The sequence below is a fragment of the Rhizobium sp. RU36D genome (assembly GCF_900176345.1).
GTDB lineage: Bacteria > Pseudomonadota > Alphaproteobacteria > Rhizobiales > Rhizobiaceae > Allorhizobium.
Genome location: NZ_FWXU01000008.1, coordinates 57,672 through 172,163, shown reverse-complemented (window position 1 = coordinate 172,163; position 114,492 = coordinate 57,672). Strand labels below are relative to the sequence as shown.

Here is a 114,492-nt window from a genome sequence, read left to right as displayed (position 1 = left end):
GCTGCAGGCCCATGATCAGGCCGTTCGTGAGGGCCATGCTGTCGCCGCAGTCGGTCCCAGCTATCTCGATGACCGTCAGGGTGAGATCGCGCCCTTCGTCTATCGAAAGGGCCTGTCGCTCAGGCGTCGCGTCCGGTCTCAGGACGAGAAATTCACCGAGGCAGACTTCCTGATCGCATCAGGCTGTCTCATACCGCGCGCCGCCCTGGCCAAGGTCGGCTTGATGCGCGAGGACATGTTTATCGACTACGTCGATATCGAATGGGGGCTGCGGGCCCAATCCCTGGGTTTCAAGAGCTTTGGCGTTCACGCGGCGCTGATGTCGCATTCCCTTGGCGACAAATGGGCATCCTGGAAGGGCCGCAAAATTCCTTTGCACAGCGCCCTGCGCCACTACTACCACATCCGCAATGCGATCTGGCTGGCAAGGCAGGGCTGGATCGACCTGCCATGGAAATTGATCCTTCTTCGCCGGGTTGTTTTGCAACTTGCCTTCTTCAGTGTTCGCGGTGATCACAGGCTGGATCAGGTCAGGATGATGCTCCTGGGAGTATGGCATGGCATGCTCGGCAGGACGGGGCGCCTTTAGGGTTCAAGCCAATCCTTTTGCCTTTATTTTCGTCAAAAGAGCGTGGCGTTTGCCATAAAACTCGCTTAATAGAAGACACGCAGCCGCTCCGATGGGCGCTCAATTTTGTACCGTGATTACTTATACCGCGATTAGAGAGACAAGATGACCATTTTGGTGACTGGCGGCGCTGGCTTTATCGGAAGTAACTTCGTTTTGGACTGGCTGGCAGAGAACAACGAAGCGGTCATCAATGTCGATAAGCTGACTTACGCTGGAAATCTTCAAAATCTCGAAGGCGTGATGGCTAGCAACCGGCATGTTTTCGCGCGCGTCGATATCGGTGACGGTGCCGCCATCGCGGATCTGCTGACGACGCACAGACCCCGCGCAATTTTGAACTTTGCCGCGGAATCCCACGTCGATCGCTCCATTCACGGCCCCGCGGCTTTCATTGAGACCAATGTTGTCGGCACCTTCCGGCTGCTGGAAGCGGCGCGCAAATATTGGAGCGAATTGGAAGAGACCGAGCGGCAGCAGTTTCGCTTCCTGCACGTCTCCACCGACGAGGTTTACGGCAGCCTGTCGGCCACAGACGAGCCATTCCGGGAAACCAACCGCTACGAGCCGAACAGCCCCTATTCAGCAAGCAAGGCATCGTCGGACCATCTGGTCCGCGCCTACCATCACACCTACGGCCTTCCCGTGTTGACGACCAACTGTTCGAACAATTACGGGCCCTATCATTTCCCGGAAAAGCTCATACCGCTTTGCATTCATAACGCGCTCGCCGGCAAACCCTTGCCGATTTATGGCGATGGGCAGCAAATCCGCGACTGGCTCTATGTGAAGGATCATTGCTCGGCGATCCGTCGCGTTCTGGAACAGGGCCGCCTCGGCGAGACCTATAATGTCGGCGGTTGGAATGAGAAGGCCAACCTGGATGTGGTGAAGACCTTGTGCGCCATCCTGGACGAATTGTCTCCGCGTAAGGACGGCGCGAGCTATTCGAGCCAGATCACGTTCGTGAAGGACCGTCCGGGCCACGATCGTCGCTACGCCATCGATGCCCGCAAGATCGAGCAGGAACTGGGCTGGAAGCCGGCGGAAACCTTCGAATCCGGCATCCGCAAGACCGTTGAATGGTATCTGTCGCATCAGGAGTGGGTTTCGAACGTTACGAGCGGCGCATATCAGAGCTGGGTCGGCCAGCAATACGGAGCCTGATGGCATGCGCCTGCTTCTCACGGGAAAGAACGGGCAGGTAGGCTTTGAACTGCAACGTTCCCTGGCTCCGCTGGGTGCAGTCTCTGCGTTCGATCGGTCCGGCTGTGACCTCTCCAGCGAAACATCCATCCGTGAACTCGTTCGCGACCTGAAGCCGGATGTCATCGTCAATCCCGCTGCCTATACGGCCGTGGACAAGGCGGAGACGGAACGGGAGCAGGCGGCCCTGATCAATGCCAGGGCGCCCGCCATATTCGGCGAAGAGGCTGCCAAGCTTGGCGCCCTCGTCGTGCACTATTCGACCGACTATGTCTTCGATGGACAGGCGCAAGGTCTTTATGCTGAAACGGATCCGACCGGTCCGCAGGGCGTTTATGGTCAAACAAAGCTGGACGGCGAACAGGCGCTTGCCGCAAGCGGCGCCCGCCATGTGATCTTCCGCACCAGTTGGGTTTACGGCGCCCATGGCGCCAACTTCGCCAAGACCATGCTGCGGCTGGCCGCCGAACGAGAGACACTCGGCGTCGTGGCCGATCAGGTGGGGGCGCCGACGTCAGCCGCATTGATCGCCGACGTGACCGCGCATGTCATCCGGACACTCCAGCAGGACACCAGCAAGGACCTGGGCGGGCTTTACCACCTCGTGGCCGGTGGCGAGACCAACTGGCATGACTATGCGCGCTATGTGATCGAGGCGGCGAGGGCGCGCGGCAAGGCGATAAAGGTGGCCCCGGAGGCCATCAAGCCGATCGCCACCAGCGACTATCCGACGCCCGCCAAGCGTCCGGCCAATTCCAGACTGGATACGAGCAAGCTGCGCAACACATTTGACCTTACCCTTCCCGACTGGAAGTCCGGGGTCGATTTCTTTCTTCAACAGATCCTCTAGGGCTCATCATGACACAACGTAAGGGCATCATTCTTGCCGGGGGTTCCGGTACGCGGCTTCATCCGGCAACCCTGGCTGTCTCCAAGCAGTTGCTGCCGATCTATGACAAGCCGATGATCTATTATCCCCTGACGACCCTGATGCTGTCAGGCATCCGGGAAATTCTGGTGATTTCCACGCCGCAGGATACACCGCGCTTCCAGGCGCTGCTGGGCGATGGCTCGCAATGGGGCATCCAGCTTGAATACTGCGTGCAGCCAAGCCCCGACGGACTGGCGCAGGCCTTTATCCTGGGCCGCGACTTCATTGGCGACAAGCCAAGCGCCCTGGTTCTCGGAGACAACATCTATTACGGCCACGATTTCCAGAAACTGCTGCGCAGCGCGGCGGCCCAGACCAGCGGCGCCACGGTCTTCGCCTACCATGTCCATGATCCCGAGCGCTACGGCGTCGTCGAGTTCGACAAGGAGCAGCGGGCTCTTTCGATTGAAGAGAAGCCGAAGCAGCCCAAGTCGAACTATGCGGTGACGGGCCTTTACTTCTACGACACCCAGGTCTGCGATATCGCGGCCGACATCAAGCCCTCGGCTCGCGGCGAGCTTGAGATTACCGATGTCAACAGGCGCTATCTTGAGCGGGGCGAGTTGAACGTCGAGATCATGGGCCGCGGCTATGCATGGCTGGACACCGGCACGCATGACTCATTGCTCGAGGCCGGGCATTTCATCGCCACCATCGAAAAGCGCCAGGGTCTGCGCGTGGCCTGTCCGGAAGAGGTCGCCTATCGCGCCGGCTGGATCGATGCCGCGCAACTCCAGGCTCTCGCCCAGCCGCTGTTGAAAAGCGGCTATGGCGCCTATCTGCAGAATATTTTGAAGGAAGACGTTTTCTGATGCAGGCAACGCAAACGAGCATCCCCGATGTGATCATCCTCGAGCCGAAAGTTTTCGGGGATGACCGCGGCTTCTTTCTCGAAAGCTTTAATGCGCGCACCTTTGAACGCTTGACGGGTGTTGACCGGAACTTTGTCCAGGATAACCATTCCAAGTCCAGCCGTCACGTGTTGAGAGGCCTGCATTACCAGATCCAGCAGCCGCAGGGTAAGCTTGTCCGGGTCGTGGCAGGCGAGGTCTTCGATGTCGCTGTCGACCTGCGCCGCTCCTCGCCGACGTTCGGCAAATGGGTGGGAGTGGCCCTATCGGCCGAGAACAAGAAGCAGCTCTGGGTGCCGGAAGGTTTCGCGCACGGCTTCGTGGTGCTCAGCGAAAATGCCGAGTTTGTCTACAAGACAACGGATTTCTACGCGCCTGAGCATGAGCGAAGCCTTTTGTGGAACGATCCCGCTGTCGGTATCGACTGGCCGTTTGAAGGCGAGCCCAAGCTTGCCGCCAAGGATGCGGCGGCCGTCACCCTGGACAAGGCCGAAACCTTCGACTGAATTTACACGAGCTTAAAGCCGAACTTTCGATAGAAAGTCACGGCCGAGAGCAGGAACTGCCAGACATGCCAGGCGCCCTTGCGGCTGGCATAGCCTCCGCCATGGATGATCCGAACCTCCGGCACGAAGGCGATGCGGCTGATCTGCGCCGTGCGAAGCGACAGGTCGAAATCCTCGAAGTAGAGGAAATAGTCCGGGTCGAAACCATTTAGCGCCTTGAAGACCTCCCCGCGAAACAACATGAAGCAGCCGCTGACAATGGGTGGATCCCAAAACACCTGGTCTTCGGGCATCTCCGCCATCTGGTAGCGGTCAAGACGCTTCCTGAAAAGCTGCTGGATCCGCCGCGGCGCAAATCCCCTGAGCGCCAGATCGAGTGCCGCCGGAAATCGCTTGCACAAAAACTGCCGTTTGCCGTCCCTGCCATGCACCAGAGGCGTCAGCAGGCCGCAGTCCGGATGAGCCTCCATGAAGCCCAGCGCCTTCGCGAGCGCGTCCGGAGCCATCTCCACATCGGGATTGAGGACCAGATGGTAACTGCCAACCTCCGGAAGGGCCAGATTGTTGGCGCGACCAAAGCCGATATTGCCCTGACCGGATCGTACAGCAACGGCAAGATCGGGAACCGTTTGGCATAGCCACGTGGCCAGATCACCCGGCTCCGGTGAATTGTCCACCAGAGACACGGCAAAAGGCGCCGAACTCTGCCGGAGCGCGACAGCCAAACTTTTCAGCGTCGACGACAGTTCATCGAGATTGGGGCGGTAGACAACAATGGTGACACTTATCATGCCGTATGATGTATCAGCTTTGTCGTCGTGGGGCAGAGTTTTCATCTGGCAGAAACGCACCTAAAATATGGACAGTCCGCGTTCTCGGAACAGCTGGATTTTTTCCGCAATGCCTTCCGGCGAAGGATACAATAAGCGATAGGGTTCGAGGCTGTTCGGATCGGCCTGTATTCCTGCGATCGCGTTTCGCTGAATATCACCTCTCTGAATGGCGAATGGCTTCCAATCAAAATTGTTTATTGCAAACAGAAGGGACACAACCACGGCGTATCGCGGCAGTCCCCCCCGGGCTTTTAGCTTCTCGGCCGCGATTAGAAGCAGCGGTAGCAAGGCCAGAGCCGAGAAGACCGCATAGCGAAACGCAGGCCCAGTGTAGTTCTCACTTCTCGCCAGGGCTGCCATCAGGCAGCTTCCAAAGCCGAATGCTGAAACTCCAAGGAGCGACAGATGCCTGGCGTCGCCCTTGCTCTTGATTGCAGCCAAGACCGCGAGGCCATGGAGAATCAAGGCGACGACAGTGGAAACAGCCATGTTGAGTGATGGCGTGCTCATCTTCACGCCCAGAAGGTCCAGGAAGGGACGTACGATGATATCGAAATAGATGACCAGGGAACCTAGAAGGTCTTTGCTGCGATCTTGTTCAGCAAATTCGAAACCCAGGTACAAATACAAGCCGACAGATGCGAGGAAGAACAGCAGGTAAGAAGCTGCTGAAATGTACTTCTTCTTCAATGCGGAGATGAATGCGCAAATGAGAGGCACCAACAGGCCATTTATGGACCACATCGGCGCAATCGACGCGGTAACAAATGCCGCAGTTTGGAACAGCCAGCCACTCCTCGACAAGAGCCACATGGTCAGCACGACCATAAAGCAAAGACCGATAAAGCCGACCTGGAATGGCCAGCTCAGGTTTTCCAGGTGCCTTGCCCAGAACAGGAAGCATATCGCCAGAGCCGCTGACGTTACCTTCGGTGCCTTCGATAAAGACACCAGCAACAGGCAGCTAAGCGACTGGAACACAAAGATCAGCGTCAAGCTCAGGAACCCGTTCCCATCAGACAACACCGTGTCCAGGCCGTAGATAAGCCGCGGCATCATGATGAGGTGACCGTTATGCAGGGTCCACAACTTGCCCCAGGAATCTTCAAGAAGCGCCGTCGCCCAGGCATCCCAGAAAGGCATTGGTCCATAAGCTATCGACGTCAGCCATAACGTGGATATCAGCACCACCGATGCGACGATGAGGTTTATCCAATTCAGGTATCTATCAATCACCTCAAAAGCCTTTCCGGGCATAACACGCCAAACTTTTATCTATCGGAATTCCACACCTCCCCAGTAACTCCAGTCTGAGGCGCAAGAGCCGCGACACGAGGTTTCCAGTTGGATTTCCGATACCCCTGATGGGATGACCACACGCATGGTTTGCTCGCCGCGATCAGCAGACACGTTTGCGGGATCGAGACACCGCTCGGCAATACCTCTCGATGCAGAACCTATTGCGAAACAGACGCCATCGGTTCCAGCTTCGCCGCTCCATGATCCGTCTCGCATGCCGAAGAAGAATGTTGCCTCGGAGCCAGAGGTGACAGGCATCCGCAAGACAGCTGGCGCGTGGGCAAACACACCCTCTGAAGAAACATCTATCATTGGCGGCTGCATGCGGTTGTTCGCGACAATGCCGATGGTGCGCTCGGCCCGCGCCAGCATGCTTCTGGTGAAGTCATTGATCTGGCGGGCGGCCAGGGCGGTCGTGTCAATCGCGGAGAACTTTACACGGACGGCGCTCTGATAAAAGACGCCTGGCCTTGTACCCGTTTCAACCACGAAGGATTTCGCAAACTTCAATCCGGGATACCCGACATGTCCTGTCGAGACCATGAGATACTCGGTCGTGTTGCCGACATGTGGTGACAACAACAAGCCGTCGCCCATCATGTTGGGAATCATTCTGTAGGTGCGCGAGGTCCCATCGGTATAGTTGATCGTCATCTGGCTCATCGGCGGGCGATAGAAGAGATCAATCAAACGGCCCAGCAATGTTGGCTTGATATCTATGGACACCATCCACGCTCTGTCCGGACGCGGAAAAGCAACTTCCTGATCAAAAGCCGTTTCAACCTCGATTGGTGCTTCCAGGACATTCTGGAGCGGCGCTTCTCTTTTCTTCAGCACCAAACCCAAAACCGAGGATTGGTCCGGTTCATAACGCGAGAAAAACAACGGCCAAAGTGCGCCCTCGGCGGATGCCGGATGTCGTGCGTCAATCGATCCGGGTTCCATGATCAGATAGTCGGGAGCCTCGGTGCCTGAAAAATTTGCCCGATTGCGTGCGATCAGTTTGGGCGAATAGGTCGTATATTCCTGCACCGTGGGTCGTGGCGAATAGCGCAGGTTGTGAGCAATAACCGTGGATTGTGCAGAGGGAATTATATCGACGCTACCATCAAGACGTGGCAGCGGTGTCGCCTGTTGTATTGCTGCCGCCGAGGCGTCATTGCGCGCCTGGAGATCATCGAGCCATGCCTCTGGATGCACAATGAAGGAAGCCAAACCAGTCGCATCGGCCTGGATGGACGTTGCAAGGCCGGATAAGTCCACTGACGGTACTATCGGGTTTTCCCTGTAAAGAAGCCAGTGTCCCGGAAGCACCAGCAGAATTGCAAGAAGGTTCAGGACTATGGACGCCGCTGTTATGTTGCGCACAATCTGCGCTGTCGACACGACAACCGCGGTCAGCGAACCCCAGGCGATCAGCGAATGCAGGTCATGGCGCACCATTCCCGCCTTGAATGAGACGAACAGGTAGCCGCTTATGACAACAATGCGGGCAATCGTACGGACGCGTCCGTCTTTCTCGCGATTTAGGAAACCAATGGCAACGAGTGTCATCACGAACAAGAACGTGATGGCCAACCAGGCAACGAGTTCGGACGGCCCGTGGCTTGCCGTCAGGCTCATGGCACTTGAATAGCCGCTGGATGTTTCCAATCCGGCGAGAATGAAATTCGGAAGTTGATCAATCGGTTGCCCGCACAAGGCCCATCCGAAACATACGCCGGCAACGAGAAATAGCGTATGAATTGGCGGCCGCTTCTCGATCGCTGCCGTTCCATCTAGCGCCAATACAGCGAGCGTAGCGATCGGAAAGACGGAGAATTTGGCCAGGATGATGATGCCGCACAAGAATGCGCCCGCCAGAGACACGATCGTCTGACGGCCGCGCTCAGTCGCTAGTCCGTTTAGACCTGTCAGCAAAGGCACCAACAGATAGATACTATCTATGGTTAGGATCGTTAGCGAAAGCGTCACGCCGACGATGATGACCTTACCAAACATTGCCATAGTCCGACCGTTGAGCAACGCCGTCAGCGATATGGCCAGAAATAGCACGGTAGAGAGTGAGATGATCGCACCCGTATAGGCGAATTGCTCGCTGAACTGGCGCGTATAGAGGAAAGACAGGGGGCCACCTGTAAACACCAAGTCCTTGCCAAATATCAGGCCGCGCTCCAGACCGTAGACAAGTGCTGCTTCCCAGGAAGGGTCAACGCCCGGCCGAATGAAATCAAAATCCAGCGGTTGAATCTTATGATAAAAAACCAAAAAAAAGATAACAAAAACAAGCAGTCTGGGGATGACTGGTGTTGTCGTCATCTTTAAAGCCGACATCATCTCGCTCCGGCGAAGGTGAAGTATTTGTGCATGAAATAGCTTGTGGCGATGGGGCTCAAAACCCCGATGATGTGGGCGACGGTTTCGGCATGAAAGTCAAAGCCGATCCAGGGGAAAATGAAGCGGGCGAGCGCCATGCTGACCGCCCAGACCTGGACGAGGGCGACGAGGTTGACGAGGCCGAAGCGGATATATTCATTCTGGACGCTGCGGCCGGATTTTTCGAAGACGAAGAGCTTCATCAGCACATAAGCGGTTGTCATGCCCAGCAGGTAGGCGATGACGATGGCCACGGAATAGGTGGTGACCTGCGACAGCGCCAGACGCGAGAGAATGTTGACGGCCGCCGCGAACCCGCCCGACAGGGCGAAGCGGATGAAGGGCCTGTTCATCATGGCGGTGAGATTATCCATCATCGCAGCACGGCTTCGGCCATGCGGCGACCGTAGCGAATGCTCTCCGCAATTCCGCGGTCCTCGGGATAGTAGTAGCAGGTATCGGCGACCTGGAGCCCGGCGATCGGGGTCTCGATCGGCGGCAGTTTGTCGTAGAAATTCGGCTCGCAGACCGGCTGCGCATATTTGAGCCGCCCGACTTTGGCCTCCACCAGGTCGGCCTGGGTGATGGCGGGGTTCACCTTGCGGATATAGCCGAAGGCTTCGTCGATGAACTGTTGGTCGCTCCACTGCCATTTTGGCTGCGTGGTCGGCATGTAGTAGGGCACGTAGACGATGGTCTCGTCAACGGGACGCAGGTTGGAAAACTCGATCAGGCCGGGGATGTCGATGGTGTCGTCGACGATGTTGACCCAGAAATTGCGGCTGATCGACTTCTTCAGCTTGAACAGCAGGCAGACAACGCCGATATTGCGGATCGCGTCATACTTGGCCTTGGAGTCTGCCGGAAGATCCGGAACCAGGGTCGATATGAAGGGCGTGGGAACGGTGGATATCACGGCGTCGGCGGGGAAGAACCGGCCATTGGCCTGAACGCCGGTGACGCGCCCGTTCTCGGTGACGACCTGCTCGGCCGGCGTGGCGAGGTGCAACCTGCCGCCGTTGTCGGTGAAGGCCTTGACGAGGGCATCGACCAGCGTCTGCGAGCCGCCCTCGATATAGCCAAGCTGCTCCTGGAAGATCGACTTGCGGGAATTGCCGATCCGGCGCACGCGAGTCGCGATCCAGGAGGCGGAGATGTCGTCGGCCAGTTCGTAGAATTTCAGCTCCATCAGCCGCTTCCACAAGGTCTGGTAGACCTCCCTGCCGGAGCCGCCCTCAAGCCATTGCCGCGCTGTCTTGTGCTCGATCGAGGCGAAGGATCGCGCCTTGGTGGTGAGGAACATCTGGATGCCGGTTCGCAGCTTCGCAACGAAGCTTAAGTGCGGGAAGCGCAGCAGCGAGATGGGATCACCCCAGGGATGGATGCGGCCCTTCATGAAATAGCCCATCGAGGTCGGCCGCCAGCGCATCTTGTCGCCGAGGCCCAGTTCGCGCATCAGGGCGAAGGTCGGTTCGTCGGACTTGCAGACGAAATGGTAGAAGCGTTCGATCGACAGCCCGCCGAAATCGAAATGCGCGGCCATGCCGCCGGCAACCGCGTCCGCTTCGATCAGATCCACCTCGTGACCCAGGTTAACCGCCCGATGTGCAGCGGCCAGGCCCATGGCGCCCGCGCCGATGATGACGATACGGCTCATCTCTTCTCTCCTAAAAGTCGAGCACGATGCTGCTGTAATGCGCATCGAGATAGGTTTCGCGGATCGCCGAGCTCAGCGGCGTGGCGGTGACGCCGAAGATCCCGGGCCAATCGATCACCGGGAAGGTTTCCGGGATGACTAGCGCCTCCAACTGGCTGGTCGTGAACGGAGGATTGGCGCTGAACTTGCCGTAGACGAACAACAGCGCCCAGAACAGGTGATAGGGGATATGCACGATCCGCGCCCGCGGCTTGACCGTGTCGTGGATCAGGCGAATGAGGGCGCCGTAATGGATCTGCTCGAGGCCGGAGATATCGTAGGTTCCGGTCTTTTGGCTGCGCAGCGAGGAGATGATCATGGCCGCGAAGTCGCCGACATAAAGGGGCTGGCGAATGAACTTGCCATCGCCGGGGATCGGAAACACCGGTGTGCGTTCCATGAAGCGGCGCAACCAGCCCAGGTGCTTGCGGTCGAACCAGCCGAACATCAGCGTGGGACGCAGGATGACATGGGGAATGTCCGTCACCGTGTCGATATACTTCTCCTGCGTCGTCTTGGTGCGCGTGTAGAAGTCGTCGGCCTTCGAATTGACCACGGAGGACGAGATATGCACGAAATAAGAGACGGCGTGCCGGCGCATGGCGGTGACGATATGCTGCGTCGCCGTCACGTTGTTGGCGATGAATTCCCGTTCGTCCAGGCCACCGATCTGCGCCTGGTTCAAGAGAACGGCATCGGCGCCGGCGAAGACATCCATCCACGTCCCTTCGACGGCGAGATCGGCTTCGATGACCTCGATCTCGGGATGCAGTCGGCGCAGTAGCGCCGTGTTGGTCGGATGTTTGTCGATGCCGACGATCGACAGGCTGGGGTCGGACTTCAGGCGGGCAATGACGTTCTGGCCCACCAGGCCGGCAGCACCCGTGACAATGATCTTCGTCATCAGATTTCCATTCTATTGAATATCACGCTCGGCAGGTTGCGGATCACAAGCATGATGTAGCGCCAGAAGCCGGGGGCGTAGGCGACCGGCCCGCCGCGGGTGCCCCGCTTGTAAATGATGCTGGCCACCTGCTCGGGCTTGGCCCAGAGCGCGCCGGTGCGCGTCATGCCCTCCGTCATAGGGGTGACCGTCGGGCCGGGCTTGATGAGAACCGCACGCGGTCCCTTGTCGGCGAAACGGTGCGCAATGCCTTCCACGAGGGCGGCAAGGCCGGCTTTGGCGGCGCCATAGATGAAATTGGCACGCCGCCCGCGATCGCCGGCAACCGATCCGATGACGATCAGGCTGCCACGGCCCTGTCTTTCGAGAAAGTTGGCCGTCGCCAGGCTCCAGGCGGCGGCGGAATTGAAGTTGACCCGCAGGATCTCTTCCGCCGCGACAAGATTGCGCTCGGCCTGGCCCTGGTCTCCCAGGATGCCATAGGCCAGCAGCAGATGGTCCATGCCACCGATCTGGTCCGCAAAGCCCTGCAACTGGCGCTCGGCATCCTCGGATGCCGCCAGGTCGCAGACGGCGATCTCCACGCGTTCAGCGCCACGGATCCTCAGATCGGCGGCGCTCTGTTCCAGTCGGCTGCCGTCGCGTCCAACAAGCAGGATGGTGGCGCCATCAGCGGCATAGAGCCTGGCGGTTGCTGCGGCGATGGAAGACGTGGCTCCCAAGACGATGAGTCGCAATTGTTTCCCCTTAATCCCGGACCACTCTGTCCCAGAAGTGTGAGTTGAAGCCTGCATCGACGTATTTGGCGAATTCCTGCCAGGCGGGATAGCCATCCTGGAACATTCTCGCCGACATTCGACCGTCCTTGGCCGGGTAAAGTCGGCCGCCTGCTTCCTTGACGATAGAGTCCAACCGCGCCATCAGCTCCAATGTTGTGTCGCCGTGATTTGGAAAGTCCAGCGCCAAGGTAGTGCCGGCGGTCGGGAATGACAGAAGCCCCGGTGACGGAACGGTGCCGAACGTCTTCAGGACGGCGAGAAACGACCCTTGGCCGCTGGCCGAGATGGCCTTGAGCATGTCCCGTGTCGCGTCCTTCTGCGCCCCTGGCGGAATAACGGACTGATACTGATACATGCCCTTTCGGCCATACATGCGGTTCCAGCGACCTATCGCGTCGAGCGGGTAGAAAAACGGATACAGCCCCATCCGTGCCGGTCCGCTTTTCCGCTTGCCATTCCAGAAGTACAGCGCGTTGAAGGCGCTGATCGAGTACCGGTTCATGGCAAAGCCGGGCAGGCTCACCGGCATGGTCAGCCGCGTGTTGCCCCGATCCGGCAAGATCGATCCCGAAGGAGCGTGATTGCCTCGCGTAAAAATGCCGCGACCGAGACGATCACGGTCAGAAAGGCAATCGATCCAGGAGACCGTGTATTCGAAATCTCGCTCGCTCTCTTCGGCCAGCGTGAAGAACTCATCGAGATCGCCGAAGGGAATGTTTTCCGCCGCGATGATCGCGCTGCTGATGGGGATAAGCTCGATTTCCGCCCAGGTGATGACGCCGGTCAGGCCAAGCCCGCCGATCGTGGCCTGAAACAGGCCGGACGGATCATCCGGGGTTAGTTCCAGTTCGGTCCCGTCAGATCTCAGAAGACCGATGCGGCGCACCCAATTTCCAAGCGTCCCGCGCACATGATGGTTCTTGCCGTGCACGTCATTGGCAATTGCCCCACCGAGGGTCACAAAACGCGTCCCCGGCGTCACCGGCAGAAAGAAGCCCCGACGGACGATGGTCCTGAGAATGGCGTCAAAGGACACGCCTGCTTCGGCCCGCAACAGACGGCTGTCCGTATCGAGTTGGATCAGGCGGTCCAGCCCGGTCATGTCGATCAGGCCGCCCGCCGGATTGAGCCCGCTATCGCCATAGGACCGCCGCAGGCCGGCCGCAAGAAGGCTGTGTCCCTCGGAACGTCCGGACACCACAAGCGCCGGCAAGGCATCGCGCCATGCTGGGGACGCGACATGGTGGGTGGCTTTTATCACCCCGCCCCAGGAACGGATCCCGTCCGATTGCGAAAAGCCTGTCATAGGGCCGCCACGAAAAGAAGCGCAACGACCACGCCGAGGAAGAGGCTGATCCGATCCCGGATGGCGAAACTGACCGGATCATCGTTCATGCGGCCACGATGGGCCAGAAGCCATATGCGGCCGAGCCATATCGACAGCACGACGGGGATCGCCGACAGGAATTGCGGTTGCCCATAGTGGTTGCCGATCCGCAGTTCCATGAGGATGAAGATCATCAGCACAACGAGCGATGCAATCGCCGCGGCAATGCCGAAGGCCAGCGTCAAGGCCGCGTCCTCGACCTCGTATCCGCGACTTTTCAGGCTCGACGTGCCGCTGGATGCGGCACGCACGATCTCGGTATGCCGCTTGGCGACGGCGAGCGAGAAGAAGAAGAAGACCGCGAAGGTCAGCAGCCAAGCCGGGCGTGAATCGCCGAGAAGCAGTGTCCCCATGACCAGGCGCGTCGTAAAGAGTACGCCAATGATAAGGGTGTCCAGCAGGGGCACCCGCTTCAGCCCCAGCGAATAGGAGCCGGTGATCACCAGATAGGCGAGGAGGGCGGCGGCAAAATCCAGGGACAGCAAAGTGCCGCAGACGAAGCCGGCCACGAGCAGCGATCCCGCCAACGTAAAGCCGGACTGGATCGAAAGCCTACCGCTGGCAAGTGCCCGGTTGCGCTTCGACCAATGCTGCCGGTCGGCGTTCAGATCGGCGATATCGTTCAGCAGGTAAGTCGCCGATGTCACCGCCAGAAGGCAGGCGAAGCCAAGAAGCGTCTGCAGAATGACATATATATCCGTCCATGCATGGGCGAGGATCAGCGGCACGAACATCAGGACGTTCTTGGTCCAGTGATGGACGCGGATCGCCTTCATGAATTCCTTGGGCGTCAGCGACGGCGTGTGGAACTCGGCCAGAACAGGCTTGCCCAGCTGGCGCGCCCGGCTGGCGATGTCAGGCTTGACGCCGGCCAGAACCACGCCGCTCGACGCTTCCCAAACGGGCAGGTCGACCGCATGATCGCCCGCGTATATGAAGCCCTTCGGAAAGCGTTCGGCCAGATACTGTGCCTTCGCCTTGCCCTTCAGATTGGCTGTTCCCGAGCCGGTCGCCGAGGAGAAAATCCCGATCCGGCGCGCAATCTTGTCCACAACGCTTTGATCGGCCGCCGAGCAGATATGCAGCTCATGCCCTTCCTCGGCCTTCTCGCGCAGCCACTCGACCAGATCCTCCCGCAATGGCAGGACCTCGTCCGTCAGGTCAACTTCCCGCCCAAGAGCCGCCTTCAGCACATGGCGGCCCTTTCTCAACTCCGGCAAAACCCGCACCAGACAAGCCGGCTTGCGAAACAGCGCGATCGCCGCCGATTCATGCAAAGTATCCGACAGAATAAGCGTACCGTCCAGATCAACAACAATCGGCAAGGCAGCGGGCACGTTGCTCGCAGCCTGCGCAATGCCGTCAATGCCTGAACTGAGAGACGTCATCCAGAATTCGTCCTTTCGCACGGATTGCAGGTCGAGCTTAAGGTCGCCCTGCGAGTTGCTATGCTCAAAACACAAATATCGGCTTTTCTCAACCGCGAAATGAGCTTGTCTGTGATCGCGTTTCGGCCGGGGAATGTGGCGCGGGACAAGTTGTTGCACGCCTTGAGGCTGGCAAATCCGTCATGCTGGCTCGATCGGGTCTCTCCCTATGACCTTCAGCTTATCCAAAGGATGCCGTCGATAGTGCAACTGTCGTCAAACCGGGTTTGAAAAATAAACCCGATCTCTCTATGGATAACGGCAAGGCATTTTATTGCGCGGCGGATGGGGTATTTCATTGACAAACAAAAATGTTCTTGTCGTGGGTGGTGCGGGATACATTGGGTCCCATACATGCATGGAACTGGCGGCAAGAGGATATACGCCTGTCGTCTTCGACAACCTCTCCAACGGCCATCGCGAATTCGTGCGCTGGGGCGCGCTTGAAGAGGGCGATATTCGCGACCGCGCGCGCCTCAACGAAGTCTTTGAAAAATACGCACCGGTTGCTGTCGTGCATTTTGCCGGTTCCATCGAGGTCGGCCAGTCCACACGGGATCCGGTCTCCTTCTACGACAACAACGTCATCGGGTCGCTGTCGCTGCTGGAGGCAACCATCGCTGCCGGCGTCAAGGCCTTCGTCTTTTCCTCGACCTGCGCAACCTATGGCCTGCCGGAGAGTGCCGCGATCGACGAAACCCATCGGCAGTCACCCATCAATCCCTATGGCCGGACAAAGCTCATCGTCGAACAGGCCCTCCTGGATTACAGCCAGTATTGCGGACTGAACTCGGTGATCCTGCGCTATTTCAACGCCGCCGGTGCGGATCCCCAGGGCCAGATCGGCGAATGGCACGAGCCTGAAACCCACGTCATTCCGCTCGCCATTGATGCGGCCCTTGGGCGGCGTCCATCTTTCAGCGTCTTCGGCACCGATTACGACACGCGCGACGGCACCTGCGTGCGCGACTATGTCCACGTTCTTGACCTGGCCGATGCCCATGTGCGGGCACTGGATTATCTCTTGGAGGGCGGCGACACCGTCGCCTTGAATCTCGGCACGGGCAGCGGCACCACCGTGAAGGAAGTCCTGGATACGGTCATGACCGTATCAGGCCGCCCGATCACGGTGAACTATGCCGATCGTCGCGACGGCGATTCCACGGTTCTGGTGGCCGACAGCGCGAGGGCGCGCTCGGTCCTCGGCTGGCAGCCGCGATACAGCATCGAGGAAATCGTTCAGACGGCATGGAAGTGGCATTCCAGCCGCAATTCCTGAAGACGCCCGTCAAGTGTCGTGGGAGGTCGATAGGTCCGTTCGGCCATCGTCGCCCCTGTAGGGACAATAGACTCCAGGCTCCTCCGAGTTCTGTCCCTTGAAGGAAAGCCCGGCCTTTTCGAAGGCCAGGCGCAACTGCGCTTCTGTCGCACGATGCACCCCATGTCGTTCCCCCTCGAAGTCCCGGATGGTGCTTCTGGAGACACCGGAAGCCTCCGCAAGCTCGGCTTGCGTCCAGTCGAGATAGCCGCGCGCGGCTCGGCACAGGGCGGGCGACAAAATCGCGTCGTTTTCGGGTTGACCCATCGTTATGAACTGCCCATATAAGCGATAGTTGGCCATTTAGGGCATATTTCAATGTTTTTCTAGTCCGCATTTTCCGCGGACCACTATTGATCAAGGGGGAACTGGGCTTGGGATAACGACGGACGGCTGGGTGCTTCTGCTGCTTCTGGTCATCCCCTTCGTGGGGAGCCTCGCATGCGCGTTCATTTTGAATACGACCTCGCGAGATCTGCCGGTTTTTGTCGCCGGCGCCACCGCTGTCCTGACGATCCTTCTCACCGCGCTCGCCTATACCTCCGTCACCGATGGCGGTGTAATCCGCTTCAGGGCTGAGTGGCTCCCGCAGTTCGGGCTGGATTTCGCGCTCCGCATGGATGGCTTCGCCTGGATCTTCTCCATGCTGGTGACGCTGATCGGCTTTCTCGTCATCCTCTATGCCCGCTACTACATGGGTGAGGCCGACCCGATCCCGCGCTTCTTTTCCTTCCTGCTTGCTTTCATGGGAGCCATGCTCGGCATCATCGTCTCGGGCAATGTGATCCTGCTGTCGATCTTCTGGGAGCTGACGAGCATCTTCTCGTTCCTGCTGATCAGCTACTGGCATTCCAGCGCTGCCGCGCGCGATGGCGCGCGCATGGCGCTGACAATCACCGGCATCGGCGGCTTCTGCCTGCTGATCGGCATGCTGCTGCTGGGCCAGATCGTCGGCAGCTATGATGTGGATACCATTCTCGATTCCGGGGATATGATCCGGAGCCACCAGCTCTATCTGCCGACCCTGGTCTTCATCCTCCTGGGCGCCTTGACCAAGAGCGCGCAGTTTCCCTTCCACTTCTGGCTGCCCAATGCCATGGCCGCGCCAACGCCGGTCTCGGCCTTCCTGCATTCTGCCACCATGGTGAAGGCTGGCGTCTTCCTGCTGGTGCGGTTCTGGCCGGTGCTGGCGGGCACCTTCGAATGGTTCTTCCTGGTGGGGCTTGCCGGCATGCTGACCATGCTGCTCGGCGCCTTTTTTGCCGTGTTCCAGCGCGATCTCAAGGGCTTGCTTGCCTATTCGACCATCAGCCATCTCGGCCTTATAGTCACGTTGCTCAGCCTCGGCAGCCCGCTGTCGACAGTCGCAGCCATCTTCCACATGCTCAATCACGCGACCTTCAAGGCGTCGCTGTTCATGGCGGCGGGCATCATCGACCACGAGACCGGCACGCGCGACATGCAGAGACTGAGCGGGCTGTTCCGATTCCTGCCGGCCACTGCGACGCTCGCCATGGTCGCGAGCGCGGCGATGGCCGGCGTGCCGCTGCTCAACGGCTTCCTGTCGAAGGAGATGTTCTTTGCCGAGGCGGTGGAAACCCATGCGGATTCCATCCTCGACACCATCCTTCCCTATGTCGCGACACTGGCCAGCGCCTTCAGCGTGGCCTATTCGTTGCGCTTCGTCCACGCCGTGTTCTTCGGTCCTCCGCCCCAGGGACTGCCAAAGGAAAACCCGCACGAGCCGCCGCGCTGGATGCGCTTTCCGATCGAAATCCTGGTGGGCGTCTGCCTGATCGTCGGCATCTTCCCGGCCATTTCGATCGGCCCGTTCCTGCACACGGCTGTAACAAGTGTTCTCGGCGCGAACACGCCCTATTACAGCCTCAGCATCTGGCACGGCTTCAACATTCCCCTGCTGATGAGCTTCGTGGCGCTGGCCGGTGGTGTTTTGCTTTACGTCCTGCTGCGCGACTATCTCTCCCGCTGCGAGGACGGCCCGCCACTGTTTCGCCGCCTGCGCGGCCAGCGCATCTTCGAACGGGTTTTGGTCACGGTGTCCTGGCGCTGGGCGCGTCTGGCCGAAAGCCGGCTCGGCACGCGCAGCCTGCAGCCGCAATTGCGCTGGATCGTCGCCGTCGGCTTCGCCGCGGGCCTGCTCCCGCTCTATCTCGCCGGGTTCGAGCGTCGGCCCCTGGTCTTTTCGTCCATGGACCCGGCCTTCTTGATGATATGGCTTGTCGGTATGGCGCTCGCCATAGGCGCGGCTGTTTCGGCGAAATACCATCGCCTGGCCGCTCTCGTCATGCTCGGCGGCGTTGGCCTGGCGGTGTGCATCACCTTCATCTGGCTCTCGGCGCCAGACCTCGCGATTACCCAGCTGCTGGTCGAGATCGTCACCACGGTTCTCATCCTGCTCGGCCTGCGCTGGCTGCCCAAGCGCAATCCCGACAAGGGTGAGATCATGACGATCCGCGCCCGGTTCCGCCGCTTCCGCGACCTGCTGCTGGCGATCGGCTGCGGCGTCGGCATGTTCGTCGTGTCGCTCTCGGTCATGACCATTCCCGTGCCGGATGCCATCGCCAACTATTTCCTGCAGAATGCCTATTCGGAGGGCGGCGGCCGCAATGTCGTCAACGTCATTCTCGTCGACTTCCGCGGTTTCGATACCCTGGGCGAAATCGCGGTGCTCGGCATCGTCGGCCTCACCGTCTATGCCCTGCTGCGCCGTTTCCGTCCTGCGGCTGACAGCATCGGCCTGCCGGAGCAGCAGCGCATCCAGAACCGGTTCGACGAGGAGCGGCCGGAGCGGTCACCCGGCGATATGGTCCGTGACTATCTGCTCGTTCCCTCGGTACTGATGCAGTGGATGTTCCCGGTCATCCTGACGCTTGCCATCTACCTGTTCATGCGTGGCCATGACATGCCGGGCGGCGGCTTCTCGGCCGGCCTCACCCTGTCCATCGCCTTCCTGCTGCAATATCTGGCGGGTGGCACGCGTTGGGCCGAGGACCGGCTGCGCATCCTGCCGCTGCGCTGGATGGGCGTGGGCATCCTGACCGCTGCGGCCACCGGCATGGGTGCTTGGCTGCTAGGTTATCCCTTCCTCACATCTCATTTCCGCTACCTGGATCTGCCCCTGATCGGAAAAGTGCCGGCCGCCAGCGCCCTGCTGTTCGATCTCGGGGTGTTCTCCCTGGTGGTGGGCTCCACGGTGCTGATCCTCACTGCGCTTGCGCACCAGTCGATCCGCATCAATCGCCTCAGGGCCATCGAAGCTGCCAAGGGGGAGGATCCCTGATGGAAATCGTGCTTTCGATGGCAATCGGCGTTATGACCACCTGCGGCGTGTGGCTGATCCTGAGGCCTCGCACCTACCAGGTCATCGTCGGGCTTTCGCTTCTCTCCTATGCGGTCAACCTGTTCATCTTCGGTGTCGGCGGGGTCAAGAGCAACCGGCCGCCGATCCTGGAAGACGGCGTGCTCGCCAGCACGCTGAGCGATCCGGTGCCCCAAGCCCTGGTGCTGACGGCCATCGTGATCGGTTTTGCCACGACGGCGCTCTTCCTCGTCGTCCTGCTTGCCGCGCGCGGGCTGACGGGCAACGACCATGTCGACGGGAGGAACGAGAACTCGTGATCTCCTGGAGCCACCATCTGATCATCACGCCGATCCTGATCCCGATGCTGACAGCGGCTGTGCTGCTTCTCATCGAGGAGCGCAATCGCACCGCCAAGGCGTTGATCAGCTTCACGTCGATCCTGCTGCTGGTGCTGAATGCGACCATCCTCTTTCGGATCGAGAGCGGACCAAACGACTTCGACAATGTCTACCTGATCGGCAATTGGGCCGCACCATTCGGTATTGTGCTGGTGATAGACGGTCTCTCGGCTCTGATGTTGCTGCTGGCCTCGCTGCTGGCGGTGGCCGCACTGGTCTTTTCTCTGGCCAAATGGCATGCCGTTGGCACGCATTATCACAGCCTGTTCCAGTTGCTGCTGGTCGGCGTCAATGGTGCCGTCCTGACGGGTGACCTGTTCAATCTCTTCGTCTTCTTCGAAATCATGCTGGCCGCATCCTATGGCCTGCTCCTGCACGGGACTGGAACGCTGCGGGTCAAGGCTGGGCTGCATTACATCGCGGTCAACCTCGTTGGCGCGCTGTTCTTCCTGATCGGCGTCAGCCTGATCTACGGCACGGCCGGTACCCTCAACATGGCCGATCTTGCCGTCCGCATGCCTGAGCTTGAGCCGGACCGGCTGATGCTGATGGAAGCCGGCGCGGCGGTCCTCGGCGTGGCCTTCCTCATCAAGGTCGGCATGTGGCCGCTCTGCTTCTGGATGCCCGCCGCCTATAGCGCCGCATCCTCGCCCGTCGCCGGCATGTTCGCCATCCTCAGCAAGGTCGGCATCTATGTCATCCTGCGCCTGACGATGCTGCTGTTCGGGGAGGGCCCATCGGCCGGCTTCGGCGCTGACGTGCTGCTGATCGGCGGCATGGCAACGCTGATCTTCGGTACGATCGGCGTGCTTGCGTCCCAGGCGCTCGGGAGGCTGGCAAGTTACTCGGTGCTTGTGTCCTCCGGCACGTTGATGATGGTGCTCGGCATCAAGGACGGCATCGTCTCCTCAGGCGCGTTGCTTTATCTCGTCAGCTCCACCCTGACAATCAGTGCCTTCTTCATGCTGATCGAACTGGTGGAGCGCGGCCAGGATGCCGGCGCCAACGTCTTGGCGGTGACCATGGAGGCCTATGGCGACGGCGAAGAGCACGATGTCGCGCAGGAAGAGGGGGTGACGATCCCCGGCACCATGGCGATCCTCGGCATCTGCTTCGCCGCCTGCGGTATCCTCCTGTCCGGCCTGCCGCCGCTCTCCGGCTTCATTGCCAAATTCGCCATGCTCTCGGCGATGATGGGAACGGGATCGATCGGATCGACGCCCGATATGGCGGTCTGGGCGCTGATCGTGCTCGTTATTCTCTCCGGCATCGCTGCGCTGATCGCCATGACACGCGTGGGCATCCGCACCTTCTGGGGCTCGCTTGAAGGCACTGTCCCCCGCGTTTTCGTGGTGGAAATCGTGCCGATCATCTTTCTGCTGTCGCTGACGCTGCTGCTGACCTTCGAGGCAGGTCCTGTCATGGTCTATATGGACCAGACCATCCGTACGCTCGGGACCCCCGAAAGCTATATCGACGCGGTACGGCAGGCTCTCGTCATCCAAGGATGGGAGCCGGCGCCCCAAACCGGTCAGGGAGGCGCGCCATGATGCCCTTCCCGCTGCTCTCGGCTTGCCTGCTGCTGATGTGGCTGTTGCTGAACGATTTTACCCTGGGCCACCTTATTCTCGGTTTCATCATTGCGGTCTTCGGTGGCTGGGCGCTGGCCGCGCTGAGGCCCGCTAAACCCCGCATCCGCAAATGGCATCTGCTGCCCAAGCTGTTCTTCCGGGTCATGGCAGACATTATCAGGTCCAATGCGGCCGTGGCGCTGCTGATCATCAGGGGAAAGCGCAAGCCGCATGTCGCCCGCTTCATCGATGTGCCGCTGGAGATCGAGCACCCCGTGGCGCTGGCCGCCATGGCGGTGATCCTGACAAGCACGCCCGGCTCTGCCTGGCTCGCCTATGACAGCCGCAGGAAGATGGTGCTGATCCATGTTCTTGACCTCATCGATGAGGAAACCTGGGTGCGCACCATCAAGGAGCGATACGAAAGCCTTTTGCTGGAGATCATCGAATGAGCGCGATCATCCTTTTCATGGCCGTTTCCGTGACCAAACTCATTCTGGCGATCGCGATGGCGGTCGCCTCGGTGCGCATCTTCATCGGGCCGCGCGCCCAGGACCGCATCGTCGCTCTCGACGCGGTCTATGTCATCGCCATGCTGCTTCTCGTCACATTCGGCATCGGCAGCGGGCGCACGATCTATTTCGAGGCTGCCCTGGTGATCGGCATGCTCGGCTTCGTGGCCACCGTAGCGCTGGCCAAATTCCTCATGCGCGGGGAGGTCATCGAATGAGCATTCCTGTTTCAGACCTGCCGCTTTGGATCGTCATCCCGATTTCACTGCTAATGCTGCTCGGTGCCGGCCTGACGCTGCTTGGGGCCATTGGCCTGCTTCGCCTGCCAACCTTTTACGAGCGCATTCACGCGCCGACGCTCGGCACCAGCTGGGGCGTGGGCGCCATCATGCTGGCCTCGATCTTGTATTTTTCGGTGGTGGGCTCCCGGCCGGTGCTGCATGAGATCCTGATCGGTGTCTTCATCACGCTGACGACACCCGTCACGCTCATCCTGCTGGCGCGTGCGGCGCTGCATCGTGATCGCGCCGAAGAAAACAAGACGGTGCCGCAGGACGGCCCACCGGTTTAAGAGTGGGCCAGACCCTGGTGACGTTCAGAGTTTCAGCAGGGCCCGGGCATTGTCTTTCAGGATCAGCGGGCGGACCTCGTCGCGGATGCCGATCGTCTCGAAATCCTTCATCCACCGATCCGGCGTGATCGCCGGCCAGTCGGAGCCGAACAGCATCTTCTTGCGCAGCATGGTATTGGCATACTGGATCAGGATCTGCGGGAAATATTTGGGCGACCAGCCGGAGAGGTCGATATAGACATTCGGCTTGTGGGTCGCGACCGCCAGCGCCTCTTCCTGCCAGGGGAAGGAGGGATGAGCAAGGATGATCGGCATGTCGGGAAAGTCGGCCGCCACGTCATCCAGATACATCGGGTTTGAAAACTTCAGCCGCATGTTCATGCCGCCGCGCATGCCGGCGCCCACGCCGGTCTGCCCGGTGTGGAACAGCGTGATTGCACCTTCCTCGGCAATCGCCTCGTAGAGCGGATAGGCGTTGCGGTCGTTAGGGTAGAAACCCTGCATGGTCGGGTGGAACTTGAAGCCCTTGACCCCGAACTCGCGCACCAGACGCCGGGCTTCGCGTGCGCCGACCCGGCCCTTGGCCGGATCGATGGACGCGAAGGGAATCATGATGTCGCTGTTTTCAGCGGCGATCTTGGCGACTTCCTCGTTCTCGTAGCGCCGAAATCCGGTCTCGCGCTCGGCATCGACCGGGAAGATGACGCAGGCGATCTTGCGCTCGCGGTAGTAGACAGCGGTTTCCTGAACCGTGGGCAGCATGCCCTGCGTGCCCGCCGGATTCTTGAAATAGCGGGCCATGCCGGCCTGGAAGTCATGATAGCCATCATCCCGCTGGCAGCCGCACGGCTCCTCGGCATGGGTGTGGATATCGATGGCGACGATTTCGTCCATGTTCATGGGCCAGTCTCCTCCAGACCAACATATTTCTGCAAAAGCGCGATCAACTGGCGCAGTTCCGGCTTGCTGAGCGGTGCGCCGGTCGTTTCCTCATAGGTAAAGAAGGTCTCGGCCACCGCCTTGACAGCCTCGCGCCCAGTCGCCGTCAGGGTCAACTCGACGGCGCGACGGTCGGAGTCGGGAATGGCGCGCGAAACGAGCCCCTGATCCTCGAAGCCGCGGATCAGCTTGGTCATATGGGCGCGCTTGATCATCAGCCGCTGGCCGAGTGCGCTCTGGCGAATGCCCGGATTGCAGGAAATCACCCACAGCACCGAGAATTCACCGGGCTTCAGGCCCCGAGGTCCGTTCTCAGAATAGAAGTCGTCGAAGGCCTTCAACTGCCCCAGGCGCAAAAGAAAACCCAGGGAACCGGCAAGTGCTCCGACATCGACCTGATCGACGTTGCGGACGGAGAAGTCCATGCGCTCCTCCCTAGTTTGCGCCCGGTGCCTTCAGGCGTGCAGCACGTTTGTCGAGGAAGGCCTGAAGCCGCTCTTCGGCTTCCGGGCTGGTCGCGGTGAAGGACGAGATGAAGGATTCGACGAAGAGACCGTCTTCCTTGGCCATGTCCTGGATCCGCGGCAGGGCGTTCAGCACGGCGTAGTTGGAAAGCGAGGCATTGGAGGCCGCGGTGAGGGCCAGTTCATGAGCCTTTTCGCGAGCCGTTCCGGCGGGCACGACATATTGCACCATGTTCCAGCGCTCTGCATCGGCAACGGAGGCAACGCGGCCGGTCAGCATCATGTCGGTCATGCGCGCGACGCCGGTGAGCCGTGCGACGCGCACCGAGCCGCCGCCGCCGACGAAGATGCCGCGCTGGCCCTCAGGCAGGGCGAAGAAGGCGGTTTCATCCGCGACCCGCACATGGGTCGATGCCGCCAGTTCCAGGCCGCCGCCGACCACGGCGCCATGCAGGGCCGAGAACCACGGAATGGTGCCGTGTTCGATGCCGGAAAACACCTGGTGCCAGCGGCGCGAGCCGCGCACACCCTCGATTGCGGACTTCTTGACGTGTTCGGCAAGATCAAGACCGGCGCAGAAATGGTCGCCATGGCCAAACAGCACGACCGCCTTGGCTTCGCCTTCCGCCCTGGCGACTGCTGCGGCAATGCCTTCGACAAACCTGTCGCTGATGGCGTTGCGCTTCTTCGGGCGGTTGAGACCGATATGCGCGATTTCGCCCCTCATCTCATAGGTAACGAATTCCTCGGCTGAGCCGTCGCTCATATGCGTCCTCCCTTAATTGTCACAGGTGCGTCCTGTCGTTAATTTGATTGTTTACAGGGCGATTGTTTTTTTGTAAACAAATTTTAGGGAGGAGCTGGCGACAGCTCAAAGCGTAAATTCAGTGATGACGTCTGGGAGGAGTCATGACGATGAGTGCTGTGCGCAGCGTCAAACTTTGGTCTCCGGACTTGGCCTGGGAGGTGCGCGACAACGGCGAGTATATCGTCTGGCGCAACGATCCCCTTGGCGCCTATCCCGACAAGATCAACGAGCGCCTGGTTCACTGGGCAGGTGTCGCGCCCGACAGGGTATGGATGGCCGATCGGCAGGGCAGGGGCCCGTGGCGCGAGGTCACCTATGCCCAGGCTCTCGACAAGATCAGGCGCATCGGCCAGTTCCTGCTCGATCACGGGCTGTCCCCGGATCGTCCCCTCTTGATCCTCTCGGAAAACTCCATCGAACATGCGCTGATGGCGCTGGGCGCCCAGCATGTCGGCATTCCCTCGGCGGCCGTTGCGCCGGCTTATGCCACATCAAACGATTTGGGAAAGCTGGGCGATATCAGCAATCAGATCACCCCCGGCCTGGTCTTCGCCGAGGATGCGGCACCCATGACGCGGGCGCTGGCCGAGGTGTTCGCCGACGGCACGCCCTTCGTCGCCGTCAGCAACCTGCCGGCCGGTCGCGCGACCTGCTTCACCTTCGACGACGTGCTGGCGACCGAGCCGACATCATCAGTGGACCGCGCCTTCGACGCCGTGGGGCCGGATACCGTTGCGAAGTTTCTCTTCACGTCGGGCACGACAGGCTCCCCTAAGGCGGTCATCCAGACCCAGCGCATGCTCTGTTCCAACCAGGAAATGGTCACGGATTGCTACGCCTATTTCCGTGATGAACCGCCCGTGGTGGTCGATTGGGCGCCCTGGAACCACACGGCCAGCGGCAACAAGGTGTTCAACCTCGTCATCTATAATGGCGGCACCTATTACATCGACCGCGGCAAGCCGACGCCGGCCCTGATCGGCCAGACCATCGACAATCTCCGGGAGATCTCTCCGACCTGGTACTTCAATGTGCCGGCGGGATACGAGATGCTGATCCAGGCCATGAATGCCGACGAGACGCTACGTCAAAACTTCTTCCGCGACCTCAAGGTGCTGATGTATGCGGGTGCCGGCATGGCGCAGCACACCTGGGACGACCTGCTGCGGCTCTCGGAAGAGACGCTCGGCCACCAGCTTCCCCTCGGAACGGGCCTCGGTTCCACCGAGACCGCACCCTTCTCGATCTATTGCACTGACCAGCAGCCGAAGCCGGGCAATATCGGCATTCCCGCCCAGGGCATCACGGTCAAGCTGGTGCCGATCGAGGACAAATTCGAATTGCGGCTGAAGGGTCCCAATGTCACGCCCGGATACTGGCGCAATGCCAAGCTGACGGCGGACGCCTTTGACGAGGAAGGCTTCTACCGCATCGGCGACACCGTGAAGTTCGCCACTGCCGGCGATCCCAGCCGGGGCTTCTATTTTGACGGCCGCATTGCCGAGAACTTCAAGTTGCAAACGGGAACCTGGGTCGGTGTCGGCCTTCTCCGAGCCCAGATCGTCAACCAGTTTAGCGGATTGATCCGAGATGCAGTCATCACCGGGGAGAACCGCGAGGAACTGGGCGCTCTGCTTGTGCCGTTCATACCGGCTTTGCGTGAACTGGTTCCGGGCTCGCACGGGCTTTCGGATGCCGAGATCATGGATCACCCCAATGTCCGCTCTAAACTTGCCGCCAAACTCGCCGAGCATCAGCGTGTCGCCACGGGTTCCGCGACCCGTGTCATGCGCGTGCTGTTGATGCGCGAGCCGCTGCGGTTCGAAAAAGGCGAGGTGACCGACAAGGGTTCGATCAACCAGCGCGCCGTGCTGGCCCATCGCAAGGACCTGGTGGAAGCGCTCTATGACGACGTCGCCGGGGTGATCAAGGCGAGCAGGGAGCTTGCGGCATGATCATCGAAGGGGCAGGCGCATTTGTAACGGGTGGCGGCTCCGGCCTTGGTGAAGCGGTGGCGCGCATGCTGGCCGCGCGTGGCGCGGTGGTCCATCTGTTCGACCGCAATCGTGATGCCGCCGAAAAGGTGGCAGGCGAGATTGGCGCCACCGCCCATGTCGGCGATGTGGTGGATGAAGTATCGGCGGGCAATGCCCTGGCCGCCGCCGCCAAGTCCGGCAACGGTCTGCGCATCCTGGTCAATTGCGCCGGCATCGGCACGGCAGGGCGCATCCTGGGTCGCGAGGCGGTTCTTCCGCTGACAGATTTCGAGAAGGTCATACGCGTCAACCTGATCGGCACCTTCAACATGATGCGGCTGGCCGCCGAGCATATGTCCAAGGCCGACGAGCTCGCCGATCATGCCCGCGGCGTCATCGTCAACACCGCCTCCGTGGCCGCATTTGACGGGCAGGTGGGGCAGGCGGCCTATGCCGCCTCCAAGGGCGGCATCGTCTCCCTGGCACTGCCGGCGGCGCGCGAACTCGCCCGGTTCGGCATAAGGGTCAACACCGTCGCGCCGGGCATTTTCCTCACGCCCCTGCTGCACACCCTGCCGGAGGAGGTGCAAAAGAGCCTGGCGGCACAGATTCCCTATCCCTCCCGCCTGGGCGATCCGCAGGAGTTCGCCGACGTGGTGCGCTTCCTGATCGAAAACCAATACATCAATGGCGAGGTCATCCGTCTGGATGGCGCTGTCCGCATGCAGCCAAGGTGACGAGATGAGCTTCGCCAGCCAGGCTGCCCGCACGATTGAGCTTTTGAAGGCGACCCCTGGCTGGGCGCGCGTCAAGGATCTCCGCTCCGATTGCGATGACGAGACCGTCGTTGCCATCGTGGACGAGGCTGCGCGCTTTGCCGAGACGGTGCTGGCGCCGTTGAATGTGCGTGCCGACCGCGAGGGCTGCCGCGTCGTCGATGGCCGGGTCCGCACCCCCCAGGGCTTTGCCGCCGCATTCCGTCGATATGGCGAAGCCGGCTGGCTCTCGATGGATGTGCCCGAGTCTTTCGGCGGGCAGGGCGTGCCGCTCGTGCTGCAGAGTGTCTGCGCGCCGCTGTTCGAGCGCGGCTGCGTGGCCTTGATGATGGCCGTCGGTTCCACCCGCGCCGCCTGCCATCTGCTGGCAGAGGCTGCCGATGCCGAGGTGGCAGAGGAATGGATTGAGCAACTGTCGTCGGCGCAATGGGCCGCGACGATCTGCATTTCCGAACCCGATGCCGGCTCCGATGTCGGCCGCCTGAGGACGCGCGCGGTTCTTAACGATGGCGAATGGCGCATCAGCGGCCAGAAGATTTGGATCTCCTTTGGCGATCACGACATGGCGACACGCATTGGTCACTGTCTGCTCGCCCGCACCAACGACCAGCCTGGCACTCGGGGTTTAAGCCTCTTTCTCGTGCCCGACCGCTTCGGCGATGATCGCAATTGCGTGACGGTCGAGCGCATCGAAGAGAAGATGGGTCTTCACGGTTCGCCGACATGCGCGCTGCGCTTTGATAATGCGCGCGGCATCCTGCTCGGCGCGGAAGGTCGCGGCCTGCCGCAGCTCTTCACCATGATCGAGCTCATGCGGCTGCAGACCGGTTGCCAGGGCCTGGGTCTCGCCTCGGCTGCCGTCGACCTGGCGGAGCAATATGCCGGGGAACGCCGCCAGGGTGGCGATCCGAACAAGCCCGCTCCCGTCATTGCGCGCCATCCCGATGTCCGCCGCCAGTTGGACGAGATGCGCCTGGCCACCGAAAGCCTGCGCGCAGCGGTGCTCGAGCTTGCGACTGTGATGGACCTGGCAAGGCTGGAGACGGGCGAGGCGGAGCGTGCCGACATGGCGGCCCTGTCCGGCTGGATGTTGCCGCTGATCAAGAATTTCGGCGCCGATGCCGGATTTACCATCTCCAATGCCGCGATCCAGGTCTTCGGCGGGGCGGGCTATACGCGAGATTGGCCGCTGGAGCAGTATCTTCGCGATGCCCGCGTCATGACGATCTATGAGGGCACGACCGGCATGCAGGCCATCGACCTTCTGACGCGGCGCCTGTGGCGCGATGGCGGCAAGGGGCTCGATCTCTTCCTGAGCCGGGCGCGCCGTGACCTGACAGGACCTGGGCTCGATGGCTGCGCCGAGGCTGACGTGGCGCTTCAGGTGCTGGCGGATTTCGAAAAGCTGAGTGCTGACATGATGGCGATGCAGGCAGAGCCCGACAAGGCGCTCTACCGCGCCGACGCCTATCTGCGCGCAGCATGGAAGGCATTTTCCGCCTGGATGGCCGTGAGGGTCGCGAAGACGGGATCGCAGACGGCCGCTGCAGAGGAAGCAGCGGCCTGATGAGGGAGTAAGGCAAGAGATTCAATCTGGCGGCGCCGTATCAGACGGTCCCGTCTCTTTTGGGAGGAAGACATGATGAATCGCATGAAATTCTGGGCGGCGTCTGCGCTTGGCCTGACATTGATGGCAAGCACGGCACTGGCCGATATCACCATCGGCGTGACGATCCCGACCACGGGTCCGGGTGCGGCACTGGGCATTCCGCTGAAGAACTCGATCGAGCTGTGGCCGACCGAGATTGCAGGCGAAAAGCTCAACGTCATCATTCTCGATGATGCGGGCGATCCGGCCAAGGCGACCACAAACGCCCGCCGCTTTGCCAATGACGACAAGGTCGACGTCCTGATGGGCTCGGCGCTGACCCCGGCTGCCATCGCCGCCGCCGGCGTTGCCAACGAAGCGAAGGTTCCGCATTTCGCCATCTCGCCGATCCCGCCGACGGCCGTGAAGGAATGGAACTTCGTCCTGCCGCAGTTCTCCACCGTGCTGGCGAAGAAGATGTTCACCCGCATGCAGAAGGATGGCGTCAAGCGCGTTTCCTTCATCGGTTTTGCAGACTCCTACGGCCAGCAATGGGTGGATGAGCTGACCAAGACCGGCAAGGACTTCGGCCTGGAAGTGGTGGCCGACGAGCGCTATGCCCGCGCCGACACCTCCGTGTCAGGCCAGGTGCTGAAGGCGCTCGCTGCCAAGCCGGATGCCGTCTTCATCGGCGCTTCCGGCACGGGTGCCGCCCTGCCGCAGATCGGTGTCCGCGAGCGCGGCTTCACCGGTCCGGTCTATGTGGTGTCCGGTGCGGTGACCTTCGAGTTCCTGCGCATCGCCGGCAAGGCCGTCGAGAACACGGTCTTCTCGTCGGGTCCGATCATGGTGGCCGAAGACCAGCCGGATGATTCTCCGACCAAGGCCGAGGGGCTTGCCTATCTCAAGGCCTATGAAGGCAAGTTCGGTCCCAATACCCGCACCCAGTTCGGCTCGCATGTCTGGGATGCGATGGTGATCCTCCAGAAGGCGGTTCCGGTCGCCCTCGCCAAGGCCAAGCCCGGCACAACAGAGTTCCGCACCGCCCTGCGTGACGCCATCGAATCCAGCGGTCCCTACAATGCCACCCACGGCGTGTTCCAGTTTTCGCCGACCGATCACTACGGCCTCGACGAACGCGGCGCCGTGCTGCTGACGGCCAAGGACGGCAAGTTCCAGCTCGTCAAGGACTGAGATCTGCAAAAGAGGGTCCGTCCATCGGGCGGATCCTCCCTCTCTTCCCAATCCATCACCCGTATTTCATCAGAGGAATGCTCTTGGACGCGACCATAGCGACGTTCCTAATCCAGGATGGCCTGACCAATGGTGCGGTCTACGCGCTGCTGGGCCTTGCCATCGTCCTGGTCTTTGCGGTCACGCGCGTGATCTTCATTCCTCAGGGCGAATTCGTCGCCTATGGCGCCCTGACGCTGGCGATTCTTGACACCGGCAATATGCCGGGAACGCCCAAGCTGCTCCTGTTTTTCGGAGCGCTCGCCTTCCTGTTCGACCTCTGGTCCTGGCGCCGCACGCCACAACTCGCGTCGCTGCTGCGCCACGCCGCCATCGATATCGGTCTGCCGCTCGCAATCTATGTTGCGGTCCTTTTCCTGGCGCCGCTGCAATTGCCGAGCGTCATCCGAGCCCTGATCACCGTCATCATCATCGCGCCCATGGGCTTTTACGTCTACCGCATCGCCTATCGGCCGCTGGCAGATGCCACGGTCCTCGTTCTGCTGATCACCTCTGTTGGCGTGCACCTGGCCATGCTGGGCCTGGGTCTCATCTTTTTCGGACCGGAAGGCCTGCGCGCCGCGCCGCTGCATGATGGCAGCTTCACGGTCGGGCCGCTGCTGGTCACGGCACAGAGCATCTTCATCTACCTCACCACGATCCTCATCATGATCGGTCTTTATATCTTTGTCGAAAAGACCCTGCTCGGGAAGGCGCTGAAGGCAACCGCCGTCAACCGACTGGGAGCTCGGCTGGTCGGCGTGCGCACCCAGCTGACGGGCGTCACGGCCTTCGTTCTGGCCGCCACCATCGCTGCCATCTCGGGCGTGCTGCTCGGGCCGATCACGACGATCTACTATGACACCGGCTTCCTGATCGGCCTCAAGGGCTTCGTCGCTGCGATCCTCGGTGGCATGGGCAGCTTCCCCGTCACCGCGATTGCCGCCATCGGCGTCGGCATGGTCGAATCCTTCGCCTCGTTCTTCGCCAGCAATTACAAGGAAGTCATCGTGTTTGGCCTCATCGTACCCGTGTTGATATGGCTCTCGCTCGGTGCGGGTCATCACGAGGAGGAATGACCATGGCCTTTGGCAAGCATATCGTTCCCGGCGCCATCGCCCTTCTGGTGATCGCCGCTTTGCCGCTCCTTCCGGTGCCGCCGTTCTGGATCACGCTGGCAAACAATATCGGCCTCGCCGCACTGGTGGCGATCGGTCTGGTGCTGCTGACAGGCGTCGGTGGCATGACCTCCTTCGGTCAGGCGGCCTTTTGCGGCTTCGGCGCCTATACATCCGCTGTCCTGACCACGGCCTACGGTTTTTCCCCATGGCTGTCGCTGCCGATCGCCCTTGTCGTCGGCGCAGTCGTGGCGGTGCCGCTGGGGCTGATGACCGTCCGGCTCTCGGGCCACTATCTGCCGCTCGGCACCATCGCCTGGGGGTTGGCGATCAACTATCTCTTCGGCCGCATCGAGATGCTCGGCCGCTACGACGGCATATCGGGCATTCCGCCGCTGTCGATCGGCGGCCAGCAACTGATGAGCAGCGATTCCATCTACTACGTCATCTGGGGCTTCGTGATCGCCACCGCGATCGGCGCCCAGAACCTGCTTGATAGCCGCGTCGGACGCGGTATCAGGGCTTTGCGCGGCGGCGCCCAGGCGGCCGAGGCCTTCGGCGTCAATATCAAGCGCGCGAAGCTTATCGTGTTCGTCTTCGCCGCCGTGGTCGCCGCTCTCTCTGGCTGGCTTTTTGCCCATATGCAGCGCGCCGTGAACCCATCGCCCTTCGGCCTGGATATGGGCATCACCTATATGTTGATGGCTGTCGTCGGCGGCTCCGGCCATGTCTGGGGCGCTATCTTCGGCGCGGGCGTGGTGTTGATCCTCAAGGAGATCCTGGAGCGCACGCTGCCGCATCTGCTGGACACCACCGCCAATTTCGAAATGATCGTCTTCGGCTTCCTGCTGGTCGCCATCCTACAGGTCTCCCGGGACGGGCTCTGGCCGCTCCTGGCGCGCTATCTGCCCGGCCGCCCGCCGCGGGACGTCAGCGCCGATGGTGCGGGACTGGAACGGCGTGCCATGCCCGAACCCGGTTCGACCCTGCTGAAGGTGGACCGCGTGCGCAAGGTGTTCGGCGGTCTGGTCGCGGTCAATGACGTCAGCTTCGAGGTCAAGGCCGGACAGATCGTCGGCCTGATCGGCCCGAATGGCGCCGGCAAGAGCACCACCTTCAACCTGATCACCGGCATTCTCGGCCTGTCCGGCGGCAGCGTCACCTATGCCGGGGAAGCCTTGACCGGCATGAACCCGCGGCTGATCGCACAGCGCGGCATCGCCCGCACCTTCCAGCACGCCAAGATCCTGCCGACCATGTCGGTCCTGGAAAACGTGGCGCTCGGGGCACATCTGCGTGGCGACGCCGGGGTGCTGCGCAGCTTCCTGCGGCTGGAGCGCAAGGAAGAGGCCGCCCTGCTGGCCGAAGCCGCCTATCAGCTGGACCGGGTTGGGCTCGGCGCCCACAAGCACCGGCCGGCGGGTGATCTCGCCCTCGGCCAGATCCGCATCCTGGAAATTGCCCGCGCGCTGTGCCTCGATCCCGCCTTCCTGCTGCTCGATGAACCCGCAGCCGGCCTGCGCCACGGCGAAAAGCAGGAACTGGCCAATCTCCTGAAGAAGCTGCGGTCGGAAGGCGTGAGTGTTCTCCTGGTGGAGCATGACATGGGCTTCATCATGGGGCTGGTCGATCATCTCGTCGTGCTCGACTTCGGCACCCTGATCGCCGAGGGCAAGCCGGCGGATGTCAGAAAACACCCGGCCGTCATCGCGGCCTATCTGGGGAGCGCGGCGTGAGCGAAAACCTGCTCGATATCAGGGACCTCAAGGTCTCCTACGGACGGGCCCAGGTGGTCCACGGCATCTCGCTCACCATGAAGGCCGGCAGCATCGTCACCGTCATCGGCGCCAATGGCGCGGGCAAGACCACCTTGCTCAACGCCATCATGGGCGTGGTGCCGTCCCAAGGCGAGATCTATTTCGATGGCGCGCCGGTGCCGTTGACGCTGGAAGGTCGTGTGGCGGCGGGCGTCTGCCTCGTTCCCGAGCGGCGCGAATTGTTCGGCTCCATGACGGTCGAGGACAATGTCGAGCTTGGCGGCTTCCTGCGCACCGGTGCCGAACGGGCGGAAACGCGCGCCCAGGTCTATGGCCGCTTTCCCCGGCTTGCCGAGCGGCGCAAGCAACTGGCCGGTACGCTTTCGGGCGGTGAGAGGCAGATGCTGGCGCTGGCACGCGCCCTGATGAGCCGGCCGCGGCTGTTGCTGCTGGACGAGCCGAGCCTCGGCCTGGCGCCGCTGATCGTTGCCGATATCCTGCGGATCGTCTCCGAACTCCGGCAGACCGGCGTTTCCATCCTGCTGGTAGAGCAGAACGCCCGCGCTGCCCTGGAAATCGCCGACGAGGGCTATCTGGTGGAACTCGGCGAGGTCCGCCGCTCCGGCCGCGCCGCCGACCTGGCCGTGGATCCCGCACTGATGGAAAGCTATCTCGGCAATAGCGGCGGGCATTGACCGCTGCGGACAGGCACGACGAGAGACCCTTCCGTACACAGATAACAACCTACTCAAAGCATAACGCCGGCCTTTGGGGCCGGCGTTTTATGTGGCTATTGGACTTGGCTCAGGCTGATGTTGCCGGAGTCGTTGCCTTCTCTTCTTCGTGATCCTCTACCGGCTTCGGGTCCTTCCACGCGATCAGGCGGTAGAACATCGGGATGAAGAAGGTGGCGATGAAGGTCGCGGCCAACATGCCGCCGATGACCCCCGTGCCGATCGCGTGGCGGCTGGCCGAGCCCGCGCCGGTGGAGATCGCCAGCGGCACGACACCCAGGATGAAGGCGAGCGAGGTCATGACGATCGGGCGGAAGCGCAGTCGCGCGGCTTCGATCGCGGCATCGGCGGCTGATGCCCCCTGCTTGCGCCGAAGCACGGCGAATTCCACGATCAGGATGGCGTTCTTTGCCGCAAGGCCGATGAGCGTCACCATGCCGATCTGGAAATAGACGTCATTGGTCAATCCCCGCGCCATGGTTGCCGCCAGGGCGCCGAACAGGGCGAAGGGGATTGCCGTGATGACGGCCAGCGGCAGGGTCCACTTCTCATACTGCGCCGCCAGGATGAGGAACACCATGATGACGCCGAAGATCATCGCCTGGTTGCCCGAGCCGCTGGATTCCAGTTCCTGGAAGGCAGAGCCAGTCCAGGCAAGCTGGTAGGTCTGCGGCAACGTCTCGCGGGCGACCTCCTGCATGACCCTCAGCGCATCGCCCGAGGTGAAGCCGGGGGCCGGCTCGCCAGTGATCTTGGCCGAGTTGAAGGCGTTGTAGCGTTCGATCTGGTCCGGGCCGATGATGCGCTCGACCGTCACGATGGAGTTGAGCGGGATCATGCTGCCACTCGTCGCCTTGACGAAGACGTGGCGCAAGTCGTCGGGCGTCTCGCGGAACGGCGCTTCCGACTGCAGGGTCACCTGATAGTTGCGGCCGAACAGCGTGAAGTCGTTGACATAGAGACTGCCAAACGTGCTTTGCATCGCCTCGAACACAGAGTTGATCGGCACGCCCAGCGCCTTTGCCCGATCGCGATCGAGATCAATGCGATATTGCGGCACGCTGGTGTCGAAGGTGGTGCGGACATTGGCAAGCTCGGGCCGCTTGGCGGCGGCGGCCACCAGTGCCTGGGTCTGCTGCGCAAGCCCGTTGATGCCGCTGCCGGAACGATCCTGCAGATAGGCTTCGAAACCGCCCGTCGTGCTCAGACCAATGATCGGCGGCGGGTTGAAGGCTAGCACCATGCCGTCCTTGATGCCCATGTTCATGCCGATGATCGGGCCGGCGAGGTTGCGGGCGTCGAGTTCGGGCGTGGTGCGCTCGCTCCAATCCTTGAGCGAGACGAAGGCCGCGCCGGCACTGGTCTTCAGGCCGCCCGACAGGAGGTCGAAGCCGGAGATCTCGAACACGTTTTCGACCGCGGGATGATTGCGGATATTGGCCGAGGCCTGGTTCATCACCGCCTCTGTGCGCGATAGCGACGCTGCCGGCGGCAGGATGGCAACGGTCAGCATCACGCCCTGGTCCTCATTCGGCACCAGCGAGCTTGGCAGGCGCACGAACAGCCAAGCCGTTGCCCCCAGCAGGACCGCGACCAGGGCCAGGCCAACGACGAAGCGCTTGACGAAGAAGCGCACACCCGCGGTGTAGCCCGAGGTCACGCTGTCGAAGAAGCGGTTGAACAGCCGGAAGGGCAGCATCGGCTCGTGATGCCCGGGCTTGAGGATCAGCGCGCAAAGTGCGGGTGTCAGGGTCAATGCGACGATGCCCGACAGGGTGACCGAGATCGCGATGGTGACGGCGAACTGCTTGTACATTTCGCCGGCCATGCCGCCCATGAAGGACACGGGAATGAACACGGCGCAGAGAACCAGCACGATGGCGATGACCGGCCCGGTCACCTCGCTCATGGCCTTGATGGCGGCCTGGCGTGCCGAAAGCTTTTCCTGGGTCATCAGGCGTTCGACGTTTTCCAGCACCACAATCGCGTCATCAACGACGATACCGATGGCCAGCACAAGGCCGAACAGCGTCAACAGGTTGATCGAGAAGCCCAGCAGATAGATGCCGGCAAAGGTGCCGATGATGGAGATCGGCACGGCGATGACGGGGATCAGCGTCGCGCGCCAGTTCTGCAGGAAGATGAAGACGACGAGCACCACGAGAATGATCGCCTCTATGAAGGTATGGATGACCTCATCGATGGAGACCTGGATGAACTTCGTGGTGTCGTAAGGCACCTGGTACTTGATGCCCTCGGGGAACCCGGCCTGCAACTCGTCCATGCGGGCCTTGACGGCGCTCATGGTGTCCAGCGCGTTGGCGCCCGGCTGCAGATACATGATGATCGGCACGGCGGGCGTGCCGTTCAGCGTGCTCTGCACGGCATAGCTCTTGGTGCCCAGCTCGATGCGGGCGACATCCTTCAGGCGAAGGGCGGCCGCATTTTCGTTGGAGCGCAGGATGATGTTCTCAAAGGCGGCCACGTCAGGCAGGCGCCCTTGCGTCGTCACCGAATAGGTGAAGGTCATGGGATTGGCGGTCGGCTCGTCACCAAAGCGGCCGGCGGCGAACTGTGCGTTCTGCTCGCGGATGGCCGTCGCCACGTCGCTGGTCGTCAGGCTGTATTGTGCGAGCTTGTCGGGCCTCAGCCAGATGCGCATGGAATAGTCGATATCGCCCAGCAACTGGGCGTCGCCGATGCCCGGCACGCGCTTCAGGTCGTCCACGACGTTGAGCAGGGCATAGTTGCCGACATAGGCGCGGTCATAGCGGTCGCCTTCGGCATACATGGCGACGAGGCCAAGAATGGAATTCGAGCGCTTGGCCACGACGACGCCAAGGCGCGTGACCTCGGTCGGCAGCGAGGAGACGGCCCGCTGCACCCGGTTGTTGACGTCGATGGCTGCCTGGTCCGCATCCGTGCCCAGCGCAAAGGTGACCGTGAGCGACATGGTGCCGCTGGCGCTGCTGGAGGACTGCATGTAGAGCATGTTTTCGACGCCATTGATCTGCTGCTCCAGGGGAGCCGCGACCGTCTGGGTCAAGGTTTCGGCGCTGGCGCCGGGATAGGCAGCCGATACCACCACCTGCGGCGGGGTCAGCTCCGGATACTGGGCGATTGGCAGGATGCCAATGGTGACAATACCGGCCAGCACGATGACGATGGAAATGACGGCTGCGAGGACCGGTCGGTCTACGAAGAACTTGTAGCTCATTTGGTCACCGCTGCATTTTCAGCCTGGCCATTGGCCGGCGCGGCGGGCTGGGCGTTTGCGGCGGGTGCGGCTGCCGGTGTGGGATTGACCGGGGCGCCGGGGCGCACCTTGATCACGCCTTCTGTGATGACCTTGTCGCCGGCCTGCAGGCCGGACTGCACGATCCAGCCGCCTTCAACCTTCTGGCCCGTCACGACGGGATTGATGCGCGCATTACCCTCGGCATCGACAGTATAGACGAACTGGCCCTGCGGTCCCTGCATCATCGCCATCTCCGGAACGACGATGGCGCCGGGCAGGCTGACGCCCATGATGGTGGCGCGAACGAATTGCCCCGGCAGCAGGCGGCGCTGCGGGTTGGTGACCACCGCGCGGGCCTGGAGCGTGCCGGTCTCCAGGTCGAGGCTGTTGGATGCGAAATCCACTTCACCTTCCTGCTCATAATCGCTGCCGTCGCCGAAGGAGATCTTCACCTTCAGCCGGGCGTCCCCGAGCCGCACATCCTGCGTGGCCAGAATGCGCCTGACTTCGGCGGCCTCGGCATCGGAGAAGGAAAAGTTGACATAAACAGGATCGAGCTGGGTGATCTGCGTCAGCAGGCTGGTTTCGCCCGTTGCACCGACGAGGCTGCCCTCGGAGACCTGCTCAAGCGAGGTCAGGCCATTGATCGGCGCGGTCACCTTCGTATAGCTCAGGTTCAATTCAGCTGTCTGTATGCCCGCCTTCGCGGCTGCGACCGCCGCTTCTGCCAATTCCCGCGCGGAAACGGCATCGTCACGGCTCTTTTCGCTGCCGACACGCTGGTTGAAGAGTTCGGTTGCGCGTCGCTCCTCGCGCTCGGCCTGGCCAAGCTGGGCCTGCGCCTGCTGCAACTGCGCCTGGGCCGATGCCAGTGCGGCCTCATAGGGTGCGGGATCGATGAGGAACAGGACATCGCCTGCCTTAACCTCGGCGCCCTCGGTGAAGTTGCGCTTCAGCAGGATGCCGTTAACGCGGGCCCGGACCTGGACCGAGCGGAAGGCGGAGATGCGGGCGGCATATTCGTATGTGAGCGGGACATCTTTTGCCTGGAGCTCAGCGACGGTCACGGCCGGCGGCGGCATCTGCTGCTGTGCCAGGGCCACACCCGCGCCAAGAAAAGTCAAGCCGGCCGCGAGAAAGCCGCGTCGAAAGGAAAGTGCCACCTGCGTCATAATTACCATCACCGGGGAAATGAGAAAAACATGTTGCATGGCAATATACATACATGCATGAATGTATGTAAAGCCGCAAAATCCTGAGCCAGGGAGCGATTTTCTGGGAGGTTGCAGATGAAGAGAACCAAGGACGATACCGCCCGAACCCGCGCCATCGTGCTCGATGCCGCCGCGGATGCCTTCTATGAAAATGGCGTGAGCCGCACGAGCCTCGACCATATCGCCAAACGCGCTGGCCTGACGCGCGGTGCGATCTATTGGCACTTCAAGGACAAGGCCGATCTCCTGACGGCGTTGCACTCCGACACGATGCTGCCGCAGGAATGCCTGCTCCTGGAAGCCATGGCGAATGCCAGCGACGACCCGCTCGACATGATCGAGTCGGGAGGCGTTCGTTTTCTCCACGACTTCGAAACCGATGAACGGCTGCAGCGCGTCCATGCGATCGTGACGCTGGGCTGCGAATTCATTGGCGAATCGCGCGAAACGATCTCCCGCGTCATTGCGGCAGATGAGGGCATGCACAACCACCTCAAGCAGATTCTCGAAATGGCCGAGCAAAAGGGCGACTTGAATCCGGAATGGAGCAGCGAAACCGCCACGCGCGCCCTGCAATGCTGCATGAGCGGTCTGCTGACCGAATGGCTGAAATCCGGCAAGGCCTTCCCGCTTTCGACGGTCGGAACGATGGTGCTGAAGGGGCTGTTCCAGTCGTTTCGCAAGCCGGGCACGGCTTGATATCATCAGGACAAGCGAAAGAGCCGGCTGCTCGATGTCAGCCGGCTCAGTTTGCTGACAAAGATAGGTTTTCCGCGAGACCCTATTCAGCCGTCATTCCGGCGAAGGCCGGAATCCAGCCACGGCGCGTCTGCGCCGTGAAAAGAGTCTATCGCAATCAAAGACTTGATTGCGCTGGATGCCGGCTCGGCGGCCGGCATGACGGTGAGGTTTTCGGTCAAAACCACCGTGGAAAGATCTGGAATGAGAGTTTGTCAGCAGTCTGAGCCGGCTGATTGATGTCAGCCGGCTCTTTTTATTGAATGTGAGGAACGATTGTTGGTCAGCCGTCGATCCAGACCAGTTCCAGGCCCTTGCGGTTCAGGGCCGGTACCTGCGCGATGATGTTGCGGGCTTTCAGCGGATTAAGACCGACAAACAGCACTTCGACATCGTCAGCCACCTGATCGGGTGCCAGAACCGGGCGGCCAAAGTGGGACTTGCCCTGCAGATTGGGGTTCTGGTCGAGGAAGGCGTCGAGCTGCACTTCCGAGGAGACGCGGCTATGGATCCAGCTGCCGTAGAAGCCGGAGCCATAGACCGCCGCGCGCCGGCCGGCAAATTTCCGGGCGGAACCGTCGATCGCGCCGGTCGCCTTTTCCCAGAAGCCGCAGATTTCCAAGGCTCTCGCAACAGCGGAGGCGATTTCCTCGGCACGAACAGGGTTTTCGACGGCGCCGTCGGAGCGTGTCGCAACGGCAAAGAAAGCGCCAGGGAACGAGGTGCTGTCGATCGCCTCGACCGAAAGACCTGACAAGGCGAAGGCCGTTTTCAGGGACGCCGTGCTGAAATGGTTGAGGTGATCGGCAACCGTCATGTCACCCGGATTTGCGGCGACATCGGGCATCGAGAGGAGCACGCGACCGCCGGGAGCAAGCAAATCCCTGAGTGTCTTCAGAAACTCGACCGGCGCGGCGACATGCTCGATGACGAAGTGGCTGATGATGGCATCGAAGCGTCCCTTCCAGCTTTCAGGAACCGTATAGGTTGCCTGGTCCTCGGCCGCCACCCAGCCCTGCCAGGCCGGTTTGTAGTCGCTGCTGACATCGAAGACGTGGGGATGAAGGTCAGGCCGCGTCGCAACCATCTTGCGCAGGGTCGTCGCCTTGGCAGCACCATAGTCCAGAATCTTTGCCCCGTCGGGCAGATTGAGCAGGTTCAGGCCAAGCGCCGCCTGGTGATCGGTGCGATAGATCGGTCGGCCCTTGTCATCCACGGCGAAGATCTGGTCGTGATCGTCAGATTCCAGCGAAATGCGGTAGCTCGTGTCGTAAAAGCTGTCGATATCCGGCAGGTCGTCACACTGGGAATGGCCGCAGGCTTCGCAGACATGCACCACGGTCGGGATATCCACGAAGGTCATCATCGAGGTCAGGGCCGGCGCTGGCGCCGTCAGCGACGGCGCCTTGATCGCCTGTTGGCAAACGCGGCAGCAGGTCACGCAGCATTCTCCCTCTGTGCGACCAGTTCCGGCAGCACCGCGCCGAAATCGACACCGGCGGCAAAGGAGCCGCACCAGCCGATGCGAATGCCGATCGGATCAGCGAAATTGAAGTAGCGGAACTGCATGCTCCAGCGCGGCATCTTGGAGACGTTATGGCCGCTCTGGTGCATGGTCAGGAAGTCCATCAGCACCAGGTCACCCGGCTTGGTGAGCGGCGCGACCACCTCATAGCGCGACAGCCGCTCGTCGCAGCGATCCATGAACAGGGCATAGGCGCCGGTCTTTCCAGCGCCGCCGTCGCTGCTATAGACGGGGATCAAGCCCTCGGCCTGCGACCCCTCGGCAATCTGGACCGGCCCCATGTCGGGCGTCACCGGCAGCAGTGGCGTCCAGAAGACGATGCCGTCAACGCTGCGCAACTGGCTCGGAAACTCCTGATGCCATTGGGCTCGGAACTTCTCCTCGCCGGGATTGTCGATGCGGATGCCATAGCCGCCGGCGGCGAGGCCCGGCACCGAGCCGGGGCGCAGCGCCTCGAAAACCCTGGAATTCTCTATCTTGCTCACCAGTTGCATGAAGGCCGGGATCTGCTTCACGGCATCATAGACCTCGCCGCCCCAGGACCGGTTCTTGGCAATCAGGGCCGGATAGGCCAGGGTCATGGCGTTCCAGGCGGTGTCTGTCGGCGCATCGACCTGATACTTCCTGCAAAGAAGTTCAAGGATGACGCGGATACCCTCCTGGATCGGCGCGACATCGCGCTCGGCATCATAAAACTGCGGCAGCATGGTATAGCCCTTGCGGGCAAATTCTTCTGTTGCGGACTCGGGAACGGTTACAGCACGCTCTGCCATGGATGATCCTTCCTAGGACAAGGAACGGAGCCGGCCCTGCGCTATCCGTCGCCAAATCGGCCCCGTTGAGGGCTTTTCGCCCGATGATAGCAGAGCACTAGGCTGGCAAACTTGAGCCAGGCTGTAGCAAGAGGTCAGCCCACCAGCACCGAGACTTAAGTTCATATCTTGACTTCGGATACGTACCGGCAAAGATGATGGAAAAGAGGAGGAGACTATGGCGGCCATTCAACTGGAGAATGTGTCCAAGAGCTACGGGGCGGTTTCGGTGATCGAAAACCTCTCCTTGACCGTTGATGCGGGGGAGCTGGTGGTGTTTCTCGGGCCTTCGGGCTCGGGCAAATCCACTCTGCTGCGCATGATCGCAGGCCTTGAGACGATCGATCGCGGCAGCCTGACGATCGGCGGCCTGCGCTGCGAGTCGCTCCCGCCGGGGCAGCGCAATGTCGCAATGGTGTTTCAGAATTACGCGCTTTATCCGCATATGACCGTGCGCGAAAACATGGCTTTCGGCCTGCGCAACATCGGCCTTCCCACCCCTGAGATCGACAAGCGGGTGGCAGAGGCGGCACGCATGCTGGAGATGGAAGCGCTGCTGGAGCGGCGGCCTTCGCAACTGTCAGGCGGCCAGCGCCAGCGCGTGGCAATCGGGCGGGCGATCGTCAAGGAGCCCAAGGCCTTCCTGTTCGACGAGCCCCTGTCGAACCTCGATGCGGCGCTGCGCGTGCGCACCCGCGTGGAACTGGCGCAACTGCACCAGCGCATGAAGGCCACGATGATCTATGTGACCCATGACCAGACGGAAGCGATGACGCTGGCCGACCGCATCGTCGTGCTGAACAAATGCAAGATCGAACAGATCGGTAGCCCGATGGACGTCTATCTGCGGCCAGCCTCCCGGTTCGTGGCAAGTTTCATCGGCTCACCGGGCATGAACTTCCTGCCGGTCGAGGTCCCGCGGCCCGGACGGGCGCCGGTGACCATGCGCAACGGCTTTCAGCTGGAGATTGACGCGGCGGTGCCGAGCGGCGGCCAATTCGACCTGGGCATTCGGCCGGAAGCGGTGAACGTCGTAACGGATGGCGATACCGCATCTGCGGCCACGACGGAGGCGAGCGTCAGCGTGGTGGAGAGGCTTGGCGAGCGGACGCTGGCCTATTGCCGGCTGAATGACGGGACTGAGATCATTGCCCAGGACAGCGGACGGTCCGGCATTCGCGCCGGCGACCGGGTCCGCCTGAGCTTCGACCCCACCGCCATCCATCTGTTCGATGCAGCGGGCAAATCCTATGCCGCCCATTGAGGCGGCGTTGGCACACTCGGAGGGTCCGCCTTGCAAAGTGCTGACAAACTCTCATTTCAGGTCGTTTGACGTCGTTTTGACCGCAGAATTCACCGTCATCCCGGCCCCCGAGCTGGGATCCAGCGCGATCAAGTCATTGATCGCAAAAGACTCTTCTCACGGCGCAGACGCGCCGTGGCTGGATTCCGGCATTCGCCGGAATGACGGATAAATGGAGACCGCCTGCAGGAAGACTTTGTCAGCAGCCTGAGGGCAGCCCCGCCGCCCTCCTTGCCTTCAGCCCTTGATGCCCGCCGAGAGTGTGATGGCCTCGGTCACCCGGCGCTGGAAGATGAGATAGGCCAGCGCCACCGGCAGGCCGGCCAGCACCGCAGCACTCAGTTCCCGCGCGTAATAGACCCCGAAGGCGTCATTCACCTGGGTGATGCCAACGGTAATCGTCATCATGTCGGTGCGCGTCACGGCCAGGAACGGCCAGAGGAACGAGTTCCAGGACCAGATGAAGCAGACGATGGAGAGAGCGGTGGTCACGCCCCAGTTCATCGGGATGTAAATCCGGGTGAGGATCCGCCATTCCGATGCATTGTCCATGACAGCCGCCTCGCGGAAATCCTTCGGCACGCCATCGAAAAACTGCTTGTAGACGATGATAACAACGGGATGGATGAGCTGCGGCAGCACGATCCCGGCCCAGGTATTGATCAGGCCCAATCCCGCGACGAGCTCGAAATGGTTGACGATCAGCGTCGACATCGGAACCATGAAGCTGGCCAGCACCAGCCACCACAGCACGTTGCGGAAGGGAAAGCGTAGCTGCGAGATGGCATAGCCGCAGAGCAGCGACGACGAGACGGTCAGGGCCGTGACGGCGAGTGCGGTGACGATGGAATTGAGATACCAGCGGCCGATTTCCGTCTCCGTCAGCGCGAAGATGTAATGCGACAGCGTGAAGGTATCCGGCCAAAGCTCGATATAGGGGCGGACCACCTCGTCTTCCGGCTTCAGCGAGGAGACGACGCCCCAATAGAGCGGAAAGGCCCAGAGTATGGCGCAGATGACGGTCAGCAGGGTGATGATGAGGCCGGCCAGGTTCAGGCGGCGTGCGCGCTCGGCATTCATCGGTTGCGACCTCCCGACAGTCTGGTCAGTTGGAAGTTCAGGACCGAGACGACAATGACGATCATGAACAGGACGACGGCAGCAGCCGCGGCCCGGCCGCCCTGGTCCGACTGGAAGGCCCGGAGGAAGATGTAGTAGACCATGACGAGGTTGTCGTTCGGCCTGCCCCCCGTGGAGAAGAGATAGACCTGGTCGAAGATCTTCAGCTGCGAAATGAGCTGGATCGTCAGGACCAGCGCGGTCACCGGCCACATCAGCGGCCAGGTGATGCGCGAAAATGTGGCCCAGCGCCCCGCATTATCGAGCGCTGCCGCCTCGTAGATCTCCTGCGGGATAGAGCGCAGGCCGGCCAGGAACAGCAGGATCGAGAAGCCTGCCGTCCACCAGATGGTGATCACCCCGACCGCCGGCATGAACCAGACCGTGGACTTGAACACAGGGACCCGCGGGATGCCGAGCATGTCGAAGACATACATGGCAATGCCGAACTGGAAGTTCAGCGTCCAGTCCCAGATCAGGTAGACCACGGAGACCGGCAGGATATAGGGCAGAAAGAACATTGCCAGGATGGCTGCCTGGAAGCGCCCCGCCAGCCGGTTGACGCCGAGCGCGATCGCATAGGCAACCATGGTGCCGGGGATGACGGTGAGCAGGACGAAATAGGCCGTGTTCCAGAGCGCTGTCGCGAACCGCCTGTCATCGACAAGCCGGGTATAGTTCTCCAGGCCCACATAGCTGCCACCGCCGATCAGCGGCGCATCCGTCAGGCTGATCATGAACAGCTTGATGGTGGGATAGATAAAGACAAGCCCATAGACCGCGATGAATGGGGCTACGAGCGCCATGGCGAAGATCGCCTCGCTGCGCTTGTTCCTGAGCATCCTGTTTCAGGACCTCCTTGCAGTGTCTGACAGTCGATCCAAGACGGTGTCCGGACCGAGGCTGCCTGCCTCGGTCCGGACACCGATGTTTCAGAGGTCGTCGAGACCGATCTTGATCTCTTCAACTGCCTTGGCTGGCTCCATCTCGCCGTTCAGCGTCGGCACGAAATGGGTGGACATGACGTCGAAGATCGGGCCGGCAATGCCAGCGAGCGGCGTCTTGGGATCGAAGATCATATTGGCTGTCAGCGGCGAATAGGTCGCGTTCGGCTCCATGGCCTTGTATTCCGCCGAGGCCGTGACCGGACCATAGGCGGGGATGTGGCCGGCGGTGGCCCATAGCAGCGAGTTCTTGGAGATCCAGCCGATCACCTCAAGCACGGCGGCGCGCTTCTCCGCTGTCATCTCCTTGCCCTTGTTCGCCGGAATGGCGAAGGCATGGCTGTCAGCATAGGTGGAGGGTTTGTCGAAGATCACAGGCAGTTCAACCGCGCCCCACTGGAAGAGCTTGCCGCCCTTCTGCAGGTCGGTCATCGTCGGGACTTCCCAGACGCCGTTGATCATCATGGCCGCTTCGCCCGACGTGAACAGGGCGACCGTTGCGGGATAATCCGTATAGGTCGACTGCCAGCCGGCCTTGGTCCAGTCCTGCAGGACCGACAAGGCATTTTCGAGCTTCTTGCCATTGTCGCCGGCCAGGAATTCGTCGCCGGTCATCAACTCGCCGCCCTGCTGGCCCATCAGCGAATAGACGGTGCGGAACATGAAGTTACCGTCGGCGGTCACCGAACCCAGCGGGAATTTCACGCCGGAATCCTTCAGCGCTTTCAGCGTCGCCTCGAAATTCTGGCGGGAATCCAGGCCCTTCGGCTTGCCGTTCGCGTCCAGCACGCCCGCTTTCGCCAGGATATCCTTGTTGTAATAGAGAACGATCGGATGGGTATCGAGCGGCACGGCATATTGCTTGCCATCGACCGTGACCGCGTCCCAGGTGGAGGCAGCATAATCATCCTGCTTCAGCCCCATGGCGGTCCAGTCGGCCGGCGTGATTTCCTGCAGAATGCCCTGCTTCACCGCCAGCGGAATGCGGCTTGCGTGATAGGTCATCACATCAGGCGCTTGGCCAACAGCGGCTGACGTCTGGACCTTGGAATAGAAGGGCGTGCCCCATTCCAGCGTCGTGGCGTCGATCTTCACCTTGCCCTGGTGGGCGGCGTTGAAGTCGGCGATCATCTGCTTCATGCGAACGCCGTCACCGCCGGAGAGGAAGTCCCACCAGACCACCGTCTCCTCTGCCTTGGCGGCCGATGCCATCAGGACCGTGGCGAGCACCGCGGCCTTTGTCACATTGTACCATCTTGCCATCTGTTTCTCCTCCCAGATTAAAGTGGCCTCCTACCGCCACTTAAGACAACTAGAGCTTGAGCCTTATCATCGAATAGGAATATGGCGGCACGGTCACCCGCACCCGGTTCCCCTCGATTGTGGCCTTGTCCTTGACCTGCTGTGGCGCGACATTGTCGGGCTGTTCCTTGGAATTCCTCGCCTCCAGGTCGTCATGCTTGATCAGCGTGTGCTCCACGCTCTTGATCGTGCCGAAACGCTCCGCCGACAGGTTGATTTCCATCGGCTCCTGGCCATGCCGGTTCACGGCGAAGAAGGTCAGCCAGCCGGCTTCGGAATCATGCACCCCCGCTACATCCAGATACGACACGCGGTCCGCGACATCGGCCGTATAGGACGCGCATTCGACATCCAACAGCAAGGCCGTTCCGCGACCGAAGCGTGAGGCAAGATGCAGGGGATGATAGATTGTCTGCCGCCAGGCCGCGCCGCCCGGTTCCGTCATGATCGGCGCGATCACGTTGACCAGTTGGGCGATGCAGGCAATGCGCACCCGGTCCGACCGGCGGATGAAGGTGTTCAGGATGCAGCCGACCTGCAGCACGTCCTCGAAATTATAGATATCTTCGAGCAGGACAGGCGCATGCGGCCAGTTCCATTCCTTCATGCGCTTGGCGTCATTCTTGCGCTCGTGGTACCAGACGTTCCATTCGTCGAAGGAAATCTTCACGTCGCGCTTGGAGCGCTTCTTGCTCTTCACATAGTCGATGACGCCGCCAACCGTGCCGATATAGCGATCGAGCTTTTCCGGAAGTGCTAGATATTCGGCGGTGTTCTTCTCGTAGTTCTCGAAATACATATGCAGCGAGATATAGTCGATCTGGTCGTAGCTTTCGTCCAGAACGGTTGCTTCCCACTGGGGATAGGTCGGCATTTCCGAATGGGAGGAGCCGCAGACCACCAGTTCCAGCTTGTCGTCGAAGGCGCGGATTGCCTTGGCGGTCTCGTTGGCGAGGTGGCCATATTCCGCGGCACTCTTGTGACCGACCTGCCAGGGGCCGTCCATCTCGTTGCCGAGGCACCAGAGCTTGACATTCCAGGGGGCGGCCCGGCCGTTCTTGCGGCGCAGGTCAGACCAGTAGCTGCCGCCGGGATGATTGACATATTCGACAAAGTTACGGGCGGCATCGAGCCCGCGCGAGCCGAGATTGACGGCCAGCATCATGTCCGTCCCGACGGCTTCAGCCCATTCGGCGAATTCATGGATGCCCACGGCATTCGATTCCGATGTGCGCCAGGCAAGGTCGAGCCGCGTGGGGCGGTCGGCCTGCGGGCCGATTCCGTCTTCCCAGTTATAGGCCGAGACGAAGTTGCCGCCGGGATAGCGGCAGATCGGCACATCGAGGTTGCGCACCAGGTCGATCACGTCCTTGCGCATGCCATTCGGCAAGGCGGTCGGGTGCCCCGGCTCATAGATACCGGTATAGACGGCCCGGCCCAGATGCTCCAGAAAAGCACCATACAACCTGTTGTCTATTTCTCCCAGGGAATAGCGCGCATGCGCCGTGACTTGGGCCTCCATGGTTCCTCCAAACCTTTATATCACCAAATGCGGTTTATATCCGTTTTTTTGGTATTTAAAGCGGAGTGATGGATGTTCGTCAAGTGAAGCTTTGATGATCAGACCTGAATTCTGAGCACGATGTCTTGGGAGTAATTGCCGAAGCCGGTCCCGAAGATATTGATACCGCCGGGATGCTCGGCATCCTCCTTCACGCCCACCCGCATGCGGATGGACCGGTGCTGGTCGAGCTTCAGATCCTCAAGTGTGACGCTGGAGATCCGCATGCCATCGACGAAGCTGCCCTCGCCATTGATGCGCCAGTTCTTCAGCTTGCCATATTGGGAGCCCTTGAGCTTCCACCAATCGGGCGTATAGACCCCGCGCTTGTCGCCGAAATCGCCCGGCGAGGTCCAGGTGCCGACATCGATGCCATTGACCCGCAGGAAGATGTCGGAAGGCCAGTTGGCATCGGTTCCCGGCACCTCAGAGCTCAATTCCATTGAAAATTCCAGGGCTTTCGGCTTGGCCTTGGTGATCAGCGTGTTGTTGGGAAACTGGTATTCCACATATCCGCGTGTGAACCACAATAGGCCGGCCTTCATGCGGTCGGGATTGAGGAAGGTATCGGGCACGTCGAGCAGGCCGATCACGCCGTCCTTGGAGCAGAGACCGCAGGGGGATGTGACTTCGAACTCGGTATATAGCCCGATCGGCATCGACACTTCGATCATGTCGCGATTTTCCGCGACAGGCTCGGCAAAGGAGATCAGGATTTCCTGGAAGGCGGAATGACAGAGCTTCTGGCTGCCCTTCCGCGCCCTTTGGCTTTCCGTGAAGATCAGCCCGCAATCTTCCAATATCTTCAGGTTTATGGATACGGTCGATTGCGGCAGCGCGAGCTCCTCGGCAATCTGATTCACATTCTTCGCGCCGCCGTTGCGGAGAAGCTTGAGGATGTTGATCCGAACCTCGCTTGCGAGCCCCTTGATCAGGTCCTGCCGCTCGACCGGATCGATCACCAATACTTTGCCAGTCATCTGTCACCTATCGTCAGATGATTTTCATATCAGCATTTCCGATATGAAAGCAATGCGACAGCGCCGGGCATGACGAAAGTGGAATGGACGGGAATGACGCGACAGATTTCCCGCATGACGCCCTGATCCGCGCCAAGCTCATGTACCAAAATCGCACCGTGGGCTGTGTTCGCCTACGCCGGCCCCCAAAGGCCGGCGTTTCTGCGTTCATTGCGCCGATGAAAGCGCCGCGCTGACCAGCCGGAAGGGGCTCGAGACGGTGGCGGCGGCGGCGTCGAAGACAAAGGCGCCGACATTGTTGAGGCCCACCTCGTTTTGCTGCGTCGTGAACTTGGGATAGCGGGTAGCAAGCGCGATATAACGATCGTGGTTGATCCGATCTCCGGACTGAACCTCCGAAATGTCGATCAGCCGCACCTTCTCCTTGGCCGCCGCCGCCTGGATTTCGGGGTCGGCAATGTCGAGCGCGCCGATGCGCTGGTTCCCGGCCAGGATGCTGGAGGCCTGCAGCGCCCGGTCGTCCTTGGAGACCAGGATCGTCATCGGCGGAGACATCGGGCCGATCACCGCGATCTGCTGGCGGAACACATCCGCATCGATATCCGGAGCCGCCAGCACCACGGAGAGGCGGGACAGCACGTCCTCGCGGCCCGTGAGTTTCAGCTGGCGCAGCGTCTCTGCCACCAGCCAGCCGCCCATGCTGTGGCCGAATACCACGATCTTTCCCTTCTGCCGGGTCTGCGCCAGGTCCGTCAGCAGTTCGGCAAGATAGTCGCGGGAATAGGTGACGGACTCCTTGTCGGCGACATAGCCGGTGAGGGCTGCCTGCGATGGCCAGGAAAACAGCACGGGCACGCCGTCGATATCCGCATCCGCCGAGAGCTGGGCGAAACGGAACAGCGCCTCCTGAAAATTGAAGTTGAAGCCGTGGACGAAGACGCCGATCGGCGCCGAGTCACCCTTGTATGCCTTGGCCGAAGTCTCCACCGCCGCCTTGAACGCATCCTTCTGCAGCGTCGCCTGCGATGCCACCGTGAAGGTCTTGGCCGGGTCGGGTTTCTGCCCGCGCTTCGGCCATTCGATGTTTCCCGGCTTGTGGTCGGGCGGCGTGGTGATGGTGAAGCGCGCGTAGTTCAGCTTGGAATCTCGCCCTTCGGTGAAGACATTTGAATTCGCACTGGACCGCTCGCGCGTGGTCGCGACATAGACCGTCACCGCCTTGGCATTTACAGGCATGGCCGAGACGGGTTGCAGCACATCAGGACCGGGCCGCGTGCCGCAGCCGGTAACGACCAGCGACAGGCTGATGAGGATCGCCGCGGAAAGGCATGTGCCCGCTGTCCTGCCGGTCTGGCCAGGGGCCGACTGTCTTGCAAAAACTCTCGTCATCAAGCCTCGTCTCTGAATCTGGTCCCTGGAACCCCAGGCTTCCCTACGCCAGATGTTTATCGGTCCACTGCCGCCCGCACCAGACCGCGGGTGCAACAGCCATCTTCTGTTTATCCCATGCGCTTTTTCTCGCTGGGCATGCCGGTGTCATCCGGCCGTTAAAAACAGGCGCTATTGATCGGGAAAGATCAATGCACAGCTGTGCAAACGGATAGCGAATGGCAGAACAGAGCTTCCTCACCCTGCGGAAACTGGGCGTCGGTTACGGGCGCACCGAAGTGCTGCGGGATATCGACTTGAACATCGACAAAGGCGAATTCGTGGCGCTCCTCGGTTCCTCGGGTTGCGGCAAGACCACGCTTCTGCGTTCCATCGCAGGCTTCGTCCGTCCAAGCATCGGCTCGATTGCCGTGTCCGACCGTGAGGTGACGCACCTGCCGCCGGAAAAGCGCGGCATGGCGCTGGTGTTTCAGTCCTATGCGCTTTGGCCGCACATGACCGTCTCGCAGAACATCGGCTATGGCCTGAAGCTCCGGCGCTATCCGCGGCAGGAGATTGCCCGGCGTGTGAGCGAAATGGAGGGTCTGCTGGGCCTTTCCGGCCTCTCGGCCCGCAAGCCGGCGGCGCTATCGGGTGGCCAGCGCCAGCGCGTCGCGCTCGGCCGGGCGCTCGCCATCGATCCGGAAATCCTGCTGCTCGATGAGCCGCTTTCCAATCTCGATGCCCGCATTCGTTTGACGGTACGCCACGAAATCCGTGCCCTGCAGCGCCGGCTTGGCATCACGGCGATCCACGTCACCCATGACCGTGAGGAGGCCATGGTCATGGCCGACCGCATCGTCATCCTGAATGCCGGCCGCATTGCCCAGCAGGGCAGTCCGGAAGAGGTCTATAACCGGCCGGCATCGGCCTTCGTCGCGGCCTTCATGGGCGCGGAAAACGTCGTGCGGCTCAACGGGGCGCCTGAGGGCGAGCGGTTCCGCATCGCCGCCTCCGATACCAATCGCACCTGCCTGTTGACGCCCTCGCAGCCGGGCCTCGGCGCCGGTCGCGTAGAGGCGCGCTTCCGTGCCGAGGCGGCCCAACTGCAACAGCGTGATGGCGGCGAGATTGTCGCGTCTGATGGCCTTGCCCTTCATGGACGCGTCCTTGGCGTCAGCTATCCCGGCGGCGTGTGGCGCCATGTCGTGGCGGTCGAGGGGGGCGAGGTGCTGGTGGATGCGCCGCGCGCCTTCGCCGTGGGCGATGCCGTCAGTGTCGTTATTCCCGCCGCCCATCTCTTCGTTTTCGGCGTCGATGCCTCCGTGGCATCCGCCATCCCCGTTTCCCGCACGCCCGCCGCAGCGGTTGGCGTCGGCGAAAAATCTCATGCCCAATCCCTTAACCTGGAGACAAACCCATGAAGCACCTCGCTTATGCCGCGCTCGTTCTCGGCCTGGTGACAAATTCCGCCGCCGCCGCTGAACTCACCGTCATCACCGCCGGCGACCAGAACATGGTCGATTACGTCAACGAATACCTCGCGCCGATCTTCGAGAAGGAAAATCCGGGCAACACCGTGCGCGCCGTCGGCACGGGTCCCGGCGATGCCGGCTCGCAGAAAATCGTCGAGCGCTTCGACGCGCAGGCCAATGCCGGTTCCCAGACCTGGGATGCCGACGTTGCCGTCGTGCATGAAAAGTTCGCCGGCCCGATGGTCGAAAAGGGCTATCTCGCCAAGTATCGCGCTGATATCGAAACCGGCAAGCTGGTGACCAGCGACAAGGCCAAGCTCGCGCTCGGCGCCAATGTCGATGGCTATGTCATGCCGATGTTCGCCAGCCAGACCGCGCTCGCCTACAATCCGGCGCTATTGCCCAATCCGCCGAAGAGCTATGAGGAACTGGCTGCCTGGGCCAAGCAGAACCCCGGCAAGTTCGGCTATAACGGCATCAAGGGCGGCATGTCGGGCGTCAGCTTCGTCATGGGCTGGGTCTATGCCTTTGGCGGCGATGCCGACAAGCTGATGCACGGTCCCTTCGATGAAGCCGTGACCAAGACCTGGACGCCGGCCTTTGCCAGCCTCAAGGACTTCACCAAGAATGCAACCATGACCCCCGGCAATGCCGGCACGCTCGACATGCTGGGACGCGGCGAAATCGCCATCGGCCCTGTTTGGGTCGACATGTTCTATTCCTGGCAGGCCGATGGCCGTCTGCCGCCGGAGCTGAAGCTCGTGCTGCCGGCCCCCGGCATGCCCGGCCAGCCGATGCACTATGTCATCCCGGAAAAGGCCGCCAACAAGGACCTGGCCGAGAAGTTCGTGGCGCTCGCCACCAGCCCGAAGGTCCAGGCCGAAGGCATCGTCAAGCGCTTCAACTGGTATCCGGGCATCGACGCCCAGCATGTGAAGGCTGAGCTGGACGACGCCAGCTGGAACAAGCTCTTCAAGGACATCACGCCGGAAGATCTCGCCAAATACGGCAAGCCCTTCCCGATCGCGCCCTACAACAGCGCCATCCTGGAAGCCTACGAGCGCGAAGCCACCCAATAAGCGTCTTCTCCCGGACGCGAACGGCGCCCTTTCCCGCCTCTAGGCGGGGAGGGGCATCTCCACTGTGTTGAAGTCAAATCCGCCTGATCGTCTCGGGCAGCCCACGGTCACCATGTCGAAACCCATCCTTGGCCTCCTCCTCGTGCTGCCGGCGCTCGCCGTCATCGTGCTCCTGTTCATGGTGCCGCTTGCCGCCTCCGTCATTGGCGCCTTCGAAGTGGCTGACGGCTATGGCCTCGGCAATTTCGTGAAGTCGGTGGAGCTTTACCGCGCCGACATGGTGTTCACGGTGCTGATCATCAGCCTGTCGACGCTGCTGATCGGTCTCTTCTCCATCTTGATCGGCGGCTACCTGACGCTTGGCGAAAATCCGCGCGCGGTCGCCATCCTGCGCTGGCTCTATCGCTGGCCAATGTTCATTCCCTTCATCGTCACGGGCCAGATCCTGCGCACCTTCCTCGCCAAGAACGGCCTGATGAACAATATCTTCATGGCGTCAGGTGTGCTGTCGCCGGAGAATGCCATGAGCTTTCTCGATTGGCGCGGCATCGTCATTGCCTTTGTCTGGAAGCAGACGCCCTTTGTCGCGCTGCTGGTGGCAGGCGCCATGGCCTCGCTCGATCGCGGCACCATCGAGGCCGCCCGCAATCTCGGCGCCTCTAGGCCGCGCATCCTGGTGGAAATCATCCTGCCGCAGGTGGCGACGACCGTGCTGGTCGGCCTCATCCTGTCCTTCGTCACCATGATGTCGGTGCTCTCGGTGCCACTGATGATCAACGCCCAGACGCCGACCATGCTGACCGCCGATATCGCTTTCCGCATCAATGCCTATGGCGATTATGGCGTCGCCAATGCCCTCGGCTTGATTTCGCTGGTGATCAGCTCCGTTGTCGCCTGGTTCTATCTGCGCCTGAGCCTGAAGGAGCGCGCATGACCGATCTTGCTCTGACCTATAAGCGTCGCCCAGGCTTCGCCATCGATCTCTGGTGGCTGCCGCGCGGTCTCGCGCTCGGCCTGCTCGCCTTCATCATCTTCGGGCCACTCGCCAATCTCGTGCTCTGGGCCTTTGCCGAGCGCTGGTATTTCCCCCATGCCCTGCCACTGGACTATGGCCTTAGCTTCTGGGCCAAGGTCTTCTCTCCGCGCGGCAACGCCATCGAATCTCTCAGCAATTCCATCATCGTCGCGCTGCTCACCGTCTTGCTGTCGCTGTCGCTCGCTGTCCCCGCCGGCTATGCGCTCGCGCGGCTGAAGATGCCGATGCGCAGCCTCATCCTGCTCGCCTTCCTCATTCCTCAGGCTTTTCCCAACCTTCCGGTCTATGTCAACGTCGCCCGACTGTTCTACGAATTCGGCCTCAACGGCACGATCGTCGGCGTGGTGCTGGTGCATGCCACCCACGGCCTGGTCTATGCCGTCTGGATCGCCACGGCAGCCTTCTCGGCAATCGATGAGGAGCTTGAACAGGCCGCCCGGTCCATGGGCGCCGGACCGTTCAGGACGTTCTGCGATGTTACCCTGCCGCTGGCACTGCCGGGCCTGACGGCCAGCGGCATCTTCGTCTTCCTGGAATCCCTTGACGAGTTCACCGGCAGCTATTTCGTCGGCGCGCCTGATGTGAACATGCTGCCGCTGCTGCTCTACAACGCATCGTCAGGCGGCAACTACCAGGTCGCCTCGATCACGGCGCTGCTGCTGCTCATCCCCTCCATCGGCTTCATGCTGATTGTGGAGCGCTTCCTGAAGGCCGACGTGCTGGCCAAGGTCGGGCAGTAATCCCCCGACTGGCCCCATTCTGCCGCAGGCATGCAACGAACCGACCTTCGGCTCGTCAGTTGAGGTGCGGACAAAATTCTGTGCGCAGTTGTCCGCTTCACACTCTCCGTCATTCCGGCGAAGGCCGGAATCCAGCCACGGCGCGTCCGCGCCGTGAAGGAGTCTCTTGCAATCACGGACGTGATTGCACTGGATCCCGGCCTTCGCCGGGATGACGATCGTTTAGGCGCCCTGCGCCCCAATCAACGAAAACCGGCTATGCCGAACGTATTGCGAAGGGTGCAACCAGTGCCCGACCTCACCCCGCAATCGCGCCCGGGCCTGCGGTGGCGCCGGGAGGCACCTTGCCCATGATGATCATGCCGAGCACTTCGTCTTTGGTGACATCTGCGGTGCGGGCATGGCCCACCACCTTGCCGTTCTTCATCACGAACACCCGGTCGGCGAGGTCGAACACGTCGTGGATGTCGTGGCTGATCAGGAAGATGCCGATGCCGTCGCGCTTCAGTTGCAGGATTAGTTCGCCCACCTGGGCGGTTTCCTGGGGGCCGAGCGCTGCCGTCGGTTCGTCCATGATCAGGATGCGGGCATCGAACAGGATGGCGCGGGCAATCGCCACGGACTGGCGTTGGCCGCCTGACAGCGCCTTCACCGGCTCCTTGAAGCGCTGGAAGTTCGGGTTCAGCCGGCCCATCACTTCGCGGGTCTTGGCTTCCATCGCCACGTCGTCCAGCGTGCCCCAGGGGGTCTGCAACTCGCGTCCGAGATAGAGATTGGCCGCCGCGTCGACATTGTCGGCCACGGCGAGCGACTGGTAGATGGTCTCGATCCCGTATTTCTTGGCGTCGCGCGGATTGTTGATATCGGCCGGCTTGCCGTTGATGACGATCTCGCCGCCGTCCCGCTTGTAGGCGCCGGACAGGATCTTGATCAGCGTCGACTTGCCGGCACCGTTATGGCCGAGCAGGGCCACCACTTCGCCGGGATAGAGGTCGACGGACGCCCCTTCCACGGCATGGATGCCGCCGAAGGAAATCGAGACATTCTTCATTTCCACAAGGGGAGTGCGTTGTTCTGACATGGTTTACCCCTTACTTGGCACGAGCGCGATAGACGGTGTCGGCCCATACGGCGAGCACCAGGACGATGCCGACGACGATGCGCTGCAATGGACTGTCGATTCCGAGAAGAACCATGCCGGATTGGAGCGACTGCATGACCAGCGCGCCCAACATGGCGCCGGCAACCGTTCCGACACCCCCGGCAAGCGAGGTGCCGCCGATCACGGCCGCGGCAATGGTATAGAGTTCGTCAAGCTCGCCCTGCGCATTGGTCGCGGCATTGAGGCGAGCGGTGGAGATGGCGGCGGCGATGGCGCAGAGGATACCCATCAACGCGAAGATGCGCACGGTGACCCAGCGGGTCTTGATGCCGGCGAGTTCCGCCGCTTCCGGGTTGCCGCCGAGAGCGAAGACGTAGCGGCCGAAGCGCAGGCGGGTCGAGATGAAGGTCATGACGATGCCGACGCCCACGGCGATCAGGACCGGCACGGCGATGCCATGCGGGATCATCAGGCCACCTTCGGGCCAGGCAATGCCTTCCGCCTCGGCATAGCGGCGGGCGATGTTAACAGGCCAGTAATAGATATTGGCAACCCAGACGGCGCCGAGCACCAGCGCGCAGGAGAGGATGGAGAGGAAATACTCCGCCCACATCGGCCGACGCGGAAAGCCGAAGCGCTTGCGCTGCTTGCGGGCATTGATGATCGCGCCGACAATGGCGACGCAAGCGACTAGCCCGACGATCCAGCTTGCCGTCGCGCCGATCGAGCCCTCGGTCCCGCCACCCATCAGTCGGAAGGTCGGGTTCATCGGCGCAACCGTCTGCCCCGATGTCACGAACCAGGTGGCACCGCGCCAGACCAGCAGGCCGCCAAGCGTGACGATGAAGGAGGGCACTTTCAGGAAGGCGATGATGGAGCCGTGCAGCGCGCCGATGGCCGCGCCAACTGCAATCCCGCAGGCCAGCGTGATCGGCCAGATCCAGCTGCTGTCGAGGCCGAGATATTGCGGCAGGATCTTCGCCTGCAGCACGCCCATGACGATGCCGCAGAAGCCGAGCACCGAACCGACCGACAGGTCGATATTGCGGGTCACGATGATCAGCACCATGCCGGTTGCCATGACGGCAATCGAGGAGGTCTGAACCGTGAGGTTCCACAGGTTGCGCGGCGTCAGGAAAAGCCCGCCGGTCAGGATCTCGAATCCGACCCAGATGAACAGCAGCGCGCCGACCATGCCGAGCAGCCGCGTATCGATCTCGGTGGCGCGAAAGAAGCGCGTGACCGGGTGTTCGGCGCCACTGGCGCGCGTCGTGTGTGCTTGTTGTATTGTGTCGGCCATGCCCTGCCGTTCTCCCCACTGGTAAGCAATTCTGCGGCGGCGACTGCTGACGCCCGGTCACCTGACCACCAAAAGCGTCGCGTGAAAGCTTGGGGCGCGCGCGCTCGCTCGTATCCGCCATGGCGGTGGCGGATACTGACCCGCCCAAGACGACGCCGCAACGGGTTGCGTTGCGGCGTCGCTTTCGCTTCAGTCATCCGTGGAACGGATTGCCGTTACTTGCAGGCCGCAACGTCTGCCTTTGCACCCTGGCAGGCTTCTGCCTTGGTGATCCAGCCGGCGTCGATGACAACGTTCAGGTTGTCCTTGGTGATGGCAACAGGTGCCAGGAACACCGACTGCATTTCGACGCCCTTCGGGCCACCCTTGAAGGTGGTCACGCCTGCGACTTCGGTGAGCTTCTTGCCACCAGCCAGGTCGAGTGCGATTTCAGCAGCACGCTTGCCGAGTTCGCGGCTGTCCTTCCAGACGGAAACGGTCTGGGTGCCCAAAGCGATGCGGTTCAGCGCTGCCTTGTCGGCATCCTGGCCGGAAACCGGAACGGAACCGGCGAGGCCCTGGGCTTCGAGAGCGGCAATCGCGCCACCTGCAGTGCCGTCGTTGGAGGCGACGACTGCATCGACCTTGTTGTTGTTGGCGGTCAGGAACTGCTCCATGTTCTTCTGGGCAACTTCCGGCTTCCAGCCATCGGTATAGGCTTCGCCGACATTCTTGATCTTGCCGGCATCAATGGCGGCCTTGACCACTTCCATCTGGCCCGAGAACAGGAAGTCAGCATTCGGGTCCGAAGAAGAGCCCTTGATGAAGACGTAGTTGCCTTCAGGCTTTGCCTTGAACACTTCAGCAGCCTGCAGGCGACCAACTTCCTTGTTGTCGAAGGTGATGTAGAAGGCGGCCGGGTTTTCGATCAGGCGGTCATAGCCGACGACCGGAATGCCTTCAGCAGCGGCCTTTTCGATGGCCGGGCCGATGGCGTCGCTGTCCTGGGCCAGAACGATCAGGGCATTGGCGCCCTGCGAGATCAGCGATTCGATGTCGGTCAGCTGCTTGGCGGGAGAAGACTGGGCGTCGGCGGAGAGGTACTTGGCGCCGACAGCGTCGAGAGCCTTCTTGATGGCGGCTTCGTCGGTCTTCCAACGCTCTTCCTGGAAGTTGGACCAGGACACGCCGACAACGAGGTCAGCAGCCATGGCAGCGGTATGCATGGTAACAACGACGGCCACGCCGGCCATCAGCTTCAAGACACGATTCATAATTGTCCTCCCAAGTGACATGCGGCCAACCTCCTCAAGGTTTGAACGGCCGCGGCAAAGTCTGTCGAGAAGCTTGAAATTAAATTTTCTCGACAGTCGAGAAATTAAATGTCAGATAAATGATGCACTGTCAACACGGTGCAGCAGCCGAAGGAACAGTGTTTCCGAAGGCCCCAGGGAGTAGCATGTCAGGTCACCATAACGCGTCTTCGGCGGAGGTTGCGAAACCGGCGAGAACCGGGACCGAGCTGCTCGGGCTGCGCAATCGCGTGGCCGTGCTGAAGGCCTTGCGTCGTCATGGTCGCCTCTCCCATACGGAGCTCAGCGATCATACTGGGCTTGCGTCTGCAACGGTGTCGGCCATCACCTCGGATCTCGAACGCGCCGAGGTCATCGAAAAGAGCGAGCAGCAGGCAGGCTCCGGTCGCGGGCGCCCGCGCGTCCTCTTCGCGCAACGCCGCGGCTCAGCCTACCTGATCATTGTCATCATTTCGTCCGATGCCATCCAGTATTCCCTGGTGGACTATGCGGGAAAGCTGATCGACCGCTTCGTCGAACCGCGCATGCAGGGCCGGGCCGGCGACTTCCTCGCGGCGATCGGCGCGGGTCTTGAACGGGTCCTGGACCGCTCGCGCATCGCACGCGACCGGGTGCGCGCCATATCGATCAGCAGCAAGGGCTTGGTCGCAGCCGATGCGCCCGTCCTTCGATGGTCGCCAGTCCTGGGGACAGAACAGGTGGATTTCGAGGCGGGGTTGAAGCCGCTTTGGGGTGCCCGGCTTTCGCTCAGCAATGAAACGCTGCTCGTTGCCAGCGCCCTTGGCCAGCAACAGCAGGCCTCCGCTGCCGGGTTCACCGGCGTCACCGCCCTCTCGCTCGGACACAGCATCGGCCTTGGCATCGCCACGGCCAGGCCAGCGGGCGAGATCGAGGTCCGGGCCCCCAATTTCGGCCATATGCTGCATGTGCCGAATGGTGCGCTCTGTCGCTGCGGCGCCCGTGGCTGCGTCGAGGCTTATGCCGGTCTTTACGGCATCCTCAGGACCGCGTTTGAGGTTCCGCTGGATACCATCCCGGCGAAATTCGTGCCGATCCCCGAAGTCGACAAGCTGGCGGCCAGTGCCCGAAGCGGCAACCGCATGGCCAACTATGCCTTCCGTGTCGCCGGCCAGGCGCTGGGTTTCGGCCTGTCCCGTGTCTTCAGCCTCAACAGCCACATGCCTGTTGCCATCACCGGACCGGGCGCGCGCTATTTCGACCTTATGCGGGCAGGCATGGAGGAGGGGCTGTCGCAGTCCCAGGTGGTCCGCATGGAGGGCATGCCGATCCTGTCCGTCGTTCCCGACGAGCCGCAACTGGTGTTCCAGGGCCATCTGGAACGGGCCATGGCGCTGGTCGATGAGGATATCGTGATGTCCGCAACCTGAGCGGTCAAGGCGCGAGTGTCGCGCACCACTTGCACGCGGTGCGGCAAGGGTATGTTTAAAAAACAGTTTTGCCCTTGGCGAGAATCCCTGTAGTAAGAATTAACCTTCAGTCAAGGAATTAACCATAATGATTGAAGGATACGTCGGAATGGGACTGTGAATCACAGGGTCCCTGTCGGGCATGAAGCCGCACCGTCGTACCGGTTCCGATCCGGTATGAAGTCATGGACGCAGTTCCAGGAACGTTTGGTGATGCGGTTTTGCCTGAGATGCATGCATCGATAGCGCGCGAATGCCCCCATCTGCCCAACCGAACCTGGCGCTGCACAGCTGAGCCGGTTTGATATTCGATCCGGCCTTTCGTGCGGGGATCTGTTTTGGGGCGAGACATGCCGGCAGATAGAGGGGCAGGAGCGCAGGCGGGCAGCCTACGTGACCGGCTTCGCTTTGCCGGTTTGGAAGCCGATAGCACCGATCTTCTGCGCCGCCACCGCGCCGACCTCCAGACTTCGATCAAGTCAGGCCTGCGGGATGTCTTCCATCGCCTGCAGACCTTTCCGGACGCGGCGCGCAATTTCACCAGCGAACATCAGATTGAACGGCTGCACGACCTCCTGGCCTCCCATTGGGATGTGCTGACGGACGCCCGGTTCGACACGCTCTATGCCGAACGCGTCAAGGTGCTGGCCGATAGCCAGGCCAAGATGGGCCTCGACCCGCGCTGGCAGATCGCCGGTCACGGGGTCATGCTGGAACACCTGCTTTCGGCCGTCATCAAGGACCTGTCCGGACGCGGTTTCTTTTCCGGAGCACGCAAGCGCAACCAGGAACTGGCAGACCTCGTGGCCGCACTCGTGCGCCTCGTGATGGTCGATGTCGAAATCGCCGTATCGCTTCGCTTCAACGAACTGCGCATGAAGCATCACCGCGACCTCTCCGAATTGCGCAAGCGCGAACGCAGCGATGTCGACGCGGTTTTCGGCGATGCCATCCGTGCGCTTGCCGCCCGCGACCTGACGGTGCGCATCGACGCCGATGTGCCGGAGGAATATCGCGAACTCGCCGACAGCTTCAATCAGGCGCTTGAAGGATTGCAGGCTACCTTCGCCGCTGTTGACCGCGACATGAAGCGGGCCGATGAAGCCTCCATCGATACGAACGCCGCCCTGCGCCTACAGGCGGAAGCGGGCGAAAACAGGTCGCAACGCCTGGCGGAAGCTGTTTCAGCACTGGAGGCGATCCGCCTGGGAGTCGGCGAAAGTGCCGGCATGTCCGGCGCCGCTGAGAAGGTGACGGTCGCGACCAGGCTTTCAGTTGATGAGAGCGGGCAGGTGGCCGGCCAGGCGATAAACGCCATGGCCGATATCGAGGCCTCCGCCGAACAGATCGGCGAAATCATCGGTGCCATCGACGAAATTGCCTTCCAGACCAATCTTCTGGCGCTGAATGCCGGCATCGAGGCGGCGAGGGCGGGTGACGCCGGTCGCGGCTTTGCGGTCGTGGCCCAGGAAGTTCGCGCGCTTGCGCAGCGTTCCGCCGAGGCGGCCCGTGAGATCAAGGCCCTTGTCGCCACCACGAAGGCGCAGGTCGATGCCGGGGTTCAGGTGGTCGGCCGCACCCAGCATGCGATCGAGACGATCGCCGGCCAGGTGGCGACGATCAACGAAACGGTGTCGGCGGTCGCGCGCCAGACGGGCGAGCATTTGAAGGCGATCGGCGAGGTCGGCGCATCCGTCAATGCGCTTGGCCGCGAAACGGAAGCAAGCGTCGGCAAGGCGCGCGAGATGAGCTGTCGCAGCGATGAACTCCACACCGTCATTCTCGAACTTGGCCAGACGGTGCGCGAGTTCACGATCCACCGTCGGGAGATGGAGGCGCGCACGCTTCCGCAGGCAAGGGCGGCCAATGCGATCCATCATCATCAGGTCAGGCTGGACCTGAATGCACGGCGCTCGGAAGAAAACCATCAAGAATTTATGGAAAATTCGATGAATGGCGATTTTTCCTACATTCCGCCGCTCCAAGCGCTGGGAGGTTGAGGGGATTGTTTACCAACTTCTACTACACAGGAGTGGACTGGTGTTGTCGGGTGGCCGCTAAACACCATGCAAAGTGGTCGCAACCGGCGCTGTGGCCCCGATTTGAAGGACGAGGAATGAGTTGATGGCAAGCACGAAAGCCGCAGGCAACGATTTGAAATTGGCAGCGATACTCGATCTGAACGAAGCCTCCGAACTGCGCGGCAAGTTGGTATCGATGCGCGGAAGCGCAATCGCGATCGACGCGTCGAGTGTCGAGCGGGTCGGCGCGCAATGCATGCAGGTGCTGATGGCCGGTGCCAAGGCATGGGAAGAGGACAAGCACTCTTTCACCTTTGCCAAGGCGTCCGAGGCATTCCTGAAGACTGCACAACTTATAGGCATCAACATCGAGCATCTGCTCGCTAAGGAGATTCGGCAATGAAGAAGAAAGTTCTGACGGTAGATGATTCCAGGACCATCCGGAACATGCTGCTCGTTACCCTGAACAATGCGGGTTTCGAGACCATCCAGGCCGAGGATGGCGTCGAAGGCCTCGAGGTTCTGGAAGAATGCAATCCCGACGTGATCGTGACCGACATCAACATGCCGCGTCTCGATGGCTTCGGCTTCATTGAAGGCGTTCGCCGCAACGAGAAGTACCGGGCTATCCCGATCCTCGTTCTCACCACGGAAAGCGATGCGGAAAAGAAGAACCGCGCGCGTCAGGCCGGTGCCACGGGCTGGATCGTCAAGCCGTTCGACCCGACCAAACTGATCGATGCCATTGAGCGTGTAACCGCCTGAACCGGGATTTTCTCCGATGGATATGAACGAAATCAAAGAGATCTTCTTCCAGGAATGCGAGGAGCAGCTCGCTGAACTGGAATCCGGTCTTCTGAAAATGAATGACGGAGATCGCGATCCGGAGACGGTCAACGCCGTGTTCCGAGCGGTTCACTCCATCAAGGGCGGTGCCGGTGCTTTCGGCCTGGAAGAGCTGGTTGCCTTCGCGCACGTCTTTGAAACTACTCTTGATTGCGTTCGCTCCAACAAGCTGGAGCCCGGTCCGGAAGTCATGAAGGTGATGCTGAAGTCGGCCGACGTCCTGGCCGACCTCGTGAGTGCGTCCCGCGATGGCGGCGGCGTCGATGAATCCCGCTCCAGCGGCCTGGTCAAGGAACTGGAAGCGCTGGCAAACGGCGAGATACCCCAGGCATCGGCTGCCCCGGCCCCGGCTCCCAAGGCCGCGCCGAAGAAGGCGGCTCCTGCACCTGCACCCGTCGCCGCTGCCCCGACCGACGATAGCGGGTTCCAGCCGGTTCCCTTCTCTTTCGACGGGTTCCCGGAAACCGAAGAGCAGGCTGAAAAGCCGCTGTTCGAAGTCTCCTTCAAGCCGCGTGCCGAGCTCTATTCCAAGGGCAATGAAGCCGCCCTCCTGCTGCGCGACCTCTCGCGCATCGGCGAGATGAGCGTGCTCTGCAACATGGACGACCTGCCGCCGCTCGACGCGATGGATCCGGAAGGCTCCTATTTCGGCTGGAAGATCTCGATCCGCACCGAAAAGGGCGAGGAGGGCATCCGCAGCGTCTTCGAATTCGCTGAATGGGACTGTGATCTCGAGATCAAGGCCATCGAGTCGGCTGCCCAGGCCGGAACCGACGACCTGCCGATGATCCCGGTACCCTTCGATCTCTCCGCCCTCGACGATGATGCCGGCGACCAGTCGGATTCCGATGGCGCCGAAGCCGCCGAGACCACTGTTTCTGCTGCCGTCACGGCTGCCGCCACCGCGACCAATGTCGTGAAGATGGCCGAGACCGCATCCCGCGAGAAGAAGGAATCGCCTGCCGCTGCGGCGGCTGCCGCAGCCGCTGCCCAGAATGCACAGAACAGCGCCGGTGCTGCCGGCCAGACCATCCGCGTCGATCTCGACCGCGTCGACCGCCTGATCAACCTGGTCGGCGAGCTGGTCATCAACCAGGCCATGCTCTCCCAGAGCGTGATCGAGAACGACAACAACGGCACCTCGTCCATCAACATGGGCCTGGAAGAGCTGCAGCAGCTGACCCGCGAGATCCAGGACTCGGTCATGGCGATCCGCGCGCAGCCAGTCAAGCCGGTCTTCCAGCGCATGTCGCGTATCGTCCGCGAAGTGGCCGACATGGTGGGCAAGTCCATCCGTCTCGTTACGGAAGGTGAAAACACTGAAGTCGACAAGACCGTCATTGACAAGCTGGCCGAGCCGCTGACGCACATGATCCGCAATGCCGTGGACCATGGCATCGAAAGCCCGGAAAAGCGCGCTGCCGCCGGCAAGAATCCGGAAGGCACGGTTAAGCTGACCGCGAAGCATCGCTCCGGCCGTATCGTCATCGAACTGGTCGACGACGGTGCTGGTATCAACCGCGAGCGTGTGCGCCAGAAGGCAATCGACAACGACCTGATCACGGCCGACGCCAACCTGTCGGACGAAGAAATCGACAACCTGATCTTTGCGCCGGGCTTCTCCACCGCCGACAAGATTTCGGACATCTCGGGTCGCGGCGTCGGCATGGACGTCGTCAAGCGCTCGATCCAGGCTCTTGGCGGTCGCATTTCGATCACGTCGAGACCTGGTCAGGGCTCGACCTTCACGATGAGCCTTCCGCTGACGCTGGCCGTACTGGACGGCATGGTGGTCACGGTTGCCGGCCAGACGCTGGTCGTGCCGCTGACGGCGATCGTCGAGACGCTGCAGCCGGAAGCCGCCAACATCCATTCCTTCGGTGCCAACCAGCGCCTGATTTCGATCCGCAACAGCTTCTGCCCGCTGGTCGATGTCGGTCGCATCCTGAACTTCCGCGCCACCCAGGCCAATCCGATCGAGGGCGTGGCACTTCTGGTGGAATCCGAAGGTGGCGGCCAGCGCGCGCTGATGGTGGATGCCATCCAGGGTCAGCGTCAGGTGGTCATCAAGAGCCTTGAGGCAAACTACACCCACGTTCCGGGTATCGCCGCTGCAACCATCCTGGGCGATGGCCGCGTGGCACTCATTCTCGACGTCGATGCCGTGGTGTCGGCATCGCGTGGTCAGTCCCTCAAGCAGGAAATGTCGTTGGCGGTCGCAGGATAAGTATAGGGTAAAGGGTCGATGTCATACGCCGTTAAGAACCTCAGCCAAGGAAGTAGGGAACTGATCGCCTTCCGTATCGGCGATCAGGAGTTCAGCGTTAACATCATGTCAGTCCGCGAAATCCGCGGCTGGACGCCGGCTACTCCCATGCCTCATGCGCCGTCTTACGTTCTGGGCGTCATAAACTTGCGCGGTGCGGTTCTGCCGATCGTGGATCTGTCGATCCGCCTCGGCATGAAGCCGGCAGAGCCGACACCGCGTCACGTCATCATCGTGGCGCAGGTGAAGAACAAGGTGATCGGCCTTCTGGTCGAAGCCGTGTCGGACATCCTCACCGTGACGGATGATATTATACAGCCCACGCCGGAGATCTCCTCCGACCTGGAGAAGCAATATGCACGCGGCATCCTCGCCATCGACAAGCGGATGATCTGCCTCGTGGAACTGAGTGCGTTGTTCTCCGAACCTGAAAGCGAAGCCGCATGATCATGGCAACCACATCGTCAACGCGTCTCAATGACGACGAGATCCTGGCCAACGGAGAATATCCGTTGACCCGCCGGGACCTCAACGAGATCGCGGCGATGATCTACTCCGATGCCGGAATCGCCTTGAACGACTCCAAGGCCTCGTTGGTCTATTCGCGCCTGTCCAAGCACATCCGCAATCTTGGATTGCGGGGGTTTCGCGACTATTGCAATCTTGTGTCCTCTGCGGAAGGCGCGCCCGAGCGTCGTGAGATGCTGTCGCACCTGACGACAAACTTCACCCGCTTCTTTCGCGAGAACCATCACTTCGAGCACCTGAAGAACGAGGTCCTTCCAGGCCTCGTCAGCAGGGCAAAGGCCGGGGGCAGGGTCCGCATCTGGTCGGCGGCATCCTCTGACGGACAGGAACCGTATTCCATCGCGCTCACCGTTCTCTCGGTGCTTCCGAATGCGGCGGACTACGATTTCAAGATCCTGGCGACCGATATCGACCCCAAGATCCTGGCCCTGGCGCGCGCTGGTTGCTACGACGAGCAGGCCCTGGAAACGGTCAGCCCGGCCATGCGCAAGCAGTGGTTCCAGCAGGTCGATCAAAACGGCCGCACGAAGTACCAGGTTGACGACAAGGTCAAGCGGCTGATCACCTATAACGAACTGAACCTGATGGCGCAGTGGCCGCTCAAGGGACCGTTCGACGTCATCTTCTGCCGCAACGTCGTCATCTATTTCGACGAACCGACCCAGATGAAGATATGGACCCGTTTTGCCGGTCTGATGGCCCCGGGCGGATATCTCTATATCGGACACTCGGAACGCGTGTCTGGCGATGCCAAGAACGTCTTCGACAATACCGGCATCACCACCTATTGCTATACCGGCAAGACCGGCGGGAGGAAGGCATGAGCGTTCCCGCACGCGTCCTTGTCGTCGATGACTCCCCGACCATGCGGGGCCTCATCACCGCGATCCTCAATTCGGATCCGGATGTCAGCGTTGTCGGCCAGGCCGGCGATGCCATGCAGGCGCGCGAGGCGATCAAGCAGCTCAATCCCGATGTCGTGACCCTCGACATCGAGATGCCGAACATGAACGGCCTCGAGTTTCTTGAGAAGATCATGCGTCTTCGTCCCATGCCGGTCATCATGGTCTCGACCATGACCCATCACGGAGCGGATGCAACGCTTGCCGCCCTGGAGATCGGTGCGTTTGATTGCGTCGGCAAGCCGGCGCCGGGCGAGCCCCGGCCGTTCGGCGACCTGGCGGACAAGGTGAAGGCGGCAGCCCGTTCCCAACACCGGTTTGTCCGGCCGGCCGCACCGCCGCCGGTTCAGCCGGCAGCAACGGCTGATTTCCGGGTGGGTCGCAAGATCGTGGCCATCGGTTCCTCGACCGGCGGTGTCGAGGCCCTGATCACGGTGCTTCAGAAGTTTCCGCGCAATTGCCCGCCCACGGTGATTACGCAGCACATGCCGCCGACCTTCACCAAGAGCTTCGCCGACAGGCTCAACCGGCTCTGCGCCCCTGTTGTCGAGGAGGCAACCGATGGTGCGCGGCTCGAGGTCGGCAAGATTTATCTGGCACCAGGTGGCGATCGCCACCTGCAGGTTGTCAACCCGGGGGCGCCATCGTGCCGGTTGGTCGAAAGACCGCCGGTCAACGGGCATAGGCCTTCCGTGGATGTCCTTTTCGATTCGGTCGCTGAACTGGCCGGACGAAATGCCGTTGGCGTCATCCTGACCGGTATGGGTCGCGATGGTGCCGCCGGTTTGCTCAAGATGCGTCATGCCGGCGCACGCACTGTTGGGCAAAATGAAAAGACCTGTGTGGTATATGGTATGCCGCGCGTTGCCCATGAACTGGGTGCTGTCGAACACCAATTGCCGCTTGGTTCAATCGGCGAAGAAATACTTAAACTTACCGCCGCCCGAAAAGAAGGTATAGACTAATGTCAATAGCTGAAAAAATCAAAGTTCTGATCGTGGATGATCAGGTAACCAGTCGCTTGCTGCTCAGCGAAGCACTGACACAACTTGGCTTCAAGCAGATCACTGCTGCCGGCGACGGCGAGCAGGGCATGAAGATCATGGCCGAACAGCCACATCACCTTGTTATTTCCGACTTCAACATGCCGAAGATGGATGGCCTGGGCCTCTTGGAAGCGGTTCGCAAGAACCCCAATACCAAGAAGGCCGCATTCATCATCCTCACCGCCCAGGGCGACAAGGCACTCGTGCAGAAAGCTGCTGCACTCGGCGCCAATAACGTCCTGGCCAAGCCCTTCACCATTGAAAAGATGAAAGCTGCTATCGAAGCAGTCTTTGGAGCGTTGAAATGATTGTCGATAGCGCGTCCAAGCGGGTACATATCATACAGGGCGAATACAAGGTGATCAGCGATCCTAACGTGGTGCTGTCGACCATCTTGGGTTCCTGCGTGGCCGCTTGCATGCGCGACCCTGTCGCCGGCGTCGGCGGCATGAATCATTTCCTCTTGCCAGGGTCGGCCTCCCCCGGTTCGGGAGGGGGAGACGCCACCCGTTACGGCGTCCATCTGATGGAACTTCTCATCAACGGATTGCTCAAGCAGGGCGCCCGCCGCGACCGGCTTGAAGCAAAGATCTTCGGTGGCGCCAAGACCATTGCCACCTTTTCGAATGTCGGCGAACAGAATGCCGCATTCGCCATGCAGTTTTTGAGGGACGAAGGTATTACGGTGGTCGGGTCGTCCACCGGCGGCGATCACGGGCGCAAACTTGAATATTGGCCCGTTAGCGGTCGTGCCCGCCAGTACCCCTTGACCGGGGCCGAAACCCAGAAGACCGTCGCGCTGGAGCAGCAGAAGCCTGCACCCGTTTCGCGTCCGGTCGAGAGTTCAATCGAGTTCTTTTAAACGCGAGAGGCGTCATGCACACAGAGTTGAAGGCAGAGGCTGCGGCAACCGAAGAAGAGTTGCCGGAAATCCTGATGCGCATCGTTACGGAACTGCACGACGTCGCCTATCTCATCGAAAGGATAGAGCCACAACTGCTGGAGCTTGGCGGCCCGAAGGTTCTTGAATCCCCTGACAGCATCAAGATAATGCAGGGCCTGGACCTTGCTGTTCAGAAGACGCGCGGCCTTGCGGAGTTCATCGACACCATCACCGGTACAATCCCCAATGGATGGCTTGTCGACGTGACCACTGCGCTGAGCCTTGTGAAGCTTGCCGACATGCAGAAGGCCTTGGGCCAGGGTCTCCGGCACGGCCATTCCCAGCCGATCGGCAAGGCTTCGGGCGATTTCGACTTCTTTTAGCCCGAAAACAGCCGGAAATCATCATTCTCGCATTCAGGACCGCGGCGCACAAAAAGTGCTTCCGCGGTCTTCTACGTTTATCAAACGAAACGCTCGCACAAGTTTCGCAGCCTAGTGTCTCGCCAAGGGCAAAAGCCTCAAACCCTTTCGAGTGATGGTGCGAGACAGAATGAATCTGTTAAATCAATTAACTCAGGTACTACGGAACCTTTCCTCCCTTGGTCAGACAAAGCTCCTTGCGCTGGCCGGAGTAGGCATCGTCTCAGTGGCCATCATCCTCGCCGCGGCGGTCTTCGTGAACAAGCCCGCCTATGAGACGCTCTATGTGGGGCTTGAAACGACGGACCTGAACCAGGTTTCCATCGCGCTGGCCGAATCCAACATCGATTTCGAAGTGGGAACGGATGGCAACTCCATCCGCGTTCCGGCCGGGATGACGAGCAAGGCCCGTCTGCTCCTGGCAGAGCGTGGCCTGCCCAACAGCTCCAATGCCGGCTACGAGCTTTTCGACAATGTCGGCTCGCTCGGCCTGACCTCCTTCATGCAGGAAGTCACCCGCGTCCGCGCCCTGGAAGGTGAAATTGGCCGCAGCATCCAGCAGATCTCCGGCATCGCTGCCGCCCGCGTTCACATCGTTATGCCTGATGTCGGCAATTTCCGTCGCGGCGAACAGAAGCCGACCGCTTCCGTCATGATCCGCGCCGGCAGCTCGGCCGGCCAGAAGGCCGCCGCCTCCATCCGCCACCTCGTCGCTTCGGCCGTACCCGGTCTTGAAGTCGAAGACGTCACAATCCTTGATTCCACCGGCCAGCTGCTTGCAGCCGGCGAAGAAGGCGGCAACGGCGCCTTGAACCGCTCGCTGACCGTCGTCCAGGGTTTCCAGGAAGAGGTCGAATCCAGCATCGACAAGGCGCTCGCCCCCTTCCTCGGCATGGACAACTTCCGGTCCAGCGTCACGGCGCAGCTTGATACCGATAGCCAGCAGATCCAGGAAACCATCTACGACCCCGAATCCAAGGTGGAGCGCTCTGTCCGCACCACCAAGGAAGCCCAGAAGTCTCAGTCCCGGACCCCTGATTCGGCTGCGACGGTTGAGCAGAACATTCCGCAGGCCGATCCTCAGGGAACCGGCACCTCTCCCGAATCGTCCGACGAAGCGGACAAGAAGGAAGAGCAGACCAACTATGAAATCAACAGCAAGACCATCGCGACGGTCCGCAACGGCTACCGCATCGAGAAAATGTCCATCGCTGTTGTCGTCAACCGCGGCCGCATCGAGCAGATGGTCGGCGAGCCGGCTGACCAGGCCAAGGTCGATGCCTATCTCGCAGAAATGCAGAAGATCGTCGCATCGGCTGCCGGCCTGAACACCGAGCGTGGCGACGTGGTCACCGTCACCGCCATGAACTTCCTCGAAAGCCAGCTTCTGGAAGAGGCATCCAGCGGCCCCGGCCTGATGGAAATCCTGAGCCGCAATATCGGCGGCATCATCAACTCGCTCGCCTTCGTCGCCGTCGCCTTCCTGATCGTATGGATGGGTATCCGTCCGATGATCCGCTCGGTCAGCGGTAACGCAGCCATCGCCGGTGGCGATAGCGATGAGGTCGGCGGTCTCGAACTGCCGGACTTCTCTCCGGCGGTCGGCGCTGGCGCCGGCAGCTCGCTGATGGATGGCTTCGGCTCCGACTTCGGCTTCGACAGCACCGACGACATGCTGGGTGGCGAGGACGATCCTAATGGCGGCTTCAACCGCCGCGTCAAGGAAGGCCCCGAGCGCCGCCTGTCCCGGATGGTCGAAATCAGCGAGGAACGCGCTGCCAAGATCCTCCGCAAATGGGCCGTCGAGCGCGCAGCCTGAACGACCCGATCATGATCTTCCCGATGCCGCGTGTCCTGCACGCGGCATTTTTGCGTTGCTTCGCTGCGGCTGCGAAAAATATCCCGGGATAAAGTCTGGCAACGCAAGCCGGAAACGCGATGTTAAAGGCTTAAAATATCTGCGCTGCTGGCCAGTTGCGGCCTCTATACCAATTTATACGTTAGAAATTGCGGGCGATGGTGTTTCCGCGCGTATTGCATACAATACGATGATTCGAAAACTGATGCGTGTTGGCGGCACGTGTCGGAACGCGGCATGCGAACGGGTCGCGAGCCGTGTGTGAATACCGTTTCATCCCTGAGAAGGGGGAACTCCATGGAGGCGGAATTTCCGCATCGAGATCGGCCCAAGCGTGGCTATGATGTTCTGGCGATGTCGGCCTCGGCCGGAGCCTTGTCCAAGGAGCAACTCATAGCCAGGCTTGCGATGGCCAGTGGCTCCGGGGATGTGTCCGCGGGCCTGCGCCTACTGACTTCCTATGTCGGCGCCTCGCATTTTCTGCTCTCCAGGTTCGATCTCGTCCAGGAAAGCGGTCTCGATTTCGTCGTTTCCTCCGACTGGCCTTTCGATCTCGTGCGGCGACTGGAGCCCGAGCTTGCCAGCCGCTATTCCCGCTCCAGCGAGCTGGAAAAATGCCTCTCCGTGCTACAGCCGAAATTCGCCCTGCTGCCGGATGATGCCTATGTGCCCGATGGCGTGAGCCGGCAATATTGTTCGATGACCATGAGCGTCGGCCGCACCAGGCTGGCGCTGCAATTCCTCTTTCCCGAAGACATGATCCTGTCGCCAGAGCGGTTGCGCGAGATCGGCCTGCTTGCCGCCTATTGCGTCAGCCTGTCCACCCAGAAGGGGCAAAGGACCGACCGCGACTGCGAGTTGACCGAGCGCGAGCTGGAATGTCTGTTCTGGATCGCGGAAGGCAAGACCAGCGACGAAATTGCGACGATCCTTGGTATCTCCCGCAACACCATCAACAACTACATCACCAGTGTGATGCGCAAGACCGCGACCAAGACGCGCTCGGAAGCCATCGCATATGCGGTGCGCAACAACCTGGTCTGAGGGGATACAATGCCGAATATCAGGGACCCCAATGAAAGCGGCGCCGGGGAACCCGCGGTATCGAACTACCGGATGACGGCCGGGCGCACCGAGATCTTTCCCAAGCTCATCGCCATGCAAAAGGGCATCAATGCCCGAAACTTCGCCGTCCTGAGGGTCAGCGGCTCCGGCATTCCCTCAAAGCGAAAGCTGTCCTGCGACTTCGAAAACTGGGGCAGCGGCGGCCTGTCGCTCGGAGATTTCCTCACATCCAGCTTCACCGACACGCTGCTCACCCATCTCGAAAGCTCGCTCCTGCCGCTGGTCTGGAGTGCAGCCCAGGGTGGGAGTTTCGTCGATGCTTCGGATTTCGCGCCCTTCGTGGTGGAATTGAAGCAGCATGCGCTGCCCTTTTCCGGCATCGCCTTTCCGATCCGCCTCGGCGCGATCGGCAATGGCTACGTGCTCTTCGCCACGACCGCCAGCATGGACCTGCCTGGCGAGGCGGTGCTCGACCTGCATGCCCGCTGCTGCAAGATCATGATGGATCTGCTGACCATGGAGGAGCGGCGCATGATGCCCTCCGAATCCCTCAGCGATCGCGAGGTCGCATGCCTGCAACTTGCCGGCGATGGCCGCATCAGCGAAGAGATCGCTGAAAAGCTCGGCCTGTCGGTGCACACAGTCAATGCCTATCTGGGCTCTGCGACGATCAAGCTGGATTCGGTAAACCGAATCCAGGCTATCGCCAAGGCGATCCGCCTTGGCTACATCAATTGATTGATCGTCAGGACAGGCTAGAGCCTTTCAGGGTTAACTAGAAGCGTTCTGCCGGAGCAGATTTTCGTCAGGGCAGAGGCGATTGGCGACGGGCATACCCTGGGTACGTCCGAGCCGATCGCCTCTGATCCTGGCGGAAAGATGCCCGGCCCTTCGGGCTGGCTGAAACGGGCCGCCTGGTCGACCGACCGGCTTGGCCGTAGAGCCTAGCTACGACGCGCACCGGTCGGTCGACAATCCGACTCCGTTTGAGCCAGCAGAACGCTTCTATTTAACCCTGAAGGCTCTAATCCTCAGCAGGACATTTCGCGGGAGGAGGGCAGGAAGCGCGCTTCCTGCAGATTGCGCTCCAGCAGAGCCGTGTTTTCGTTCGGGTCGCTGGATGGATTGGCAAACGCAATGTGGTTGATCTCTATGCCTGCCACGTCCTTGGACAGCGTAAGCTGGGCATAGATTGTAATGTCTTTTGGTTTAAGTTCGAGGTCGAGCGTGACCTCCGGAGCTTCGCCCCATTCCAGTCGATAGTTGCCGCCGGCGCCAAAATTGATGGTGCCTGGATGAAAATACAGTTCCGCCGCTGACGAAACGAGATCGGCAATGCTGCCGTAGAACTCGAATCGCAGCAAAGCAATCAGATCCGCTGCGTCGAGCAGCCTCAATTCTGTTGCGACGGGACTGATCGCCTGTGCAACGATCCGCTCACGCTGGTCGGTATATTGACATTTCTTCATGACGCCTAGCGCACCCGTCTCCTCTGTGCCTTGGCGGCGTAAACTCGGTGTACAAGTTCCGCCACGGCCTTATAAAATGCTGACGGGATGACACTATCCACCGAGACTTGCGCAAACATGGAGCGGGCCAGCGGCGGATCTTCGAAAATCGGGATATCGTTGGCGGTCGCAATCTCGCGAATCTTCAGCGCAATAAGGTCCTGGCCCTTGGCCACGACGACAGGCGCATCGTTTTCCTCGCGCACATAGCGCAGCGCAACCGCATAATGGGTGGGATTGGTGATCACCAGCGTCGCCCGCGGCACGTTGTTGATCATGCGCCGACGCGCTCTGTCACGGGCGATCGAGCGCTGGCGGGCCTTGACGACCGGGTCGCCTTGGGACTGCTTATGCTCGTCCTTCACTTCCTGCTTGGTCATGCGCAGCTGTTCATACCAGTGATAGCGCGTCCAGAAGAAGTCGACGGCCGCCAGCAGTGCCGTGGACAGGAGAATCACCACCATCATCTTCTTGGCGATGATCATGAACTTCACGAAGATCACTTGCGGATCGGAGAACATTGCGTCGAGGGAGGCAAAAAACTCGCCCCGCAGCGCAAACACCATGATGACCGACACGATGATGATCTTGAAGACCGACTTGCCGAATTCCACCAGGCCCTGCGTGCTGTAGATCCGCGACCATCCGGCAAAGAGGGAGACGCGCGACGCTTGCGGGCGGATACGTTCCAGCACGAATTGCGGCATGTTCTGCCCGATCGACGAGACCAGGCCGAAGATCATGAACATCAGGAGAGCCGGCACAAGCAGGGCTGCCGCTTCCCAGCCGAGATGCACGAAGATCGACACCACGTCCGTGGCGTTGTTCAGCTTCCACTGGTCAGGTTTTTCCATCAGGTCGCGCAGCGAATTGCCGATTCGCGAAATACCGTCGGGCAGGAAGAAGACCACATAGATGTAGAAGGCGAGCGAGGAGGCGAAGATCGGCAGCTCGCGCGATGAGGGGACGTTGCCTTTCTCCGCCGCATCGCGCAGTTTTTTCTCTGTCGGGTCTTCTGTTTTGCTGTCCTTGTCTTGATCGTCGGACAAGCGCCTTACCCCTTTGGTTCACAGAGCCCGCGGACCGCGATCCGATGCCTGAATGACCTGTCGAAATGCCTGCGAATCACGCGAAAAACGCAAATACCAGCCGCGCGCGCCAGCAATGTGACGCAATCGCGACTGGTAAAGGCTAGTCCGACCAGGGCCGGTATTCAATTGCCGACTCTGCGGGCCGGAGCTTATCAACAGATGCGCTTCAAGCCGCGGCCGATCCGTCTGCACTTTCCTTGAGCTGGATCTGGCCGAGATTGGCAAGGCGGATGGCTTCCTGGGCCACCGCACGGCGGGCAATCGCGATTTCGCGCGGATTGACGCCGGCCGTTCCGGCCTGGAGATCCGATTCGATCATGCGGCGCTGGCGGGGGCTGATGGCCGCCAGAACACATTCCTTGATCTCGTTCGGCGCGCCACGCAGCGCCATGGTAAGGATTTCCGCTGAGATGTCGTTGAGCAGCATGACGCGGCTGCGCTGCGGCATCGACAGCAGGTCCTCGAACAGGAAGATCTTCGGGCGGACCTTGTTGACCGATTCCTTGCTGATCGATTCCAGTGAGCTGAGTAGGGTATCGACTTCGGGTTTGTCTAGCTCGTTCATGAGCTCGGCCACCTTCGTCGAACCGTTGGATGTGCGTTCCGCTTCGATCTCGGCGATCAGGTCGTGCACCCGGTTCTCGATGATCTGGGCTGCCTTGGGGCTGACATTCTTCAGGTTGACCGTGCGGTTCATGATGTCTGCGCGCCGGCTTTCGGGAAGCTTCAGCAGCACCTTTGCGCCGAAGGAGGACGGCAGCATGGACAGGATGTAGGCAACGGTCTGGGGATGCTCGCGCATCAGGAACTTGGAAATGAAATCTGGGTCGGCATCCTGCAGACGCTCCCAGATCGAGGCCTCATAGGCCTGGAATGCAGTGCTGCGTCCGAGGAGACCATCGACCTCCTCGGGCGTCAGGCCTTCCTCGAGGATGCCCTCGATGGCCTTGGCATTGTCCATGAGGCCTGTTCCCTCGGTGAACAGGTCCTCGAATTCGTTGACCAGTTCCGTCAGCTCATCCGGCGGAATGGTCCTCAGCGTCTGGGCTGATGCAATTATGGTCTGCAGTTCGGCTTGGGTAAAATACTTCAATAGTTTTCCGGCGACGCCCTTGCCCATCGCGAGCAGGACGGCTGCTGCCTTGTCCGCCTGGGAAAGCGGTTTTCCGGCAATCTGCCCACCAAAATCGTCAAAGTCCATCATGGTCTTTCCTCTCTGGCCCTAATGGGGTCAGGGTAGCTTGACGCTCATTACTTCAATCAGTTTTACGCCGAACCGGGTATCATCGTTCTCTAGCACGGTAATCTCGCCGCGGGCGATGCGACGGCCATTGACCATGATTTCAACCGGTTCGCCGATTTTCTTGTCGAGTGCGATGATGGCCCCTTCTTCGAGATTCATCAAGCCCGATACCTGCATGCGACTGTTTCCAAGCACGATCTGGACGTCGATTGGGATGTCCATGATGAGATCGAGGTTGGAATTCAGTGCACTGCCGGGTGGTTGAGACATTCTGGCTGCACTTGCGCCGCCCATGGAGAAGCTCCCGCCGCCTGCGCCGCCGCCAAAATCCGAATCAGGTGCGGATCTCCGCGCGGCCGGTTTTGATTCGATTGCCGGAAAATCTGTGTCGAGGTCAGCGCCGAAATCGCCGCCGCCGAAGTCCGGAAGAGTTCCTTCCGCATCGTTTTGCAGAACGCCGCGCAAGTCCCCCACAGCCTGATCGAAATCGGCATCCGCGCCCGGCATCGCCAGATCGTCGTCCATGCTCAAAGGTGTCTTTTTCGTCGCCATGTATCCATTATTCCCGTTGAAACTTGCCTCAACCTGCCGTGGTGCGGGCAGCACCCCGAAACAGGCTCACCCCATCAGATGCTTCAGGATCTCGTCATCGCTGCTGACGTTGTCCTTCACGCGAACCGTGTAGTTTTCCCCCGCACGGCCGAATTCGCAGCGATACATTTCTTTCCCGTTGGCGCTGACATCCACCATGATGTCGCCCTTGTCGCGGAACGGAATGACGTCGCCGACCGCAAGCCTGGACACGATGCCAAGCGTCAGCTGCTCGAGCCGGATCCGCGCCTCCAAAGTCACCTGGGAACGACGGACCTGTTCGGCGATCTGGTCGGACCATTCCTTGCCCTTGCGCGACAGCTGGTTTTTCGACTTCGGCGGGGTCACCTTGGTCTTGAGCAACGCCTTCTGGGGAATGACCAGCATGAATTCGGACTCGACGGTGCCGAGCTTGATCTTCATCCGGATCGTCGCGGCATAGACGTCGTCGCGTCCGTCTTCCGGCCGGCCATAATCTTCCGCGTTGCGCGGCGGCTCGATCGTCGCCTCGAAGCCACCGGCGGCGTTGACGCCCGAGCGCAGCACGCTGGCGAGCTTGTCGAACACCATGGAGGCCAGGTCGAGTTCGATGACGGACAGTGGACGCTGGATCGGCTCTTCGATCGTGTCGGGAAGGCCGCCGAGCAGGCTCTCCATCAGCGTGATGATGAAGCCGTTGTCGCAGGACAGGACGAAATGCGGGCTCCAGTTGCGCAGCGATGCATCCGCCAGCACGACATTGTCGCCAAGATCGGCCGTCAGTTCGCCGAGCGAGCCGGTTTCGTGGCCGACATAGGTCACCTCGGTGTGCAGGCTGGTCTCGCTGTGGATCACGTCAGGCAGGAATTCCGAATAGAGCTGGCCGAAGTCGGCGCAGATCTTTTCCAGCGTGCGCCGGTCGCCGAGCCCACCCGTCAGGCGAGCAAGGATGCCGGGATCCATAGGAGGGACATTCATTGGCGTATTCAGAGAGTTGTTCATGATCATGCCGCCTTGTTCTCGCCGCCCGGATTCATCATTTCCTGCTCGACGGCGTCGATGGACGGACGCTCATAGGCAGAGATGGTCTTGCGGCCATATTCGAGGGCTACTTGCGGAACGGAACCGTTCATGTAGGCAAGCAGGGTTTGCTTCACGATGATGTAGAGGCGATGCTGCTTGGTGCGCACGATCTTGATCTGCGAGACGATCGGGTTGACCAGGCAGTAGGACAGGAAGATGCCGAGCATGGTGCCGACGAGCGCGGCGCCGATCAGGCCGCCGAGAACCTCGGGCGACTCGTTGATCTTCGCCATGGCCTTGATAACCCCGAGAACGGCGGCGATGATGCCGATGGCCGGGAAGGAGTCACCGATCGCCAGGATCGAGTGATACGGCTTCATCTTGTCGTGCAGGATGGTATTGATTTCCTCATCCATCAGCGCCTCGATCTCGTGGGAGCGGGCATTGCCGATGATGATCAGGCGCACATAGTCACAGATGAAGGCCGTGAGTTCCTTGTTCTTCAGCACGCTTGGCGCCTGCTGGAAGATGCTGGACTCGTCCGGATTGTCGATATGCGCTTCGATTTCGTTGCGTGACTTGGTGCGCAGGTCCCGCATCAGGGAGTAGAGAACGCCGAGCACGTCCAGATAGGCGCGCTCCTTCGGCACCGCATGCTTGAAGGCCTCACCGATCGCCTTGCCGGAGTCTTTGACCACCTTCATCGGGTTGCCCATGACGAAGGCGCCGACACCGGCGCCGCCGATGATGACCAGTTCGAAGGGCTGAATCAGAACATCGAGGTGTCCGCCCATGGCCATGAAGCCGCCGAGAACACAGCCGACCGTGATTACAAATCCAATGATAATATTCATCTCAAGCCCGTATCTGAACGTTTCTTGTCAGCGGACACCGATAGATATTCTGGCTTGCGTGAGGCTGTACCTTGGGCACCCCAGTTGAGGCTTCATTGTCTGTCAACCTAGAGACAGTTTCGCGCAAGCCTTTTGCCCCAAGATGAGCCATAACTGAGGCATTCCCGGATTGTCCCAGCAAAAGGCGGAACGACCTTGACCACGACCTATACAAGCTATCAGCTGATCACAAAGGACATGACAAGCTCCATCGAGCGCATCGCCAAGAAGAGCGATGTATCGCGCGATACGGAATACTATCTGTCCAAGATCGGCGACGTGAAGTCTGTGGACGACTTCATGGCGGATACGCGGCTTTATAACTATGCGCTGAAGGCGCATGGTCTGGAGGACATGAACTACGCCAAGGCCTTCATCCGCAAGGTGTTGACGGAAGGCGTGGCCAGCGACGACGCGTTTGCCAACAAGCTGAGCGACACCCGTTATGCCGAACTGGCGAAGTCTTTGAACTTCCAGGCCTATGGCGCGGCCGCGACCTCGTTCACGGCAGCCCAGAAGGGCGTCGTCGACAAGTATATGCGCCAGACGCTGGAAGAAGACGCCGGCAACGAAAACACCGGCGTGCGGCTTGCGCTCTATTTCGAGCGCAACGCAGCCAACATCAAGACCGGCATGGACATTCTGGCCGACGATGCGCTCGGACAGGTGGTCCGTACCGCGCTCGGCATTCCCTCCGAGGTCGCCGCCTCGGATATCGACAAGCAGGCCGCCTATCTCGAACGGGTCCTCGATATCGAGGATTTCCAGGATCCCGAGAAGGTCGGCAAGTTCCTCGAACGTTTCACCGCGATGTGGGAACTGCAAAACCCTTCGGACAACTACGATCCGCTGACGGTTTTCGGCACATCGTCAGGATACGGCATTTCGTCTGATCTGCTGCTATCCCTCAATACTCTAAAGCTTGGAGGCAGTTAGTGCAGTCTGGTATTTACGTTTCCCTTTCCTCGCAGATGGCACTCGAAAAGCGCCTGACGACGATTGCGGACAATATGGCCAACCTCAATACCGTTGGCTTCCGGGGCACCGAGGTCAAGTTCGACGAGGTTTTGAGCAGCATCCACAACGACCTGAACGCCAAGGTCGCGTTCGTGTCGCAAGGCAATGACTACCTGTCCGAGCGTGCCGGACAGCTTGAACACACCACGAGCCCGCTCGATTTCGCGGTGAAGGGCGATGCCTGGTTTGCGATCGACACGCCATCGGGCCAGGTTCTCACCCGTGACGGTCGTTTCACCATCGAGGAAACCGGGGCGCTTGTGTCCGTTCGCGGCTATCCCGTTCTCGATGCCGGCGGTTCGCCCATCCAGCTGAACCGCGCCGGTGGCCCGCCTTCCGTTGGCGCCGATGGCAAGATCATCCAGGACGACCGCGAAGTCGCGACGCTCGGCCTCTTCACCGCCGACATTTCCAAGGGCTTCATTCGTCACGAAAACAGCGGCGTGATCACCACGGATCGCCCGCAGCCGGTCGTCGACCGCAACGATGTCGGCGTCCTGCAGGGCTATCTCGAGCAGTCGAACGTCAACGGCATTTCGGAAATGACCCAGCTCATCCAGGTCAACCGCGCCTTCGAAAGTATCTCGTCCCTGATGCGCGATAGCGAAGCAAACCTCAGCCAGGCAATCAAGGCCCTTGGCAGCGGCCAGTAACAGACAGGGTCCCTGACCTATGCATGAAGACATTTCAACCGGCGTCGCCGCATCGGGGAAACTCGAGCAGCTCGCGGCGCTGGCGAGGCGTTATGCCAATCCGGAATTTTCCGTCACCCATGGCGGGCGCGTGCGCACCATTGCGGCTGGTCACTACACGGTGACCGGCCTGTCGCGCCATATCCGCTTGGGCGAGTTCGTCGCCCATCGCAGCGCGACCGGCATCCATCTGGGCGAGGTGATCCGGGTCGAGCCCGACGTGGCCTTTGTCAGCCCCATCGAGCCCGGCGAGCCGATCGGCATTCACGACACCGTCATCCGCAAGGGTGCGTTCCGCATCGCGCCGAATGACAGCTGGTGCGGGCGCACCATCAACGCGCTGGGCGATCCCATCGACGGCCACGGACCTCTATCGCCTGGAACCATCCGGCGGCCGATATCCAATTCCGCGCCGCCGTCCATGACCCGTAGCCGCGTGGAAAAGGGTTTCCGCACCGGGGTGCGGGCCATCGATATCTTCTCGCCCCTGTGTCTGGGCCAGCGTCTCGGCATCTTCGCCGGCTCCGGCGTCGGCAAGTCAACGCTTCTGTCCATGCTCGCCCGGGCCGATGCCTTCGACAAGGTCGTCATCGCCCTGGTGGGCGAACGCGGCCGTGAAGTGCGCGAATTCATCGAGGATACGCTCGGACCCAACATGGCGAAAGCCGTGGCCGTGGTCGCCACCAGCGATGAAAGCCCGATGCTGCGCAAGATGGCGCCGCTGTCTGCCATGACCATCGCCGAGCATTTCCGCGACCAGGGCGATAACGTCCTCTTCATCGTCGACAGCGTGACGCGTTTTGCCCATGCCATTCGCGAAGTGGCGACCGCCGCCGGCGAGCCGCCGATTGCACGCGGCTATCCGGCCTCCGTCTTCACCGAACTGCCGAAGCTCCTGGAGCGGGCGGGTCCGGGCGAGGAAGGCAAGGGCACGATCACCGCCATCATCTCCATCCTCGTTGACGGCGACAATCACAATGATCCGATTGCCGACTCCACGCGCGGCATTCTCGACGGCCACATCGTGCTCGATCGTAGCCTGGCCGAGGAAGGTCGCTATCCGCCGATCAATCCGCTGGCATCCATCTCCCGTCTGGCCCGCAAGGCCTGGACCGGTGATCAGGAAAAGCTGGTCTCGCGGCTGAAGACCCTGATCCATCGTTTCGAGGAAACGCGCGACTTGCGTCTCATCGGCGGCTATCGCCTGGGCTCGGATCCCGATCTCGACATGGCGATCAAGCAGGTCCCGGTCATCTACGAAATCTTGAAACAGACGCCGCATGACCGACCCGCGGCCGACGCATATGCCGATCTGGCCCAGGCGCTGAAGAATGCCATGGGCGGGGGCGCGGCCATGCAGGGCGGCGTGCCGGCAAATAGGAGGGCTTGAGCGTGACCGACTATGATGCAGACGAACCGGTATCGCCGATGAAGCTCGGCAATAAGAATTCGTCCATTTTGACCGACCGGCTCTTGGCGGGCACCGGCGTGGCGCTGGCCTGCGCCGCCGGTCTCTTCCCCTGGTACGTGTTTTTCAACGAAGAAAAGTTCGGCATTCGCACCGCTGGCTGGGAGAACACCCGCGACCTGCCGGAGGGCCCCGGCCGAAACGTTTTCAGCGTTTCACCGCTGGCGCTTGTTGATGACGACAAGGAAAGCTCGCCCGAGGTTCGCGAAACCATGGTGGACCCGGTCGTCACCGCGACGGTCTCCCAGCTCGGCGAGGAAGACAAGGCCAACGGCCAGGTCATGCCCGAGCAGCCCTTCCCGGGCCGAAGCGGCTTCAAGCTCCTGCATGTTGCCAACGGCCGTGCTCTGATCGAAGACGAATCGGGCATGTACATGGTGCGCGTCGGCTCGATCCTGCCGGACAACAGCCGTGTTGCTACCCTTGAGCAGCGCGACGGAAAATGGGTGATCATCACCTCCGCCGGCGAGATTTACGAGAATAATTGAAGGTTAAATCCTCGTAAGTCCCACGCAAGATTAACAACGTAGGCTTCAAATCGTAAAAGACGGAGAGAAGCCTATGCAGCCCATCCAGTTGTTTTCCTTGGCATCCCGGCAGGCCGAATGGCTTTCGCTGCGCCAGGAAGTCGTTGCCGGCAATATCGCCAACGCCAATACGCCGAAATATCTCGGCAAGGATGTCGTTCCGTTCGACGCGGTACTTGAGTCCACCCAGATGCAGATGGCCCGCACCAATCCGGGCCACATCTCGGCCAGCACCCTTAGCGACGATATCGAAGTCCGCGATGCCAAGCTCAATCAGGAGATCGGCATCCAGGAATCCGGCAACAACATCTCCATAGCCATGGAGTTGTCGAAGACCGGCGAGATCAAGCGCCAGAGCGAGTTGAACACCTCGCTGGTGAGTTCCTTCCATCGCATGATGTTGATGACAGTGAAGAAGTAAGGCCATGGATCCCTTAATTGCAGCCTCGAAAATCGCCAGCAGCGGCCTGGAAGCCCAGTCGACCCGCCTGCGCATCGTCTCCGAAAACATTGCCAACGCCCGCTCCACCGGCGACACGCCGGGTGCGGACCCCTATCGCCGCAAGATCATCACGTTCGAAAACGAACTGGATCGCGCCTCCCAGACGGAACTGGTGAAGGTCAAGAAGCTCGGTTTCGACCGTTCCGATTTCATCCAGGAATTCGAACCCGGCAATCCGGCCGCCGACGAGAAGGGCTTCGTGAAGATGCCCAACGTCAACATCCTGATCGAGATGGGCGACATGCGCGAAGCCAATCGCACCTACGAAGCCAATCTCCAGACGATCAAGCAGACCCGCGAGATCATGTCTTCCACCATTAGTCTCCTGAAGGCCTCTCAATGATTGATACCGTTCAGAAAGTAAGCTCCGTTTCGTTTGGCGGCGGCTTCAAGTCGATCGTCGAGGACGCAACCTCCACGCAGTCTTCGGTGGCGGCTCCCGCCCTGACGCCTGGCCAGCAGACCGGCCAGTCCTTCGCGGACGTCCTGGGCGACATGGCTACCAACACCATGAACAACCTGAAGTCGGCCGAAGCGACCTCGTTTGCCGGCATCAAGGGCACAGCAACGACCCGCGAGGTCGTCGATGCGGTCCTGGCGGCAGAACAATCGCTGCAGACGGCTCTGGCCCTGCGCGACAAGATCGTGTCGGCCTATCTCGACATCACCAAAATGCAGATTTGAGCAGGGAATTAGCACATGAGAGCGCTTGCCATCGCAGCCACCGGCATGGATGCCCAGCAGACCAATCTGGAGGTGATTGCCAACAACATCTCCAACATCAATACGACCGGCTACAAGCGGGCACGCGCCGAATTCGCTGACCTCCTGTATCAGACCGAGCGTACCCAGGGCGTGCCGAACCGTGCCAACCAGGCCATCGTGCCGGAAGGCGCCAATATCGGTCTCGGTGTCCAGACGGCTGCCGTTCGTAACCTGCATATCCAGGGCTCGCTGGCCCAGACGGAAAACCAGCTCGACCTGGCGCTTGTCGGCCGTGGCTGGTTCCAGATCGAAGCGCCCGACGGCACCATCCAGTATACCCGCGCCGGGGCGTTCAACACCAATGCCGAGGGCCAGCTTGTCACCATCGACGGCTATGCCGTGTCCCCGGGCGTCACCATTCCCGCTGATGCCAGCGAAGTCGTCGTCAGCCGTACCGGCCAGATCTCGGCCCGCATCGGCGCCGATACCGAACTCACCGAAGTCGGTCAGCTGACCATCGCCAACTTCGTCAACGAGGCCGGTCTCAAGCCGCTCGGCGACAACCTGTTCGGCGAGACGGCGGCCTCCGGCGAGCCGATCATCGCAGCACCTGAGGATCCGGGCTTCGCCTATATCAAGCAGGGCTACCTCGAAAGCTCCAACGTGGATTCCGTCAAGGAAATCACGGACATGATCTCGGCACAGCGCGCCTACGAAATGAACTCGAAGGTCATCCAGACTGCCGACGAAATGGCACAGATCGTCAGCAAGAACCTGAAGTAACCAACAGGAGGCATGGCAGACATGAGGTTTGGCCGCATAAGCACGAAAAGGGGCCTGGCGACGGCAGTCGCCACGGCACTGTTGACGCTCCTGGCCATGCCGGGCGTCCGGGCAGAAGGCGGCTACGCCGTGGTGCCCACCCAGATCATCTATCCTGGCGAAGAGGTCGCCGATCATCTTCTGGAACTCGTGGAAGTCACCAATCCGAACATCGCCGGTGGCTATGCCCAGTCGAAGTCCCAGGTGGTCGGGATGGTGTCCAAGCGCACGCTATTGCCGGGCCGCACCATTCCCTTGTCCAGTGTGCGCGAACCGTTTGCCGTCAAGCGTGGCAGCAGTCTGCGGCTGACCTTCACGCTTGGCACCATGACGATTTCGGCGGCGGGTTCCCCGCTTACCGACGCCTCCGTGGGCGACGTCATCAAGGTGCGCAATCTCGACTCCGGCGCGATCGTTTCCGGGACGGTCATGGCCGATGGAACTGTGCAGGTGATGGCGAAATGAAAGCTTACCGCGTTGTAAAAGTCCTGATGGCAATCGCCCTTGCCGGCCTGGCGCTGCCTGCGCCGGATGCCGGTGCGGCGTCGCGCATCAAGGACATAGCCTCGCTGCAGTCGGGCCGCGATAACCAGCTCATTGGTTACGGTCTCGTGGTCGGCCTGCAGGGAACCGGCGACAGCCTGCGTTCCTCGCCCTTTACCGAGCAGTCCATGCGCGCCATGCTGCAGAACCTCGGCATTTCCACCCAGGGCGGCCAGTCCAATGCCAAGAACGTGGCAGCGGTCATGGTCACCGCTACCTTGCCGCCCTTCGCCAGCCCCGGCAGCCGTATCGACGCCAATGTCAGCTCGCTCGGTGACGCCACCTCGCTGCGCGGCGGCACGCTGGTCATGACCTCGCTTTCCGGCGCCGACGGCCAGATCTATGCCGTAGGGCAGGGGTCCGTCATCGTTTCGGGGTTCACCGCCCAGGGACAGGCAGCCACCGTCACGGAAGGTGTCACCACCTCGGGCCGCGTACCCAATGGCGCCATCGTCGAGCGCGAGCTGCCGTCGAAGTTCAAGGATTCCATCAACCTGGTGGTCCAGCTGCGCAATCCCGACTTCTCCACCGCCGTCGGCATTGCTGACGTGGTCAACAACTATGCGCGAAACACCTTTGGCGGCCCGATCGCCGAAGCGCGTGATTCTCAGGAAGTCGTGATCCAGAAGCCGCGCGAGGCGGATCTGACCCGCCTGATGGCGGATATCGAAAATCTCATCGTCGAAACCGATACGCCTGCCAAGGTCGTCATCAACGAGCGCACCGGCACCATCGTCATCGGCGCAGACGTTCGCGTCTCCAAGGTGGCCGTCAGCTACGGCACGCTGACTGTGCAGGTCACAGAGACGCCCCAGGTCATCCAGCCGCAGCCCTTCTCGCGCGGGGTGACGGCAGTCCAGCCGCAGACCGACATCCAGGCAACGGCAACCGGCGGCAATGTCGCCGTCGTCGAAGGCCCTGACCTGCGGACCCTTGTCGCGGGCCTGAACAATATCGGCGTCAAGCCTGACGGCATCATCGCCATCCTCCAGGGCATCAAGTCGGCTGGCGCCCTGCAAGCGGAGCTCGTACTGCAATGATCGCAGCTAATTCTCTGAAGTCGGCGGCTCGTTTCGCCACGCGCTTCCTCATCGTGCCCTCTTTGCTGGTCCTGCCGGGATTGGCGGTCACCAGCGCGCAGGAGCAGGCCCAGCAGCCGGTTTCGGTGCTTGACCAGGCAACCCAGGCTGAAATCCAGAAGTTCTGCACCAATATCGCCGAACCGGCCCGCGACCAACGCTATCTGCTGCAGAAGCAGGAGCTGGAAAAGCTGCAGGCCGATGTCGACGAGCGCATCGCCGTGCTCGAGAAGCGCAAGGAAGAATATCAGGACTGGCTGAAGCGCCGGAACGACTTCCTGGAACAGGCGGAGCTCAACCTGATCGGCATCTTCAAGAAGATGAAGCCCGATGCGGCCGCGCCGCAGCTCGAAGAACTCATTCCCGAAATGGCGGCGGCGATCGTGATGAAGCTGCCTGCCCAGCAATCCAGTCTAATCCTCAGCGAAATGGACCCGAAAAAGGCTGCAATGGTGGCCGCCATCATGTCCAGCGCTGTCGATCCCAATACGTCGAAGGACCCCTCATGACAAAGCGCGTAATGGCCGTTCTGGCTACCCTGCTTCTGGCCGGTTGCAACAGCCAGACCATCAAGGAGATCGGTAACGCGCCGGCCATGAGCCCCATCGGTTCGGGCCTGCGTTACAGCCAGACGCCGCAGATGTCGCTCTATCCGAAGCAGCCCACCCACGTGGCAACCGGATATTCCCTGTGGAGCGACTCGCAGTCGGCCCTGTTCAAGGATTCGCGCGCCATCAATGTCGGCGACATCCTGACGGTCAACATCCAGATCAACGACAAGGCCAGCTTCGACAACAAGACCGATCGCAGCCGCAAGAATTCCGGCGGCATCAAGTGGTCGATGCAGGAATCGCTGATGGGCATCATCCCCGATGCATCCGGCGACCTGTCCTCGGATTCGGATACCAGCACGCAGGGCAAGGGCACCACGGCCCGCGCCGAAAAGCTGACGCTGCTCGTGGCGGCCGTCGTGACCGGCATCCTGGAAAACGGCAACCTGCTGATCAGCGGCTCGCAGGAAGTGCGCGTCAACCATGAACTGCGCATCCTCAACGTCGCGGGTATCGTGCGGCCGCAGGATGTCGATGCCGAGAACACCATCTCCTACGACCGCATCGCCGAGGCACGCATCTCCTACGGTGGCCGTGGCCGCCTGACGGAAGTCCAGCAGCCGCCGGTTGGCAAGCAGGTGGTCGATCTGTTCTCGCCGTTCTGATGACGGCGTGAACCTGAACTTTGCAATGAGGCGATCCCATGGATGAAGCAGCCGGCGGCGACAAGAAGAAGAAATCCGGGGCCTTGATGACGATTGTCGCCGTGGCGGTCGTCACCCTGCTCGGTGCGGGCGGCGGCTGGTTCCTTGGCAACATGATCACGCCCCAGATCAAGGCCGCGGACGAGGCCAAGAAGGCCGCCGAGGCCGGGGGCGAGCATGGCGGCAAAAAGGAAGAGGGCATTCCGCACATTGCGACGGAAGCCAATGGCGTGGTCGCGCTCGAGCCGATCACGACGAACCTTGCCTACCCCTCCGAAAGCTGGATCCGGCTCGAGGTCGCGCTAGCCTTCAACGGCCCGCCCGAACTCAAGATGGCGGAGGATGTTCACCAGGACATCCTGGCCTATCTGCGCACCGTTTCGCTGCAGCAGGTCGAGGGCCCGAGGGGCTTTCAATATTTGAAGGAAGACATCCAGGAGCGTGTTGACCTTCGCTCGGAAGGGCGCGTATCGAAGGTGATGTTCAGGACCTTTGTCATCGAATGATTCGATTAGGAATACTGTTGGTCGCCATGATGGCGGCACCGGAACTGGCCAACGCTCAGCAGCTCCCCACGGACCTGCTGAACGTGCCCGTTGACGGGTCTGTAGCAGCTTGGATCGTCCGCACCTTCGGCCTGCTGACGATCCTTTCGGTTGCGCCCGGCATCCTGATCATGGTGACGAGCTTTCCGCGCTTCATCATCGCATTTTCGATCCTTCGCTCCGGCATGGGCCTGGCATCCACGCCCTCCAACGTCATCCTGACCAGCATGGCGCTGTTCATGACCTTCTATGTCATGTCGCCCACCATGGACCAATCCTGGCGCGATGGTGTCCAGCCGCTCCTGAACAACCAGCTGACCGAACAGGAAGCGGTCATCCGCATGGCTGAACCCTTCCGGACCTTCATGACCGCCAATACGCGGGACAAGGATCTGAAGCTGTTCGTCGATATCGCCGCAGAGCGCGGCCGCACCGCCATCACGGACGACAAGATCGACTACCGGGTCCTGATTCCCGCCTTCATGCTGTCGGAGATTCGTCGCGGTTTCGAGATCGGCTTCCTGATCATCCTGCCCTTCCTCGTCATCGACATGGTCGTCGCGACCATCACCATGGCCATGGGTATGATGATGCTGCCGCCCACCTCGATCTCCCTGCCGTTCAAGGTGCTGTTTTTCGTCCTGATCGACGGCTGGAACCTGCTCGTCGGAAGTTTGGTGCGTTCTTTCGCCTGAAAGCGCCTTTCCAAGCGTTTTGGCACAATTCCCAAAGAATTTTCGTAAAATACATTGGGTTAACCGGCCACTCCCAGGCAGGTGATTCGGCGATTCAGCCTATCGAATCAGGGCGTTGATGCATTGTGGCGGCAACATGGCGGTTGCGCGCAAAAAAATTCCTTAACCAACTCGCTTCAGTCAACCTTAAAGTCCATGGTGTTTTCTATGGCTGTAGCGGCGAATTAATGCACAAACCGATTAATTGACATGATGTCGATCGCCTCTGCCGGTAAAGCCAGCCCGGCATGTCCCTCTTTTGTATCTCGTTTTTCAAGGGACAATACACATGACTTCTATGATGACCAACGCAGCTGCAAAGTCTGCTCTCGACACGCTGCGCACGATCAACAAGAGCCTCGATTCGACCCAGAGCCGCATTTCTTCCGGCTACAAGGTCGCTGACGCTTCGGACAACGCGGCCTACTGGTCGATCGCTACCACGATGCGTTCCGACAACAAGGCTCTCTCGGGTGTTTCCGACGCGCTGGGCCTCGCTTCCGCCAAGACGGACACTGCAACGGTCGGCCTCGAAGCCGCCATCGACGTCGTTTCCGAGATCAAGTCCAAGCTGGTTGCTGCTCGCGAACCGGGCGTCGACAAGGACAAGATCAACAAGGAACTGACCGAACTCAAGTCGCAGCTGACCTCGATCTCGCAGTCGGCTTCGTTCAACGGCGAAAACTGGCTGTACAACAATTCCACGACTGCCGCTGGCACGAAGGAAATGGTTGGCTCGTTCACCCGCTCGGCCACGGGTGCGGTTTCGGTCGAAACGCTGAACTTCAACACGGCGAACTCGACGCTGATCGACACCACCGCGGCATCGCGTGGTCTTCTGACCAAGGCCTATACGGCAACGATCAGCACCACCGGCACCTCGTCCACCTCCGGCACGTTCTACATGATCAATGCCGGCACGGCGGCGACCGCAGGTTCGGAAGTCTCGCTGACCTCCACGACGACCGACAACAACATCGAAATCATGATCGGTGCTGTTGACGCGATGCTGAAGGACATGACCGACGCTGCTGCAACCCTCGGCGCCACCAACAAGCGCATCGAGATGCAGAACGAGTTCATGAAGGACCTTCAGGACGTTATCGACACGGGCGTGGGCCGCCTCGTCGATGCGGACATGAACGAAGAGTCCACCAAGCTGAAGGCGCTGCAGACGCAGCAGCAGCTGGGTATCCAGGCTCTGTCGATCGCCAACAGCAACTCCGACAACATCCTGCAGCTCTTCCGTTAATCGCAAGATTAACGATTTATTTACCTATCACAACAGGAGGTCGCGCTCGCAAGGGCGCGGCTTCTTTTTTGTTTTTTCAGAAATTTTCTTAAATCAATTCAGCTTTTATTAACCCTGATCGTGTCAATTGAAACCACTCAGCGGTGAGTTAATTAAGAGTACAGCGAATTAATTGGCATGAAGTCGTAGCACCGTTGCCGGAATTGAAGACCGGCATGTCCCTTTCCTGAAAAAACAACCTATCTAAGGGGCAATATACCCATGACATCGATCCTCACGAACACCGCTGCCGTGGCAGCGCTCGACACCCTGCGCTCTATCAACAAGAGCATGGAAACGACGCAGAGCCGCGTCTCCTCTGGCTACAAGGTTGAGTCCGCTTCGGACAACGCCGCCTACTGGTCGATCGCTACCACGATGCGCTCCGACAACAAGGCGATCGCTGCCGTTTCCGACGCTCTCGGCCTCGGCGCTGCCAAAGTTGACACGGCCTATACCGGCCTCGAAGCTGCCATCGATGTGGTGTCCGAGATCAAGGCCAAGCTGGTTGCCGCTCGCGAACCGGGCGTTGACAAGGAAAAGATCCAGAAGGAACTCGCAGAACTCAAGTCGCAGCTGACCTCGATCTCGCAGTCGGCGGCGTTCTCCGGTGAAAACTGGCTCTACAACACCTCCACGACGGCCGCTGGTACAAAGGAAATGGTCGGCTCGTTCGTCCGCTCCGCCTCGGGTTCGGTTTCGGTCGAAACGCTGAACTTCAATGCCGCGTCTTCGACCCTGATCGACACCACCACGGCATCGCGCGGTCTTCTGACCAAAGCCTATACGGCCACCATCAGCACGACCGGTACGTCGACGACGTCGGGCACCTTCTACCTCATCAATGCCGGCACGGCAGCGACCGCAGGTTCGGAAGTCACGCTGACCTCCACCACCACCGACAACAACATTGAAATCATGGTCGGTGCTGTTGACGCGATGCTGAAGGACATGACGGACGCCGCGGCGACCCTCGGTGCGGCCAAGAGCCGTATCGATCTGCAGCATGAGTTCGTCAACGACCTCATGGACGTGATCGACACCGGCGTAGGCCGTCTCGTCGATGCCGACATGAACGAAGAGTCCACCAAGTTGAAGGCGCTGCAGACGCAGCAGCAGCTGGGTATCCAGGCTCTGTCGATCGCCAACAGCAGCTCGGAAAACATCCTGTCGCTCTTCCGTTAAGAGTGACCGTAGCCGGCCGCGCCAGCGCGGCCCGCGACATCAACGCAACGCCGCGTCCTGGTTTCCGGGGCGCGGCGTTGCTGTTTTTTGTGATGCGACGCAGTTTCCCGCACGGACGGCGTTCAGGACGCCAAGACGCGTCGCTGGCGCTCGTCCGCGCGAACCGGAGATTGGCCAACGCCTGACATCGCCGACGCGTTCCTGCGCCACCCAGAGCCTGCCTTGTAGAAATATCTCACGGATTTCGAGGCGAGGTCACGCCTATACGAGGCCAAGCCCCGCCTGCGCACCCGAAACCATCCTCTTGTCCCAGGGTAGACCCGTCCGACGATTTCCCCGCGGGCACCTCATCGGTCTTGATGAAAAAAACTTCGACACTTTTTCCGAGTTTTTTTCGGCGCAGACCGGCGATCGGCCACTTTCCGGCAGGGAACTGGGCCGCGAATCACCTGAATTCACGGGCTTTTCAGCCGGGTGAGGCCGGTATTTTTCGCCAACCAGAAGATGAATAGAAAGTCTCATTTTTTTGTCCGTCGCTTCAAGCTCTATTAACCTTAATGGGGCTAAATAGAATTATTAAAACGACGGATTAACCAACTGGAAACAAAGGTTAATTGCATGATGCAGAGCGTCGTTGCCGGTATTTAAATCCGGTATGTCCCTTTCCTATTTTTTGTCCAACAAGGGGCAGTACCTATGACGAGTATTGTAACGAATACCGCTGCATTGGCAGCACTTGACACCCTGCGCTCTATCAACAAGGGCCTGGAAACCACTCAGAGCCGCGTTTCTTCTGGCTACAAGGTGGAAAACGCCTCCGACAACGCCGCCTACTGGTCGATCGCTACCACCATGCGCTCGGACAACAAGGCTCTCGGCGCTGTTGCTGACGCACTCGGCCTCGGCGCTGCCAAGGTTGACACGGCCTATACCGGCCTCGAAGCCGCTATCGACGTCGTATCCGAGATCAAGTCCAAGCTGGTCGCAGCTCGCGAACCGGGCGTTGACAAGGAAAAGATCAACAAGGAACTGACCGAACTCAAGTCGCAGCTGACCTCGATCTCGCAGTCGGCTTCGTTCTCGGGCGACAACTGGCTCTACAACACCTCCACGACTGCCGCTGGCACGAAGGAAATGGTTGGCTCGTTCGTTCGTTCGGCCACCGGCACGGTTTCGGTTGAAACGCTGAACTTCAACACGGCGAACTCCACCCTGATCGACACCACCACGGCATCGCGCGGTCTTCTGACCAAGGCCTACACGGCGACGATCAGCACGACCGGTACCTCGACGACGTCGGGCACCTTCTACATGATCAATGCCGGTACGGCAGCGACCGCAGGTTCGGAAGTCACGCTGACCTCCACCACCACCGACAACAACATCGAAATCATGGTCGGTGCTGTTGACGCGATGCTGAAGGACATGACGGACGCTGCTGCGACCCTCGGCGCGACCAAGAGCCGCCTGGAACTGCAGAACGAGTTCGTTCAGGACCTCATGGACGTTATCGACACGGGCGTCGGTCGCCTCGTCGATGCGGACATGAACGAAGAGTCCACCAAGCTGAAGGCGCTGCAGACGCAGCAGCAGCTTGGTATCCAGGCTCTGTCGATCGCCAACAGCAACTCCGAAAACATCCTGTCGCTGTTCCGTTAATCGGATCACGTGGCTGGCCTTCGGGCCAGCCATTGAAATCGTTGGGAAATTTAACGCCGCGCTTCGCAGGAAGCGCGGCGTTACATTTTTTTTTAAGGAAAATTAATCGACCTCGTCCGTGTTTAGTATTTGTTAACCTTAATAGTGTCTTTTGTAACCATCGAACGGCGGGTCCTTCCAACCAAAGAAAAAGAAGGGTGGCATGAAAGCCAACCGCCGTCGCCGGTAAGCAAACCCGGCATGTCCCTTCCAAATATCAAGCTTTAAGGGGCACTATACTATGACGAGCCTTATGACGAACGTTGCCGCAATTGCAGCTCTTGACACTCTGCGCGGTATTTCCATCAGCCTGCAGAACACTCAGCAGCGCGTATCTTCCGGCTACCGCGTCGGTACTGCAACGGACAACGCAGCTTACTGGTCCATCGCCACCACGATGCGCTCCGACAACAAGGCCATGTCGGCCGTCGAAGATGCGCTCGGCTTGGGCGCCGCGAAGACCGACACCGCCTATACGGCTCTGGAATCCGCCATCGACGTCGTCACCGAAATCAAGGCCAAGCTGGTTGCTTCCCGCGAACCAGGCGTTGACAAGACCAAGATCGACAAGGAACTGACCGAACTCAAGCAGCAGCTGCAGTCGGTTTCGCAGTCCGCTTCGTTCTCCGGTGAAAACTGGCTCTACAACACCTCGACCGCCGCCATCGGCACCAAGGAAATGCTGGGCTCCTTCGTCCGTGCCAACAACGGCAGCGTTTCGGTCGAAACCCTGAACTTCGATGCAGCCACCTCGCTGCTGATCGACACGTCGAACGCATCCCGCGGCCTGCTCACCAAGGGCATCACCGTTTCGGTCGCCTCCGGCACGACCACCACCACCGGCACCTACTTCCTGCTCAATGCCAGCTCGACCACCGCTGCCACCGGCACGGAAATGAAGCTGTACTCGACCACCACGGATCTCCAGGTCGAACTCATGATCAGTGCCATTGACCGTATGTTGTCCGATATGACGGACTCGGCAGCAAACCTCGGTGCAACGAAGAGCCGTATCGACATGCAGCAGGAATTCATCAACGATCTCATGGATACCATCGACAAGGGCGTCGGCCGCCTCGTAGACGCCGACATGAACGAAGAGTCCACCAAGCTGAAGGCCTTGCAGACGCAGCAGCAGCTCGGCATCCAGGCTCTGTCGATCGCCAACACCAGCTCGGAAAACATCCTCTCGCTCTTCCGGCAGTAACAAGATCAAGCGGGCGCCACGGCGCCCACAAGCCTATCAAGACCACAAGACGCCGCATCCGGGCTCCGGATGCGGCGTTTTCGCGTTTTGCGCCGCTTGCCGAAATTTTAACGAATTATTCATCAAGGTTAACAAATTCTATATTGCCTTGATCTTGGCTTGCCCCTATAAACATTAACACTTCATTAAGAGCGATGGGTTGGTCACAGGGCAAATGTCGGCCAACATGCATGATGCATATCCTCGCTGCCGGTACCCAAAATAAACTCCGGTATGTCCCGTAGACCTCAGTGGGGCATTTCTCCTATGACCAGTATTTTGACCAACACCGCCGCAATGGCGGCATTGCAGACACTTCGCTCGATCGACGCGAGCATGGAAAGAACCCAGCAGCGTGTGTCTTCGGGCTATCGCGTCGATACTGCCGCGGATAACGCCGCCTATTGGTCAATTGCGACCACCATGCGCTCCGACAATGCGGCGCTTTCCACCGTTCAGGACGCCCTCGGCCTCGGTGCAGCCAAGACCGACACGGCCTATACCGGTCTTGAAGCCGCCGTCGAAGTCGTGACCGAGATCAAGGCCAAGCTGGTTGCAGCGCGCGAACCGGGCGTCGACAAGAGCAAGATCAACAAGGAACTGTCGGAGCTGAAGAACCAGCTCTCGTCCATCGCCGAATCGGCGTCCTTCTCCGGTGAAAACTGGCTCTACAACACCTCAACGGCAGCGCCGACGACCAAGGAAATCGTCGCATCGTTCAACCGCGCGACCGATGGCTCGGTCTCGGTCACGACGCTCGCCTTCGACACACGTGATTCGGTCCTGGTCGATACCAAGAACGCCAACAACGCCGTCCTCAACAAGGGCTATGCGGTCACCCAGCCCTCGGGTACGACCACGACGACCGCCAGCTACTTCCTCATCAACTCGTCTTCGACCACGGCCGCGACCGGTACGGAAATCAAGCTGACGACGTCCATGTCGGAAGACACGCTGGATGGCATGATCAGCGCCATCGACCTGATGCTGCAGCAGCTGACGAATTCCGCGTCCACGCTCGGCGCCATCACCAGCCGTATCCGCATGCAGGATGAGTTCGTCTCTACGCTCATGGACGTGATCGACAAGGGTGTCGGTCGTCTCGTCGATGCCAACATGAACGAGGAATCGACCCGGCTGAAAGCCCTGCAGACGCAGCAGCAGCTCGGCATCCAGGCGCTGTCGATCGCCAACACCAACGCCGAAAACATCCTGACCCTGTTCAAGTAACGGCAGGGCCAACGGACCGGAGTTGATTTCCCCTTCTACCGTGCCGCCGGTCATCGGCATCAGGTGGAATAGTTGGACCGCGCAACTGCCCTGGCGCGGTCCAACACATTAATCCTCGCACAAGTTTGAAAGTCTACCTTCCCAATCAGATAGCCCGAAATCGGACTGATGCAGGAAGCTGAGACGCTTCCGATGTGAAGTGGGTCGCAAGCCAATGACGAAATATCTGGATACAGGTTCTGATCTCGGCTTGCTCGTTCCCGCCCCGGATGCCCGTCTCATGACGAAGAACAGTGGAGTCGATGCGCAATGAGCCTGCCGCTTACCCATTACCTCAAGGATTTCTCCTCGCCTTCGGCAGCGCAGCCCTCTTTCGGCAGCAGTGATTTCGGCGACCTCGACAACGATCCTTTCGACATTGCCATGCCGGAGCCCGAGCCTGTGCCCGCGGTCGATGTCGAAGCCGAAAAGCGCCAGTCTTACGCCGAGGGTTATGAAGCGGCCGAAAGCGAAGCGCGCGCCCGCCATCAGAACGAGATAGCCGACCTTGAAGCCGCCCATGCCCAGCAGATGGGCGAATTGCGCGAGCAGTTCGAGGCGCAGTCGACGGAAGCCATCGCTGCCGGTATTCAGAATTTGGCGCGGGAACTGGCAGGCGCCGTCGCCGACCAGGCGGCAGTCGCTCTGGCCCCGCTGTTGTCCGACCTTGTCGCCGGCAAGGCGGTCAAGGATCTCGCGCAATTGATCGAGATGGCGATCCTGTCGGGGGATGCCGGGACGATCGTGGTCAGGGGACCGCTCAATCTTTTCGAAAAACTGCGGGACGAATTGCCCGAGAGCGCGGAGTTGCTGCGCCATGTCGAGGCGGACGACCTGGATCTGTCGGCAGAGATTGGCGAGACCCTCTTGGTCACGCGCATCTCCGCCTGGACCGCTAGCTTGAAGAAAGTGCTCGGATGAGCGAAGAAAATCACCACCACGGCAAGAATGAAATCCTCATCATCAAGCGGCATGGTGGCGGCGATCACGATGGCCACCACGGCGGTGCGTGGAAAATCGCCTATGCGGACTTCATGACGGCAATGATGGCCTTCTTCCTTGTGATGTGGCTGGTCAATGCCGCAAACGAGGAAACCAAGGCCTCGGTCGCGACCTATTTCAACCCGATCAAGCTGTCGGACGAAAAGCCGGCGGAGAAGGGCTTGGAAAAGCCCATCGACAAGGCTGACGGCGAAAAGAAGGGCGAAAAGGGCGACACCGAATCCGAAATGCCGACGGAGGGGTCATCAGCCGCGACCGGTGAGGACCAGACGGCGGCCTCTGGCGAGCAGGCGAATTATTCGGAAGCCGATCTGTTCGAAAATCCCTATTCGGTCCTGGCCGAAATCGCCCAGGAAGTCGGCCAGCAGGCCAATGTCAGCGCCAAGGGCGAGGGCGGTGCGGCGGATTCCGGCCCGTCGACCGGCGCTGAGGGCGGCGAGGCCTATCGCGATCCCTTCGATCCGGATTTCTGGACCAAGCAGGTGCAGAATACCCGCGGCGATCCGGGCAATCCGGACGCAGCCCCCGTCAACCCGGCTGCCGGCCAGCCGGTCAATACCGGCGAGGGCGTGCCCGGACAGGATGTGGCGATCGCAGTACCCCGCGACAAGCCGGCGGAACTGCAGGACCCGAACAAGAAGCAGGACAACCAGGCTGAGAATAAGGACGTCGCAGCGCTCGATGCCACCCAAGGCGCCGATGCCGAACAGCAGGCCATGCAGCAGCAGGCCGCCGACGACCTGAAGGCTGCCATCGAACGGGAAATCGGCGGTGCCGCCGGCAAGCTGTCCGAAGGCTTGATCGTCACGTCGACGGAAGGCGGCCTCCTGATCACCATCACCGACCAGGACAAGACACCCATGTTCGACGTCGGCTCGGCCGTTCCGAAGAAGGAACTGGTCATTGCCATGGAAAAGATCGGCAAGCTCCTGGAATTCCGTCCCGGCAAGATCGTCATCCGCGGCCATACCGACGGACGGCAGTTCAAGGGCACGCAGAACGACAACTGGCGCCTGTCCATGTCGCGCGCCCACAGCGCTTATTACATGCTGGTGCGTGGCGGCCTCGGCGAGGATCGCGTCGAGCAGGTCACTGGCTATGCCGACCGTCGTCTGGCCGTGCCGGAGGATCCGCTGGCGGATGCCAACCGCCGTATCGAAATCCTGATCCAGGGCGAGCAGGAACGCGGATGATGCGCACCATGTTTTCACGGTTGCTCATGTGTACGGCGCTGGCTGCGGCGCTGCCGCTCGCCGTCCGTGCCCAGCAGCCGGCGGAAACGACAGAGCCGTATCGCATGCTGCGTTCGCTGCAGTTCGTGCAGGATTCCGTCGTGCAAGGTGACCACTCCGCCGCGGAAATGCAGCGTTTCATGCTGGAGACGATCGACAAGCGCCTGCGCACGGCCGATGCTGCGGTGTTCGAGGATACCCGCAATGTCGATGCCGCTCTTGTCTATGCCATGAGCGGCGGCAACCCGGATACCCTGGAATTCCTGGTCTCGCGGGACGTCGCCGGCAATTTCGACAGCAAGCTCACCGATGCCCTCAGGAAATATCTGAACGGCAAGGGCACACTGGTGGCCAAGACCCTGGCAGATCTTGTTCCGGAATATCGCGATACCAAGATCGGCGGTTATCTGGCGCTGGTGGCAGCCAATGTCGCGGTCACCAAGGACCCGAACGAATCCTTGAAATTCTATGATCTGGCGCGGCTTGCGGCCCCCGGCACCATCGTGGAGGAGGCGGCGCTCCGGCGCTCGCTGTCTGTCTCGCTGGATAGTGCCAAGATCGACAAGGCCATGCGCTATGCCAATGGCTATGCCCGCCGCTTTCTGCACTCTCCCTATGCCAGCCAGTTTGCCGATCTTTTCGTTAAGCTGGTCGTGGAAAACTACGAACATCTTCCCCATGAAGACGTCTTGGCGACGCTTGACGTGATGGATGATGACCGGCAGCGCGAAGTGTATCTTCGTATTGCCCGGGCCTCGGCGATTGCCGGCAAGCAGGATCTGGCGCGATTGGCGGCACAGCGGGCGCTGGAGCTGTCCAAGGATAATGCCGTGGCCATGAGCGCGCTTGCCAATCTCTATGGCGGACTGGCCAATGTCCCGACCTCCGATGTCGGCAACGCCTTGCAGGCCATGACGGATATTCCCGACACGGCGCTCACCGCATCCGACCGGGCTTTGCGGGAGGCCGCGCGCGCCGTGGCCGAAGAGGTCACCCGCATGCCGGACAGCCTGCCGGTGTCCGAAGCGCCTGTCGTGGAGAACGCAGCCGTCAATCCCGATCTGCCGCAGGATCCGCGTGCACCGGCCCCCGCGCCGGTGGAGGCAAAGCCGCAGCCGGCCAGCGCCGATGCGCCTGCGGATACCGCGTCCGATCCCGCATTCCGTTCGTTTGTCGATACGGGTCGTTCGAAACTGGACGCGATCGATAACTTGCTCAAAGAAGAAAGTACCTCGAGATGATCGACAACGGCATTCCTGCCAAGGTCTCCTCGCCCGAGCCATCGAGCTATGCGCCGCCATCCCAGGCAGCCGCCAAGGGCGATGGCAAGGGCTTCTATGAAACCTTGAACACGGTCGGGCAGCACAGTCACAAGCAGGGCTCCGGGCAGCAACCCGATGCCGCCGCGGATCAGGGCGATGCCGCTTTGGCGACTGCCGAGACGGGACTGCCGGCGGAGCACGTTGACGCCGAGACCAAGGCGCCGCGCTCACCCCGTGCCATGATCGACATCCGGTATCGTGCGCCGATTTCGCTGACGAAGACGTCGGCCGAAGGGCAGGCCTCTCTGGAAGCGCTCAAGACTGCCAAGATTGCTGATGAAGGCGCGCGGCTGAAGATCGAAGCGGGCAAAGCCGACAAGGCTGACAAGGCCGCTGAACTGACGGACGAGGCAGCACTGCTGGCCGCGGGCGGGAAGATTGCCGCCAACCAGGCTAAGGTCTCCGAGCCGGGCAAGGCCGATGCGTCGAAGACGAAGGACGAAACGATCACCGCCGAAACCGGCGAGACCTCGTTGGACGAGATGCTGACGCTGCTGGCCGGCGCGCCCGTTCAAGGCGCTGCCGACAAGGGCGATCCGAAGGTCAAGACGAAGGGCGTGGCCGATGACGCCGTCGATCCGGATGCCGTTGCGGCACGCAAGGATCTGGCGGGCGGCTTGGCCGCCGGTCTCAAGACCGTCTCCGACGAACATGCCGATACCGAGATGCCGCAAGGACAGACCGATGCCGCCGACCAGGCCTTCCGGCTGGTCCGCGCCGATGGCAAGGGACCGTCCATGGCCATCAAGGGTGGCGAGCAGGCCAGCGAGGCGCGTGCGGACGGCGCAGCCGCCGCCAAGGATGCCGGCCCGACAGTCACCATCCTCGACGCGCGCCGCTTCCTGGCGCCGGTGTCGGACAGCAATGCGGCCAATATCAGTGGGGCTTTCCTGGGCGATAAAACCTGGGTGGAAGCCATGCGCGCCGGCTCGATCGATAGCATCGATTCCATGACGGCCAATGCCGGCAAGGTGGTCAACACGCTGAAGATCCAGATGACGCCGATCGAGCTCGGCCTCGTCACGGCCACCATGCGCCTGTCCGGCGAAACCTTGAGCATCCAGCTGACCGTGGAAAGCCCGGCAGCGATGCACAAGCTGAAGGAAGACAGCAACGATATCATGAGCGCCCTCAAGGCGCAGGGCTTCGCTGTGGATCAGATCCAGATCAGCGTCGCCGCGTCGAGCAGGTCGGATACCGACACGGGCTCGCCGCAACAGCAGTCCGCTGGAGGCCAGCAGAGCGCCCCTGGCGGTGGCCAGGGCGGCCAGGCACAACGCCAGCAGAATGGCTCGACCCCAGCGAACAACAGCAATGCAGCAGGAATGAAGACAGATGAAGCGGTGGCAACGCAAAGGACTCAAGGCAGCGCTGACGGCGTTCGTCCTAGCCACGTGTATATCTGAAGCGCAGGCGAGTGCAGGGGCCTGTGAGCGCGAGATCCGCGCTGCAGCGGCCCGCTACGGCATCCCAGAAGGCATTCTGTATTCCGTCGGCCTGACGGAAACGGGACGCAAGGGATCGCTTCAGCCCTACGCCATGAATGTCGAGGGCAAGGCGATCTTCGCCTCCAGCCGCGACAGCGCCATAGAGGTGTTCAACGACGCCCGCCGCAAGGGCGTCAAGCTCATCGATATCGGCTGCATGCAGATCAATCATCACTTCCACGGGGGGGAATTCCGCTCCGTCGAGGAGATGTTCGACCCCCGGAGAAACGTGGAATATGCCGCCAAGTTTCTCCAGAATCTCCACAGCCGGCATGAAACCTGGACCATGGCGGTCGCCCGATATCATGCGGGACCCAACAACGACCCGGCCCAGAAGCGATATGTATGTCGCGTGATCGCCAATCTGGTGGCGACAGGCTACGGTGCCTGGACGGCTAACGCCCGCCAATTTTGTGGTGAATAGCAATCTCAGATTGTAGACATTCTGAAAACCACGGCGCCAGTCAATTGTGACCAAATCGGGGAATGAAAAAGGCGGGCAAGCCCCGCCTTCATCATTTGTTAATTTATCCCCGAAAAAAATTGTGTGCCATTGCGGCACAAACCACTATATCTAGTTCAAATCGCCACCCAAATCTTAATCAATTGTTAATAACTACCATTAACTTTCTCCAGTTGTTGGTGAATCCGTCCGTCCGTACCCATTGGTTATCGAGGCACCACACTGATTCGGAGGCGGACGAATGATCGTAGTGGTTGATGAGCGCGAGCTCGTTAAAGATGGGTATACTTCTCTATTTGGACGCGAGGGGATTCCCTCGACCGGATTCGACCCTGTCGAGTTCGGGGAGTGGGTCAACACGGCAGCCGATGCGGACATCGCGGCCGTGGAGGCTTTCCTCCTCGGACAGGGCGAACGGACGCTGGAATTGCCGCGTGCCATTCGTGACCGGACAAGTGCGCCGGTCATAGCGGTCAGCGACCAGCCCTCGCTTGAGGCGACGCTGGCGCTGTTCGACTGCGGCGTCGATGACGTCGTGCGCAAGCCGGTTCATCCCCGGGAGATCCTTGCGCGGGCCGCGGCTATTCGCCGTCGCCTGAAGTCGATCGCGAACTACACCGAAATCGGTGCAATCAGGGTTTATTCCGATGGCCGTGATCCTGAGATCAACGGCGAAATCTTCCCCCTGCCGCGGCGCGAGCGTCGCATTCTCGAATATTTGGTCGCAAACCGCGGACGTCGCGTGTCCAAGACCCAGATCTTCAACGCAATCTACGGCATCTTCGATGAAGAAGTCGAAGAAAATGTTGTCGAAAGCCACATCAGCAAGCTTCGCAAGAAGCTGCGCAAGAAGCTCGGTGTCGACCCTGTCGATTCCAAACGCTTCCTTGGCTACTGCATCGACTGGAACTGACTGCTTTCTCTAGGGCGCCGTGACTTCGGCGGGCAAATATATCGGCTGAAATGATTTCAGATCCGGCCCGCCGACACAGACAGCTTCACGCAAGGCCCATCTCCTAATCTCCCAAATGACTTCATAAACGAGGTATTGATATGAGCCTTTACGGAACGATGCGCACCGGTGTGTCCGGAATGAACGCCCAGGCAAACAGGCTGAGCACGGTTGCCGATAACATCGCCAACTCCAGCACCGTCGGTTACAAGAAAGCGTCGGTACAGTTCTCGTCGATGATCCTGCCCTCGTCGGGCAGCTCCTACAACTCTGGCGGCGTCGAATCGACGGTTCGCTACGACATCACGGCTGAAAGCACCTACACCTTCACGACGTCGGGCACGGACCTCGCGGTCAAGGGCGAAGGCTTCTTCATCGTCCAGGGCGCAAGCGGTGTCGAATATCTGACCCGCGCCGGTAACTTCGTCGAAATGAGCGACGGCACCCTGCAGAACGCCGCCGGCTACACCCTGATGGGTTATCCCTACAATGACGGCGTTGACCCGACCATCGTCATCAACGGTTATGACGGCCTTGAGCCGGTCAAGCTCGGAACGGCTGCAATCGCTGCCAAGGCATCGGAAAACGGCAGGCTGCCGGTCAACCTGACCAACACCGCGGCTGTCGGTGATACCTTCAAGACCTCGCTGTCGGCGATCGACACGCAGGGCACCAGCCGCCTGATCGAATTCACCTATACGAAAACCGGCGCCAATGCCTGGACGATCGAAGGTAAGTACAACGGTACCACGGTGCTCGCAGCTACCCCGGTTACCTTCGACGCCCTGGGTGTCATGACCGCGCCGACGACGCCGGTGACGACGACGGCCCTGACCACGGGTCTTGGCGGCGCCGAAATGAAGTCCATCGCCATTGATCTGACTGGCACCACCCAGCTGGCATCCGACTCGGCGCCCGGCAAGGCCGGCATCGACGGCAGCAAGGCATCGAAGGCCACGGGCTACGAAATCAACGCGGAAGGTGTCGTGTCGATCAAGTACGACAACGGCTCGCTCGTCCCGACTTACCGTATCGCACTGGCAACGGTGCAGAGCCCGAACAACCTCCTGCCGGTCGCCGGCAACCTCTACACGACAACAACGGACTCCGGTGTCGTTGTTCTCGGTTATGCCCAGAACGGTGCCTTCGGCTCCGTCCTTTCGGGCGCTCTCGAAGACTCCAACGTCGACGTGGCCGCAGAGCTCACCTCGATGATCGAGTCCCAGCGCAACTACACTGCCAACTCCAAGGTCTTCCAGACCGGCTCGGAATTGATGGAAGTGCTGGTCAATCTCAAGCGGTAATGAACAACCGTAATTTGAAAGCATAAGGCTGCCAAATGACCCTCGCAAGTGCAATGCAGACAGCAAACAGCATCTTCCGGAATACGGGCGAACAAACGTCCATAATCTCGAAGAATATCCAGAATGCTGGCAACGCTAACTACGTGCGACGGTCGGCGGTCATCATGACCTCTGACGCCGGTGCGTCGTTTATCTCGACAGACCGGTCTCAGAACAACGCCCTTCAGCGCCAGATGTTCCTGAGCACGTCCCAATCGACGGCTCAGGAAACACTCCTGGATGGGCTCGAATTCCTGAAGTCGGCGCTGGGCGGCAACGATAATGAGTTGGCGCCCTCTACCTTGCTGGTGGAGATGCGCGACAAGCTCGCGGCCTTCGCCGCACGTCCGGGCGAAGTTTCCCTGGCGGAGACGGCCATTTCGGCGGCCGGGGACCTTGCGACCTCCATCAACAAGACCGCAAGCGCGATCCAGAAACTGCGCCTCGACTCCGATACCGAGATCGCCCAGCAGGTTTCTGAACTCAATACGCTGCTGGCCAAGTTCGAAACCGTCAACAACACGGTGGTCAGCCAGACCGCCTCGGGTGACGACCCGAACGACGCGCTCGACCAGCGCGACGCGCTGATCAAGAGCATTTCGGCCATCATCGGCGTCAATACCGTGACGCGCGACAACAATGACGTCGTGCTTTACACGTCGGAAGGCATCACCCTGTTTGAGCGGGTGCCGCGCGCGGTCACCTTCGCGCAGACCGCGGGTTATGCGGCTGCCACGGTCGGCAACTCTCTTTATATAGATGGCACGGCGGTCGGCGCCGGTTCGGGTGGCGACACCACGGCACGCGGTTCGCTCGGCGCGCTTCTGCAGCTGCGCGACGATATCGCCCCGAAATTCCAGATCCAGCTCGACGAACTCGCGCGTGGCCTCGTGGAAGCTTTTTCTGAAACCATTCCTGCGACACCAGGTTCGGCAAAGCCTGGCCTGTTTACATGGTCGGGAGGCACGACTCCGACGACCGGCGTCGTGGTTCCCGGCATCTCCGCGACCTTCCAGGTCAATTCGGCGGTGTTGACGTCAAAGGGTGGCAATCCGATGTTGCTGCGTGACGGCGGCATCAACGGTGCGACCTATGTCCGCAACACGTCAGGCGGCAGCGCCTACAGTGATCTGCTGGAGGAATATGCAGGAAACCTTGAGGAGGATCGTACGTTTGCGGCTTCCTCGATGTTGGACACGAGCTCCAATCTGTTCGAATTCTCGTCCGACTCGGTCGGCTGGATCGAAGGTTTGAGGTCTCAGGCGACCACGGCGTACGAAAACAAGACAGCGATGCTCTCGCGCGCTACGGAAGCATATAGCAATGAAACAGGCGTTAGCCTTGATGAAGAACTGTCGCTTCTTCTGGATGTCGAGCAGTCGTATAAAGCATCGACCAAGCTCGTTAGCGCCATCGATGAAATGCTGCAAGCACTCTTGAATATGGTGTAAGTCATGAAGACGTCCAACATATCGAACATGTCCCTGTCGAACGCCTTACGGTCGACGGTCCAGAAAGCCCAGATCGACCTGATCAAGGCAAACTACGAGGCGACGGAAGGCAAGTATTTCGACGTCGGTGCCACCCTTGGCGTGCAGACCGCCGTCAGCATCGATCTCAACCGCGAGATCGAGCGCATCAAGGCCCTGCAGAGCACCAATTCGATCGCCACCCAGCGCCTGGAATCCTCCCAGGAAGCCATGGGCCAGATGGAAAAGGCCGCGCAGAAGATCAAGGAGCAGCTGCTCATCGTGCAGGGCACCAGAGACCAGAGCACGCTGACGGCCGCCAACAATTCGGTCATCGATGCGTTCGACACGTTCACCAGTGCGGCAAACACCGCAGTGGCAGGCGAGTTCCTGTTTGCCGGCATCAACAGCGATGTGAAGCCGCTGGACAATTACCTTGAAGCCGGCTCCAGCGCCAAGGCAGCTTTCGATGCCGCGTTCCTCGGCTATTTCGGCTTCAACCAGAGCGCTGCGGGTGTCAACTCGATTGCCGCCACCGGCTCGCCGAGCATGGAAGAGTTCCTGACGACCGTCGTCGAACCGATGTTCGACGGCACCGACTGGGCCAATGACTGGTCGAGCGCCACCGATGCGACCATGACCAACCGCATCAGCCAGACGGAAATCGTCCAGACCTCCACCAGCATCAATGCCGACGGCATGAAGAAATTCGCCCTCTCGGCCGTTGTCGCCAAGGAGCTGATCGGTCTCAATCTTCAGGAAGCAACGCGCTCGAAGGTTATCGAGAAGGCGATCCAGTACAATAACGAAGCGATCTCCGGCATCAATGCCGAGCGCACCAAGCTTGGCCTGTCGGAGACCCGCGTCAAGAAGGCTGACGATTCGCTCGCCATCCAGAAGGATATCCTGTCGAACAACCTCACCGACCTCATCGGTGTCGATGCCTATGAATCGGCCACGCGGGTGAAGAACCTCGAGGCTCTGATCAACACGTCCTACACACTGACTGCACGGATACAACAGCTGAGCCTGGTCAATTTCCTTTGATGATCAAAGGATAAAATGAAGATGAAGGATACCTAGATGTACCAGTTTTCATACGCCGAGATCATGGAGGATGGCGTCGCCGACGCCAAGGACCGTGAGCGGCAGGCGTTGACCCGGTCTATCGAACTACTGGCGGCTGCCCGCGATGATGCGGGTTATTCTCGAAATGCAATCGAGGCACTTTTTTATACTCGCAGGGTCTGGATCAGGCTCATCGAGGATCTGAGACAACCCGAAAACCAGTTGGACGCGGAATTGCGCGCCAATCTGATCTCAATCGCGATCTGGATCTTGAAGGAATGCGACCGGATACGGAAGCGCCAATCCACCAATTTCCAGGGAATCATAGACGTGACAACCATCATCAGGGATGGACTTAAATGAAAAGCACCTTGCGCATTTCGCTGAAATCTGGGGAACGTATTTTTATCAACGGCGCGGTTCTGCGCGTCGATCGCAAGGTTGCGCTTGAATTCTTGAATGACGTGACCTTCCTTCTGGAAAACCACGTCCTCCAGCCGGAAGACGCAACCACGCCCCTCAGGCAGCTCTATTTTATCGCTCAGATGATGCTGATCAACCCGGAAGGCCGCGAGCAATCGATGGTCATGTTCCGCAAGTCGGTCACCATGCTGCTGACATGCTTCGAGAATGACGAAGTCCTGGCGGAACTCAAGCGCATCGACGGCATGGTGTCGTCCGGCCGCGCCTTTGACGCCCTGAAGGCCATCCGCGGTCTCTATCCGATCGAAGACCGCATCCTGAACAACCAGGAGATGACCCCTGCAACGATCGAACAGATCCGCAAGGAGATTGCACCATGGCGGTAACCGCGGTCGAGACTCCCTCGACTGTTACCTACAACGCTCCCGATTCTGTATGGGAAGGCGTCAAGACCAAGTCCAAGGAAGCGGGCGAAGCCGCTTCGGTCGATTATAACAGCTTTCTCAAGCTGTTGATCGCACAGATGAAGAACCAGGATCCGACCGATCCGATGGATGCCAGCGAGCAGATCGCCCAGCTGGCCACCTTCTCGCAGGTCGAACAGACGATCCAGACCAACAAGAACCTGGAAAGCCTGATCGCCGGCACGGCGCTGGGCACTGCCAGCGGCTATGTCGGCAAGACGCTGACCAGCGCCGATGGCACGATTTCCGGTACCGTGTCCTCCGTCAAAGTCTATAGCGACGCCATGGTCGCGACCACGACGGACGGCAAGGACATCGTCATCGCCCAGGGCGTTACGATCAAGTAAGACAAGATCCGGCGGATCGACCTTTCCTGGGGCCGGTGTTAGTGCTGGTCCGTCAAAGGCGGCGATTCGCCGGCGGATATATCCGGCAATGACTGCCGGTTTCATGGGGAATGCCACGATGAATGAGGCCGATGCCCTCGATATCATGCAGGCTGCGGTGTGGACGGTTCTGGTCTCTTCCGGACCTGCCGTCCTCGCGGCCATGGTGGTCGGCATCGTCATTGCCCTCATCCAGGCGCTGACCCAGATCCAGGAAATGACGCTGACATTCGTGCCCAAGATCGTCGCGATCCTGGTCATGGTGGGCATCACGGCACCCTTCGTCGGCGGGCAGATCTCGCTGTTTGCCAATCTCGTCTTTTCGCGCGTGCAAAGCGGATTCTAGTCGCTCTCCCGCCGGCTCGATTCTGGGCAACCGGCCATCCTCGCGCAAGCTTCGAACGCTATCGATCTTCCATCTTGGCCGCAGCAGCATCCGTTGCCGGGCCGCCATCTCATGAAGAGACGGGAAGAACATGGCTCAACCACCTGCACTAGGCATACCGAAGGTCAATCCCAGCAGCCGAGACATCGGCTTCGCGTTCGGCATCGTCGGCATTCTCTGCATCCTCTTCCTGCCGATCCCGCCATTCCTCATCGATATGGGCCTGGCGTTTTCCATCGCCTTTTCGGTCCTCATCCTGATGGTTGCGCTGTGGATCCAGCGCCCTCTGGACTTCTCGTCCTTCCCGACCATCCTGCTGATCGCGACCATGATCCGTCTGGCGCTCAACATCGCCACGACGCGCGTCATTCTCACCCATGGTCACGAGGGCCACAATGCCGCCGGCGGCGTCATCGCGGGCTTCTCCAACCTCGTCATGGGCGGTGACTTCGTCATCGGTCTGATCGTCTTCCTCATCCTCATCACGGTCAACTTCATCGTCATCACCAAGGGTGCGACGCGTATCGCCGAAGTCGGCGCGCGTTTCACCCTGGACGCCATTCCCGGCAAGCAGATGTCGATCGACGCCGACTTGTCGGCCGGCATTATCGATGAGAAGGAAGCGCAGCACCGGCGCCGCGAACTGGAGCAGGAAAGCTCGTTCTTCGGTGCCATGGACGGTGCGTCCAAGTTCGTGCGTGGCGATGCCATTGCCGGCCTGATCATCACCGCCATCAACGTCTTCGGCGGCATCATCATCGGCTATTTCCGCCACGGCATGGAAATCGGCGAAGCCGCTGACGTCTTCGTCAAGCTGTCCGTCGGTGACGGTATCGTCTCCCAGGTTCCGGCCCTCATCGTGTCTTTGGCCGCCGGCCTTCTGGTCTCGCGCGGCGGCACGCCGGGCACCACGGACCAGGCCGTTATCAACCAGCTGAGCGGCTATCCCCGCGCGCTGTCGGTGGCCGCGGCCCTCATGGGCACGCTGGCCCTGGTTCCCGGTCTTCCCTTCCTGCCCTTCATCACCCTTGGCGGCATCATGGCCTTCGGCGCCTGGTTCATCCCGCGCCAGATCGAGGCGGAGAACAAGGTTAAGCGCGAGCAGGAAGAAAAGAAGGTCATCCAAACCAAGGAAGCCGAAAAAGACAGCGTCCGCTCGGTGCTCAAGACGGCGGAAATCGAGCTGGCGCTTGGCAAGCTCGTCTCCACCCGTCTGCTCGGCGCGCATCAGGAACTGGCCTTCCGCGTCGGCAAGATGCGCAAGAAATTCGCCAGCCAATACGGTTTCGTGGTGCCGGAAATCAAGGTCACCGATGATATCGCCATTCCTGAAAAATCCTACCAGATCCGCATCCACGGCACGACGATTGCGTCGAACCAGCTGCGGGTGGGTGAAGTGCTTGTCGTCACCGGCCAGGGCCGCAAGCCGAGCGTCCCCGGTGACGAAATCCGCGAACCCGCTTTCGGCATGCCGGCCGTGTCGATCCTGGAAAGCTTCACGGAAGACCTGAAGCGCGAAGGCTTCCACCCGATCGATAACGTCTCCGTCGTGCTCACCCACGTCAGCGAGGTCATCCGCAACAACCTGCCGCAGCTCCTGTCCTACAAGGACGTCAAGATCCTGATCGATCGTCTCGATCCGGAATACAAGAAGCTGGCGGATGAAATCTGCTCGTCGCACATGTCCTATTCGGGCCTGCAGGCGGTGCTGAAACTGCTTCTGGCCGAGCGCGTCTCGATCCGCAACCTGCATCTCATTCTGGAAGCCGTGGCAGAACTCGCACCCCATGTGCGCAAGACCGAGCAGATCGTCGAGCATGTCCGTGTTCGCATGGCGCAGCAGCTCTGCGGCGACCTCACCGACAATGGCGTGCTGCGCGTGCTGCGTCTTGGCAGCAAGTGGGACCTGGTCTTCCACCAGGCGCTCAAGCGCGATGCCAAGGGCGAAGTGGTCGAATTCGATATCGATCCCCGCAGCCTTGAGGAATTCTCCGACCAGGCGAGCAAAGTTATCCGTGAATTCATGGATCGCGGCCTGCCCTTTGTTCTTGTCACGTCCCCCGAAACACGGTCCTATGTGCGCATGATCATCGAGCGGCTGTTCGCAACCCTCCCGGTCCTGTCGCATGTCGAACTGGCCAAGGGCATCGAGATCAAGATTTTGGGCTCCATATCATGATCACAGACCCGGAAGGGACCGTCCTGGCATTGTTTGCGTGCTTCTGCCGCATTGGTGCCTGCATGATGGTTCTTCCCGGGTTTTCCAGCGCCCGGTTGCCGATGATCGTTCGGCTCCTGGCCTCGGTGGCCATTTCCATGGCCATCCTGCCGGTCCTCTGGGACATCATCTATCCCCGCGTTTCCGGCACGCAAACCGCCTATATCCAGCTTGTTTTTACCGAATTCGTCATCGGCACCATGTATGGTCTGATCGCGCGCTTTTATGTGCTCGGCCTTCAATTCGCCGGCTCGGTCCTGTCGATGGCCATCGGCTTCAGCGCCCCGGGTGCCGGCGACATCCTGGAAGATGCCGCCGAAAACCAGCTTACCAACCTCATCAGCTTCGGCGGGTTGATGCTGCTGTTCGCCATGGATTTTCACCACATGGTCTTCCGGGCGCTGATCGATTCCTACACGGCCATGCCCTTGGGCGGCATTCCTGATTCGCAGAAGATGCTCATCACCCTGACCGATACCCTGGTCACCACCTTCAAGCTGATGCTGCGGCTGGCCAGCCCCTTCATCATCTTCGGCCTGATGTTCAACTTCGCCGTCGGCCTCATCAACAAGCTCGCGCCGCAGATCCCGGTTTTCTTCATTTCGACCCCGTATCTCCTGATGGGCGGGCTGTTCCTTGTCTATCTCTCGATTGCCGCGCTGGTGCGGCAGTTCGCCGAATTCTTTCCCTCCGTCTTCATCGGCAGCTAGCCATGGATGCGGCGCGGGCATGCCTATAGGAGCCGGCTCATGAGCCAGCAGAAGAAATCGCAGAAGCTGATGCGGCTCGTCGCCGTCCAGCGGCATCTGGAAAAGATGGCGGAGAGCGATCTCGCCGCCACCGCCCGCCAGCGCCAGGAAGTCACCGAATCGATGACCAGCGTCATGGAGGCGATCGGCTCGCTCGATCCGGTGCATCGCCTGTTCGCGCAGAATTATGCGGACCGATTCACCCGGCTGTCCACGACTGAGCGGCAATTGGCCGGCATGCAGCAACTGCATGAAATGCGGGTCATGCGCGAGCGCGCCAAGGGCGACAAGCTCGACGAACACCGCCTGGAAGCCCGCGAAGACGAGGACCGGGAAGCGGCGGACGAGGCAATTCTGGACCTCGTCGACATGCGTTATGCAACGCCAGCCTCCAGCAAGCTTCATGAAGGATAGTCACGTCCGAACTGAAATGTGAGGACGACCATCGTGGCGATATCACCACCAAGCGATCTGGTTCTGGACGTAGTGAGAGCAGCCGATCCGGCGCAAGTCGAGGCCGCTCAGGCGAAACTCAAGGCAACGCGGGCGGCCTTTGCTGCCACCAGCCTGGCTGAAAAGGGCGCCGGTTTCGACGCCGCCGTCGATATCTTGAACAGCGCCGGCTCCAAGTCCGGTCTTGCCAATGCCGCTTCTGAGAAGAAGGTCGGCGAGGTTCCCGAAGTCTACCGGCAATTTGAAGGCGTCGTTCTGCAGAACTTCCTGAAGTCCATGCTGCCGGAAGACAGCGAGGCCGTCTACGGCAAGGGCAATGCCGGCGAAATCTGGAAGAGCATGATGGCCGAACAGATCGGCGCCGAAATTTCCGAGCGCGGCGGTATCGGCATCGCCGAGCAGATGTATTCCGACATGATCGCTGCCCAGCGCGGCGGTAAAGTCGCCAACGCAACGACCGACAGCGATGACCGCAATGTCGCCATGAGCATGATTATGGAGCTCGAACGCAAAACCTTGGGCATTGCCCCCAGCGAAAACGCACAGATCTGATTCAGGGTGGACGTAAAATATGGAAATTCTTAACAGCGATTATCGCATCAAATCGGTCCTGGGGCGGCTTGAGATGATTGTCGATAACGAAAATGAGCGGATCGGCAAGGATCCGGAATTCGATTTCAAGGTTTCCAACGCGCATAAGAGCCGTTGCCTTTATGAATTGACCATGCTGTTCCGCGACCTGACCCCGGCCGATTTCGCCGCCGGTTATGTCGAGCAGATGCAGAGCCTGAAGAAGAAGCTGGCGCTCAACGAGCGGCGCGTCGAGGCGCATCTGTCGGCCGTGCGCGCCGTGGCAGACATCCTGAAGAACGCGATCCAGGATGCCGATGCCGATGGCACCTATTCCCAGGAACAGTTCCTCTACAGCGAGTCCTATTCCTGATGATGAAGCTTCTTCTCACCGGCATCTGGGTCTGTGTCGTCACGCTCGGCACCGTCTACGCGTCCGTCTATATGGCGACGCGCCCGCCCGTCGATGAGGAGGCGCTGCGCAAGGACAAGCTGCAGCTGGTCAAGGGTGAATCGATCACGGTGCCGATGATTTCCAACGGCGCCGTGACGGGATATTTCCTCGGTCGCATCTCCTTCATGATGGACAAGGAAAAGATCAAGAACGTCGAACTCCCGATGACGGAGCTCATGACCGATGAGCTCTTTACGCTGCTGGTCGGCAACAAGATGATCGATATCGCCAATACCGGCGCCTTCGATGTTGCCGCCTTTCGCGAGGCGATCAAGACGGACATGAACAAGCGGCTGGGCGAGGGTTTCGTCGAGGAAGTGCTGGTTGAGCAACTCGACTACCTTGCCAAGCAGGATACCCGCACGGGCGATGCCAGCAGCGCGCCGCCGCCCAAGCCGGTTACCATCGTTGAAGGACAGCCGGTCGAAGCGCCTGCGGCGAGCGCCGGACACTGATCCCGATCCTTCATTCGGGGACCGAGTCCTTTTTTGGGTCTTGGTCCCTTTTTCTATTCTTCAAAACATATGAATTTACCAAAGTGAGGCCGCCAATGCCTCCCATGGTCCTGCGATGATGCCCGATCAGGCGGTTTATCGCGAAAATCGGCCTTGATGGCCTGCAGCGCGTCGTTATGGCGGCAAATCAACTTGCCCTCCATGGTTAACCCGATCGCGCAAACTCTAACAAATATATTAAATGGAACTTGATGTGTTGTTGCTAAAACAGGCGCATCACAACGAGTAGTTCTGTGTGCAGATATGCCGACAAGGTGCCGAATTCAAAGTATAGCATGGCCTTTCGGTGCTGCACAGCACGATTCTCCTCGCGATCTCTTATCGAAGATTGACATGCCGGCGCGATTTAAGCGCCGAAGCCGCATTCATGAGGAGTGCAAGCCGATGAATATTGTTCCAGACTTTGGTCACCGCCATACGCGAAGACCAATTCTTGGCTTCCCGGTGCATGACCTGTGCTGGCCGAATGCTCTGGCGCTGGCCAGCGATCTGGCGAGCCGCCCGAGCGGGCATTCCCGCATCGCGTTCATGAATGCCAACAATGCCAATATCATGCTGGACGATGCGGCCTACCGGGACATCCTGGAAGATAACGTGGTCCTGCCCGATGGCGTGGGCATCGACATCGCGTCCTATGTGCTGAACGGCTCGAAGTTCAAGGCGAACCTCAACGGCACGGATTTTGTGCCCGCGCTCCTCACCTATATCGACCGCAAGAAACGGGTCGGCCTGATCGGCGGCACCCCGGAGGTTCTCGCCGGCGCCGTCATGAACTTCAAGCGCCATGCGCCCTGGCACGATTTCATCGCCGTGTCAGACGGGTATTTCGACAAGAACGACAGCACGCCGGTGCTTGAGCGCCTCGCAGACCTGAAGATCGATATCCTCCTGGTCGGCATGGGCACGCCGCTACAGGAAAAATGGGTGCACCAGAACATCCGGGACGAGCACGCGCGTCTTGTCCTGTGCGTCGGCGCGCTGTTCGATTTCGTGTCGGAAATCGTCCCGCGTGCGCCGCTATGGGTTCGCCGGCTGCGGCTTGAATGGATGTACCGCATCATCTGCGAGCCGGAGCGGCTGTGGCGTCGCTATATCGTCGGCGGACCGGTATTTCTCGGCCGTCTGCTGGCCTATCGCATGGGTTTGTCGAAAGGCGTCCGCACGCGACCTGCTGCCAATGACGAGCACAAGCGCCCCGATCAGGGCCAGGGTGTCCGCAGCGAAATCGCCTTCCCGCTCAAATCCATGGACCGCCGCCGCTAGAGCATGTCGCCCGCCGGCCAGGCGGCGGTGCCATTCGTTTTGCGTCATCTGTCGCATTTTCTTTGACGAAGGCGGTTCTGCGCCGGGCGACCCACCTTGCAATCTCGCCTTTTTGACACCATACGGCGGTAAAAGGCAAACCGCAGCCCTGTCTAGCGGTTAGGTTGCGCCTTAAATCGACGTGGGAGAAGCCAATGACTGTTGTGATTGATGGCAAGCAGGCTTCGGCCGATGTGGTCGAGGCTGTCAGGACGGCCGCCGCCAGCCTGGAACAGGAGACCGGGCTTCGCACCGGTCTTGCCGTCGTCATCGTCGGCGATGATCCGGCCAGCCACACCTATGTCGGTGCCAAGGGTCGGATGGCCAAGCATTGCGGCTTCAACTCCATCCAGCACACCTTGCCGGCGGATACCACCCAGGACGCCCTGATGGCGCTGGTCGCCAGCCTGAATGCCGATCCCGCCATCCATGGCATTCTGGTGCAATTGCCACTGCCGGGTCACCTGAAGTCCGAGCCCGTCATCCAGTCCATCCTGCCGGAAAAGGATGTCGATGGCCTGCATGTCGTCAATGCCGGCAAGCTGGCGACCGGTGATCGGGAAACCGGCCTCGTCTCCTGCACTCCCGCCGGCGCCATGCTTCTGGTGCGCAAGATCCATGGCGACGATCTCTCGGGGCTGAATGCGCTCGTCATCGGCCGCTCCAATCTGTTCGGCAAGCCCATGGCCCAGTTGTTGCTGATGGCCAATGCCACCGTCACGATCGGTCACTCGAAGAGCCGCGACCTGCCAGGCCTTGCCCGTCAGGCGGACATCCTGGTCGCCGCCGTCGGCCGGCCTGAGATGGTCAGGGCGGATTGGGTCAAGCCCGGCGCCACCGTCATCGATGTCGGCATCAATCGCATTGCCGCTCCTGAGCGCGGGGAGGGCAAGAGCCGGCTGGTGGGCGATGTCGCCTTTGCCGAGGTCAAGCCCGTTGCCGCCGCCATTTCCCCCGTTCCCGGCGGCGTCGGCCCCATGACCATCGCCATGCTGATGGCCAATACGGTCATTGCCGCCTATCGCGCCGCCGGCCGCACGCCGCCGCGCTTCTGACGCGCCGTTAGCGTGGCGCGGGTCCGGTCGAGGCCCGCACCACCAGATCGGCCTTCCACAGTTCCTGCTGCGGGGTTTTCATGTCCTCGCCGGAGATCGATGTGATCAGCCGCTGCGCGATGCGGATGCCCGCGGCCCTCAGCGACGAGCGCGTCGTCGTCAGCGGCACGGTGAAATTCTCCGGCTTCAGCAACGGCAGCACGTCGTCATGGGCGATCAGCGAAATGTCCTGGCCAAGCCGCAGGCCCGCCTTGTTGATGGCCCTGACCGCACCGAGCGCCAGCACCGTACTGGCACAGAGAACCGCGGTCGGCGGCTCGGGAAGCGCCAACAGTTCCGACATGCCGCGATAGCCGAATTCGTCGGTCATCGGCGTGTGGTGGGCATATTCCTGCTGCAGGTCGTGCCCGCGCTCCCGCAGAGCCTTCAGCGTGCCGAGCTTGCGTCTCAGGGCAAAATCCAGGTCTTCCGGGCCATTGAGCAGGCCGAACCTGACATGGCCGAGATCGAGCAGCAGCCGGGTGGCGTCGTAGAACGCCCCCTCGTTGTCGACATCCAGCGACGGAAAGTCTGTCTCCAGGCCAAGCGAGCGGCCATGCACGATGAAGGGCACGGGCAGCGATTTCGCCATGGCGATACGCGGGTCGTTTTCCCGCATATAGGCGAGATAGTAGCCATCGACGCTGCCGCTCGCCACCAGCCAGCGGATCGCCTGTTCCTCGTCGCGGGGATGGGAGGGCATGATGACGAAGTGGAAATCGTGCCGCAGCGCCTCTTCGCTGAGGCCAAGCTGAAACTCGCCGAAATGCACATCGGAATTGTGGCCCGGCGAAACGGGCATGACGAGCCCGATGGAGCCGGCCTTGCCTGTCGCCAGGCGCTGGGCCGCCCGGTTCGGACGGTAGCCGGTCTCGTTCGCCGCCTTCAGCACGCGCTGGCGGGTTTCCTCGTTGACCTCCGGATAGCCGTTGAGT

The 114,492-nt window shown here is 60.7% G+C and carries 112 protein-coding genes (2 of these 112 running past the window's edge); 79 read left to right on the top strand and 33 right to left on the bottom strand.

Annotation, left to right across the window (positions count from 1 at the left end):
* The 5 genes from B9A97_RS12650 to rfbC form a co-directional block, all read left to right on the top strand.
* Window positions 1–589: the 3' portion of a glycosyltransferase family 2 protein gene (locus B9A97_RS12650; protein ID WP_143530433.1), read on the top strand. 299 nt of this gene lie to the left of the window's left edge; 589 of the gene's 888 nt are visible here — the last part of the coding sequence; the start codon falls outside the window, past its left edge; the stop codon is at window positions 587–589.
* Between the two features lie 144 nt (window positions 590–733).
* Window positions 734–1,795: a dTDP-glucose 4,6-dehydratase gene (gene rfbB, locus B9A97_RS12645; protein WP_084365698.1), complete on the top strand. Its 1,062-nt coding sequence runs from the start codon at window positions 734–736 to the stop codon at window positions 1,793–1,795.
* Window positions 1,796–1,799: 4 nt separating this feature from the next.
* Complete coding sequence (gene rfbD, locus B9A97_RS12640; protein ID WP_084365697.1) at window positions 1,800–2,684, top strand: dTDP-4-dehydrorhamnose reductase; 885 nt, start codon at window positions 1,800–1,802, stop codon at window positions 2,682–2,684.
* 8 nt (window positions 2,685–2,692) lie between these two features.
* Window positions 2,693–3,577 carry a glucose-1-phosphate thymidylyltransferase RfbA gene (gene rfbA / locus B9A97_RS12635; RefSeq protein ID WP_084365696.1) on the top strand — a complete coding sequence of 295 codons (885 nt, stop codon included), beginning with the start codon at window positions 2,693–2,695 and terminating at the stop codon, window positions 3,575–3,577.
* Entirely contained in the window at window positions 3,577–4,122 is a 546-nt protein-coding gene (rfbC, locus tag B9A97_RS12630) for a dTDP-4-dehydrorhamnose 3,5-epimerase (protein ID WP_084365695.1), read from the top strand. Before rfbA ends, rfbC begins: the two co-directional genes overlap by 1 nt.
* A gap of 2 nt (window positions 4,123–4,124) precedes the next feature.
* Here the strand turns inward: rfbC and B9A97_RS12625 are convergent, their stop codons facing one another.
* The 9 genes from B9A97_RS12625 to B9A97_RS12585 are packed head-to-tail and all read right to left on the bottom strand — an operon-like array spanning window position 4,125 to window position 14,784.
* Entirely contained in the window at window positions 4,125–4,913 is a 789-nt protein-coding gene (locus tag B9A97_RS12625) for a glycosyltransferase family 2 protein (RefSeq protein ID WP_244564202.1), read from the bottom strand.
* 60 nt (window positions 4,914–4,973) lie between these two features.
* Complete coding sequence (locus tag B9A97_RS12620) at window positions 4,974–6,191, bottom strand: hypothetical protein (protein ID WP_143530432.1); 1,218 nt, start codon at window positions 6,189–6,191, stop codon at window positions 4,974–4,976.
* Between the two features lie 39 nt (window positions 6,192–6,230).
* Entirely contained in the window at window positions 6,231–8,573 is a 2,343-nt protein-coding gene (locus tag B9A97_RS12615) for a hypothetical protein (protein WP_143530431.1), read from the bottom strand.
* 14 nt (window positions 8,574–8,587) lie between these two features.
* Window positions 8,588–9,007 carry a GtrA family protein gene (locus B9A97_RS12610; RefSeq protein WP_244564201.1) on the bottom strand — a complete coding sequence of 140 codons (420 nt, stop codon included), beginning with the start codon at window positions 9,005–9,007 and terminating at the stop codon, window positions 8,588–8,590.
* A complete protein-coding gene (locus B9A97_RS12605; protein ID WP_084365692.1) occupies window positions 9,004–10,287 on the bottom strand; it encodes an NAD(P)/FAD-dependent oxidoreductase in 1,284 nt (427 codons plus the stop codon). Before B9A97_RS12605 ends, B9A97_RS12610 begins: the two co-directional genes overlap by 4 nt.
* Window positions 10,288–10,297: 10 nt before the next feature.
* The gene (locus tag B9A97_RS12600) at window positions 10,298–11,230 is read right to left on the bottom strand and encodes an NAD-dependent epimerase/dehydratase family protein (protein ID WP_084365691.1); all 933 of its coding nucleotides are present in this window, start codon (window positions 11,228–11,230) and stop codon (window positions 10,298–10,300) included.
* Window positions 11,230–11,967 (bottom strand): SDR family NAD(P)-dependent oxidoreductase, encoded by a 738-nt coding sequence (locus tag B9A97_RS12595; protein WP_244564200.1) that lies wholly within the window; start codon window positions 11,965–11,967, stop codon window positions 11,230–11,232. Before B9A97_RS12595 ends, B9A97_RS12600 begins: the two co-directional genes overlap by 1 nt.
* Window positions 11,968–11,977: 10 nt before the next feature.
* Window positions 11,978–13,315 carry an FAD-binding oxidoreductase gene (locus B9A97_RS12590; RefSeq protein ID WP_084365689.1) on the bottom strand — a complete coding sequence of 446 codons (1,338 nt, stop codon included), beginning with the start codon at window positions 13,313–13,315 and terminating at the stop codon, window positions 11,978–11,980.
* A complete protein-coding gene (locus tag B9A97_RS12585; protein ID WP_143530430.1) occupies window positions 13,312–14,784 on the bottom strand; it encodes a UbiA family prenyltransferase in 1,473 nt (490 codons plus the stop codon). Before B9A97_RS12585 ends, B9A97_RS12590 begins: the two co-directional genes overlap by 4 nt.
* 337 nt (window positions 14,785–15,121) lie before the next feature.
* Here B9A97_RS12585 and galE point away from each other — a divergent pair, with 337 nt between their 5' ends.
* The gene (gene galE, locus B9A97_RS12580) at window positions 15,122–16,102 is read left to right on the top strand and encodes a UDP-glucose 4-epimerase GalE (protein WP_084365687.1); all 981 of its coding nucleotides are present in this window, start codon (window positions 15,122–15,124) and stop codon (window positions 16,100–16,102) included.
* A gap of 9 nt (window positions 16,103–16,111) precedes the next feature.
* Here galE and B9A97_RS12575 read toward each other — a convergent pair whose 3' ends face one another.
* The gene (locus tag B9A97_RS12575) at window positions 16,112–16,408 is read right to left on the bottom strand and encodes a helix-turn-helix transcriptional regulator (RefSeq protein ID WP_143530429.1); all 297 of its coding nucleotides are present in this window, start codon (window positions 16,406–16,408) and stop codon (window positions 16,112–16,114) included.
* Between the two features lie 112 nt (window positions 16,409–16,520).
* Here B9A97_RS12575 and B9A97_RS12570 point away from each other — a divergent pair, with 112 nt between their 5' ends.
* From B9A97_RS12570 to mnhG, 6 genes are read left to right on the top strand one after another with little or no spacing between them, the layout of a single operon-like run.
* Complete coding sequence (locus B9A97_RS12570; RefSeq protein WP_348532394.1) at window positions 16,521–19,442, top strand: monovalent cation/H+ antiporter subunit A; 2,922 nt, start codon at window positions 16,521–16,523, stop codon at window positions 19,440–19,442.
* Window positions 19,442–19,780: a Na+/H+ antiporter subunit C gene (locus B9A97_RS12565; RefSeq protein ID WP_084365684.1), complete on the top strand. Its 339-nt coding sequence runs from the start codon at window positions 19,442–19,444 to the stop codon at window positions 19,778–19,780. Before B9A97_RS12570 ends, B9A97_RS12565 begins: the two co-directional genes overlap by 1 nt.
* Window positions 19,777–21,411 carry a monovalent cation/H+ antiporter subunit D gene (locus B9A97_RS12560; RefSeq protein WP_084365683.1) on the top strand — a complete coding sequence of 545 codons (1,635 nt, stop codon included), beginning with the start codon at window positions 19,777–19,779 and terminating at the stop codon, window positions 21,409–21,411. The genes B9A97_RS12565 and B9A97_RS12560 overlap by 4 nt, the downstream gene beginning before the upstream one ends.
* Window positions 21,408–21,884 (top strand): Na+/H+ antiporter subunit E, encoded by a 477-nt coding sequence (locus tag B9A97_RS12555; protein ID WP_084365682.1) that lies wholly within the window; start codon window positions 21,408–21,410, stop codon window positions 21,882–21,884. The genes B9A97_RS12560 and B9A97_RS12555 overlap by 4 nt, the downstream gene beginning before the upstream one ends.
* The gene (locus tag B9A97_RS12550; protein ID WP_084365681.1) at window positions 21,881–22,162 is read left to right on the top strand and encodes a K+/H+ antiporter subunit F; all 282 of its coding nucleotides are present in this window, start codon (window positions 21,881–21,883) and stop codon (window positions 22,160–22,162) included. Before B9A97_RS12555 ends, B9A97_RS12550 begins: the two co-directional genes overlap by 4 nt.
* Window positions 22,159–22,515, top strand: a complete 357-nt coding sequence (gene mnhG, locus B9A97_RS12545; protein ID WP_084365680.1) for a monovalent cation/H(+) antiporter subunit G — start codon at window positions 22,159–22,161, stop codon at window positions 22,513–22,515. Before B9A97_RS12550 ends, mnhG begins: the two co-directional genes overlap by 4 nt.
* Before the next feature lie 24 nt (window positions 22,516–22,539).
* Here the strand turns inward: mnhG and B9A97_RS12540 are convergent, their stop codons facing one another.
* Genes B9A97_RS12540 through B9A97_RS12530 form a run of 3 tightly spaced genes read right to left on the bottom strand, consistent with a single transcriptional unit; the run spans window position 22,540 to window position 24,684 of the window.
* Window positions 22,540–23,415 carry an amidohydrolase family protein gene (locus tag B9A97_RS12540; RefSeq protein ID WP_084365679.1) on the bottom strand — a complete coding sequence of 292 codons (876 nt, stop codon included), beginning with the start codon at window positions 23,413–23,415 and terminating at the stop codon, window positions 22,540–22,542.
* On the bottom strand, window positions 23,412–23,879 hold the full coding sequence (locus tag B9A97_RS12535; RefSeq protein WP_084365678.1) for a MarR family winged helix-turn-helix transcriptional regulator: 468 nt from the start codon (window positions 23,877–23,879) through the stop codon (window positions 23,412–23,414). Before B9A97_RS12535 ends, B9A97_RS12540 begins: the two co-directional genes overlap by 4 nt.
* Window positions 23,880–23,889: 10 nt before the next feature.
* Window positions 23,890–24,684, bottom strand: coding sequence for a crotonase/enoyl-CoA hydratase family protein (locus B9A97_RS12530; RefSeq protein WP_084365677.1), 795 nt, complete (start codon window positions 24,682–24,684; stop codon window positions 23,890–23,892).
* Between the two features lie 143 nt (window positions 24,685–24,827).
* On the opposite strand from B9A97_RS12530, the gene B9A97_RS12525 reads away from it, so the two are divergent.
* The 7 genes from B9A97_RS12525 (at window position 24,828) to B9A97_RS12495 (ending at window position 33,869) form a co-directional block, all read left to right on the top strand.
* A complete protein-coding gene (locus tag B9A97_RS12525) occupies window positions 24,828–26,681 on the top strand; it encodes a feruloyl-CoA synthase (protein WP_084365676.1) in 1,854 nt (617 codons plus the stop codon).
* A complete protein-coding gene (locus tag B9A97_RS12520; protein WP_084365675.1) occupies window positions 26,678–27,439 on the top strand; it encodes an SDR family NAD(P)-dependent oxidoreductase in 762 nt (253 codons plus the stop codon). The genes B9A97_RS12525 and B9A97_RS12520 overlap by 4 nt, the downstream gene beginning before the upstream one ends.
* Window positions 27,440–27,443: 4 nt before the next feature.
* Entirely contained in the window at window positions 27,444–29,045 is a 1,602-nt protein-coding gene (locus B9A97_RS12515; protein WP_244564198.1) for an acyl-CoA dehydrogenase family protein, read from the top strand.
* A 72-nt stretch (window positions 29,046–29,117) separates the two neighbouring features.
* Complete coding sequence (locus B9A97_RS12510; RefSeq protein ID WP_084365673.1) at window positions 29,118–30,260, top strand: ABC transporter substrate-binding protein; 1,143 nt, start codon at window positions 29,118–29,120, stop codon at window positions 30,258–30,260.
* A gap of 83 nt (window positions 30,261–30,343) precedes the next feature.
* Entirely contained in the window at window positions 30,344–31,378 is a 1,035-nt protein-coding gene (locus tag B9A97_RS12505) for a branched-chain amino acid ABC transporter permease (RefSeq protein WP_084365779.1), read from the top strand.
* A gap of 2 nt (window positions 31,379–31,380) precedes the next feature.
* Entirely contained in the window at window positions 31,381–33,153 is a 1,773-nt protein-coding gene (locus tag B9A97_RS12500; protein ID WP_084365672.1) for a branched-chain amino acid ABC transporter ATP-binding protein/permease, read from the top strand.
* A complete protein-coding gene (locus tag B9A97_RS12495; protein ID WP_084365671.1) occupies window positions 33,150–33,869 on the top strand; it encodes an ABC transporter ATP-binding protein in 720 nt (239 codons plus the stop codon). The genes B9A97_RS12500 and B9A97_RS12495 overlap by 4 nt, the downstream gene beginning before the upstream one ends.
* 109 nt (window positions 33,870–33,978) lie before the next feature.
* Here B9A97_RS12495 and B9A97_RS12490 read toward each other — a convergent pair whose 3' ends face one another.
* Window positions 33,979–37,125 carry an efflux RND transporter permease subunit gene (locus B9A97_RS12490; RefSeq protein WP_084365670.1) on the bottom strand — a complete coding sequence of 1,049 codons (3,147 nt, stop codon included), beginning with the start codon at window positions 37,123–37,125 and terminating at the stop codon, window positions 33,979–33,981.
* On the bottom strand, window positions 37,122–38,318 hold the full coding sequence (locus tag B9A97_RS12485; RefSeq protein ID WP_084365778.1) for an efflux RND transporter periplasmic adaptor subunit: 1,197 nt from the start codon (window positions 38,316–38,318) through the stop codon (window positions 37,122–37,124). The genes B9A97_RS12490 and B9A97_RS12485 overlap by 4 nt, the downstream gene beginning before the upstream one ends.
* Before the next feature lie 117 nt (window positions 38,319–38,435).
* Between B9A97_RS12485 and B9A97_RS12480 the strand changes: the two genes are divergently transcribed.
* Window positions 38,436–39,059, top strand: a complete 624-nt coding sequence (locus B9A97_RS12480; RefSeq protein ID WP_084365669.1) for a TetR family transcriptional regulator — start codon at window positions 38,436–38,438, stop codon at window positions 39,057–39,059.
* A gap of 322 nt (window positions 39,060–39,381) precedes the next feature.
* Here the strand turns inward: B9A97_RS12480 and B9A97_RS12475 are convergent, their stop codons facing one another.
* Both B9A97_RS12475 and B9A97_RS12470 read right to left on the bottom strand, forming a co-directional pair.
* The gene (locus B9A97_RS12475) at window positions 39,382–40,539 is read right to left on the bottom strand and encodes a class I SAM-dependent methyltransferase (protein ID WP_084365668.1); all 1,158 of its coding nucleotides are present in this window, start codon (window positions 40,537–40,539) and stop codon (window positions 39,382–39,384) included.
* Window positions 40,536–41,396, bottom strand: coding sequence for a phytanoyl-CoA dioxygenase family protein (locus B9A97_RS12470; RefSeq protein ID WP_084365667.1), 861 nt, complete (start codon window positions 41,394–41,396; stop codon window positions 40,536–40,538). The genes B9A97_RS12475 and B9A97_RS12470 overlap by 4 nt, the downstream gene beginning before the upstream one ends.
* A 217-nt stretch (window positions 41,397–41,613) precedes the next feature.
* Between B9A97_RS12470 and ugpC the strand changes: the two genes are divergently transcribed.
* A complete protein-coding gene (gene ugpC / locus B9A97_RS12465) occupies window positions 41,614–42,699 on the top strand; it encodes an ABC transporter ATP-binding protein (RefSeq protein WP_084365666.1) in 1,086 nt (361 codons plus the stop codon).
* Between the two features lie 276 nt (window positions 42,700–42,975).
* On the opposite strand, the gene B9A97_RS12455 is transcribed toward ugpC, so the two are convergent.
* The 6 genes from B9A97_RS12455 to B9A97_RS12430 all read right to left on the bottom strand — a co-directional run bounded on the left by B9A97_RS12455 (window position 42,976) and on the right by B9A97_RS12430 (window position 50,033).
* Window positions 42,976–43,818, bottom strand: a complete 843-nt coding sequence (locus B9A97_RS12455) for a carbohydrate ABC transporter permease (protein WP_084365664.1) — start codon at window positions 43,816–43,818, stop codon at window positions 42,976–42,978.
* Window positions 43,815–44,699, bottom strand: coding sequence for a carbohydrate ABC transporter permease (locus B9A97_RS12450; RefSeq protein WP_084365663.1), 885 nt, complete (start codon window positions 44,697–44,699; stop codon window positions 43,815–43,817). Before B9A97_RS12450 ends, B9A97_RS12455 begins: the two co-directional genes overlap by 4 nt.
* Window positions 44,700–44,789: 90 nt before the next feature.
* Window positions 44,790–46,064 carry an extracellular solute-binding protein gene (locus B9A97_RS12445; RefSeq protein ID WP_084365662.1) on the bottom strand — a complete coding sequence of 425 codons (1,275 nt, stop codon included), beginning with the start codon at window positions 46,062–46,064 and terminating at the stop codon, window positions 44,790–44,792.
* Between the two features lie 49 nt (window positions 46,065–46,113).
* Window positions 46,114–47,625, bottom strand: a complete 1,512-nt coding sequence (locus B9A97_RS12440; protein WP_084365661.1) for an arabinosylfuranosidase ArfA — start codon at window positions 47,623–47,625, stop codon at window positions 46,114–46,116.
* A 98-nt stretch (window positions 47,626–47,723) separates the two neighbouring features.
* On the bottom strand, window positions 47,724–48,644 hold the full coding sequence (locus B9A97_RS12435; protein WP_084365660.1) for an ArsR/SmtB family transcription factor: 921 nt from the start codon (window positions 48,642–48,644) through the stop codon (window positions 47,724–47,726).
* Window positions 48,645–48,851: 207 nt separating this feature from the next.
* Window positions 48,852–50,033: an alpha/beta hydrolase gene (locus B9A97_RS12430; RefSeq protein ID WP_084365659.1), complete on the bottom strand. Its 1,182-nt coding sequence runs from the start codon at window positions 50,031–50,033 to the stop codon at window positions 48,852–48,854.
* A gap of 218 nt (window positions 50,034–50,251) precedes the next feature.
* Here B9A97_RS12430 and B9A97_RS12425 point away from each other — a divergent pair, with 218 nt between their 5' ends.
* From B9A97_RS12425 to B9A97_RS12410, 4 genes are all read left to right on the top strand, one after another.
* Window positions 50,252–51,436 (top strand): ABC transporter ATP-binding protein, encoded by a 1,185-nt coding sequence (locus tag B9A97_RS12425; RefSeq protein ID WP_084365658.1) that lies wholly within the window; start codon window positions 50,252–50,254, stop codon window positions 51,434–51,436.
* On the top strand, window positions 51,433–52,566 hold the full coding sequence (locus B9A97_RS12420; RefSeq protein WP_084365657.1) for an ABC transporter substrate-binding protein: 1,134 nt from the start codon (window positions 51,433–51,435) through the stop codon (window positions 52,564–52,566). The genes B9A97_RS12425 and B9A97_RS12420 overlap by 4 nt, the downstream gene beginning before the upstream one ends.
* Window positions 52,567–52,678: 112 nt before the next feature.
* The gene (locus B9A97_RS12415) at window positions 52,679–53,500 is read left to right on the top strand and encodes an ABC transporter permease (RefSeq protein ID WP_084365777.1); all 822 of its coding nucleotides are present in this window, start codon (window positions 52,679–52,681) and stop codon (window positions 53,498–53,500) included.
* Entirely contained in the window at window positions 53,497–54,342 is an 846-nt protein-coding gene (locus B9A97_RS12410) for an ABC transporter permease (protein ID WP_084365656.1), read from the top strand. Before B9A97_RS12415 ends, B9A97_RS12410 begins: the two co-directional genes overlap by 4 nt.
* A gap of 298 nt (window positions 54,343–54,640) precedes the next feature.
* Here the strand turns inward: B9A97_RS12410 and B9A97_RS12405 are convergent, their stop codons facing one another.
* The 3 genes from B9A97_RS12405 to xylF all read right to left on the bottom strand — a co-directional run bounded on the left by B9A97_RS12405 (window position 54,641) and on the right by xylF (window position 57,997).
* Window positions 54,641–55,423, bottom strand: a complete 783-nt coding sequence (locus tag B9A97_RS12405; protein WP_084365655.1) for an ATP-binding cassette domain-containing protein — start codon at window positions 55,421–55,423, stop codon at window positions 54,641–54,643.
* A gap of 10 nt (window positions 55,424–55,433) precedes the next feature.
* Entirely contained in the window at window positions 55,434–56,744 is a 1,311-nt protein-coding gene (locus B9A97_RS12400) for a sugar ABC transporter permease (RefSeq protein WP_084365654.1), read from the bottom strand.
* A gap of 215 nt (window positions 56,745–56,959) precedes the next feature.
* A complete protein-coding gene (xylF, locus tag B9A97_RS12395; protein ID WP_084365653.1) occupies window positions 56,960–57,997 on the bottom strand; it encodes a D-xylose ABC transporter substrate-binding protein in 1,038 nt (345 codons plus the stop codon).
* Between the two features lie 185 nt (window positions 57,998–58,182).
* Between xylF and B9A97_RS12390 the strand changes: the two genes are divergently transcribed.
* The 14 genes from B9A97_RS12390 (at window position 58,183) to B9A97_RS12325 (ending at window position 72,038) form a co-directional block, all read left to right on the top strand.
* A complete protein-coding gene (locus B9A97_RS12390) occupies window positions 58,183–59,424 on the top strand; it encodes an ROK family transcriptional regulator (protein WP_084365652.1) in 1,242 nt (413 codons plus the stop codon).
* 389 nt (window positions 59,425–59,813) lie between these two features.
* Window positions 59,814–61,463 carry a methyl-accepting chemotaxis protein gene (locus B9A97_RS12385; RefSeq protein ID WP_084365651.1) on the top strand — a complete coding sequence of 550 codons (1,650 nt, stop codon included), beginning with the start codon at window positions 59,814–59,816 and terminating at the stop codon, window positions 61,461–61,463.
* Window positions 61,464–61,587: 124 nt separating this feature from the next.
* Complete coding sequence (locus B9A97_RS12380) at window positions 61,588–61,887, top strand: STAS domain-containing protein (protein ID WP_084365650.1); 300 nt, start codon at window positions 61,588–61,590, stop codon at window positions 61,885–61,887.
* Entirely contained in the window at window positions 61,884–62,249 is a 366-nt protein-coding gene (gene cheY1 / locus B9A97_RS12375; protein WP_028738986.1) for a chemotaxis response regulator CheY1, read from the top strand. The genes B9A97_RS12380 and cheY1 overlap by 4 nt, the downstream gene beginning before the upstream one ends.
* Before the next feature lie 16 nt (window positions 62,250–62,265).
* Window positions 62,266–64,557, top strand: a complete 2,292-nt coding sequence (locus B9A97_RS12370) for a chemotaxis protein CheA (protein ID WP_084365649.1) — start codon at window positions 62,266–62,268, stop codon at window positions 64,555–64,557.
* A gap of 18 nt (window positions 64,558–64,575) precedes the next feature.
* A complete protein-coding gene (locus tag B9A97_RS12365; RefSeq protein ID WP_084365648.1) occupies window positions 64,576–65,043 on the top strand; it encodes a chemotaxis protein CheW in 468 nt (155 codons plus the stop codon).
* A gap of 2 nt (window positions 65,044–65,045) precedes the next feature.
* Entirely contained in the window at window positions 65,046–65,948 is a 903-nt protein-coding gene (gene cheR / locus B9A97_RS12360) for a protein-glutamate O-methyltransferase (RefSeq protein ID WP_244564197.1), read from the top strand.
* Window positions 65,945–66,991 (top strand): protein-glutamate O-methylesterase CheB, encoded by a 1,047-nt coding sequence (cheB, locus tag B9A97_RS12355; protein WP_084365646.1) that lies wholly within the window; start codon window positions 65,945–65,947, stop codon window positions 66,989–66,991. Before cheR ends, cheB begins: the two co-directional genes overlap by 4 nt.
* Window positions 66,991–67,380: a response regulator gene (locus B9A97_RS12350; protein ID WP_084365645.1), complete on the top strand. Its 390-nt coding sequence runs from the start codon at window positions 66,991–66,993 to the stop codon at window positions 67,378–67,380. The genes cheB and B9A97_RS12350 overlap by 1 nt, the downstream gene beginning before the upstream one ends.
* Complete coding sequence (gene cheD, locus B9A97_RS12345) at window positions 67,377–67,934, top strand: chemoreceptor glutamine deamidase CheD (protein ID WP_084365644.1); 558 nt, start codon at window positions 67,377–67,379, stop codon at window positions 67,932–67,934. Before B9A97_RS12350 ends, cheD begins: the two co-directional genes overlap by 4 nt.
* Before the next feature lie 14 nt (window positions 67,935–67,948).
* On the top strand, window positions 67,949–68,338 hold the full coding sequence (locus B9A97_RS12340) for a chemotaxis protein CheT (protein WP_084365643.1): 390 nt from the start codon (window positions 67,949–67,951) through the stop codon (window positions 68,336–68,338).
* A 169-nt stretch (window positions 68,339–68,507) separates the two neighbouring features.
* The gene (fliF, locus tag B9A97_RS12335; RefSeq protein ID WP_084365642.1) at window positions 68,508–70,196 is read left to right on the top strand and encodes a flagellar basal-body MS-ring/collar protein FliF; all 1,689 of its coding nucleotides are present in this window, start codon (window positions 68,508–68,510) and stop codon (window positions 70,194–70,196) included.
* A 393-nt stretch (window positions 70,197–70,589) separates the two neighbouring features.
* Window positions 70,590–71,279 (top strand): transcriptional regulator VisN, encoded by a 690-nt coding sequence (locus tag B9A97_RS12330; RefSeq protein ID WP_244564210.1) that lies wholly within the window; start codon window positions 70,590–70,592, stop codon window positions 71,277–71,279.
* A 9-nt stretch (window positions 71,280–71,288) separates the two neighbouring features.
* The gene (locus tag B9A97_RS12325) at window positions 71,289–72,038 is read left to right on the top strand and encodes a transcriptional regulator VisR (RefSeq protein WP_084365640.1); all 750 of its coding nucleotides are present in this window, start codon (window positions 71,289–71,291) and stop codon (window positions 72,036–72,038) included.
* A gap of 293 nt (window positions 72,039–72,331) precedes the next feature.
* On the opposite strand, the gene B9A97_RS12315 is transcribed toward B9A97_RS12325, so the two are convergent.
* The 6 genes from B9A97_RS12315 to motA form a co-directional block, all read right to left on the bottom strand.
* Window positions 72,332–72,769, bottom strand: a complete 438-nt coding sequence (locus B9A97_RS12315) for a hypothetical protein (RefSeq protein ID WP_084365639.1) — start codon at window positions 72,767–72,769, stop codon at window positions 72,332–72,334.
* A gap of 5 nt (window positions 72,770–72,774) precedes the next feature.
* Window positions 72,775–73,857, bottom strand: coding sequence for a flagellar biosynthesis protein FlhB (gene flhB / locus B9A97_RS12310; RefSeq protein WP_084365638.1), 1,083 nt, complete (start codon window positions 73,855–73,857; stop codon window positions 72,775–72,777).
* A gap of 208 nt (window positions 73,858–74,065) precedes the next feature.
* The gene (fliG, locus tag B9A97_RS12305; protein ID WP_084365637.1) at window positions 74,066–75,103 is read right to left on the bottom strand and encodes a flagellar motor switch protein FliG; all 1,038 of its coding nucleotides are present in this window, start codon (window positions 75,101–75,103) and stop codon (window positions 74,066–74,068) included.
* Window positions 75,104–75,130: 27 nt separating this feature from the next.
* A complete protein-coding gene (fliN, locus tag B9A97_RS12300) occupies window positions 75,131–75,694 on the bottom strand; it encodes a flagellar motor switch protein FliN (protein WP_084365636.1) in 564 nt (187 codons plus the stop codon).
* Between the two features lie 66 nt (window positions 75,695–75,760).
* Window positions 75,761–76,720: a FliM/FliN family flagellar motor switch protein gene (locus B9A97_RS12295; protein ID WP_084365635.1), complete on the bottom strand. Its 960-nt coding sequence runs from the start codon at window positions 76,718–76,720 to the stop codon at window positions 75,761–75,763.
* Entirely contained in the window at window positions 76,717–77,589 is an 873-nt protein-coding gene (motA, locus tag B9A97_RS12290) for a flagellar motor stator protein MotA (protein WP_084365634.1), read from the bottom strand. The genes B9A97_RS12295 and motA overlap by 4 nt, the downstream gene beginning before the upstream one ends.
* Window positions 77,590–77,784: 195 nt before the next feature.
* Here motA and B9A97_RS12285 point away from each other — a divergent pair, with 195 nt between their 5' ends.
* From B9A97_RS12285 to B9A97_RS12090, 40 genes are all read left to right on the top strand, one after another.
* Window positions 77,785–78,564 carry a DUF1217 domain-containing protein gene (locus tag B9A97_RS12285; protein WP_084365633.1) on the top strand — a complete coding sequence of 260 codons (780 nt, stop codon included), beginning with the start codon at window positions 77,785–77,787 and terminating at the stop codon, window positions 78,562–78,564.
* A complete protein-coding gene (gene flgF / locus B9A97_RS12280) occupies window positions 78,564–79,298 on the top strand; it encodes a flagellar basal-body rod protein FlgF (RefSeq protein ID WP_084365632.1) in 735 nt (244 codons plus the stop codon). Before B9A97_RS12285 ends, flgF begins: the two co-directional genes overlap by 1 nt.
* A gap of 19 nt (window positions 79,299–79,317) precedes the next feature.
* Window positions 79,318–80,727, top strand: coding sequence for a flagellar protein export ATPase FliI (gene fliI / locus B9A97_RS12275; protein WP_084365631.1), 1,410 nt, complete (start codon window positions 79,318–79,320; stop codon window positions 80,725–80,727).
* Between the two features lie 2 nt (window positions 80,728–80,729).
* Window positions 80,730–81,293: a flagellar protein gene (locus B9A97_RS12270; protein WP_084365630.1), complete on the top strand. Its 564-nt coding sequence runs from the start codon at window positions 80,730–80,732 to the stop codon at window positions 81,291–81,293.
* Window positions 81,294–81,366: 73 nt separating this feature from the next.
* On the top strand, window positions 81,367–81,753 hold the full coding sequence (gene flgB / locus B9A97_RS12265) for a flagellar basal body rod protein FlgB (protein ID WP_084365629.1): 387 nt from the start codon (window positions 81,367–81,369) through the stop codon (window positions 81,751–81,753).
* Between the two features lie 4 nt (window positions 81,754–81,757).
* On the top strand, window positions 81,758–82,177 hold the full coding sequence (flgC, locus tag B9A97_RS12260) for a flagellar basal body rod protein FlgC (RefSeq protein WP_084365628.1): 420 nt from the start codon (window positions 81,758–81,760) through the stop codon (window positions 82,175–82,177).
* The gene (locus B9A97_RS12255; protein ID WP_084365627.1) at window positions 82,174–82,518 is read left to right on the top strand and encodes a flagellar hook-basal body complex protein FliE; all 345 of its coding nucleotides are present in this window, start codon (window positions 82,174–82,176) and stop codon (window positions 82,516–82,518) included. Before flgC ends, B9A97_RS12255 begins: the two co-directional genes overlap by 4 nt.
* Before the next feature lie 15 nt (window positions 82,519–82,533).
* Complete coding sequence (flgG, locus tag B9A97_RS12250) at window positions 82,534–83,322, top strand: flagellar basal-body rod protein FlgG (protein ID WP_084365626.1); 789 nt, start codon at window positions 82,534–82,536, stop codon at window positions 83,320–83,322.
* A 96-nt stretch (window positions 83,323–83,418) separates the two neighbouring features.
* Window positions 83,419–83,826, top strand: coding sequence for a flagellar basal body P-ring formation chaperone FlgA (gene flgA, locus B9A97_RS12245; RefSeq protein ID WP_244564209.1), 408 nt, complete (start codon window positions 83,419–83,421; stop codon window positions 83,824–83,826).
* A gap of 26 nt (window positions 83,827–83,852) precedes the next feature.
* A complete protein-coding gene (locus B9A97_RS12240) occupies window positions 83,853–84,944 on the top strand; it encodes a flagellar basal body P-ring protein FlgI (protein WP_244564208.1) in 1,092 nt (363 codons plus the stop codon).
* On the top strand, window positions 84,941–85,492 hold the full coding sequence (locus B9A97_RS12235; protein ID WP_084365623.1) for a MotE family protein: 552 nt from the start codon (window positions 84,941–84,943) through the stop codon (window positions 85,490–85,492). The genes B9A97_RS12240 and B9A97_RS12235 overlap by 4 nt, the downstream gene beginning before the upstream one ends.
* Window positions 85,489–86,199 carry a flagellar basal body L-ring protein FlgH gene (gene flgH, locus B9A97_RS12230; protein WP_084365622.1) on the top strand — a complete coding sequence of 237 codons (711 nt, stop codon included), beginning with the start codon at window positions 85,489–85,491 and terminating at the stop codon, window positions 86,197–86,199. Before B9A97_RS12235 ends, flgH begins: the two co-directional genes overlap by 4 nt.
* Before the next feature lie 38 nt (window positions 86,200–86,237).
* Window positions 86,238–86,744, top strand: coding sequence for a flagellar basal body-associated FliL family protein (locus tag B9A97_RS12225; RefSeq protein ID WP_084365621.1), 507 nt, complete (start codon window positions 86,238–86,240; stop codon window positions 86,742–86,744).
* Window positions 86,741–87,478 carry a flagellar type III secretion system pore protein FliP gene (gene fliP / locus B9A97_RS12220; RefSeq protein WP_084365620.1) on the top strand — a complete coding sequence of 246 codons (738 nt, stop codon included), beginning with the start codon at window positions 86,741–86,743 and terminating at the stop codon, window positions 87,476–87,478. Before B9A97_RS12225 ends, fliP begins: the two co-directional genes overlap by 4 nt.
* A 328-nt stretch (window positions 87,479–87,806) precedes the next feature.
* Window positions 87,807–88,769, top strand: coding sequence for a flagellin N-terminal helical domain-containing protein (locus B9A97_RS12215; protein WP_084365619.1), 963 nt, complete (start codon window positions 87,807–87,809; stop codon window positions 88,767–88,769).
* Window positions 88,770–89,030: 261 nt separating this feature from the next.
* The gene (locus tag B9A97_RS12210) at window positions 89,031–89,993 is read left to right on the top strand and encodes a flagellin N-terminal helical domain-containing protein (protein ID WP_084365618.1); all 963 of its coding nucleotides are present in this window, start codon (window positions 89,031–89,033) and stop codon (window positions 89,991–89,993) included.
* Between the two features lie 696 nt (window positions 89,994–90,689).
* Window positions 90,690–91,652 (top strand): flagellin N-terminal helical domain-containing protein, encoded by a 963-nt coding sequence (locus B9A97_RS12205; protein WP_084365617.1) that lies wholly within the window; start codon window positions 90,690–90,692, stop codon window positions 91,650–91,652.
* A 280-nt stretch (window positions 91,653–91,932) separates the two neighbouring features.
* Window positions 91,933–92,898 carry a flagellin N-terminal helical domain-containing protein gene (locus B9A97_RS12200; RefSeq protein ID WP_084365616.1) on the top strand — a complete coding sequence of 322 codons (966 nt, stop codon included), beginning with the start codon at window positions 91,933–91,935 and terminating at the stop codon, window positions 92,896–92,898.
* Between the two features lie 306 nt (window positions 92,899–93,204).
* Complete coding sequence (locus B9A97_RS12195) at window positions 93,205–94,167, top strand: flagellin N-terminal helical domain-containing protein (RefSeq protein WP_084365615.1); 963 nt, start codon at window positions 93,205–93,207, stop codon at window positions 94,165–94,167.
* Window positions 94,168–94,476: 309 nt separating this feature from the next.
* The gene (locus B9A97_RS12190; protein WP_084365614.1) at window positions 94,477–95,127 is read left to right on the top strand and encodes a FliH/SctL family protein; all 651 of its coding nucleotides are present in this window, start codon (window positions 94,477–94,479) and stop codon (window positions 95,125–95,127) included.
* Entirely contained in the window at window positions 95,124–96,401 is a 1,278-nt protein-coding gene (locus tag B9A97_RS12185; RefSeq protein WP_084365613.1) for a MotB family protein, read from the top strand. Before B9A97_RS12190 ends, B9A97_RS12185 begins: the two co-directional genes overlap by 4 nt.
* Window positions 96,398–97,681 (top strand): chemotaxis protein MotC, encoded by a 1,284-nt coding sequence (motC, locus tag B9A97_RS12180; RefSeq protein WP_084365612.1) that lies wholly within the window; start codon window positions 96,398–96,400, stop codon window positions 97,679–97,681. Before B9A97_RS12185 ends, motC begins: the two co-directional genes overlap by 4 nt.
* The gene (locus B9A97_RS12175; protein WP_084365611.1) at window positions 97,678–99,168 is read left to right on the top strand and encodes a flagellar hook-length control protein FliK; all 1,491 of its coding nucleotides are present in this window, start codon (window positions 97,678–97,680) and stop codon (window positions 99,166–99,168) included. The genes motC and B9A97_RS12175 overlap by 4 nt, the downstream gene beginning before the upstream one ends.
* Window positions 99,098–99,673 (top strand): transglycosylase SLT domain-containing protein, encoded by a 576-nt coding sequence (locus B9A97_RS12170; RefSeq protein ID WP_084365610.1) that lies wholly within the window; start codon window positions 99,098–99,100, stop codon window positions 99,671–99,673. The genes B9A97_RS12175 and B9A97_RS12170 overlap by 71 nt, the downstream gene beginning before the upstream one ends.
* 280 nt (window positions 99,674–99,953) lie before the next feature.
* Window positions 99,954–100,625 (top strand): transcriptional activator Rem, encoded by a 672-nt coding sequence (locus B9A97_RS12165; protein WP_084365609.1) that lies wholly within the window; start codon window positions 99,954–99,956, stop codon window positions 100,623–100,625.
* A gap of 140 nt (window positions 100,626–100,765) precedes the next feature.
* Complete coding sequence (locus B9A97_RS12160) at window positions 100,766–101,968, top strand: flagellar hook protein FlgE (RefSeq protein ID WP_084365608.1); 1,203 nt, start codon at window positions 100,766–100,768, stop codon at window positions 101,966–101,968.
* A 35-nt stretch (window positions 101,969–102,003) separates the two neighbouring features.
* Window positions 102,004–103,458 carry a flagellar hook-associated protein FlgK gene (gene flgK / locus B9A97_RS12155; protein ID WP_084365607.1) on the top strand — a complete coding sequence of 485 codons (1,455 nt, stop codon included), beginning with the start codon at window positions 102,004–102,006 and terminating at the stop codon, window positions 103,456–103,458.
* Window positions 103,459–103,461: 3 nt separating this feature from the next.
* A complete protein-coding gene (locus B9A97_RS12150; RefSeq protein WP_084365606.1) occupies window positions 103,462–104,523 on the top strand; it encodes a flagellar hook-associated family protein in 1,062 nt (353 codons plus the stop codon).
* 36 nt (window positions 104,524–104,559) lie between these two features.
* Window positions 104,560–104,907: a flagellar biosynthesis regulator FlaF gene (flaF, locus tag B9A97_RS12145; RefSeq protein ID WP_084365605.1), complete on the top strand. Its 348-nt coding sequence runs from the start codon at window positions 104,560–104,562 to the stop codon at window positions 104,905–104,907.
* Complete coding sequence (gene flbT / locus B9A97_RS12140) at window positions 104,904–105,353, top strand: flagellar biosynthesis repressor FlbT (RefSeq protein ID WP_084365604.1); 450 nt, start codon at window positions 104,904–104,906, stop codon at window positions 105,351–105,353. Before flaF ends, flbT begins: the two co-directional genes overlap by 4 nt.
* On the top strand, window positions 105,344–105,778 hold the full coding sequence (gene flgD, locus B9A97_RS12135; protein WP_084365603.1) for a flagellar hook assembly protein FlgD: 435 nt from the start codon (window positions 105,344–105,346) through the stop codon (window positions 105,776–105,778). Before flbT ends, flgD begins: the two co-directional genes overlap by 10 nt.
* A 118-nt stretch (window positions 105,779–105,896) precedes the next feature.
* Window positions 105,897–106,163 carry a flagellar biosynthesis protein FliQ gene (gene fliQ / locus B9A97_RS12130; RefSeq protein WP_084365776.1) on the top strand — a complete coding sequence of 89 codons (267 nt, stop codon included), beginning with the start codon at window positions 105,897–105,899 and terminating at the stop codon, window positions 106,161–106,163.
* Between the two features lie 130 nt (window positions 106,164–106,293).
* On the top strand, window positions 106,294–108,381 hold the full coding sequence (flhA, locus tag B9A97_RS12125) for a flagellar biosynthesis protein FlhA (RefSeq protein ID WP_084365602.1): 2,088 nt from the start codon (window positions 106,294–106,296) through the stop codon (window positions 108,379–108,381).
* Window positions 108,378–109,130, top strand: coding sequence for a flagellar biosynthetic protein FliR (fliR, locus tag B9A97_RS12120; protein WP_084365601.1), 753 nt, complete (start codon window positions 108,378–108,380; stop codon window positions 109,128–109,130). Before flhA ends, fliR begins: the two co-directional genes overlap by 4 nt.
* 39 nt (window positions 109,131–109,169) lie before the next feature.
* Window positions 109,170–109,583 (top strand): hypothetical protein, encoded by a 414-nt coding sequence (locus tag B9A97_RS12115; protein ID WP_084365600.1) that lies wholly within the window; start codon window positions 109,170–109,172, stop codon window positions 109,581–109,583.
* A gap of 33 nt (window positions 109,584–109,616) precedes the next feature.
* On the top strand, window positions 109,617–110,174 hold the full coding sequence (locus B9A97_RS12110; protein ID WP_084365775.1) for a rod-binding protein: 558 nt from the start codon (window positions 109,617–109,619) through the stop codon (window positions 110,172–110,174).
* 19 nt (window positions 110,175–110,193) lie between these two features.
* Complete coding sequence (locus tag B9A97_RS12105) at window positions 110,194–110,565, top strand: hypothetical protein (protein ID WP_084365599.1); 372 nt, start codon at window positions 110,194–110,196, stop codon at window positions 110,563–110,565.
* Window positions 110,565–111,101, top strand: a complete 537-nt coding sequence (locus tag B9A97_RS12100; RefSeq protein ID WP_084365598.1) for a flagellar basal body-associated FliL family protein — start codon at window positions 110,565–110,567, stop codon at window positions 111,099–111,101. The genes B9A97_RS12105 and B9A97_RS12100 overlap by 1 nt, the downstream gene beginning before the upstream one ends.
* A 444-nt stretch (window positions 111,102–111,545) precedes the next feature.
* Window positions 111,546–112,424 (top strand): WecB/TagA/CpsF family glycosyltransferase, encoded by an 879-nt coding sequence (locus B9A97_RS12095; RefSeq protein ID WP_084365597.1) that lies wholly within the window; start codon window positions 111,546–111,548, stop codon window positions 112,422–112,424.
* Between the two features lie 194 nt (window positions 112,425–112,618).
* Window positions 112,619–113,518, top strand: a complete 900-nt coding sequence (locus tag B9A97_RS12090; RefSeq protein WP_084365596.1) for a bifunctional methylenetetrahydrofolate dehydrogenase/methenyltetrahydrofolate cyclohydrolase — start codon at window positions 112,619–112,621, stop codon at window positions 113,516–113,518.
* Window positions 113,519–113,525: 7 nt separating this feature from the next.
* Here the strand turns inward: B9A97_RS12090 and B9A97_RS12085 are convergent, their stop codons facing one another.
* A protein-coding gene (locus tag B9A97_RS12085; protein WP_084365595.1) for a LacI family DNA-binding transcriptional regulator crosses the window boundary here: on the bottom strand, window positions 113,526–114,492 show its 3' portion. The gene runs 59 nt beyond the window's last position; 967 of the gene's 1,026 nt are visible here — the last part of the coding sequence; its start codon lies beyond the right edge, outside the window — the gene reads right to left on this strand; its stop codon occupies window positions 113,526–113,528.

Coding starts and splice junctions, on each gene's coding strand:
- rfbB (WP_084365698.1), top strand. CDS start 734: ATGACCATTTTGGTGACTGGCGGCGCTGGCTTTATCGGAAGTAACTTC.
- rfbD (WP_084365697.1), top strand. CDS start 1,800: ATGCGCCTGCTTCTCACGGGAAAGAACGGGCAGGTAGGCTTTGAACTG.
- rfbA (WP_084365696.1), top strand. CDS start 2,693: ATGACACAACGTAAGGGCATCATTCTTGCCGGGGGTTCCGGTACGCGG.
- rfbC (WP_084365695.1), top strand. CDS start 3,577: ATGCAGGCAACGCAAACGAGCATCCCCGATGTGATCATCCTCGAGCCG.
- B9A97_RS12625 (WP_244564202.1), bottom strand. CDS start 4,913: ATGATAAGTGTCACCATTGTTGTCTACCGCCCCAATCTCGATGAACTG.
- B9A97_RS12615 (WP_143530431.1), bottom strand. CDS start 8,573: ATGACGACAACACCAGTCATCCCCAGACTGCTTGTTTTTGTTATCTTT.
- B9A97_RS12610 (WP_244564201.1), bottom strand. CDS start 9,007: ATGATGGATAATCTCACCGCCATGATGAACAGGCCCTTCATCCGCTTC.
- B9A97_RS12605 (WP_084365692.1), bottom strand. CDS start 10,287: ATGAGCCGTATCGTCATCATCGGCGCGGGCGCCATGGGCCTGGCCGCT.
- B9A97_RS12600 (WP_084365691.1), bottom strand. CDS start 11,230: ATGACGAAGATCATTGTCACGGGTGCTGCCGGCCTGGTGGGCCAGAAC.
- B9A97_RS12590 (WP_084365689.1), bottom strand. CDS start 13,315: ATGACAGGCTTTTCGCAATCGGACGGGATCCGTTCCTGGGGCGGGGTG.
- B9A97_RS12585 (WP_143530430.1), bottom strand. CDS start 14,784: ATGACGTCTCTCAGTTCAGGCATTGACGGCATTGCGCAGGCTGCGAGC.
- B9A97_RS12575 (WP_143530429.1), bottom strand. CDS start 16,408: ATGGGTCAACCCGAAAACGACGCGATTTTGTCGCCCGCCCTGTGCCGA.
- B9A97_RS12565 (WP_084365684.1), top strand. CDS start 19,442: ATGGAAATCGTGCTTTCGATGGCAATCGGCGTTATGACCACCTGCGGC.
- B9A97_RS12555 (WP_084365682.1), top strand. CDS start 21,408: ATGATGCCCTTCCCGCTGCTCTCGGCTTGCCTGCTGCTGATGTGGCTG.
- B9A97_RS12550 (WP_084365681.1), top strand. CDS start 21,881: ATGAGCGCGATCATCCTTTTCATGGCCGTTTCCGTGACCAAACTCATT.
- mnhG (WP_084365680.1), top strand. CDS start 22,159: ATGAGCATTCCTGTTTCAGACCTGCCGCTTTGGATCGTCATCCCGATT.
- B9A97_RS12540 (WP_084365679.1), bottom strand. CDS start 23,415: ATGAACATGGACGAAATCGTCGCCATCGATATCCACACCCATGCCGAG.
- B9A97_RS12535 (WP_084365678.1), bottom strand. CDS start 23,879: ATGGACTTCTCCGTCCGCAACGTCGATCAGGTCGATGTCGGAGCACTT.
- B9A97_RS12530 (WP_084365677.1), bottom strand. CDS start 24,684: ATGAGCGACGGCTCAGCCGAGGAATTCGTTACCTATGAGATGAGGGGC.
- B9A97_RS12525 (WP_084365676.1), top strand. CDS start 24,828: ATGACGATGAGTGCTGTGCGCAGCGTCAAACTTTGGTCTCCGGACTTG.
- B9A97_RS12520 (WP_084365675.1), top strand. CDS start 26,678: ATGATCATCGAAGGGGCAGGCGCATTTGTAACGGGTGGCGGCTCCGGC.
- B9A97_RS12515 (WP_244564198.1), top strand. CDS start 27,444: ATGAGCTTCGCCAGCCAGGCTGCCCGCACGATTGAGCTTTTGAAGGCG.
- B9A97_RS12510 (WP_084365673.1), top strand. CDS start 29,118: ATGATGAATCGCATGAAATTCTGGGCGGCGTCTGCGCTTGGCCTGACA.
- B9A97_RS12500 (WP_084365672.1), top strand. CDS start 31,381: ATGGCCTTTGGCAAGCATATCGTTCCCGGCGCCATCGCCCTTCTGGTG.
- B9A97_RS12490 (WP_084365670.1), bottom strand. CDS start 37,125: ATGAGCTACAAGTTCTTCGTAGACCGACCGGTCCTCGCAGCCGTCATT.
- B9A97_RS12485 (WP_084365778.1), bottom strand. CDS start 38,318: ATGACGCAGGTGGCACTTTCCTTTCGACGCGGCTTTCTCGCGGCCGGC.
- B9A97_RS12480 (WP_084365669.1), top strand. CDS start 38,436: ATGAAGAGAACCAAGGACGATACCGCCCGAACCCGCGCCATCGTGCTC.
- B9A97_RS12470 (WP_084365667.1), bottom strand. CDS start 41,396: ATGGCAGAGCGTGCTGTAACCGTTCCCGAGTCCGCAACAGAAGAATTT.
- ugpC (WP_084365666.1), top strand. CDS start 41,614: ATGGCGGCCATTCAACTGGAGAATGTGTCCAAGAGCTACGGGGCGGTT.
- B9A97_RS12455 (WP_084365664.1), bottom strand. CDS start 43,818: ATGAATGCCGAGCGCGCACGCCGCCTGAACCTGGCCGGCCTCATCATC.
- B9A97_RS12450 (WP_084365663.1), bottom strand. CDS start 44,699: ATGCTCAGGAACAAGCGCAGCGAGGCGATCTTCGCCATGGCGCTCGTA.
- B9A97_RS12445 (WP_084365662.1), bottom strand. CDS start 46,064: ATGGCAAGATGGTACAATGTGACAAAGGCCGCGGTGCTCGCCACGGTC.
- B9A97_RS12440 (WP_084365661.1), bottom strand. CDS start 47,625: ATGGAGGCCCAAGTCACGGCGCATGCGCGCTATTCCCTGGGAGAAATA.
- B9A97_RS12435 (WP_084365660.1), bottom strand. CDS start 48,644: ATGACTGGCAAAGTATTGGTGATCGATCCGGTCGAGCGGCAGGACCTG.
- B9A97_RS12430 (WP_084365659.1), bottom strand. CDS start 50,033: ATGACGAGAGTTTTTGCAAGACAGTCGGCCCCTGGCCAGACCGGCAGG.
- B9A97_RS12425 (WP_084365658.1), top strand. CDS start 50,252: ATGGCAGAACAGAGCTTCCTCACCCTGCGGAAACTGGGCGTCGGTTAC.
- B9A97_RS12420 (WP_084365657.1), top strand. CDS start 51,433: ATGAAGCACCTCGCTTATGCCGCGCTCGTTCTCGGCCTGGTGACAAAT.
- B9A97_RS12415 (WP_084365777.1), top strand. CDS start 52,679: ATGTCGAAACCCATCCTTGGCCTCCTCCTCGTGCTGCCGGCGCTCGCC.
- B9A97_RS12410 (WP_084365656.1), top strand. CDS start 53,497: ATGACCGATCTTGCTCTGACCTATAAGCGTCGCCCAGGCTTCGCCATC.
- B9A97_RS12405 (WP_084365655.1), bottom strand. CDS start 55,423: ATGTCAGAACAACGCACTCCCCTTGTGGAAATGAAGAATGTCTCGATT.
- B9A97_RS12400 (WP_084365654.1), bottom strand. CDS start 56,744: ATGGCCGACACAATACAACAAGCACACACGACGCGCGCCAGTGGCGCC.
- xylF (WP_084365653.1), bottom strand. CDS start 57,997: ATGAATCGTGTCTTGAAGCTGATGGCCGGCGTGGCCGTCGTTGTTACC.
- B9A97_RS12390 (WP_084365652.1), top strand. CDS start 58,183: ATGTCAGGTCACCATAACGCGTCTTCGGCGGAGGTTGCGAAACCGGCG.
- B9A97_RS12385 (WP_084365651.1), top strand. CDS start 59,814: ATGCCGGCAGATAGAGGGGCAGGAGCGCAGGCGGGCAGCCTACGTGAC.
- B9A97_RS12380 (WP_084365650.1), top strand. CDS start 61,588: ATGGCAAGCACGAAAGCCGCAGGCAACGATTTGAAATTGGCAGCGATA.
- cheY1 (WP_028738986.1), top strand. CDS start 61,884: ATGAAGAAGAAAGTTCTGACGGTAGATGATTCCAGGACCATCCGGAAC.
- B9A97_RS12370 (WP_084365649.1), top strand. CDS start 62,266: ATGGATATGAACGAAATCAAAGAGATCTTCTTCCAGGAATGCGAGGAG.
- B9A97_RS12365 (WP_084365648.1), top strand. CDS start 64,576: ATGTCATACGCCGTTAAGAACCTCAGCCAAGGAAGTAGGGAACTGATC.
- cheR (WP_244564197.1), top strand. CDS start 65,046: ATGGCAACCACATCGTCAACGCGTCTCAATGACGACGAGATCCTGGCC.
- cheB (WP_084365646.1), top strand. CDS start 65,945: ATGAGCGTTCCCGCACGCGTCCTTGTCGTCGATGACTCCCCGACCATG.
- B9A97_RS12350 (WP_084365645.1), top strand. CDS start 66,991: ATGTCAATAGCTGAAAAAATCAAAGTTCTGATCGTGGATGATCAGGTA.
- cheD (WP_084365644.1), top strand. CDS start 67,377: ATGATTGTCGATAGCGCGTCCAAGCGGGTACATATCATACAGGGCGAA.
- B9A97_RS12340 (WP_084365643.1), top strand. CDS start 67,949: ATGCACACAGAGTTGAAGGCAGAGGCTGCGGCAACCGAAGAAGAGTTG.
- fliF (WP_084365642.1), top strand. CDS start 68,508: ATGAATCTGTTAAATCAATTAACTCAGGTACTACGGAACCTTTCCTCC.
- B9A97_RS12330 (WP_244564210.1), top strand. CDS start 70,590: ATGTCGGCCTCGGCCGGAGCCTTGTCCAAGGAGCAACTCATAGCCAGG.
- B9A97_RS12325 (WP_084365640.1), top strand. CDS start 71,289: ATGCCGAATATCAGGGACCCCAATGAAAGCGGCGCCGGGGAACCCGCG.
- B9A97_RS12315 (WP_084365639.1), bottom strand. CDS start 72,769: ATGAAGAAATGTCAATATACCGACCAGCGTGAGCGGATCGTTGCACAG.
- fliG (WP_084365637.1), bottom strand. CDS start 75,103: ATGATGGACTTTGACGATTTTGGTGGGCAGATTGCCGGAAAACCGCTT.
- fliN (WP_084365636.1), bottom strand. CDS start 75,694: ATGGCGACGAAAAAGACACCTTTGAGCATGGACGACGATCTGGCGATG.
- B9A97_RS12295 (WP_084365635.1), bottom strand. CDS start 76,720: ATGATCATGAACAACTCTCTGAATACGCCAATGAATGTCCCTCCTATG.
- motA (WP_084365634.1), bottom strand. CDS start 77,589: ATGAATATTATCATTGGATTTGTAATCACGGTCGGCTGTGTTCTCGGC.
- fliI (WP_084365631.1), top strand. CDS start 79,318: ATGCATGAAGACATTTCAACCGGCGTCGCCGCATCGGGGAAACTCGAG.
- flgB (WP_084365629.1), top strand. CDS start 81,367: ATGCAGCCCATCCAGTTGTTTTCCTTGGCATCCCGGCAGGCCGAATGG.
- flgC (WP_084365628.1), top strand. CDS start 81,758: ATGGATCCCTTAATTGCAGCCTCGAAAATCGCCAGCAGCGGCCTGGAA.
- B9A97_RS12255 (WP_084365627.1), top strand. CDS start 82,174: ATGATTGATACCGTTCAGAAAGTAAGCTCCGTTTCGTTTGGCGGCGGC.
- flgG (WP_084365626.1), top strand. CDS start 82,534: ATGAGAGCGCTTGCCATCGCAGCCACCGGCATGGATGCCCAGCAGACC.
- flgA (WP_244564209.1), top strand. CDS start 83,419: ATGCCGGGCGTCCGGGCAGAAGGCGGCTACGCCGTGGTGCCCACCCAG.
- B9A97_RS12240 (WP_244564208.1), top strand. CDS start 83,853: ATGGCAATCGCCCTTGCCGGCCTGGCGCTGCCTGCGCCGGATGCCGGT.
- B9A97_RS12235 (WP_084365623.1), top strand. CDS start 84,941: ATGATCGCAGCTAATTCTCTGAAGTCGGCGGCTCGTTTCGCCACGCGC.
- flgH (WP_084365622.1), top strand. CDS start 85,489: ATGACAAAGCGCGTAATGGCCGTTCTGGCTACCCTGCTTCTGGCCGGT.
- B9A97_RS12225 (WP_084365621.1), top strand. CDS start 86,238: ATGGATGAAGCAGCCGGCGGCGACAAGAAGAAGAAATCCGGGGCCTTG.
- fliP (WP_084365620.1), top strand. CDS start 86,741: ATGATTCGATTAGGAATACTGTTGGTCGCCATGATGGCGGCACCGGAA.
- B9A97_RS12215 (WP_084365619.1), top strand. CDS start 87,807: ATGACTTCTATGATGACCAACGCAGCTGCAAAGTCTGCTCTCGACACG.
- B9A97_RS12210 (WP_084365618.1), top strand. CDS start 89,031: ATGACATCGATCCTCACGAACACCGCTGCCGTGGCAGCGCTCGACACC.
- B9A97_RS12205 (WP_084365617.1), top strand. CDS start 90,690: ATGACGAGTATTGTAACGAATACCGCTGCATTGGCAGCACTTGACACC.
- B9A97_RS12200 (WP_084365616.1), top strand. CDS start 91,933: ATGACGAGCCTTATGACGAACGTTGCCGCAATTGCAGCTCTTGACACT.
- B9A97_RS12195 (WP_084365615.1), top strand. CDS start 93,205: ATGACCAGTATTTTGACCAACACCGCCGCAATGGCGGCATTGCAGACA.
- B9A97_RS12190 (WP_084365614.1), top strand. CDS start 94,477: ATGAGCCTGCCGCTTACCCATTACCTCAAGGATTTCTCCTCGCCTTCG.
- B9A97_RS12185 (WP_084365613.1), top strand. CDS start 95,124: ATGAGCGAAGAAAATCACCACCACGGCAAGAATGAAATCCTCATCATC.
- motC (WP_084365612.1), top strand. CDS start 96,398: ATGATGCGCACCATGTTTTCACGGTTGCTCATGTGTACGGCGCTGGCT.
- B9A97_RS12175 (WP_084365611.1), top strand. CDS start 97,678: ATGATCGACAACGGCATTCCTGCCAAGGTCTCCTCGCCCGAGCCATCG.
- B9A97_RS12170 (WP_084365610.1), top strand. CDS start 99,098: ATGAAGCGGTGGCAACGCAAAGGACTCAAGGCAGCGCTGACGGCGTTC.
- B9A97_RS12165 (WP_084365609.1), top strand. CDS start 99,954: ATGATCGTAGTGGTTGATGAGCGCGAGCTCGTTAAAGATGGGTATACT.
- B9A97_RS12160 (WP_084365608.1), top strand. CDS start 100,766: ATGAGCCTTTACGGAACGATGCGCACCGGTGTGTCCGGAATGAACGCC.
- flgK (WP_084365607.1), top strand. CDS start 102,004: ATGACCCTCGCAAGTGCAATGCAGACAGCAAACAGCATCTTCCGGAAT.
- B9A97_RS12150 (WP_084365606.1), top strand. CDS start 103,462: ATGAAGACGTCCAACATATCGAACATGTCCCTGTCGAACGCCTTACGG.
- flaF (WP_084365605.1), top strand. CDS start 104,560: ATGTACCAGTTTTCATACGCCGAGATCATGGAGGATGGCGTCGCCGAC.
- flbT (WP_084365604.1), top strand. CDS start 104,904: ATGAAAAGCACCTTGCGCATTTCGCTGAAATCTGGGGAACGTATTTTT.
- flgD (WP_084365603.1), top strand. CDS start 105,344: ATGGCGGTAACCGCGGTCGAGACTCCCTCGACTGTTACCTACAACGCT.
- fliQ (WP_084365776.1), top strand. CDS start 105,897: ATGAATGAGGCCGATGCCCTCGATATCATGCAGGCTGCGGTGTGGACG.
- flhA (WP_084365602.1), top strand. CDS start 106,294: ATGGCTCAACCACCTGCACTAGGCATACCGAAGGTCAATCCCAGCAGC.
- fliR (WP_084365601.1), top strand. CDS start 108,378: ATGATCACAGACCCGGAAGGGACCGTCCTGGCATTGTTTGCGTGCTTC.
- B9A97_RS12115 (WP_084365600.1), top strand. CDS start 109,170: ATGAGCCAGCAGAAGAAATCGCAGAAGCTGATGCGGCTCGTCGCCGTC.
- B9A97_RS12105 (WP_084365599.1), top strand. CDS start 110,194: ATGGAAATTCTTAACAGCGATTATCGCATCAAATCGGTCCTGGGGCGG.
- B9A97_RS12100 (WP_084365598.1), top strand. CDS start 110,565: ATGATGAAGCTTCTTCTCACCGGCATCTGGGTCTGTGTCGTCACGCTC.
- B9A97_RS12095 (WP_084365597.1), top strand. CDS start 111,546: ATGAATATTGTTCCAGACTTTGGTCACCGCCATACGCGAAGACCAATT.
- B9A97_RS12090 (WP_084365596.1), top strand. CDS start 112,619: ATGACTGTTGTGATTGATGGCAAGCAGGCTTCGGCCGATGTGGTCGAG.